This window comes from Pseudobacteriovorax antillogorgiicola (assembly GCF_900177345.1).
Lineage (GTDB): Bacteria > Bdellovibrionota_B > Oligoflexia > Oligoflexales > Oligoflexaceae > Pseudobacteriovorax > Pseudobacteriovorax antillogorgiicola.
This window is the reverse complement of record NZ_FWZT01000004.1, coordinates 230,687-346,029: the sequence shown is the minus strand read 5'-3', so window position 1 is coordinate 346,029 and position 115,343 is coordinate 230,687. Positions and strand designations below refer to the sequence as shown.

Annotated in this window: 95 protein-coding genes (2 of these 95 running past the window's edge); 46 read left to right on the top strand and 49 right to left on the bottom strand. The window is 45.6% G+C overall.

What is annotated here, in order from left to right:
* Both B9N89_RS07585 and B9N89_RS07580 read right to left on the bottom strand, forming a co-directional pair.
* Positions 1 to 1,066 carry the 5' portion of a hypothetical protein gene (locus tag B9N89_RS07585; protein WP_132316490.1) on the bottom strand. 512 nt of this gene lie to the left of the window's left edge, so 1,066 of the gene's 1,578 nt are visible here — the first part of the coding sequence; its start codon is at positions 1,064 to 1,066; the stop codon falls past the left edge of the window.
* Between the two features lie 227 nt (positions 1,067 to 1,293).
* Positions 1,294 to 2,124 carry a LysR family transcriptional regulator gene (locus B9N89_RS07580; RefSeq protein WP_132316492.1) on the bottom strand — a complete coding sequence of 277 codons (831 nt, stop codon included), beginning with the start codon at positions 2,122 to 2,124 and terminating at the stop codon, positions 1,294 to 1,296.
* Between the two features lie 103 nt (positions 2,125 to 2,227).
* Here B9N89_RS07580 and B9N89_RS07575 point away from each other — a divergent pair, with 103 nt between their 5' ends.
* Positions 2,228 to 2,674, top strand: a complete 447-nt coding sequence (locus B9N89_RS07575; protein ID WP_132316494.1) for a hypothetical protein — start codon at positions 2,228 to 2,230, stop codon at positions 2,672 to 2,674.
* Here the strand turns inward: B9N89_RS07575 and B9N89_RS07570 are convergent.
* Positions 2,671 to 3,048 (bottom strand): hypothetical protein, encoded by a 378-nt coding sequence (locus tag B9N89_RS07570; RefSeq protein WP_132316496.1) that lies wholly within the window; start codon positions 3,046 to 3,048, stop codon positions 2,671 to 2,673. The two genes, B9N89_RS07575 and B9N89_RS07570, sit on opposite strands and share 4 nt — an antisense overlap.
* 69 nt (positions 3,049 to 3,117) lie before the next feature.
* A complete protein-coding gene (locus B9N89_RS07565; RefSeq protein ID WP_143478139.1) occupies positions 3,118 to 5,502 on the bottom strand; it encodes a hypothetical protein in 2,385 nt (794 codons plus the stop codon).
* A gap of 443 nt (positions 5,503 to 5,945) precedes the next feature.
* On the opposite strand from B9N89_RS07565, the gene B9N89_RS07560 reads away from it, so the two are divergent.
* The gene (locus B9N89_RS07560) at positions 5,946 to 6,425 is read left to right on the top strand and encodes a CBS domain-containing protein (protein WP_132316500.1); all 480 of its coding nucleotides are present in this window, start codon (positions 5,946 to 5,948) and stop codon (positions 6,423 to 6,425) included.
* 13 nt (positions 6,426 to 6,438) lie between these two features.
* Positions 6,439 to 6,777: a TFIIB-type zinc ribbon-containing protein gene (locus B9N89_RS07555; RefSeq protein WP_132316502.1), complete on the top strand. Its 339-nt coding sequence runs from the start codon at positions 6,439 to 6,441 to the stop codon at positions 6,775 to 6,777.
* A 33-nt stretch (positions 6,778 to 6,810) separates the two neighbouring features.
* Here the strand turns inward: B9N89_RS07555 and B9N89_RS07550 are convergent, their stop codons facing one another.
* Entirely contained in the window at positions 6,811 to 8,619 is a 1,809-nt protein-coding gene (locus B9N89_RS07550; protein WP_132316504.1) for a serine hydrolase domain-containing protein, read from the bottom strand.
* Between the two features lie 359 nt (positions 8,620 to 8,978).
* On the opposite strand from B9N89_RS07550, the gene B9N89_RS07545 reads away from it, so the two are divergent.
* The 3 genes from B9N89_RS07545 (at position 8,979) to B9N89_RS07535 (ending at position 12,567) form a co-directional block, all read left to right on the top strand.
* Positions 8,979 to 9,710: a hypothetical protein gene (locus tag B9N89_RS07545; protein WP_132316506.1), complete on the top strand. Its 732-nt coding sequence runs from the start codon at positions 8,979 to 8,981 to the stop codon at positions 9,708 to 9,710.
* A gap of 333 nt (positions 9,711 to 10,043) precedes the next feature.
* Complete coding sequence (locus B9N89_RS07540) at positions 10,044 to 10,994, top strand: trypsin-like serine peptidase (RefSeq protein ID WP_132316508.1); 951 nt, start codon at positions 10,044 to 10,046, stop codon at positions 10,992 to 10,994.
* Between the two features lie 94 nt (positions 10,995 to 11,088).
* Positions 11,089 to 12,567, top strand: coding sequence for a D-lactate dehydrogenase family protein (locus B9N89_RS07535; RefSeq protein WP_132316510.1), 1,479 nt, complete (start codon positions 11,089 to 11,091; stop codon positions 12,565 to 12,567).
* Here B9N89_RS07535 and B9N89_RS07530 read toward each other — a convergent pair.
* Positions 12,564 to 12,827, bottom strand: coding sequence for a DUF2087 domain-containing protein (locus B9N89_RS07530; RefSeq protein WP_132316512.1), 264 nt, complete (start codon positions 12,825 to 12,827; stop codon positions 12,564 to 12,566). The two genes, B9N89_RS07535 and B9N89_RS07530, sit on opposite strands and share 4 nt — an antisense overlap.
* Positions 12,828 to 12,959: 132 nt before the next feature.
* On the bottom strand, positions 12,960 to 13,349 hold the full coding sequence (locus tag B9N89_RS07525; RefSeq protein WP_132316514.1) for a hypothetical protein: 390 nt from the start codon (positions 13,347 to 13,349) through the stop codon (positions 12,960 to 12,962).
* 412 nt (positions 13,350 to 13,761) lie between these two features.
* On the opposite strand from B9N89_RS07525, the gene B9N89_RS07520 reads away from it, so the two are divergent.
* Positions 13,762 to 16,161 (top strand): adenylate/guanylate cyclase domain-containing protein, encoded by a 2,400-nt coding sequence (locus B9N89_RS07520; RefSeq protein ID WP_132316516.1) that lies wholly within the window; start codon positions 13,762 to 13,764, stop codon positions 16,159 to 16,161.
* 134 nt (positions 16,162 to 16,295) lie between these two features.
* Positions 16,296 to 18,581 carry a penicillin acylase family protein gene (locus B9N89_RS07515; protein ID WP_159455221.1) on the top strand — a complete coding sequence of 762 codons (2,286 nt, stop codon included), beginning with the start codon at positions 16,296 to 16,298 and terminating at the stop codon, positions 18,579 to 18,581.
* Between the two features lie 17 nt (positions 18,582 to 18,598).
* On the opposite strand, the gene B9N89_RS07510 is transcribed toward B9N89_RS07515, so the two are convergent.
* Positions 18,599 to 19,018 carry a BLUF domain-containing protein gene (locus tag B9N89_RS07510; RefSeq protein ID WP_207912198.1) on the bottom strand — a complete coding sequence of 140 codons (420 nt, stop codon included), beginning with the start codon at positions 19,016 to 19,018 and terminating at the stop codon, positions 18,599 to 18,601.
* 641 nt (positions 19,019 to 19,659) lie between these two features.
* Here B9N89_RS07510 and B9N89_RS07505 point away from each other — a divergent pair.
* On the top strand, positions 19,660 to 20,427 hold the full coding sequence (locus B9N89_RS07505) for an SDR family NAD(P)-dependent oxidoreductase (RefSeq protein WP_132316522.1): 768 nt from the start codon (positions 19,660 to 19,662) through the stop codon (positions 20,425 to 20,427).
* A 9-nt stretch (positions 20,428 to 20,436) separates the two neighbouring features.
* On the opposite strand, the gene B9N89_RS07500 is transcribed toward B9N89_RS07505, so the two are convergent.
* The 4 genes from B9N89_RS07500 to B9N89_RS07485 all read right to left on the bottom strand — a co-directional run bounded on the left by B9N89_RS07500 (position 20,437) and on the right by B9N89_RS07485 (position 26,923).
* Positions 20,437 to 20,793 carry a hypothetical protein gene (locus B9N89_RS07500; protein WP_132316524.1) on the bottom strand — a complete coding sequence of 119 codons (357 nt, stop codon included), beginning with the start codon at positions 20,791 to 20,793 and terminating at the stop codon, positions 20,437 to 20,439.
* Between the two features lie 21 nt (positions 20,794 to 20,814).
* Positions 20,815 to 23,703: a hypothetical protein gene (locus tag B9N89_RS07495; protein ID WP_132316526.1), complete on the bottom strand. Its 2,889-nt coding sequence runs from the start codon at positions 23,701 to 23,703 to the stop codon at positions 20,815 to 20,817.
* Between the two features lie 28 nt (positions 23,704 to 23,731).
* Complete coding sequence (locus B9N89_RS07490; RefSeq protein ID WP_132316528.1) at positions 23,732 to 26,449, bottom strand: methyl-accepting chemotaxis protein; 2,718 nt, start codon at positions 26,447 to 26,449, stop codon at positions 23,732 to 23,734.
* Positions 26,450 to 26,725: 276 nt separating this feature from the next.
* A complete protein-coding gene (locus B9N89_RS07485) occupies positions 26,726 to 26,923 on the bottom strand; it encodes a hypothetical protein (RefSeq protein WP_132316530.1) in 198 nt (65 codons plus the stop codon).
* A 314-nt stretch (positions 26,924 to 27,237) separates the two neighbouring features.
* On the opposite strand from B9N89_RS07485, the gene B9N89_RS07480 reads away from it, so the two are divergent.
* Positions 27,238 to 27,534 (top strand): HU family DNA-binding protein, encoded by a 297-nt coding sequence (locus tag B9N89_RS07480; protein ID WP_132316532.1) that lies wholly within the window; start codon positions 27,238 to 27,240, stop codon positions 27,532 to 27,534.
* Between the two features lie 30 nt (positions 27,535 to 27,564).
* Here the strand turns inward: B9N89_RS07480 and B9N89_RS07475 are convergent, their stop codons facing one another.
* Positions 27,565 to 28,149 carry a hypothetical protein gene (locus B9N89_RS07475; RefSeq protein WP_132316534.1) on the bottom strand — a complete coding sequence of 195 codons (585 nt, stop codon included), beginning with the start codon at positions 28,147 to 28,149 and terminating at the stop codon, positions 27,565 to 27,567.
* 210 nt (positions 28,150 to 28,359) lie between these two features.
* Positions 28,360 to 29,283 carry a flagellin N-terminal helical domain-containing protein gene (locus B9N89_RS07470; protein ID WP_132316536.1) on the bottom strand — a complete coding sequence of 308 codons (924 nt, stop codon included), beginning with the start codon at positions 29,281 to 29,283 and terminating at the stop codon, positions 28,360 to 28,362.
* Positions 29,284 to 29,663: 380 nt separating this feature from the next.
* On the opposite strand from B9N89_RS07470, the gene B9N89_RS07465 reads away from it, so the two are divergent.
* The gene (locus tag B9N89_RS07465) at positions 29,664 to 30,389 is read left to right on the top strand and encodes an RsmE family RNA methyltransferase (RefSeq protein ID WP_132316538.1); all 726 of its coding nucleotides are present in this window, start codon (positions 29,664 to 29,666) and stop codon (positions 30,387 to 30,389) included.
* A 23-nt stretch (positions 30,390 to 30,412) separates the two neighbouring features.
* On the opposite strand, the gene B9N89_RS07460 is transcribed toward B9N89_RS07465, so the two are convergent.
* Both B9N89_RS07460 and B9N89_RS07455 read right to left on the bottom strand, forming a co-directional pair.
* Positions 30,413 to 31,645 carry a DM9 repeat-containing protein gene (locus B9N89_RS07460; RefSeq protein WP_132316540.1) on the bottom strand — a complete coding sequence of 411 codons (1,233 nt, stop codon included), beginning with the start codon at positions 31,643 to 31,645 and terminating at the stop codon, positions 30,413 to 30,415.
* A gap of 142 nt (positions 31,646 to 31,787) precedes the next feature.
* Positions 31,788 to 32,579, bottom strand: a complete 792-nt coding sequence (locus B9N89_RS07455) for a hypothetical protein (RefSeq protein WP_132316542.1) — start codon at positions 32,577 to 32,579, stop codon at positions 31,788 to 31,790.
* 294 nt (positions 32,580 to 32,873) lie between these two features.
* On the opposite strand from B9N89_RS07455, the gene B9N89_RS07450 reads away from it, so the two are divergent.
* The 3 genes from B9N89_RS07450 (at position 32,874) to B9N89_RS07440 (ending at position 36,884) form a co-directional block, all read left to right on the top strand.
* Positions 32,874 to 33,779, top strand: coding sequence for a hypothetical protein (locus B9N89_RS07450; protein ID WP_132316544.1), 906 nt, complete (start codon positions 32,874 to 32,876; stop codon positions 33,777 to 33,779).
* Positions 33,780 to 33,787: 8 nt separating this feature from the next.
* Positions 33,788 to 35,719 carry a 7TM-DISM domain-containing protein gene (locus B9N89_RS07445; protein ID WP_234996074.1) on the top strand — a complete coding sequence of 644 codons (1,932 nt, stop codon included), beginning with the start codon at positions 33,788 to 33,790 and terminating at the stop codon, positions 35,717 to 35,719.
* Between the two features lie 139 nt (positions 35,720 to 35,858).
* Positions 35,859 to 36,884: an alkaline phosphatase D family protein gene (locus B9N89_RS07440; RefSeq protein WP_132316548.1), complete on the top strand. Its 1,026-nt coding sequence runs from the start codon at positions 35,859 to 35,861 to the stop codon at positions 36,882 to 36,884.
* A gap of 69 nt (positions 36,885 to 36,953) precedes the next feature.
* Here B9N89_RS07440 and B9N89_RS07435 read toward each other — a convergent pair whose 3' ends face one another.
* Positions 36,954 to 37,568, bottom strand: coding sequence for a substrate-binding periplasmic protein (locus B9N89_RS07435; RefSeq protein ID WP_132316550.1), 615 nt, complete (start codon positions 37,566 to 37,568; stop codon positions 36,954 to 36,956).
* A gap of 196 nt (positions 37,569 to 37,764) precedes the next feature.
* Here B9N89_RS07435 and B9N89_RS31280 point away from each other — a divergent pair, with 196 nt between their 5' ends.
* On the top strand, positions 37,765 to 38,067 hold the full coding sequence (locus B9N89_RS31280; protein WP_132316552.1) for a hypothetical protein: 303 nt from the start codon (positions 37,765 to 37,767) through the stop codon (positions 38,065 to 38,067).
* A gap of 251 nt (positions 38,068 to 38,318) precedes the next feature.
* Here B9N89_RS31280 and B9N89_RS07430 read toward each other — a convergent pair whose 3' ends face one another.
* Positions 38,319 to 41,465 (bottom strand): efflux RND transporter permease subunit, encoded by a 3,147-nt coding sequence (locus B9N89_RS07430; RefSeq protein WP_132316554.1) that lies wholly within the window; start codon positions 41,463 to 41,465, stop codon positions 38,319 to 38,321.
* A 5-nt stretch (positions 41,466 to 41,470) separates the two neighbouring features.
* Entirely contained in the window at positions 41,471 to 43,009 is a 1,539-nt protein-coding gene (locus B9N89_RS07425) for a TolC family protein (RefSeq protein ID WP_159455220.1), read from the bottom strand.
* Positions 43,010 to 43,950: 941 nt separating this feature from the next.
* Between B9N89_RS07425 and B9N89_RS07420 the strand changes: the two genes are divergently transcribed.
* Positions 43,951 to 45,078, top strand: coding sequence for a sigma-54-dependent transcriptional regulator (locus B9N89_RS07420; protein WP_132316558.1), 1,128 nt, complete (start codon positions 43,951 to 43,953; stop codon positions 45,076 to 45,078).
* Positions 45,079 to 45,147: 69 nt separating this feature from the next.
* On the opposite strand, the gene B9N89_RS07415 is transcribed toward B9N89_RS07420, so the two are convergent.
* The 4 genes from B9N89_RS07415 to B9N89_RS07400 all read right to left on the bottom strand — a co-directional run bounded on the left by B9N89_RS07415 (position 45,148) and on the right by B9N89_RS07400 (position 48,626).
* Positions 45,148 to 46,242, bottom strand: a complete 1,095-nt coding sequence (locus B9N89_RS07415; protein ID WP_132316560.1) for a hypothetical protein — start codon at positions 46,240 to 46,242, stop codon at positions 45,148 to 45,150.
* Positions 46,239 to 47,051, bottom strand: coding sequence for a hypothetical protein (locus B9N89_RS07410; protein WP_132316562.1), 813 nt, complete (start codon positions 47,049 to 47,051; stop codon positions 46,239 to 46,241). The genes B9N89_RS07415 and B9N89_RS07410 overlap by 4 nt, the downstream gene beginning before the upstream one ends.
* Before the next feature lie 12 nt (positions 47,052 to 47,063).
* The gene (locus B9N89_RS07405) at positions 47,064 to 48,059 is read right to left on the bottom strand and encodes a hypothetical protein (protein ID WP_132316564.1); all 996 of its coding nucleotides are present in this window, start codon (positions 48,057 to 48,059) and stop codon (positions 47,064 to 47,066) included.
* 81 nt (positions 48,060 to 48,140) lie between these two features.
* Positions 48,141 to 48,626 (bottom strand): hypothetical protein, encoded by a 486-nt coding sequence (locus B9N89_RS07400; protein ID WP_132316566.1) that lies wholly within the window; start codon positions 48,624 to 48,626, stop codon positions 48,141 to 48,143.
* 410 nt (positions 48,627 to 49,036) lie between these two features.
* Here B9N89_RS07400 and B9N89_RS07395 point away from each other — a divergent pair, with 410 nt between their 5' ends.
* The 7 genes from B9N89_RS07395 to B9N89_RS07365 all read left to right on the top strand — a co-directional run bounded on the left by B9N89_RS07395 (position 49,037) and on the right by B9N89_RS07365 (position 56,155).
* On the top strand, positions 49,037 to 50,770 hold the full coding sequence (locus B9N89_RS07395; protein WP_132316568.1) for a hypothetical protein: 1,734 nt from the start codon (positions 49,037 to 49,039) through the stop codon (positions 50,768 to 50,770).
* Between the two features lie 276 nt (positions 50,771 to 51,046).
* Complete coding sequence (locus B9N89_RS07390; protein ID WP_132316570.1) at positions 51,047 to 51,898, top strand: hypothetical protein; 852 nt, start codon at positions 51,047 to 51,049, stop codon at positions 51,896 to 51,898.
* 19 nt (positions 51,899 to 51,917) lie between these two features.
* Entirely contained in the window at positions 51,918 to 52,676 is a 759-nt protein-coding gene (locus B9N89_RS07385) for a hypothetical protein (RefSeq protein ID WP_132316572.1), read from the top strand.
* A gap of 53 nt (positions 52,677 to 52,729) precedes the next feature.
* Positions 52,730 to 53,548: a hypothetical protein gene (locus B9N89_RS07380; protein ID WP_132316574.1), complete on the top strand. Its 819-nt coding sequence runs from the start codon at positions 52,730 to 52,732 to the stop codon at positions 53,546 to 53,548.
* Between the two features lie 144 nt (positions 53,549 to 53,692).
* Positions 53,693 to 54,520: a Hint domain-containing protein gene (locus B9N89_RS07375; RefSeq protein WP_132316576.1), complete on the top strand. Its 828-nt coding sequence runs from the start codon at positions 53,693 to 53,695 to the stop codon at positions 54,518 to 54,520.
* A gap of 53 nt (positions 54,521 to 54,573) precedes the next feature.
* The gene (locus B9N89_RS07370) at positions 54,574 to 55,260 is read left to right on the top strand and encodes a hypothetical protein (protein WP_132316578.1); all 687 of its coding nucleotides are present in this window, start codon (positions 54,574 to 54,576) and stop codon (positions 55,258 to 55,260) included.
* A 1-nt stretch (position 55,261) separates the two neighbouring features.
* A complete protein-coding gene (locus B9N89_RS07365; protein ID WP_132316580.1) occupies positions 55,262 to 56,155 on the top strand; it encodes a Hint domain-containing protein in 894 nt (297 codons plus the stop codon).
* A gap of 80 nt (positions 56,156 to 56,235) precedes the next feature.
* On the opposite strand, the gene B9N89_RS07360 is transcribed toward B9N89_RS07365, so the two are convergent.
* Positions 56,236 to 57,582 (bottom strand): SpoIID/LytB domain-containing protein, encoded by a 1,347-nt coding sequence (locus tag B9N89_RS07360; RefSeq protein ID WP_159455219.1) that lies wholly within the window; start codon positions 57,580 to 57,582, stop codon positions 56,236 to 56,238.
* Between the two features lie 591 nt (positions 57,583 to 58,173).
* Entirely contained in the window at positions 58,174 to 59,043 is an 870-nt protein-coding gene (locus tag B9N89_RS07355) for a hypothetical protein (RefSeq protein WP_132316584.1), read from the bottom strand.
* A gap of 285 nt (positions 59,044 to 59,328) precedes the next feature.
* On the opposite strand from B9N89_RS07355, the gene B9N89_RS07350 reads away from it, so the two are divergent.
* Positions 59,329 to 60,150 carry a hypothetical protein gene (locus B9N89_RS07350; RefSeq protein ID WP_132316586.1) on the top strand — a complete coding sequence of 274 codons (822 nt, stop codon included), beginning with the start codon at positions 59,329 to 59,331 and terminating at the stop codon, positions 60,148 to 60,150.
* 42 nt (positions 60,151 to 60,192) lie between these two features.
* On the opposite strand, the gene B9N89_RS07345 is transcribed toward B9N89_RS07350, so the two are convergent.
* The 3 genes from B9N89_RS07345 to B9N89_RS07335 form a co-directional block, all read right to left on the bottom strand.
* The gene (locus tag B9N89_RS07345; RefSeq protein WP_132316588.1) at positions 60,193 to 60,987 is read right to left on the bottom strand and encodes an Hpt domain-containing protein; all 795 of its coding nucleotides are present in this window, start codon (positions 60,985 to 60,987) and stop codon (positions 60,193 to 60,195) included.
* Between the two features lie 96 nt (positions 60,988 to 61,083).
* Entirely contained in the window at positions 61,084 to 61,668 is a 585-nt protein-coding gene (locus B9N89_RS07340) for a YceI family protein (RefSeq protein ID WP_327354582.1), read from the bottom strand.
* 16 nt (positions 61,669 to 61,684) lie between these two features.
* Positions 61,685 to 63,799, bottom strand: a complete 2,115-nt coding sequence (locus B9N89_RS07335; protein WP_132316592.1) for a response regulator — start codon at positions 63,797 to 63,799, stop codon at positions 61,685 to 61,687.
* Between the two features lie 244 nt (positions 63,800 to 64,043).
* Between B9N89_RS07335 and B9N89_RS07330 the strand changes: the two genes are divergently transcribed.
* Positions 64,044 to 64,790 carry a hypothetical protein gene (locus B9N89_RS07330; RefSeq protein WP_132316594.1) on the top strand — a complete coding sequence of 249 codons (747 nt, stop codon included), beginning with the start codon at positions 64,044 to 64,046 and terminating at the stop codon, positions 64,788 to 64,790.
* Here B9N89_RS07330 and B9N89_RS07325 read toward each other — a convergent pair.
* Genes B9N89_RS07325 through B9N89_RS07315 form a run of 3 tightly spaced genes read right to left on the bottom strand, consistent with a single transcriptional unit; the run spans position 64,784 to position 68,815 of the window.
* A complete protein-coding gene (locus tag B9N89_RS07325; protein ID WP_132316596.1) occupies positions 64,784 to 66,871 on the bottom strand; it encodes a transglutaminase TgpA family protein in 2,088 nt (695 codons plus the stop codon). The genes B9N89_RS07330 and B9N89_RS07325 overlap by 7 nt on opposite strands.
* Positions 66,864 to 67,880: a DUF58 domain-containing protein gene (locus tag B9N89_RS07320; RefSeq protein ID WP_132316598.1), complete on the bottom strand. Its 1,017-nt coding sequence runs from the start codon at positions 67,878 to 67,880 to the stop codon at positions 66,864 to 66,866. The genes B9N89_RS07325 and B9N89_RS07320 overlap by 8 nt, the downstream gene beginning before the upstream one ends.
* A 2-nt stretch (positions 67,881 to 67,882) precedes the next feature.
* Positions 67,883 to 68,815 (bottom strand): AAA family ATPase, encoded by a 933-nt coding sequence (locus B9N89_RS07315; RefSeq protein ID WP_132316600.1) that lies wholly within the window; start codon positions 68,813 to 68,815, stop codon positions 67,883 to 67,885.
* Between the two features lie 175 nt (positions 68,816 to 68,990).
* Here B9N89_RS07315 and B9N89_RS07310 point away from each other — a divergent pair, with 175 nt between their 5' ends.
* A complete protein-coding gene (locus B9N89_RS07310; protein ID WP_159455218.1) occupies positions 68,991 to 69,791 on the top strand; it encodes a pirin family protein in 801 nt (266 codons plus the stop codon).
* Positions 69,792 to 69,828: 37 nt separating this feature from the next.
* On the opposite strand, the gene B9N89_RS07305 is transcribed toward B9N89_RS07310, so the two are convergent.
* A complete protein-coding gene (locus B9N89_RS07305) occupies positions 69,829 to 70,452 on the bottom strand; it encodes a TetR/AcrR family transcriptional regulator (protein WP_159455217.1) in 624 nt (207 codons plus the stop codon).
* Between the two features lie 460 nt (positions 70,453 to 70,912).
* A complete protein-coding gene (locus B9N89_RS07300) occupies positions 70,913 to 71,935 on the bottom strand; it encodes a c-type cytochrome (protein ID WP_159455216.1) in 1,023 nt (340 codons plus the stop codon).
* Between the two features lie 245 nt (positions 71,936 to 72,180).
* Between B9N89_RS07300 and B9N89_RS07295 the strand changes: the two genes are divergently transcribed.
* Both B9N89_RS07295 and B9N89_RS07290 read left to right on the top strand, forming a co-directional pair.
* Entirely contained in the window at positions 72,181 to 73,584 is a 1,404-nt protein-coding gene (locus tag B9N89_RS07295) for a hypothetical protein (protein WP_132316608.1), read from the top strand.
* A 21-nt stretch (positions 73,585 to 73,605) separates the two neighbouring features.
* Entirely contained in the window at positions 73,606 to 74,028 is a 423-nt protein-coding gene (locus B9N89_RS07290; RefSeq protein WP_132316610.1) for a hypothetical protein, read from the top strand.
* A gap of 31 nt (positions 74,029 to 74,059) precedes the next feature.
* Here the strand turns inward: B9N89_RS07290 and B9N89_RS07285 are convergent, their stop codons facing one another.
* Positions 74,060 to 75,160 (bottom strand): hypothetical protein, encoded by a 1,101-nt coding sequence (locus B9N89_RS07285; RefSeq protein WP_132316612.1) that lies wholly within the window; start codon positions 75,158 to 75,160, stop codon positions 74,060 to 74,062.
* A gap of 15 nt (positions 75,161 to 75,175) precedes the next feature.
* On the bottom strand, positions 75,176 to 76,921 hold the full coding sequence (locus tag B9N89_RS07280) for a GAF domain-containing protein (RefSeq protein WP_132316614.1): 1,746 nt from the start codon (positions 76,919 to 76,921) through the stop codon (positions 75,176 to 75,178).
* A 403-nt stretch (positions 76,922 to 77,324) separates the two neighbouring features.
* Between B9N89_RS07280 and B9N89_RS07275 the strand changes: the two genes are divergently transcribed.
* Both B9N89_RS07275 and B9N89_RS07270 read left to right on the top strand, forming a co-directional pair.
* Positions 77,325 to 78,446, top strand: coding sequence for a hypothetical protein (locus B9N89_RS07275; RefSeq protein WP_132316616.1), 1,122 nt, complete (start codon positions 77,325 to 77,327; stop codon positions 78,444 to 78,446).
* A 451-nt stretch (positions 78,447 to 78,897) separates the two neighbouring features.
* Entirely contained in the window at positions 78,898 to 80,013 is a 1,116-nt protein-coding gene (locus tag B9N89_RS07270) for a hypothetical protein (RefSeq protein WP_132316618.1), read from the top strand.
* A gap of 20 nt (positions 80,014 to 80,033) precedes the next feature.
* Here B9N89_RS07270 and dcd read toward each other — a convergent pair whose 3' ends face one another.
* A complete protein-coding gene (gene dcd / locus B9N89_RS07265) occupies positions 80,034 to 80,582 on the bottom strand; it encodes a dCTP deaminase (RefSeq protein ID WP_132316620.1) in 549 nt (182 codons plus the stop codon).
* Positions 80,583 to 81,067: 485 nt separating this feature from the next.
* Here dcd and B9N89_RS07260 point away from each other — a divergent pair, with 485 nt between their 5' ends.
* Positions 81,068 to 81,247: a hypothetical protein gene (locus B9N89_RS07260; RefSeq protein ID WP_132316622.1), complete on the top strand. Its 180-nt coding sequence runs from the start codon at positions 81,068 to 81,070 to the stop codon at positions 81,245 to 81,247.
* Positions 81,244 to 82,116 (top strand): hypothetical protein, encoded by an 873-nt coding sequence (locus B9N89_RS07255; protein ID WP_132316624.1) that lies wholly within the window; start codon positions 81,244 to 81,246, stop codon positions 82,114 to 82,116. The genes B9N89_RS07260 and B9N89_RS07255 overlap by 4 nt, the downstream gene beginning before the upstream one ends.
* 51 nt (positions 82,117 to 82,167) lie before the next feature.
* Here the strand turns inward: B9N89_RS07255 and B9N89_RS07250 are convergent, their stop codons facing one another.
* From B9N89_RS07250 to B9N89_RS07235, 4 genes are all read right to left on the bottom strand, one after another.
* Entirely contained in the window at positions 82,168 to 83,853 is a 1,686-nt protein-coding gene (locus B9N89_RS07250; RefSeq protein WP_132316626.1) for a hypothetical protein, read from the bottom strand.
* 283 nt (positions 83,854 to 84,136) lie between these two features.
* On the bottom strand, positions 84,137 to 85,030 hold the full coding sequence (locus tag B9N89_RS07245) for a hypothetical protein (protein WP_132316628.1): 894 nt from the start codon (positions 85,028 to 85,030) through the stop codon (positions 84,137 to 84,139).
* Between the two features lie 255 nt (positions 85,031 to 85,285).
* Positions 85,286 to 86,857: a glycosyltransferase family 39 protein gene (locus B9N89_RS07240; RefSeq protein ID WP_132316630.1), complete on the bottom strand. Its 1,572-nt coding sequence runs from the start codon at positions 86,855 to 86,857 to the stop codon at positions 85,286 to 85,288.
* 261 nt (positions 86,858 to 87,118) lie between these two features.
* Positions 87,119 to 89,206, bottom strand: a complete 2,088-nt coding sequence (locus B9N89_RS07235) for a hypothetical protein (RefSeq protein WP_132316632.1) — start codon at positions 89,204 to 89,206, stop codon at positions 87,119 to 87,121.
* Between the two features lie 486 nt (positions 89,207 to 89,692).
* Between B9N89_RS07235 and B9N89_RS07230 the strand changes: the two genes are divergently transcribed.
* From B9N89_RS07230 to B9N89_RS07220, 3 genes are all read left to right on the top strand, one after another.
* Positions 89,693 to 90,100, top strand: a complete 408-nt coding sequence (locus tag B9N89_RS07230) for a PilZ domain-containing protein (RefSeq protein ID WP_132316634.1) — start codon at positions 89,693 to 89,695, stop codon at positions 90,098 to 90,100.
* A 399-nt stretch (positions 90,101 to 90,499) separates the two neighbouring features.
* A complete protein-coding gene (locus B9N89_RS07225) occupies positions 90,500 to 91,051 on the top strand; it encodes a hypothetical protein (protein WP_132316636.1) in 552 nt (183 codons plus the stop codon).
* A 306-nt stretch (positions 91,052 to 91,357) separates the two neighbouring features.
* A complete protein-coding gene (locus tag B9N89_RS07220) occupies positions 91,358 to 93,244 on the top strand; it encodes an aminotransferase class III-fold pyridoxal phosphate-dependent enzyme (RefSeq protein ID WP_159455215.1) in 1,887 nt (628 codons plus the stop codon).
* Between the two features lie 14 nt (positions 93,245 to 93,258).
* On the opposite strand, the gene B9N89_RS07215 is transcribed toward B9N89_RS07220, so the two are convergent.
* Positions 93,259 to 93,723 (bottom strand): hypothetical protein, encoded by a 465-nt coding sequence (locus tag B9N89_RS07215; protein ID WP_132316640.1) that lies wholly within the window; start codon positions 93,721 to 93,723, stop codon positions 93,259 to 93,261.
* Between the two features lie 203 nt (positions 93,724 to 93,926).
* Here B9N89_RS07215 and B9N89_RS07210 point away from each other — a divergent pair, with 203 nt between their 5' ends.
* Complete coding sequence (locus tag B9N89_RS07210) at positions 93,927 to 95,258, top strand: IS701 family transposase (protein ID WP_132316642.1); 1,332 nt, start codon at positions 93,927 to 93,929, stop codon at positions 95,256 to 95,258.
* Between the two features lie 954 nt (positions 95,259 to 96,212).
* Here the strand turns inward: B9N89_RS07210 and B9N89_RS07200 are convergent.
* From B9N89_RS07200 to B9N89_RS07190, 3 genes are read right to left on the bottom strand one after another with little or no spacing between them, the layout of a single operon-like run.
* The gene (locus tag B9N89_RS07200; RefSeq protein WP_132316644.1) at positions 96,213 to 96,734 is read right to left on the bottom strand and encodes a hypothetical protein; all 522 of its coding nucleotides are present in this window, start codon (positions 96,732 to 96,734) and stop codon (positions 96,213 to 96,215) included.
* A 15-nt stretch (positions 96,735 to 96,749) separates the two neighbouring features.
* Positions 96,750 to 97,289: a hypothetical protein gene (locus tag B9N89_RS07195; protein WP_132316646.1), complete on the bottom strand. Its 540-nt coding sequence runs from the start codon at positions 97,287 to 97,289 to the stop codon at positions 96,750 to 96,752.
* Positions 97,290 to 97,297: 8 nt separating this feature from the next.
* Positions 97,298 to 97,804, bottom strand: a complete 507-nt coding sequence (locus B9N89_RS07190) for a hypothetical protein (RefSeq protein WP_132316648.1) — start codon at positions 97,802 to 97,804, stop codon at positions 97,298 to 97,300.
* 213 nt (positions 97,805 to 98,017) lie between these two features.
* On the opposite strand from B9N89_RS07190, the gene B9N89_RS07185 reads away from it, so the two are divergent.
* From B9N89_RS07185 to B9N89_RS07175, 3 genes are all read left to right on the top strand, one after another.
* A complete protein-coding gene (locus tag B9N89_RS07185; protein WP_132316650.1) occupies positions 98,018 to 98,740 on the top strand; it encodes a helix-turn-helix domain-containing protein in 723 nt (240 codons plus the stop codon).
* A gap of 1 nt (position 98,741) precedes the next feature.
* Positions 98,742 to 99,005, top strand: a complete 264-nt coding sequence (locus B9N89_RS07180; protein WP_132316652.1) for a hypothetical protein — start codon at positions 98,742 to 98,744, stop codon at positions 99,003 to 99,005.
* Between the two features lie 318 nt (positions 99,006 to 99,323).
* The gene (locus B9N89_RS07175) at positions 99,324 to 99,521 is read left to right on the top strand and encodes a hypothetical protein (protein WP_132316654.1); all 198 of its coding nucleotides are present in this window, start codon (positions 99,324 to 99,326) and stop codon (positions 99,519 to 99,521) included.
* Positions 99,522 to 99,832: 311 nt separating this feature from the next.
* Here the strand turns inward: B9N89_RS07175 and udk are convergent, their stop codons facing one another.
* Positions 99,833 to 100,471 (bottom strand): uridine kinase, encoded by a 639-nt coding sequence (udk, locus tag B9N89_RS07170; RefSeq protein ID WP_132316656.1) that lies wholly within the window; start codon positions 100,469 to 100,471, stop codon positions 99,833 to 99,835.
* 138 nt (positions 100,472 to 100,609) lie between these two features.
* Between udk and B9N89_RS07165 the strand changes: the two genes are divergently transcribed.
* Positions 100,610 to 101,245 carry an NUDIX hydrolase gene (locus tag B9N89_RS07165; RefSeq protein WP_159455214.1) on the top strand — a complete coding sequence of 212 codons (636 nt, stop codon included), beginning with the start codon at positions 100,610 to 100,612 and terminating at the stop codon, positions 101,243 to 101,245.
* Positions 101,246 to 101,341: 96 nt separating this feature from the next.
* Here the strand turns inward: B9N89_RS07165 and B9N89_RS07160 are convergent, their stop codons facing one another.
* The 3 genes from B9N89_RS07160 to B9N89_RS07150 form a co-directional block, all read right to left on the bottom strand.
* Positions 101,342 to 101,851 (bottom strand): carbohydrate-binding protein, encoded by a 510-nt coding sequence (locus B9N89_RS07160; protein WP_159455213.1) that lies wholly within the window; start codon positions 101,849 to 101,851, stop codon positions 101,342 to 101,344.
* A 121-nt stretch (positions 101,852 to 101,972) separates the two neighbouring features.
* Entirely contained in the window at positions 101,973 to 104,996 is a 3,024-nt protein-coding gene (ydiJ, locus tag B9N89_RS07155) for a D-2-hydroxyglutarate dehydrogenase YdiJ (protein WP_132316662.1), read from the bottom strand.
* Positions 104,997 to 105,140: 144 nt separating this feature from the next.
* On the bottom strand, positions 105,141 to 105,689 hold the full coding sequence (locus B9N89_RS07150) for a hypothetical protein (RefSeq protein ID WP_132316664.1): 549 nt from the start codon (positions 105,687 to 105,689) through the stop codon (positions 105,141 to 105,143).
* A gap of 254 nt (positions 105,690 to 105,943) precedes the next feature.
* Between B9N89_RS07150 and B9N89_RS07145 the strand changes: the two genes are divergently transcribed.
* Both B9N89_RS07145 and B9N89_RS07140 read left to right on the top strand, forming a co-directional pair.
* Positions 105,944 to 107,122, top strand: coding sequence for a response regulator (locus tag B9N89_RS07145; RefSeq protein ID WP_132316666.1), 1,179 nt, complete (start codon positions 105,944 to 105,946; stop codon positions 107,120 to 107,122).
* 145 nt (positions 107,123 to 107,267) lie between these two features.
* Positions 107,268 to 108,323 (top strand): hypothetical protein, encoded by a 1,056-nt coding sequence (locus B9N89_RS07140; RefSeq protein ID WP_132316668.1) that lies wholly within the window; start codon positions 107,268 to 107,270, stop codon positions 108,321 to 108,323.
* Here the strand turns inward: B9N89_RS07140 and B9N89_RS07135 are convergent.
* Positions 108,307 to 109,959: an ATP-binding protein gene (locus tag B9N89_RS07135; protein WP_132316670.1), complete on the bottom strand. Its 1,653-nt coding sequence runs from the start codon at positions 109,957 to 109,959 to the stop codon at positions 108,307 to 108,309. The genes B9N89_RS07140 and B9N89_RS07135 overlap by 17 nt on opposite strands.
* Positions 109,960 to 110,266: 307 nt before the next feature.
* On the opposite strand from B9N89_RS07135, the gene B9N89_RS07130 reads away from it, so the two are divergent.
* From B9N89_RS07130 to B9N89_RS07115, 4 genes are all read left to right on the top strand, one after another.
* Positions 110,267 to 111,169, top strand: a complete 903-nt coding sequence (locus B9N89_RS07130; RefSeq protein WP_132316672.1) for an esterase/lipase family protein — start codon at positions 110,267 to 110,269, stop codon at positions 111,167 to 111,169.
* Between the two features lie 175 nt (positions 111,170 to 111,344).
* Positions 111,345 to 112,409 carry a sterol desaturase family protein gene (locus B9N89_RS07125; protein WP_132316674.1) on the top strand — a complete coding sequence of 355 codons (1,065 nt, stop codon included), beginning with the start codon at positions 111,345 to 111,347 and terminating at the stop codon, positions 112,407 to 112,409.
* Positions 112,410 to 112,591: 182 nt separating this feature from the next.
* Positions 112,592 to 114,883, top strand: a complete 2,292-nt coding sequence (locus B9N89_RS07120; protein WP_159455212.1) for a S8 family serine peptidase — start codon at positions 112,592 to 112,594, stop codon at positions 114,881 to 114,883.
* A 10-nt stretch (positions 114,884 to 114,893) separates the two neighbouring features.
* Positions 114,894 to 115,343, top strand: the 5' portion of a protein-coding gene (locus B9N89_RS07115; RefSeq protein WP_132316678.1) for a c-type cytochrome. 279 nt of this gene lie beyond the right edge of the window; only the first 450 of its 729 coding nucleotides appear in the window; its start codon is at positions 114,894 to 114,896; the stop codon falls past the right edge of the window.

Genomic DNA, 115,343 nt, shown 5'->3' with positions numbered 1-115,343 from the left:
CCCCTTGAGTGCTCTGCGTTGCGTCGGCGTTTGAAAAGGTCGTATAGGTGCTAATGGAGTCATCCCCAGCCTTTACTTGCACCGAGGATGGGGGTGTAAATACCAGAGAGCCAAGTTTAGTACTACAAAGCTCGTCATAGACGAAGGGGGTGTCAGTTTGTGAGCCAATATAGAAGCCGACTCCGCTGTAACTTAGCTCCGAAGGAGTGTTGTATTGATCGATGGCATCCGCTTTTTCACCACGCCAAGCCCAAAATGTTTCTATACTCCAATCATCATTCATATAGCGATTCTTGAAGTCTTTAAGAGCCTTTCCTGATTCGGCCAGGGTATCGATGACACTTTCGCTCAAATCGAATCCAGTCTCTGCTTCCAGCTCGGCTGTACTCTCCCCATCATCGCCATCGGAGATGTCGCCCAAGCTTAGATTACCCACCATCGACTGATTAGCTAGGGCAATTAGATTCTTACCACTCGATGTTGGGAGACCAATAAACCTGAATGATTCCGCCTCGGCGGTGACGTCATCTGAGGGATCGTAGGCGATCAATAAGGTTGTGGTACCCAGGGTCTCAAGCTGGCTCGCAAACTGCTCCATGTAGGTGCGAACATCATCTGCCCCATAGCTTTGCAGCTCCTCACCTGTGAGACTCTCACCGAACAAGTCCGACGCTAACACAGCTAAGGTGTCCCAGTCCCACTCGGATTCGTCCTTGGCAAGTTCTGCATTGATTTCATCGACCTGGTCGTTAATCTTCGATGCAGAGTAGCTAAAGGAACCGTCTGCAGCTACCTCGATATCCGCTGGATCGCCGATCGGTGTGCCTCCGGACATATTCACCGCAAGGAGCCCAGAACCATCAGCAGCAAGCCTAAGCCCGGATCCAATAGCCAATTTACCGCTCAATGAAACAGTATCAGAGTCACTCACCACAACGCCCGGCGTACTTGGATCGGTTGCTGCTACTTCATCATCGCTGTCAGACTCCCCACAGCTCCCCAAGAGTAGCCCTCCGCAGCAGATTGCTGAAGATATCAGTAGATTCTCAAGTGTCTTGCTCGTCATAATTCAAAGCTCCTAGGAGATTCTTTATCTAACTAGGAGAAATTCGGACTCCCTTGGTCCCGACTTAAAACAAGCTTTCTAAGAAAGGATAATCACGTACTTATTTGCCCAGAGGATTGAGTTGTGGAACTTGGAACGCCAGGAATTATTGAGCTATATAGGAATTCTTACCTGAAGTAGATTTATCGATATTTCATATGCCGCCAGACCCTCTAGCAAAAGGGTCTTCAGCCCATCAAGGCTGATTTCAGCGCATCTGCTACCAACCGTTCCACCTGATGCCGAGCAAACTCGGGGCGATGGACCAAGCAAACTCGATCCGTATACACTGGCAATTCACTATGCCGATGCAAGCCCGCCCCCCAAGTCTCAACAACTTTTTGTGGAATGACACCATAGCCTAGACCTGCGCTTACGAGCTTAACAATCAATTCGAGGGAGTTTGTCGGAACTATCTGCTCCGGAGCGTCCCGCCATTGTCTAAGAATCGATTGAGTTTGAATGAGCTGAGGATCGCAAATGATACGCTCTGAAGGCTCATCAACAGACCATACGCTGACAACATCTTCACAAAGTGGCACGATCACCAGATCAGGCACCGGCACCGGATTGATCACCACACCACAATCGATCTCTCCCTTTTGAATTTTAGTTTGAATATCACGGGAGGAGCCATGAATCAGATCAATTTTAAGCTTAGGTAGCTCCTGTTCCAAAATCTGAAAAGCTTTAGGCAAAGTAAACTGCCCAACAGATGGATGGCAACCTATGATCAAGCTATGGCCAACCATTGGCTTTTGACCGGCGAAAACTTGGCTCAACTCCCCAAGTTGGTCCATCACTGTGCGAGCCCTAGCTCGAAAGTCTCGCCCTGCTGGGGTCAGCTTGATCCCAGTTCGAGAACGGTAAAAAAGAGCGACCCCAGCAGCTGACTCTATTTTTTTAAGAGACTCGGAGAGGCTAGGTTGTCTAACACCGAGTAGGTTAGCTGCATGACTGATGCTAGGGCTATCCGCAATCGCTAGAAAGTTGCTTAGATCTTGAAAGCTCATTTTCATAGGTTCCACCCTATATCAAATATCAACAACATAGGGTAGATAGCATAAACCAAATGAGTTAGAAATAGAGTAGTGAAAAAAACTCATAAGAAAAGGACTTCATATGCGAAAACTTATTACTTCATCTCTCATTGCCCTAGCTAGTTTAAGCAGCCTTACGAGCCAGGCTAGTGATACCAAGATGGTACACCTCAGTGGACTCGATAGTGCAGCGATCGTCGATGGTGAAGAAACCAGCCTTGATATCTTCATTCACTATCCTGGCGAGCTTTCCCAACAGTGTGGTATTCGCTTTTTAGCTGCCGGTGGCTTTGGAGGGATCTCAAGGGAGCTGAGGGAGAATATTTTAGTCTACACTGAGGGCCAAAGAGTATTGCCCGATCAGTCCAGTGGGACTCTGGTTTTCGACCTTACAGACATCATTGGCGAGTATCATGCCTACGGGATTATCGTTAATGTGAAGAGTAAAGACGGCCGGGCTATCAGTAAGCTACCAGGCTCTAGTCAAACCCTTGTTGTAGCTTCTGAACCGTGTGCAATTGCAGACTAAGAAGCTTGCACGATTGTTAAGGGCCGATTTTCTATAAAGAAGGGTATTGATATCATAGTTTCAAAATGAAATTTCCGATATCCTTCTTCCGTACGATCATCATTTGGATCTAATTTGATTTTAATATAGCCATCGATACTCTCCAAGTATTTTCGCACAGCGTCCATTCCAACACCCCGGCCAGATATTTCAGAAACCGCTTCTGTAGTGGTAAAACCTGATTCGAAGATCAAGTCAGCTATAGAATCTTCGCTAGTGTGAACCTCTGGCTTGAAAATACCCCTGATTTTTGCGATCTCGGCGATAGAGACGATATCTAAACCTCTACCATCATCGTTGAAGTTCATGTACATTGAGTGATCTTTCTTGATCATAGGAACCCAGATTAATATACTACTTAAAACTATGTCTCAACAACGTCTTCTGTTTAGAATAATTAAGCCTTAATTCACCACCGTTTTTTGAATCAAAGTACCTGCCTGGTAGAACTCAGCTGCGCTTGCCTCACCATCGCTATTTCGACACCAGTTGTGGAAGTCAGATGCTCGTTCCATACATCGAGTCTGATCGAAAGACGAATTTTTATAGTTATCGCTGAACAAACCGACACGATCTGGATTACGCTGACATTGATCCTGCCGGATAAAGCAACCCGTGTATGGGATATCTGAGTTGATAGTCGCTAGAACGCTGCCTTTTTCATAGAACGATGCACTCACGATCTGATCAGTCTTGTTACCGCACCAGCGGTGATAGTCATGGGCCCTCATCAAGCATCGATCCTGGTCGTGAGAGGCATTTTGATGGTTATCATAGATCAAACCCTCTCGCTCTGGTCTCTTTTGGCAAACATCAAGCTTAACGAAACAGCCGGTGTACGGCGTTTCAGAATCGTTTCTTTTGATCAGAGTCCCCCTATCAAAAAACGAAGCGATGGTTACCGATTCTTTATCATTCTTGCACCAGCGATGGAAGTCGTGGGCTCGCATCATACAGCGATCTGGATCCGAACTCGCATTCTGATAGTTGTCGACGAATAGTCCAACTCGCTCTGGATGCTTGGTACAAGTATCCTGCTGAATGAAGCAACCGGTATAAGGTACTTGAGAACTACTCTGTGCTAAAATTTTCCCTTTGTCATAGAACGACGATGTCGTGACCCCATCTGCTCCATTCTTACACCAGGCATGATAGAAGTGGGCTCGCGCTAAACACTGATCCTGGTCAGTGTGAGCTGTCTTATGATTATCAATGAATAGACCTTCTTTCTCGGGGTGGGCAAAGCAAGTGTCCTGTTCAATAAAGCAACCCGTGTAAGCAGTCTGAGAATCCAACTCCTGGACAAGATTGCCCTTGTCATAAAAGGATGCCACCGTCCGATCATCGAAATCATTTCGACACCACCGATGAAAATCGTGGGCTCGCATCATACAGCGGTCCACGTCAGTACTGGCGTTTTGATGATTATCGATGAAGTAGCCAACTCTTTCAGGCTTTTTCTGACAGATATCGAGTTGAATAAAGCAACCAGTGTATGGCATCCGAGAATCGATTTGCTTTTGCAGGACTCCTTTGTGATAGAAGGACGCTAAAGTAATACTGTCAGAGCTGTTCTTACACCACTTATGCATATCGTGGGCCCGCATCATACAGCGATCCACATCGCTGGATGCTTGCTTGTGATTATCGATAAACTGCCCTACCCGCTTGGGATCTCTTTGACATTGGTCTTGCTTGATAAAGCAACCAGAAAAGGGCGAGGCGGAGCTCATAGTCACAAGGGTGTCCCCGTTCTGCTTGAATTCTGCGGTGGTGACATCATCGGCACTATTTCCACACCAACGATGATACTCGTGGGCTCGCCGGAGACATCGGTCATAATCCGAGCCAGCGCCCTGATAATTATCGCGGAACTCGCCAACTCTCGTGGGTCTCTTAACGCAAACCTCTTGCTTAATAATACAGCTAGTTGGCTCTTCGTCCTTCAGCTCGAAGCTCAAATCCACAGTTGGAGAAGTCATTGAAAGTTCAGCTAGAGCCTCCTGAATTCTGTCGTTGGCAAAACTCTCATCATAGTCATTCAAACTAAAGAGACTTTTTATTAAAAACTGGCTGTAACTTGACAGCACTTGTTGGTAGTCTTCGCTCCTAAAGTAATCGCCTTTTTGGCTCTTGGCAATTGTCTTGCTAACCTTTCCGTACAAGCCATCGGCAGCTTTCTGTAGAGTGTCATAGGGAATTTCAAGGCTATGAGCCTTCGCCAGCATCGCTGAATCCTTGAGTAACTCTTCAAAAATATCGGTGGTAATTGTAGTTTTGCGATTCAGACGGATATCCATCTCATCGCCCTGTTGAGAGCCTTCAATCATCTCTGGAGCGACCAAAGCCTTCACTGTTCCAAAATCCTGGTACTCGACACGGATTACATAGTACTTAGGTAGATCGAGGGTAATCGATGCCTCACCATCCAAATCAGTCTCTGTCTCTCCTAGCTCAACCCCGTTCAGACTTTCTAGGTCGTAGTAAGTAACCTTGGCATTCTCCGGCTGCTTAGAAAGTTCCTCTGCGTTGGGGTCGAGACCGATGGTCAGTGCTAAGGTCTGATCCTGAATCAGAACTTCTCCATCGAGGTTGTTACGATTTTCTGCAGTCGAAATGATTTCGCCGGCTTCATCCCCTGCTGCCGCTTCATCCATAACTAATTTAGGCTGATCGTCGACTATCGCAACTTCATCGGCACTATCACCACCGCCGGACTTAGTACACGAGCTGAGCGCTAGTACTAATATGAAGCCTACAAACTTATTCATTTCCGTCAAACGCAACATGTTTGATTACCTTTCCAGTTCTTGCCATGCTGGCCCTATCGACTAGCCTCAGGGTACTACGTGAGCGAGACTTGATGATTGGATAAATAAGGTGTGAGTTCGTAGCCTTAGATAGCAGCCTTTAGCCATGATTTTTTAGTCTCCACAATTCGCAGCATGAACTCTTCTGATAAATATTCGGAATAACGAATAAAACCATGTAGAAAAATGAGAGGCCTTAAGTCGCTATTTGCGAACTTTTGAGAAACTGCCGTAAAAGTCAGATTTGGCAAAAGACAAGTGAACTTAAAGCAGCGGCTTATTGCCCAACGGGCTGTCTGGAATGGCACAGCCTTAGGCTCCATATGCCACTAGATTTAATTTTTTTACGTATTTTCAGGGGATTGAGGGATTGGAATAGACCTTGCTGAAAGAACTATGACCAACCCGAAGGAGGAAAGGGAATGCTTACATCTAAAGAGATCATGACGAAAAACATTACCTACATAAATCCTGACCTAGACGTGGAGAAAGCTGGTGAATACCTAATTCAAAAAGGCTTGTCTAGTGTTCCAGTAGTCGTGGATCAAGGACCTCGATTGAAGCTTGTAGGCTTTTTATCTGAGGCTGACCTTCTTAACTTTTGCTCCAATCAAGTGTACTTCGACCAACCTAACATGACCGTAAAAGACCTCATGCGCAATCACCCTTACTGCGTTGGTGAAGATGTAGAGATCTTCGAACTAGCTAGGATTTTCATGGACACCAAATACCGTCTCTTACCCGTTCTGGATGCTCAAGGTTATTTAGTGGGAGTGGTTCGTCGACGGGTAGTCCTCGACAAAATTTTAAAGCTGATCAAAGCAGAGGATAGCCATCTACTCAATCGTGTTCAGAAGAAGGATCTTCATCAACTGGTCAACCATCGATTTATCGTGGGCTAGAAGGGAGTGAGCCATGGAACTTAGAAAGCCTCATACTCAAACGGAAGAAGAGTACTTTTTCCTTCTAAATAGGGACTTAATCCGTAAGCAACGGGAATACCTGGACGAGGTGCGGAAAAACAAGGAACATCTTTCAGAGCAAAAGCTGCACTGGATGAAGTGTCCAAAATGTGGCTGTCAGCTGGAAGAACGCGAACTAGCTGGAGTTATGATTGACCAGTGTGAGAGCTGCCTAGGAGTCTACCTTGACAAAGGTGAACTCGACCTTATACTCACGGCCAAGAAGCCAGAAGGCTTCTTGGCTCGCTTAAGAACATATCTTTCCAAAGACCTTGCCACGGAAGCGATGTAGTTCATGGGCAAGCGTACCCGAGAGAGATCTTCTTTAGCCAAAAATTGGGCATCTATTTAAGCCAAAAAGGCTAAGAAGATCTTGATCCCAAAGCCAAGAGACATTGCGCAACGGGAAGTTACCTAGCATCTTTATTGATTCTCCTGTCCCGTAACTTTCTTCAAAGTTCCCCGAAAATTGAAACGCCATTTCGCGGCCTGTATCTAGCAAACGGCTTGCGCAAGTATAAACAGAGCCGCTGGATTGATCAAATCGAACCTCTCCTACAAAAACAAACACGGGAGTCGAAGACAGATCTAGATCTTTTTCGATGACAACTTTTTTGTTTTCGTCTTCATAAGAGATCAAACGATCGCGTTTTAGATAAATCATCGTCACTGGGAATGAGAGGCTTTCAGGACTCAGGAATCCTCCGACAGCAGTTTGGCTGAAGGCCGTTAGTTGAATATAGTCCTGATCGTCAGCCTTCACGTAGGTGCTAGAGAAGTTATTAAATGATTGCCCCGGTACGAAACGCCTTTTGTCATAGGCGTAGCCTACAGTTGGCCCAAAAAGTGACTTATCTTTATTCTCTGAATCATCATCTTCGCTAGCCATCGGATTGATATTGCCCTTGACCTTCAGATGCAGACCATTCCAGAACCAATCTGGAATTTCATTCCGTCGCGCATCGAAAGGCTTAACTGCCTTGCCTTCGAAGATCTTGGTGATCAGGCTTACAAAAATAGATCCGGTGGCTGCGGGGCCTACATTCTGGGTAACAACGACTCCCAAATCATGTTCCGGAGAATAGTAAGTCATGTTTTGATAGCCAACCCCTACACCACCATGGCCATAGAAATCGCCATAGGGCGTTTGTTCTTTCATGATCCCAAGGCCATACTGAACTGGATTGCCCAAAATATTTCCTTCACGAACGGCAATCATTTGTGCCAAGCTATGATCACTGATCAACTTGCCATTCATAAGCCCTCGAATGAACGTATTCATCTCTCTCGGTGATGAAACCACACCTCCTGCTGCCCAGGCACGGCTAGCTGGAAAGCCATTGGTAATATCAATTGTATCCCAACCACGACGCAGTTCTTTAGGTAGCAACAAATTTAGCCAACTTGGTAATCCTGAGAAGTGACTTTGCAAAAACCCTCGTGTTAGCTGGGGGTCATCTTCCGTGGACATATCCAAATAAGTATTTTTAAGCCCAAGGGGCTCGGCAATTCCTTCAGCTAGAATCGTTTCGAGCTTTTGGCCTCGATATTTTTCCAGGATGAGACCGAGGAGCACGTAGTTTGTGTTGTTGTAGGCACTGGCAGTACCTGGTGTGAAGTCAAGCTCTCGCCCTTTAATATCATTAAGTAGTTGATTTGGATCATAGACAACTTTCTTATGCTTAAATACATCTCCGAGCACACTGAAAAGCGCTTCAGGCCGGAAAAGATAGGCGGGAACCCCGGAACGCATCTGCATCAACTGCCGGATGGTAACCTCTCCCCAGCCGCCAAACTGTGGCAAATGCATACTAAGTGGGTCGTTCAGGGCAATCACTCCATCTTCAAGCAATTGCAAGGTTAGCACAGCGACCATGGTCTTGGTGAGACTACCAATGCGAAACAAGCTATCTATCGCGATAGATTCATCCCCTGCTGGATCTTTCACCCCCGCTGAAAACTCCTGACACTCATCCATTAGACAAATAGATAGGACCGTTCCCGGCGCCTGACTGAAGAAATTATATTCCTCTAACTCCGCTTGAATCCCGTCGCGATTGATTTCAAGCTGAGCCGAAAGAGGCCCACTCACCAAAAAAAGACAAAGCAACCCTAGGAAGCGACAATAGCTCATGCTAGCTCCAAAAAAAGTAAATTATTTGCGATGAAAAAAATGATTACAGATTTAGTTAGGATAAACAAGATCAGATTGGCTGCAGGTTTACTCTGTGACATTCAAACAGTACACAAAGGTTCAATGTTCCAATTCACACTGAGCCCTCCGTAGAAAGCCTTACTATTGCTTCTTCTCACACCATAGCTTCGTCATAGCTAGCGATTCGATACCAAATGCGTGCTGGTATGTTTATATAAGTAAAAAAACTTTCCCGTGAAAGCCTTGAGCCGCAAGCCCTCATTTTTTTATCTAGACTTGGTATAGGCTTTGCTTCATCAAAGGCAGAGTTCTAAAACATCTTTTAGGGAGACCAAACCATGATACGCACATTAACTCTAGGCTCTTTGTTTGTTGCTAGCTCTTTACTCGCTGCAGGCGGCCCGATTCGTGAACAAGCTCCGATCACAAAGTTTTTCATCCCGAACGGGTTCGATAACAACGACAACACCGAAGTTGTTATCCATGGCAAGCTACCCAGTACTTGCTATCACACTGGTGATGCAAAGGCTAAGGTCAATAGCAAAGACAAGTCGATCCAAGTTGATGCCGATGTGTTGTTTTACCCCGACACCTACTGTATCCAGAGTATTACACCATACATCCAAACGGTGAAAACAGGGGTATTAGAGAAAGGAGAATATAAAGTCAGCTTCGGTGATGACCCAACGGTAACGGAAACATTTGCTGTTAAAGAGCGGACCACAGAATCACCGGATGATTTTCTATACGCTCCGGTTGCAAACGCCTTTATCGATGTGGACTACGATACCGGCAAGCAAGCTCTCAAGTTGCAGGGAACCTTCCCCCACTTGTTTATTGGCTGTATGATTATGAAGGAAGTACGGGTGTTCAATGATCCAGCTGATGTGATGGTCGTGCAACCGATCACAGAAATTGTTGATGATGCGCGCTGTGATGAGCAACCAGCTGATCGCTCATACCAAGTGACTAAGGGTCTTGCGCAGCCGTTCTTTGGTGAAGGACTACTTCATGTTCGCGTTTTAGATGGCAACTCACTCAACCGCTTTCTAGACATTCCTGCCATGTAAGCGGTAGGTTCAGGACGATCTTCGCTCATTGCTTCATTTGAAGCAGTGGGCGAATTCACCCTCCTACATTTACACTACGCAATCACACTCAAGAACCCTCAAAGGCGATGACGGATTTTCAGGCAGTTGAACCATCGCCTCTACCAAGTCAGTCACTAACTTTAAAATAAGATACTGAAATAACTTCGCTCTGCAAGAACACGAACCGAAGCTTCGTGGCTCGTTGGAGAATGTTGCGAAATCACCCGAGTTAAATCATTTGGAACTAGTCATTGACTGGTCAGCCAGTTATCCCCTAACTTAAGGGTAAGTTCAGAACATGGGAGGTTTAGATTGAAATTCACGATGCTAGTATCAAGTACCTTATTGTTTGTAATCTCTTGCGGACAAGACAACACAAGCCAACTCAATGCCGAGCTTGGTACTGGCCAGCTCCGTCCCTGGCAAGATCATGATTTACCAATCAGCGGTGCTATAGGAACGCTCGATGGTCAGTGCACTGTATTCCATATTGGTTCCGGTCTAGTCGCCACCGCAGCTCACTGCCTAGCACCTCAAGCCAAAGCTGGTGATCCTTGCCTCCCTCACCAGGTTGCATGGCACGATGGAAGCATAAGTCAGTGTGTGCAGGTCATGGCTCTTGAATTCGAAAATCAGCGAGACATAGCCGTCTTTGAAGTGGACCCTGCCCCACAAGATTACTTTGAGATTGCAGAAACCGACCACTTTCTTGCCGACACGGAGTCCAGTGACGTGGTGATCTATGGGTTTCCGAAAGGTGAGGAACTCCACGTTTCGGAGAATTGCCACCGCACCGTGGAATCCACGAACAGCTTCACTCATACATGCTCAACCCTTCCTGGTCACAGCGGTAGCCCGGTTCTTAGGGCATCCGATCACAAAGTCGTTGGAGTTCACAATGGTAATCGCAGCCAAAGATATAATTACGGCAGCCTTCTGCCTCTAGCTTTTGCAGACCAGAGTCAATGGCTAGCGTTTAAAAATCAACGCCGTGAAAGCAAGACGTGGGGCCCGTTTGGCAACAATATGAGCCGACTTCTCTACCATATCCCTAGCAATGAGCTAGATACTGCCAGGTTCAGTATAAATTTCAGGGTTGAGGATGGCTACGACTTCGTTAAAGTCCAGGATGGAAACTTAATCCAGTACACCCTAACAGGCCAAGGTAGCAAAACCTATGAACTCGTTACACCAATCCTCATCACCTTCGAGTCAGACTACGCGGGAAAGTCAGATTCCGTCACCCTTCAACTTAGCCCTTAACTGGTGATCACCTGAGTTCATCGGGGTTCTTCCGGTTGCGACAATCGCCCAGTCTTGCTATGGAGGAGGCGATGTCGTTAATACGGGAGCAAACATGAGCGAAGTCGATAGGCTAAAAACTGCGGTAGCAAGGTTTCCCGAGATGAGTGCCTTGCCAGACTCAGTGATCCAATTCATTGTCGATCAAAGCGAGGAACTGCGCTTTGAAACCAATCAAACGATATTTGAAGAGGGTCAGGACGACCCGAGACTGATGATTCTACTCTCCGGCCAGGTAGAGACCATGCGCCGCAACACAGATGGTACCAATACATCAATTCGCTATCTTAAAACGGGTCAGTTCCTAGGTTTAACCAGTTTTGTAACAGGAGCGAGCCGCTCTGCAAGTGCCGTTGCAAGAAGTTCGGTGGCGGTGAGGAGCATTCCCTTTGTAGAGCTGAGGTCCTACCTCTACAACCCTAGAAGAGATAGTGACTCCCTTTTGCAAGCCCTGCTTTCCCATATGGGCCAAAAAATTCGGAGCAAAAACCAAATCATCGTCGATCAAAGGCCTCCTCAAGTTAGCCAAAAAACACGAGTGGCGTTCTTCGATAGTCAGCCCTACATGAAGAAGCCGTTCATCACCGCAGGTGGAGAACAGTTCGAATTCACGTTTGTCGAGGCTCGCCTTTCTGCCAAGACGGCTCCCGTAGCATCTGGTCATGAAGTGGTGTGCTCCTTCGTAAATGACACCATCGACGACGATGCCGCCAAAATCTTACAAGACTGTGGCGTTGGTCTGATCGCACTGCGATGTGCGGGTTTCAATCACGTGGATCTCAAAGCATGCCAACGCTATGGGCTTGATGTCGTGCGAGTTCCGGCTTATTCGCCTTATGCCGTCGCTGAGCATGGTACCGCTATGCTTCTCTGCCTTAACCGTCGTCTTCACAGGGCCTACAACCGAGTCCGAGAAGGTAACTTCAAGTTGGACGAGCTAGTGGGTTTCGATCTCCATGGCAAAACAGTTGGTGTAATTGGTACCGGTAAAATAGGTCGTATTTTCGTGCAGCAGATGCTTGGCTTTGGAGCCAGGGTGCTAGCCTTTGACAAGTACCCCGACCCAGAGCTGGAGGCTTTGGACAACGTTCAATACCTTAGCCTTGCAGAGCTTCTAAGATCTTCCGACATTATTAGCTTACACGCTCCGTTGACCCCTGAAACGAAGCATCTGATTGATGGAGATGCCATCCGTACCATGAAAGAGGGCGTCTACATTGTAAACACAAGCCGTGGTGGCTTGATCGATACCGTGGCGTTGATTCAAGGTTTAAAAAGTAAGAAAATCGGCGGCGCTGCTCTGGACGTTTATGAAGAAGAAGCTGAGTACTTCTTCCAGGATAAATCCACCGAAGGTATTTCCGACGATGTGCTTGCCAGACTCTTAACGTTCAACAATGTTTTGATCACCAGTCATCAAGCCTTTATGACCGAAGAGGCCCTAGACAAGATTACCGAGGTCACCCTAGCTAATATCAAGGAATACGAGTCCGGCAAGCGGGGCCCCGAGTTAAGCAACACTGTCTACTCTTAGAGACGCCAATAGGATGAGCCGTCTTTGGTTCGTCCTAGGAACCCAAAGTCTACAAGCTGTCGCCTGACGCGCACATAGTCCTCAAAGGTGATCCAGGCCTTGATCAATCGGTTGATTTCTTTCTCCGTGTACTGCTTTGCTTTAGGAACTTTATCGATCACGTATTCCAGGCAAACGAACTGCTGCTTTTGCTTTCTCGGCCAGCGCTGGAGTCGCTTTTCATCGTCCCACAGCCTATTTAATAAAACGTCAATTTTCATATTGGAACCTCCTTAAATTGATCCTTTTGCAAGGTAGGAACCAAAAAAATCGCCAATATTATCGGCGATCACGGTAAATCAACTATACTAGGCGACCCAATTTGGGCCACTGATGGCCATTGGCGGACAACCCTACTTGCGTTCCATTTCTAAAAAGTTTGGACCAAAACGATCGCGAAACTCAAGAACCGGTTCTGTAAGACCGTCTGCCTGATGCAAAAACATATTCATCACAAAAAGATCACGTTCTGCATATAAGCGAAGGTACCCATCTTCAAAGGCCCATTCTCCCTTACCTTCACCCAAAACATCGAGTTCATAGCGAAAGGTTTGGTTGTCGTACAGCTGGATGGTAATAGGATACGCGGGGTTGACTAGGGATGCTGTTTCCTTGTCCTTGGCATTAACGTAAGGCTCAAAATATGTAGGCTCGGCCTTTTTATATGTATAGGGATTTTTAAGCTCAAAATCACCCTGACAGGCTGAGAGCAGAACGCCAAGTGCCAGTGCTACAAGTTTCATCGAATCCTCCTAGGGCTTACTGGTTCAAAGGGATACCTCTATCTTAACTGATCCCCGAGGCAAGGTCTTGCCTCTCATCTAAGACTACGGACCTTAGCGATGCTATGTTACAAGTAAGATGCCTCCGATCACAAGATATTAAGGGGAGCAAAACCAATGAGACGAGGCTTGGTTAAAAAAGCGAGGAGATCGAACAAATCGTAGCGTGACGGGTATTTTTTAGGCGTAGCGGAGTATCATTGGTTTTGCTCCCCTTAATACTTCGTTTTTGGCGCTGATCTTAACTTCCTAAAATTGCCCAGGGATGATTGTATGATAGCCATATATAGGCAAAAATGTCCCAGTTCCGGCATCAGATTTTGTCCGAAAGGCAAGGGTCGATCAAGAAGTTCAGTCCGTTACCTAGGCAGCTATGAAGTACCCATTCTACAGACTACTGACATTAGCATGCATCCTACCAGCCATCGTCTTTCAAGGCTCATATCCCATCATCCCTACAGCCTGGTATGAAGATGCCATCGAGCAGATCTACAGCCTAACTCTATCATATCGCCACGAGAAGTTAAGACCATCACCAGTTGTGATTGTTGAGATCAATGAGCAAACAGAGCAAGAGTTTGGCTGGCCCCTACCTAGAAGAGTCTTGGCACAGGCACTCAGTCGCTTGGCACTGAACGGTCGTCCTTGGATCCTTTCCCTTCTCCAGCTACAGGACACATCTGACCCCCACGACGAAATTCTCGAACAAATGATTCGTAACTACGATCGCTATATAGGCAGTGGCTTGGATATTGGCAGCGATGGCGATATTCCCGAATCCCTCTACCCCCTCTTGAGACAAAGCCTCGTCTTGTCTAACAACGATGCACCTATCGAAGCCTTGCCCCTGAAATTTACTGAAAGTCCCCAGTATGTGAAAGCGCAGAAAGCTTTTGGGCTCCCACCTCGCTATGGAACGGAATCAAGTATCTACTGCGCGCCCTTCTACACTCACACTGTAGGATTAGAAGGCGGTATCGTACTTCCTGGTTCGATACTATGGCTTCTCTCTCATCTGAGTCAATCCGACTTTAAAACTAGCTTTGGCCTGAGCAGCAAGCGATGGCAAAGTGAAAATGCCTTTCATGTGGCACGCAAGAATTGCCTATCAGAACCAGCAGTCACAACCAAGGAATACTTCGCCAAGGCTCAGATTCCGATTGTTGGCCTAAATTCCGTGCTCCAAGGCCAGATTTCGTCCTTGGAAGGCAAAGTCGTTCTCCTTGCCAGTCATAAAATGAGGCGATTCCAAGGCCCCGGCTCTTGGTCTGCGGCTACAGAGGATCGGATCATTCCCGAGCACCATTTGACAGCCCGTTTCCTAGACAATTTCCTATCTGGCCGAATTCTCTTCCGCGAGCCTATTGAGCTACAATCGAGAACTGGCATTCTTCCTCTAGGCTTGTCCTTGCTGCTATTTATCACTGCACTTCTTGGCAATCTTCCCATAGCCCTCTTCACGTCGCTTTGTGGCCTTGGCGGCTTATTAGCCTGGAGTGCCTTGCAAATGATCTATAATCAGACGGTCATCGTTCCAATCCATAGCATTTTCTATCTTCTTGTCAGTGCAGCGTTCCTAGCTTCCCTAGTCTTATACCTTCGATTTGTTCGCTTTAAACTCATCAATCAGAGCCGTCATAAACTTCATGAAACCTGGAACGATGTACGATCCTGGCAAGACCTCAGGGGGTCATGGCTTGCGTATCTAAATAACTTAGGCCAAGTCGATGGGTTCGAGATTCAAAGCAAGAACAAAGACCTCCATGAAGCCCTAGCCTCTGAAAAGATAACGAAACTAGCCCCCATGACGAGCAAAGAATTGCTACCAAACCGAGATTTTGTTGAACTTCATCGCCAACGATTCTCGTTTATCCTCACGATTCGTATCGATCGATCCTTTCCCGAGCTTGGAGAGATAAGGTTTCAGCTACAGATACCAGCTTGGCAGCAATATGCTGCAACCGAACTCATCACAAGTAGCTTGCAAGAGCTAGAAAAACAGTGGCGGCGGGTCGAGATTGAAGCTCAAAAGCAAGCCCATCAAATGAGTCTCGTATTCCACTCCCTGAAAGAAGATATTCTTAGCAAATTTCTAACCCAAAGCATCACCAGTCGATTTAAGGAGGGAGCAGACCTAGACTCAAAGCTTCAAGACTTGCTCACTCCCCATCCCATTCAAGCCAGCATTCTACAAGCTGATATACGGGGCTACTCAGGGCTATTTCAAAAAATGGATTCCCTGGAGATCGCCAAGCTAGTCAAAGGTTACTATGAAACCACGGTCAATGAAGCTCAGAAGGTCGGTCAGGTAAAAGTTATTGGAGATTGCCTCTTTATTTTCATTGAGGACCAAGAGCAGAATTCTGTCGCACAGATGGTTGAATTGGCGAGCATACTCGTTCGCGAAACCAGTCGCCGTAACGCCGATCGCAATGGGCAACCGCTAAACTTCGGAATCGCTATTCACTATGGCCAAGCCATTGTCGGCAACCTCTCATCGGACAACTGCATCGACTATACTGTGGTTGGGCCAAACGTAAACCAAACCGCTCGTATGGAAGAGCTAACTAAAGATCCACAAGTTCGGCAGCTGATTGGTGCCAATGGAGTCTTGATTTCAGTCGAAGCCCAGGAGCAGCTACAAGATCCCAGGGCTAGGCAGATCGATCTACATGAGCTGGGTTTGCAAGTCCGATCGTTTCCAGATGTCCAGGCAGTCTATTATATAACGGCACCTACCTTGATCAACAGCAACCTTGATGAAGCTATATAGTAGGCTAGCGCCGCAAATTACCACTTGTCATCGACGTTAGCATGCTTTTTGATTAGTATGTAGAGACGGTCGAATCGTTCTGCGTGTTGATGTACCCACTGCATGAGTATTTTTCTGGATCCAGGAGGCCTCCCTTGGTACAAAAGTTCCCTTCTACTTTTAAATTCTTTTACATTTCTTTTCTTAATCTTTATTTGGTTTCCTGTAGTATTCTTACCAGCAACCCCGAGCCTCTCACCACAAGCCAACGAATGATGGCAGTCAAAGGAGGAGTAGCTCCCGTAGATGCTAGCATTAAGATCTACTGGGATCAGCACGCCATCCCCTTTATCGAAGCAAAATCAGAGAGCGATGGCGCCTTTGCTTTGGGTGTGGTTCATGGTCACCTCCGGCTGGGCCAAATCATGCTACTCAAACATATCAGCCAAGGCCGCATCTCCGAACTCTCTGGACCAATTCCTCAAGTAGCAACCATCGATCATGGAATCCGAATTCTAGGACTCAAAGCAAGCGCTGAAAGATCTTTGGAGATTATGGAGCCTCAAACGAAACGTTGGCTAGAGAGGTTTACTGATGGAATCAACTGGTATAAAGCTCAGCTTGATGACTTACCTGTTGAGTTCAGCTTATTTGACCTTGAAAACGATCCGCTGACCACCCTCGATATGATGACAATTGCTCGCCTTGCATCGGCGGATCTTACTTGGGGGGTCTACCTTCGATTTCTAAAGCTTGCCGAAAAACAAGGCTGGGAGAAGGCCTATCAAGTTTTTTTGAATAAAAAACAGTTCGATATTGCCAGCTTTCAAAATAAGACTGCAACCGAACTATCCGAACTCATTATGAAACTTTCGCGATCAGGTAGTAACTCCATTGTTGTACACAAGGACCACGCAGCCAGCACAGGAGCACTCATCGCCAACGATCCTCATGTCGGCCTTTTTCTGCCCAATTTTTGGCTTATTGCAGGAATTAAAACACCCCAATTCCACAGCGTTGGACTCATGATTCCTGGCTTGCCGTTCTTTGGCCTAGGTAGAAATCAAAATATTTCCTGGGGTGGCACCAATATGCGTGGCATCAGCTCCCACCTCTACGATGTCAGCCAAATGCCTGCCGAGCAAATTAAAGTCCGCAAGGAGACTTTGAAACGACGCTGGTGGTGGAGCCGTGAGGTCGAGATCCGAGAAACACCGGTTGGCCCCATTCTATCGGATCTTGATTATTTTGATCAGGATAAGATTCCGGTGGTAGCCATCAACTGGCTAGGACGACAAGGTTCCGATGAACTCACAGCGTTTCTCAAAGCCAACAAAGCTAAAAACTGGGAGGAGTTTTCAAAGGCATTCCATGATTATCGAGTTTCTGCCCAAAATATGGTCTACGCAGACAAAAATGGTAATATTGGGATGGTACTCGCATACGGGCAACCAGTTTTAAAGGACCCAAGCGAAACGCTCAAGCTCATCAAGGAACCAAATAATAAAATCCAAGGAGTGCTCACACCGAGAGATCTACCAAAGGCCTATAACCCCAAAAGTGGTCTTCTTGCCTCAGCAAACAACCAACCTTTTACATCACCCCCTATACCTATTGCTCATGGTTACGCACCAAACGATCGCCACGAGCGAATGATCGAGCTTTTGAAGGATAAATCCAAAGTAACCCTTGAAGATCTCAAGGAGCTGCAAGGGGATGTCTATTCACAGTCGGCATTTCAATTGAAACAGACCTGGGCGAGACGCCTGGATGAGATTCCACAACTTAAGGACTATTCTCTCATCAAAGCACTCATTTCTTGGGACGGTAAGTACAATGCTTCTAGTGCAGGAGCGGTGGCCTTCGAAATTCTATCCTATCAAGCATGGCAAAGCTATGTTGAGGATTTCGCGAGCCGACCGACCCTACAGGCTTATCTAACAGGATATGGGGGGTGGAAACCCATTTTGAGCAAATGGTTAGACGAGTTAGATGGTGATCGGTTCAAATCTCTTGCAGAAATTTGGCTTCCGTCAAGCCAGGAACATTGGCACGAAGGTCAGACTTGGGGTGACATTCACATACAAACTATGCAGTCTCCCCTCGGGATGCTGCCACTTGTCGGGGAACGGTTTCGCTTTCGACAGTATGGAGCAGATGGTGGTAACGACACCCTATTCAAGACAGGACGGGTATTCAGCCCAAAACAAGAAAGCGTTACCTATGGTGCTAGCTCAAGACATATCAGTGATATGGGCGACCCCGATGCAAACTATTTTATTCTGAAGGGTGGGCAAGATGGTTGGCTTTCAACCCCGAACCTCACGGATCAGCTTGATCTATGGCGAAACGGGGAGTATATCCAGGTGCCGCTATCAATGAGCAAGGTGCGCTCAACGTTTAACACACATGTCACCGTGATCAAGCCTATGAGCCATTAGGCGATTTTTAAGGCTAGTCAGGCAACATTTTTGATCGATCTGGCTAGTTCGATCAACTCATCTCGGCTATCGACTGTTTCCCCACCTGACTTGGAGTAGATCATGTCTTCGATCAGACTCCGAATATCTTCGGAGTACTCCTCGAAACCCTTGTAAGCCATGTACCAGCCAAGTTTGAAGATGCGATCTTCGTCGTATTGGCGATGGATCATGCTAACGGCCTCATGTCTTGGATCATGCGAAATCACTTCGTAGAGTTCTTCCACATTCTGTTCAGGCCCCTCTAATATCTGCAAAAAGTGGCCTTTCCTATGAATTAAGACACCCGTGATATCAAGGCCCTTATTCTTATCTCGTGCTTTTACCAACAGGTCTTGTATTTCTTCTTCGCTAAAAGCATGAGATGCGGTACTAACGTAGGCGACTCTGTAAATCATTTCGAACGTTCTCCCCATGATTGAAATTTCGCAGGATAATGAATGCGAAATTGGCTAAGCCATGCCAAATAGATTTTACCACTATTTCTGAAAGTCACCAACGATACTCAAGAAAATGAAGCTTGTATGGTCTGCCACCCTTCAAGCCTTGACCCTATGTGGCATCCTGTAGAGTATGAAATGAGTTAGCTTAAAGGAGACTGCACCTTGTCACTGGTTCTTTTCTTACACGTTTTTAGCTGCATATTTTTAACTGGGTTAATATGGACAATCCAACTGGTTCACTATCCGAGTTTCCACTGGATTGCAGACAACCGCTTTGAAGCTTTCGCGCGTTTTCATGCTCAGAGGATCACTTATATAGTAGGCCCTATGATGCTATTGGAGCTAGGAACTGCCCTGGGGTTGATCTACCTACTCCCTCATCAGCGTTTATTCACGATTGGCAATGGGCTACTAGTGATAGGAATCTGGATGTCTACCCTAGGGTTTAGCATCCCTTGCCATAGCAAGTTACAGAAATCTAGAGACCCAAAGACAATCGATAGGTTGATAATAACTAACTGGCCACGAACCATTCTCTGGACCGTACGTACCGCACTTCTGAGCCTATTCTTTATGGATCAACTAGGGGGACAAATATGAACAAGTTTAACCTGCCCAAGATTCACAGCACGCTTATCATTGGTGCCGGCCATGGCATTGGCCTAAGTTTAGTTGAAAGCCTTCTAGATCGAGCACCAGAAGCCAGAATTTTCGCCAGCTATCGGGATGCCACGAGATCGAACAAGCTGATGGCCCTGGCAAAACAGTTTTCAAGCCGACTTAAGACATATCAGTGGGACCCAAACTCCGAGAACAACTACAAATCTTTCGCGGAAAAAATTGAAGCAGAGACTCAGCACATTGATCTTTTGATCAACAGCATCGGCTTTCTTCATAACTCAGAATTTAAGCCAGAGAAAAGCCTGCGGGATGTAAACATGGATCAGCTCATGGAGAGCTTTCGAGTCAATAGTGTCGTCACACCTCTTCTTGCCCGCTACTTTTTTCATCTTCTACGCCATGATCAGCAGTCCTGTTTTGCAAGTATCTCGGCAAAGGTAGGTAGCATCGAAGATAATCAGCTCGGTGGATGGTATGGCTATCGTGCTTCCAAAGCAGCACTTAACATGTTTTTAAAAAACATTTCCCTAGAATTTAAAAGACGCAATTGCAATACATCTGTGTTATCGATCCATCCAGGTACCACCATTACAGAATTATCTGAGCCTTTCATTGCGCGAACCAAGCTTAAACTTCACAAGCCAGAAGAGACAGCTACTAACATTCTTAATGTCATTGATCGAGAAGCGGCTACAGGGAGTGGAAAGTTCTTTAGTTGGGATGGGAAGGAGCTACCATGGTAAGGCAAACCTTCAACTGCGTTTACAGTAGAGCTCCAAGTTCATTTTTTCCGACTTCTGACGGACTTCTAAGCGAGAGAAGTCCCAACTCTGGGATTCGACACTCTCTCCGACTATGGCATAGGTACAGAAGACCAGTGGCGATGTCCGTTCTTGGCAGCAGAGTGATTGAGTCCAATTTACACCATCACCAACAGCCTTTTCTGTTTCACATTTGAGATTGCTATTCTCAATATCGAAACTATTTTTTTTCTCCTGAGGAACATCCACCTTCACCTGAGGCTCGAATTCTTTGTTGATTGAGACGCTACACTTGATCCGACCAAAAAGGTTTTGGCTCAATAGGAAACCCAAGATTAATACTATCATTTGAAACATTCCATCTATCCTCTAGCCTTGCAAGGGATCCACCAACTGTGGGATTAGTACTTTGTAATCATCCTCGGTGACATTTGGCTTCCAGTCCGGTAGCCCAAGGTACATCTTACCCCCAGCTTTCTTATGAAGAATAATGTAATCAGCGAACACCTCGGCATGAGTCACCCTCTCCCCAGTGTCAGCACGCTGCCCCGTAATTGTTGGCATACCCCAAAGGGAAAAGTTACATCCGTCTTGGCAGTCCCCAACTTGGCTATGAAGGGCGACTGCGAGGTTTTTTGTGTAGTGAACCTTAACAGGATGTTCAATCGCCTTATCCAGAGCCATGGAACTGTAGTAGATAGATTCACCAAAAAAATCAACAGTACTACCATAGGATGTGAAAAAGCCTTGGGAATAAATGCCAAAGTCTTTTTCGTAATGAAGCTGGAATGGACGATCGAATGACCCGTTTGCAAAAGGATGACACGACTTTTCTGGCCGGCTTACCGCTGCATCACAATTTTCATCAGCCCCCGCACGCGCAGAACCCCAACTTGCTGCTTGGCCATTCGTTCGAATACCCAAAAATGCCGAAGCCGACGCATAAACATGCTCAAAGTCCTCAAATTGATGGATCTCAGCCATAGGGTTTTCCGTATCTTCTAAGTCCGGTATATAACCCCAGCTTGTCACGGAGCAACCATCATGACAGTGACCTTTGGAACTCATAAGAGCCGTGAACGAAGTACGACTTACCACTAGACTCACGACGTTCTCTAAATCTCGATGAGGCAAGATGCAGCCAATCCGAGAACAGCTGGGCTCCCCCTGGCTTGCAAAAGGTCCACCGCTAATGACTGTTCCCCCACGGGTGAGTGCTGCAATAGACTCACCGGCAGCAACAAAGCTCTGGAGTTTGGTAACTTCGTTATCAGGTCGATAGGAATAAAACTCATTGTTCTGATAGTCATCACGAAACATCTGGAGCCCACCGTCTCTATCAAACAGATAAACATAATTACCAGAAAGGTGCATCGCTATAATGCCGGTAAGGCGTATATCGTTGCTTGGGTCCCTATCCGCTGCAAAGAGCTTCACTTTATCAGCGATTGCAGCATAAGGAATGACGTTACAACCGTGTTCACAAGAGTTCTGGCTACCTTGGGCCTGAAGCAAGGCATATCCATTTTTCGAGGTTTGCACATCAACGATCTGAGAAAGATGCTGCCTTGTTCCCTGGAATGTATCAAGGTGATAGGCTTCCCCTTTATCAAGATGTAAGATGACGTTGGCACGAAACTTTGCAAGTCCCATCAAGCCAGTACCATCGATGTCCTGGATAAAGCGGTTGTCAGCGGTATCACCACGTATTCTTATGAACTTACCGTGTACGGTCGCGAAGCCCTCTTCACCATCCCCTATCACCCGATCAAAGTGTTCAGGAATCATGGTAAGATCTGCTCCGTATAATGCTGGCCCAACCCCATGGAGAAGGAGATCTTCTGTCTGTACAATGCTTGCATAACCATCAGGATTGGTAAAAACCGAGCGTACGCCCCAGTCCGAAGCTCCGACGGCCCCCGAGCCCAAACGAAAACGTGGTGCTGAAAGCACTCCAAACTCACCGTTTTCAGTCACATAAGAGATGGCAACTCGATTGCAGATGATTTCTCTAACTTGCACGACGGACTTTATCTCTGTCAGAGATTCGTCGACCCTGCTAGTTAGTAATTCTCCCTTGGAGCTTAGGACCGCAAAATCGCTGTGGGTGGCACATATGTCACGGACCGACTGATCGCCAAGCCTTGTTAATAAATCATCAACGGGCTCCCGAAGCCCCCAAGCTCTTACACGTCCATCTTCTTGCAAGACCATACTTGCCGATTCTGTATGAACCAGCTTTTTAACTGAACGCACCCCATCCAGTTGCTTAGTCAATGATCGATATGTTTCGTCGTCCTGCTTAAAAAAGCGCTCATCGCCCCAAGGAATAAGCAGACCTTCACGAGTCACACCATAGTTGACCCAGCGATTCGAAGATACGCTTGCAATCCTTTGGGAGGCGATGGCAAGGCCCTCAAGATTCGCCCCTTTGTCTTGCTGTCCCCAGGCTATCATATGACCAGAAAGACTCAATCCGACGATGACTCCCGTCTTTAGGATATGGGCCGAGGCCATATTCTCATTATCCTTTAAGCTTGTTAGGTCGAGCCAATTATGAGCACTCACGTAGTGATCCCGGTCGGGAAATTGGGTGAGCTGGCCATTTTTCCTTAGAACAATAAAAACATTGCTCAACCTTGGATTCGAGAATAACCTCACCCCGTCGGCAAGCTCTGGTGCTGGAATTCCCAAAGTACGTATGATGCAGCCATCATCACAGCCGTCGCCATCAGGATCGTGTAGCAAAGCCAAGCCTTCATTGGAGGCAGCAACTTGTTTGATCCCACGGTAGACTTTACCTTCAGCATGCTTCCCTTTGAGTGTCTTCCCCCAATAGAACAGATCACCATTTTCTAGCAGCACAGCAGTCGCTAGTTGCGGGACGAATACCACATCCTTGATGGGTGTTTTATTAAGTTGAAGATTGTCACGTACTTGCTCGTATCCTTCTATTTCTCCCCCTCGTCCCCAAGCGACAATACCACCATCGGATCTCTGAGCCACAAACGAGTGAAGGCCTGAATACACCCGTGCAATACCATGGAGACAGGCACCATTGGTATACATCGCACCTTGATCTTTGCAGCTCGCTATCTCTTGTGGGCCAAGTTTTTGCTGACCAGCTTTTAATTGATAGGGAAGGAGTCTAGCTGGAGCCTCCAGGCGATCTAAAGCTTGAGGTCGATTTTCTGATTTAGGTTTACAAGCTAGGAAAAAGACCATTAGAAAATAAAATATAGACAGATTGCGATACATTGCCACCCCTTCACATGTTCCAAACCTACTAGGCAGCGGACTTCTCATGGGATTGGTGCTCTTTGTCGCGAACCGCACGAATCAATTCTTTAAGGCTAACAGCCATCTTTGCCAGATTCTCCGCAGCTTTTAACGTGTCACTAGCACCAATATATGTTTCCCGCGACGATGTCGCTACCCGATGAATATTTTGCACGATGTCATCGACTCCTTGCTTCGATCCTTCTAAAAGCCCTGTAACTTCTGCAGCTGTTGACGCTTGTTCCTCTGTAGCAGCAGCGGTTGTTGCAGCATTGGCATAAACTCGTTCGATAATACCAGAAATCTCTTTGATTGCCCCAATAGAGCCACCGGACACCTCTCGTATTTTATTAACCTTGTTTGTAATCTGCTCAGTGGCATCGGCAGTTTGGTTAGCTAGTTCCTTAACTTCGTTTGCTACAACCGCAAAACCTCTGCCGGAATCCCCAGCTCTAGCTGCTTCGATAGTTGCATTGAGGGCCAGAAGGTTTGTTTGCTGAGCTATAGTACTGATGAGCTTGATAACGCTACCAATTTCATCTGATGCTCGATTTAATTCAGATATCATCGTTCCAGCACGCTCGGCTGAGTTTTTAGCTTCGTCTGATATCTTAGATGTTTCCAATGCTTTCTGTGAAATCTCTCGAACCGTTTCGCTCAGCTCTTCGGTGCTAGATGTAACTGCTTGGACATTGTTTGCAACCTCTTCAGAAGCCTGAGCCACGCGATCCGCTTCAGTTGATGTGAGTTCGGATCCGGCAGTCATTTGCTTGGCAGTAGCCGATAATTCCTCGGCTGCTGAACCGAGTTCAACGCTGGCCTGGGCAAATTTATCAACCAGTTCAAAATAAGCTTTCTTTTCACGAGTTAGATCGGTAGCGTATTTCACAACTTTTTTAGGCTTGCCATTCAGATCCAGGATGGGGTTATAGGACGCCCTAATCCAAGCCTCCTGACCACCGGCACCAAGTCGCTTGTATTCACCCTGATCGTACTGACCATTGTTCAACTTCTGCCAGAATTGGCGGTACTCCATGCTTCCAGCATAGGATGGTTCGCAAAACATGCTGTGATGTTTACCCTTAATATCTTTCAAAGAGTAGCCAACGACCTTCAAAAAATTTTCGTTGGCTGTAATGATCGTGCCATCGAGATTGAACTCAATGACCGCCTGTGACTTATCCATGGCGTCGATTTTCGCCATGTAGTCAGAGTCACGATGCTTTTGCTCGGTAATATCTGTTGCGAATTTAACAACCTTAAAAGGCTTGCCTTGTTCATCTAAAATGGGATTATAGCTTGCCTGGATCCAGACCTCTTTCCCACCTTTTGCCAAGCGTTTAAACTGCCCAGATGCAAACTGGCCTCGATTCAGCGTATCCCAAAGTTCGCGATAGTCTGCCGATCGACCATAAGCGGGCTCTACAAAAAGTCGGTGATGTTGATTGACCACTTCTTCGAGGCTATAGCCCATGACGCTGAGAAAATTCTCATTTGCAGTAATAATTTTTCCGCTCATGTCAAACTCGATAACGGCTTGAGAACGAGATATTGCGTTCATCTTGCCCTGGGATTCTAACTCACGATTCTTCTCATCTGTAATATCACTTGCGAGCTTTACCACACCGACTGGTCGGCCATCAAAATCAAGAATCGGGTTATACACGGCTTGAATCCAAACAGCTTCTCCAGCACGATTCATGCGTTTAAACTGGCCAGATATAAATTTACCCTGCCGAAGCTTATCCCAGTGATCACGATAATCCTTGCTGGCCGCAAAACTAGGCTCGCAAAACATCTTGTGGCTTTGACCGACCACATCGGGGAGCTTGTAACCCATAAGATTGAGGAAGTTCTGATTCGCATCGCGGATGTTACCGGACAGATCAAACTCGATGACTCCAAATGAAAGGTCGATGGCAGCCAGCCTTCCCTCCACCTCTCGCTGACTTTTCATTTCGTCGCTAACATCAGATGCGAACTTGACGACCTTATAGGGTCGTCCCTCTGAATCCATAATGGGGTTGTACGTCGCTTGAATGAAAACCTCACGCCCATTATTAGTATGCCTTTTAAACTTACCTGAGTGAAATTTCCCTTGCCTCAGTTCATCCCAGAATTCGCGATATTTTGGACTCTTCGCTTCCGCGTCGCCAACAAACCGAGAGTGGTGGCTTCCCACGATATCCTTAAGACTGTATCCCATGAGCTGCAAAAAATTATCGTTAGCATTTAAAATCTGACCATCCATGTCAAACTCGATCACTGCTTGGGCTTTCGAAAGAGCTTGGGCCTTGCCTTCATCAGCCAAAGCCTTGGCTTTTGCAACGGTAACATCATATGCTATCTGGAAGACACCTGTAGGCTTGCCGTCGTCATCGAAGACGGGAACGTAGGCTCCTCGCAGCCACACCGTTTGACCATTCTTATTGAGCCTCTGATATTCCCCCATATCAGACTCACCTCGGTTCAGCTTCTCCCAAAAATGCCTATGCTGGATACTAGATGCGAAGGCTTTAGGGCAGAGACGACCATGATCCTCTCCTTGCAGTTCTTCAAGGGCGTAGCCAAAGGTTGACAAGAACTGCTGATTCGCGGTTCGAATTGTGCCATCAAGATTGTATTCCACGACTGCCTGGCAACGATCGAGAGCATCACACAGCTGGTGACTGCGTTCACTCCCCTCGTCGGAATCAGCCATCTTGGGTCCTAATAAACTCGCCATCACTTTCACCTTCGACTCGAAATAGGTTCCTAGCCTCACTGCGATCGGCTTCTCATAGCATTGCTTTAGAACCGAAAATTCCTAGCTCTCACCTGGCTCTCTAAAGGGAGCAGCTTCGCTATTTAGTAAATGTAAATAATAGTTAAAATCGATCGTAGGATCAGTCAGCTGCCTCTGCTGGGAAAGTTGGGGCGAAGTATGAAGATTAATTAACATGACAAGATTTAAATGGCACCGATGCCCCTAAGAATGGCGGCATCGGCCAAAAACCTAATCTTAATGGCTCGACTCTCCCTCAATCCGACTTAGCATCCAGTCTTTCAATCGGAAGTTATAGTAGTCTTTACGATCTTCAAAGATCAGCTTTCTTGTAAATAGGTCCTTGATTTGGTAAGAGCGATAAAACTCTGCATCTTGGAAACTTTTAAAGGTCTTGTTGAAGGCTGTATCATCAGCAAGGATAATTCGAAACATAACTATTCCACCCATAGTGATACACATGCAGTGGTATAAGATGCAAAAACAGGCCCGAATTTAGATCTATAAGTAGCTGTATTTAAAAGATATTTCACAATATTCATGGCCACAGGATGATCGCTTGTCTAAAGCTTGGTCAAGGATATCAAATTCCATCCTAGGGGTCTGGGGATTGGAAATAGCAAAAGCAAATCACTGATGGCAAAAGGCCTATGTGAAATCATAGGCTTGCAAATCCTAAAAGTCTGATGTACAAAAATCTCGCTAAACGATTTTTGAAGTATTTTTAATGCACCATGTGGAGGTAGCAAATGACTCAAGCAGAATTGTTCGACGCGATCGCAGCAGAAACCGAACTTAGCAAAGCAGATGTTAAACGAGTTTTCGACGCCTATAAGGACCTAGGCTACAAGCACTTTAAGAAGAATAAGCTTGAAAGCGACTTCGTTCTTCCTGGTTTCGGCAAGTTCAAAGTTTCTGAGCGCGCTGCTAGAACGGGTATCAACCCACAAACTGGCGACAAGGTAAAGATTCCTAAGCGTAAGGTTCCTGTTTTCCGCGCTGGTACTGAGCTTAAGACTCACATCCAGCCTAAGAAAAAGAAGTAATCGAATAGAGGCGGATTGTTCCGCCTCTTCTTATCCCGCCTTGCTATCATCAACATTTTCTACCAGTACCGGCGCTTCATCTTCGAATCCTAGGAAACGTTTAGTCTCAATATCGCGTTTCATGAGAACGTAGGCTTCCATAGGTGACAAGCCTTCAAAAGCGATGGCACGAAATAGATAAAGTGTAAGACTATGGGTTACACCGGGAGATAAATTAGCGAGAGTCTCATTCATCTGACGATGAACGACTCCAAATAATCGGCGCCTCTCTAAGCCTAGTTTGCTGGTATCCCGTCGCTCTTCGGTAACTACTACTAACGTGCTATTGCATGGGGGTGGGCAATTACGATAGCGGAAAATTCTAGTGCGGCCTGCGATTTGATAACAGATATCTCTTTCTTCGGTATCCAAAACATTCGTTTCACTCATGAATTCAGTTGGAGAATGGTAAATATGTCCACACTTGGTGCATTTTTTCGGAAACCTGGCCTCAACATGCTCCCCTGAGTGACCATCCTGCTGAGGAGTAAGCTCCCACAGTTGCTTTAAGGAAGGCGCAAGGTCTTCGTAAAAGTCCTTTTTCAGAATGTCTTTAATATCCTGCTTCGTGATCAACCCGTACGCCCACCCATCGTTTTTCTCTGAAGAGACCATCGGAGAGCACAACAGTCCTCATAAGGAAATGTCTGCCTACCCACAAAAGGGTATTGATTCTGGCTAGTAGAGGGTTTATCGGACTACAACAAGATAGGGTAAAAGCGAAGAAACAGGGGGAAAGGCCTATGCCTTGCCCCTTGAATCGGTCTGGATGAAGTCGTGAATAAGCTAGAGAGCCTGGACAAGTCCAAGTGCAATCTGAGGCTGCTGATTGGCCTGCGCCAACACAGAAGAACCAGCCTGCTGAAGGATCTTCTCTGAGGTGTAGCGAGCTGTCTCGTTGGCAAAGTCTGTATCTTCGATACGACTCCGTGCTGCAGACAAGTTCTCAATTTGCACACCCAAGTTGTTAATTGTCGATCCGAGACGGTTTTGAATCGAACCGAGATAGGCACGATAGTCACTCACTTTAACGAGCGCGTCATCGAGCTTCATGATACTATTCTGGGCATCTTGCTTGTTATCGACCTGTGTACCTTCTTCGGCACGGCCAATATCGAGAGATCCTTCACCATCCGTGAAGGCATTGATGTTGCCTAAGTCGATCTTAATAATGTTGACTTGGTTTCTTTGCTCAACATCGTCAACTTCTTCGTAGTAGTCTTTACTGATCTGGATTTCCAGTGGAAACGTTCCCTCTTGGTTGGCGATTTCGTCTCCAACGTCAGCTTGGCCAATTAACAAACGAGTGCCGTTATACTCTGTAGCATTAGCAATACGGTCGATCTCGTCTTTAAGAGCAACGAATTCCTTATTAAGAAAGGCTCGCTCTGTCTGCCCTACGGTATCACTGGCAGCCTGGACGGCTAGCTCACGAAGGCGCGTAAGCATGGATGTAGTCTCGACCAAGCTACCTTCCGCGGTCTGCACCAGCGAGATACCATCAGCCGCATTTCGCTTGGCCTGTGACAAGGAGCGAACATCAGCATTCAAGTTTGATGATATCGCTAGACCAGCAGCGTCATCAGCAGCTTTGTTAATTCTCTTACCTGACGATAACTTTCCTGAAGAGTCTGTCAACGCTTGTGTCGAACGAGCCAATCGTCTTTGAGCATTGATCGACGCCACGTTGGTTCTAATACGCAATCCCATTATGAACATCCTCCTGACTTCTGGGTGTTTTGAACTCATCCTGAATTCCTAAACCCTATCGATGCGAAGCGCTAGCAGCTAAAATTTTCCTAGTTCACATAAATCACTATCCCACTGAAATCACTGTATGAAATAAGGTCGCTTAAGTATTTACGCAAGGTAAAAATTGCCCGTCTGCAAGGCTAAGTCGCTAAACTCTTTATTTTTTTTATGACTATAGGATTGCCACAAAGAGCTATAGTTTTGCTCTATTAGCTCCTGGCTGAGAGAGCCCAAAGTTCTTACCATATAAGAAACCGAGATGAAGACAAATTTAAGCCTTGCCCCCAAGCTCACCTGTGCTAATTTGCCCTGCAACGGACATTGGGAAAAGGACAGCCATGAATCTCGTTCTGTTTGAAGATCAGGAAGCACAAGCCGCTCTCGCCTTTAACGATCCTCGGGCGAAGCATATTCGTAAGATTCTGAAGCTAGGCGTCGGAGAGCAATTCCGCTCTGGCTTGGTTGATGGGCCTTTGGGATACAGTACGATCTTAAGAATGGAAGATCAGAAGATCTACTTCCGACACGAATGGCACCAAGCTGCACCGGCCCCTTTCCCCATTCACCTTATTTGCGGAACACCCCGGCCCAACAGCGCGAAGAGAATGCTCCGTGATGCCACCTGTATGGGTGTCGCATCCCTCACCTTTATCGATAGCGACCTCGGTGAAAAATCCTACCGGGACTCTCACGTTTGGGAAGCGAGCCAAGTGAGAGAGCTTCTCAAGCAGGGTGCCAGCCAAACTTATACCACCCGCCTGCCGAAAGTGCAGCGAGGACTATCGTTACGTGACGCTCATAGCTTGGTGCTCGATAGCCAGCATATCGCCTTTGACAACAACGTCCACGCTAGAAGCTTCAAACAATTCATGGCCCCGACGCCCAGTCTCGCGTCAAGCATATACATTGGTTCAGAACGAGGCTGGAGTGATCGTGAGCGCCAATTGATGGCGGAGCTAGAGATAAGCTCATATTTACTGGGGTCTAGAGTGATGCGTAGCGATACCGCATTTATTGCAGCTCTAACCTTGGTGGCGCAAGCACGAGGCTTGCTCGAAGAATAAAAAAGCGCGGATCGTTCTTCGCGCTACTTGCTTAGCAAAATCTGAAAGCTTGCACTTTGCCGAAGGCTATTCGGAGCGCCAATGGCATCGATATGACAAGGGTCTCCCTGGAAGGTTTTCCCTGGAGTGAATAGGTTGTTAACTCCATTCTGAAAGCGGCAAACAAACAAATCGCGGTCAGCTCCTTCATTACCAGCGACAAACACCTTAGGGTCTAAAGGATCACCCACTGTAAAATCCTGCCACTGGAAGGCTTCTTCAAACGTTCCACGGGTCAGAACTAGGATTTCAAACTCATCAGCCCGCACCGTCCCTTCACCGAAGGCATAGTAACACCTGCCAGCACTGGGATCACCCTTCAAGTCTGGTATAAACTTGCCGGGATGTCGCGCAGTAATCACCGTTCCACTTTGATCTTTCAATATCGCGCGACAGATATACAGCTCACGGGAACCATCAAAACGAGTTCCGCCTTGCACGGCACCACTCGTCAAGGCACCGGACGAAAGAGAAATCCAAGTATATGGTGTTGCACTCGGGATACCAGCTTCTAAACTAGGTGGAGCGTATCGATTTTCAATATCGTAGGCATATACCGCATAATAATAGCTTTGATTATCGGTTAAGCCATCGTCTTCGTAGCTCAGGATGTCACCACTCGCTAGAATCTCCACATCCTCAATCGTCTCGCCGGGAGCGTAAACTTGCCCGTCTTCAGGGCTCCAAGCTATCGGCTGTTGACTACGGACCACTAACGTTCCTTCGGAGCTAGAACTAGCTTCCCAAAAAAGGCTAATTTTCTGGGTTGTAATCACCGATGTCAGGCCTTGAATTGATTCCAAAGCACCTGTTGCCTTAGTCCAGGTAAGTTTTGTTGCTTCTCCATAATCCTGCCATTGATCACCCTTTTGCACCACGATGCATAGAGTGATCGGACCGTCAGGTAACGAAGAGATATCGTCTGTAATACCTTCAGAGATCGCTCGCGTGTTATAGCCTGACGCCAGTAAACAATTTGTTTGGTCACTGGGGCCGATCTTATAGATAAAGTGAGTTAACCCTGGGCCGGTCACGGCAATCTGTAGCTGAGTGATTCTCGACTCACCGTTGGGAGCGTTGTCAACAATAGGCTGCGCCTCAAGATTTGCCCCACTCGATAGCTCTTGATTCTCACCGATATCGTCCGTTAGGATTCGCGACCGCTTACAGGCCAGCACCGATACCAGCAGACATAAAAATGTCAGAGAGTATTTCATGAAATGCACCTCTAATGATCCCTTGCCTTTTTCTTATCGGTAGTCTCTTTGCAAGAGTTCAAAGATTTTTCCAAACTACTGTAATCAATATAATTTTAAAAACTAATTTTTATGGACTAGAATGGTGAGCTTACGGGTGGAACTACGGCCAGTTAAGGACCAACTTCATACCATAGCCTAGGGCTGCTCCCCCGACACTACGCTTAAACTCGCCTTCAAAATCATCCATCCCAGCAACGGAATCTGGGTATAAGGGCGTCCCGTCACGGCCCGCACCATCCTTAGACGAGTAAATAGAAAATGCTCCGTCGCCAAAGCGTAGAAATACAATTTCAAGCTCTACGTAGCCAGTCACTCCCGATGACACAGCAACAGCTACGTCCTTCGATTCTTCGTTAATCGAAACTGCACCTGCTCCTGCTTGAATCACGGGACCAAATCGCAGCAAGATATCTGGAAAACCCATGAGTGGAGTGTAGCCCAGTTCGATATAGGGTTTGGCAATGGCAACTCCCAAAGTGAAAGATGCCTCGGTGAGTGGTAGGCCTTGAGCTTCTATTGCAAGCAGCTCATCTTCCGGAATCTGACCAGTGAGGTAGCGCACCCCGAGGCTTAGATCAAAATCAACATGATAATCGCCCTGCCGGCGAAACGCTTGCTGAAGAAATAACCCAAAGCCACTACTTTGCCCCCCAACAATATCATGAGTACAGATCTGCCTCAGATCGCTCTTTATACTTTCCACACAGGACGATGGGATGCCTCCCGAGCGATCCATCTCATAAGACATCACAATTACATCAGTTGATGCAGAATAATCGATACCGATTTGATATTGACTGATGTACTCCCATACCACCCCTAGAAATCCAAAGGCAGGGCTTGCCATCAAGAAAGACGCAACAAGGCACATTCCTCTTACCATACGTATCATCCTGACCTCCTGCAGTCGTCTTCTCTCCTTCGACCAGCTGATCTGAGAATTGAGGCCCGTCACTAAAATCTTTGGCAAGTCTCAGCTGCATTTTTAAAAAACCCAAAATAGATTCTGTAATAAGCTACTTTAATTTCTAAATTCGAACTATGCCTGATTTGCCACCAGTCGATCCTTGGCCCGCCGTTTTTCCCCTAAGCACCTAATTTATTGACTCTTTTAGTTTCTTCCCTTAGCTTCTCTTTAAGACCACCGATGACAACCAATAGCCACGACTGAGACAACGGATTTCACATGCACATCGTTTCAAACTTTTGTCGAGTTCTAGTCGCTGTATTCATTTTGCCCATTTCAGCCCAAGCGTTGGACAGCTATGAGGTGAACACCAAACCACTATTTAAGTACCCTTCGTTAGCGAAGGAGTTTCAGAGATTGCATGACAAATTTCAAAAAGTTCCTCTTACTATCAAGGAGCATGAGCAAAGAATCGACATTCTAGAAACCGTCTTGGAAAAGGAAGGCAAATGGCTCGATGGCTACTGGCTCCATGGTAGCGAAAGCTTTATCCTTGCATCGAGTTACTCGTCAGAAGATGATTTTCCCATCGCCCGTAATATATTGGCAAACGGTTTACAAAAAGTTGAGACCTGCTTGGAGATAAAAGGAGATCACCTTCTCTGCCGGTTCTTCCAAGGCTCCCTGTTGGCTAAGATATCAAGCATTGACGGCATTTTCGCTTCGTTGCGCCACGGAAAAACAATCCATGATGCCTTCTTTGCAGTCACGCGAAGCTCCTACAACATGCAGTTTCGCCCTAATGTTAGTCTCATTGGAGCAGCCTATTACGGCTTGGGTCTGTTTTATAGGCTCGTTCCGGATGTCTTTCTAGTAGACTGGTTCTGGGGAATTCGTGGCAATTTAAGCAAGTCCATAGCCCTACACAAGAAAGCGATTAGTTATGACGATAACAACCCTTGTTCCTTGTTGATGCTTTCGGTCGCGCTATTCTGCAAATACCATTCGGACAATGATCACCCTGAATATAAGGCCGCAGTAAAACACCTCAAAACCGCACAGGGTATTACCCCCATTGATAAGCCTCAGGAAGTATGTGTAAAGGAGACCTACAAAATTGAGAAGCAAACGGACCGCACCTGTGGATACACGCAGGCCAAGTATCAGGAAGAAGTAAAAGAGTGATCAAAGCCTTGCCAACATGGATAATTGTTTGTGGCTTGCTTACAGCTTTGCCCCTTAGCGGCAAACCAAAGGCTAAAGATTCAAACTTCGTCGATATCACAAAACTGGAAGACGAGTTGCTCTTACCCCTAGACCAAGACTGGGACGTGTATTTCGATCGCCATTTGGCTAGTAAAGAACTAAAAAAAATAAAACCGGATCGAAAGATGGCATTGCAGAAGTTCTTTGACTTCGAATTCCTAGCTGTAGAGCAGATTGAGAGCAAATTCGCCACGTTTCGGTATCGGCTTCATGTGAAGAAACCTCAGATTCTAATGTTACAAATACCAGAGATCCCTGCTTACAAGCTCTATGTTAACAATGTTCTCGTTGGTAGCAAGGGTACCATGTCGATTGAAGCTCGGGAGGTGATAGCTGAAAGGCTGTCGTCAAGGGTCATCTTGCCTGGTCGCCTTAGTTACGACATTGTTCTACAGACGACTAACATGCGGCACGGTTGGTTTATGGGTATCCCACCCATAAGTATCGGCAAACCGGAGGCTATGCAAGCGAATTTTAAACGACTGGACTACCTCAATATCTTCGTTGTCGGTGCCATGCTTATTACGGCCGTCTACCAAGTCGTATTTTTTCTCCGAAACCGATACGACCGATCGCCTTTGTACTTTGCATTGTTTTGCCTATTCATAGGGGCGAGGCAGGCTGTAGATTCTGAAACTGGATTTCTTCTGGCCATTCTTCCTCTAGGTTGGGAATGGAGCTGGAAAATTTCTTTCATCGCCTACTATCTCGCACCGCCGACCCTCTTAGCATTCCAGCAGGAGATATTCCCGCACACAATCCCAGAGAACTATACTAAGACACTATGGTTTCTATCTTCTTGTTTTTGCTTCTTGGTATTATTCACGTCTTTAGAGACCTATGGCCCTCGGAATTGGGTTTTTCACTTTATAACTTTATCAGCAGTCTATTTTTCGATCCTGTCACTTGCCAAGGCACTGAAACAAAATATGGATGGTGCCATGATACTAAGCGCAGGCTTCTTGATTCTGTTTGGTGGAACGATTCATGATATTCTCCAAACACAACAAGTCTTCGATGGCTCTGCATTGGTAGCTTACACCACTCTCGCATTGATAGTTTGTCAATCGTTGATCCTTACCAATCGCTTCTCCAAGAGCTTCGCTACGGTTCGTCATATCAAAGCTGAACTATCAAAAATGGTTCACCCCCATGTGCTAGAGCAGATTAGCCAGGGAGCTCCTCTTGAACGAACCATGCCTACCGGCACCCATGAGGCTGTTGTGCTATGCTTCGATGTTATCAGTAGCAAGGATATTAAGGACCCTCAATACACCCAGCACTTGGATTCCATGCTGGCTCGCATCGAAAAAACTCTTCAGCAGTATTACGATCCAGCATCTACCAGCTCGAATGCCTACCGGCTTCAGCAGTGGAATGACGGAATGATGATTACAGTTGGCTTTCCCTTTCATATTCCCACTGAACTAAGCAAGGTGGATCATGCCTACCTCTTAGCGGAGGAGCTTTGTTATATCTTCCGCAAGGAAATGGAGAGCATGGCTTACAGCAAAGATCTCTACTGCGGTGTTGGTATCACCATTGGCGATCTTGAAGGTCGGTATCCAAAATCTGGATCGATGCAGTATGATATCAAGGGTCGTGCTGTGGGCCTTGCCCGTCACTACCAAGCGATGAGTAAACCTGTTCTATCAAAACATGGCTACCAAGGCAGCGTCGTGTTTATCCAAGATCGCGTCTATCGAAGCTTGAGCAAAACCTACCAAGAAGGATTCCTACGCTGGGATTGTCAAGCAGATGGAGGAACTATTCGGGACGATCACCATGCAGAGCAAGCCTGGTTTAAGTTTCAAGCACCTGCTAAAGCCTACTCCGACGAGAATCTCATTTCCGCATAGTAAAGCCCATTTTCCTTGCTTTTAGGAAATTGAAATGACTTTTCAGAATCTTTAATTACACTTCATCCGCGGCCTAAGTTCGAGTGCTCAAATAACGACACATTTTTGAAGAAAACTACATATATCAGGAGGCTACCCTATGGATCGTCGTCGTTTCCTAGTAGGCGCCAGTTCAATTCTCGCAGGCAGTGGGCTTGTTAGCATGGCAAAACCAGCTTTAGCCAACGCAAGTTCGAATATCGATTCCCTCAAAGATAAGGCTCTAAAAAAAATCGCATTCGGGTCTTGCAACCGACAAAGTCGGGCTCAAACCCATTGGAGTGTGATTGAACAAGATCGGCCGGACCTATGGATATGGCTCGGGGATAACATCTATGGAGATGGACTTAGTCTTCAGCAACGTGCCGAAGCCTGGACCAATTTAAAGTTCGACCCTAACTACTATAGTCTCATGCAGAAAACAGCGACTATGGGAACATGGGACGACCACGATTACGCTAGCAATAATCAGGGCAAAAACTTCCCTGATAAGGAACAAAGCCAAGAACAATTCGCTGACTTTCTTGGGGTACCCGGCGATCACCCTATGCGCCTTCGCGAGGGTGTCTACTACAGCGAAACATTCGGTCCCTACGGCAAGCAAACACAAGTTATCATGCTCGATCTTCGCTATTTCCGTGGCAACCCCAGATATGAATCTATGCTAGGTGAGGAGCAATGGGACTGGTTTGAGAACGAGTTAAGGAGTTCCACAGCAGATTTGATTATCATAGGCTCCAGCGTTCACTTAACCTCAGGGATTACCGGCTTTGGGCTTGAGGGTTGGAATCAATATCCGAAGGAGCGCCAACGGCTCTACGAAGAGCTAGAGGCCATCGATGTACCCATTCTTGTGCTAAGTGGAGATCGTCATATGGCAGAGTTCACGAAACGGACTCTAAGGAACGGTAAGCCAATCTATGAATTTATGTCAAGTGGTCTTACCCACTCCACCTATGCCCCTCTTCCCGATTCTGGGCGCATTGGTCGAGTCATAGGATCAAAGAACTATGGGCTTATCAATATCGACTGGACAAGCCAGGGACCCCAGTTAGGTCTGCAGATTAAGGATGCCACAAGACAAGGAGTGGCACAACAGATCACTCCTTCATACGCTTACAGCTAAGATCAAAAATTAGAATTCCCCATGTGCCAAGCGCATCGGGGTCTCCTATATTTTTTTGAAATCGTATAGTTAAGCACCGTTACCGAAAATCTTTGCAAAGTACCCTGATATTTTGAGGTCTTTAATAGCTTTCGTTACAAGCTTCTGCTTGTCTTCAAGGCTTTGTTGAAAGGCATAGTAGACATTCTGCTCAGAAATAGGGCTAGCATTGTCGTACTGGTAGTTTTTTGAACGAAAGCGTTCGAAAGCATTTAAACCAGTATTTTCTTCAACGATAAAGGCATCGATCTTGCCTACATTCAGATCTTTGACATTCACAAAGTCTGACTTTTGATACCTTAGGTTGATCTGCTTATTGCTTGTAACTGCGGGGTCGTAAGGATATCCCTGGGTCAAGCCAACTGTCTTGCCGATCAGATCCTGAACCGTTCGTAGAAGTGGTTTACCTTTTTGGGTAAACACAAAATCTTTCTTCATGTAGATCGTTTCCGATACTGAAACCTTTTTCAAATCTGGAAAGTTTACGTCCAAAGCTGGAAATAATACATCGTACTTCTTCTCGTTGAAGCTGGCTATAGCCTGAGGTGGCGGAAGAATATTTATCTCTACATCAATACCAGCCTCAGAAAATGCCTTTTTAGTAAGATCGATAAATTTACCCTTGTCAGTCCCCTCCACCATCATTGGAATCTTGAATGTGACTTACTGTAAAGGTTTGGCATATGCTGACGCCGAAACAAAAAACCAAAAAAACAGTACACTAAAGAAGCTTTTCATCCTCACCTCCTTTGATGAGATTAGCACCAGAGATTAATGGACTCGGCCTATGCCATCAAATCATGAGGTGAATTTTCTAGAAAACCTTAACAACTAGGATTTTATGAATGATTTATCAGCTATCCTAGAAAGGTCAGCCTTGGGGAAAGACTTTTTCTGCCAGTCTACTGAAAAGATAGCCAAAGGATCTATAGAAAGCCTTTGGCGAAACTGTGTCATGAAATGCGGATTAACCAGTAACTCTGTGTTTTCTTGTCTCCACGTGATTGGCGAAACTTGCTCACTATTAGAAACATTCGTGCCTGTCACAACTAAGAAAGCTTATCAAAGGAAAGATGCCTGTGGAGGAGGTGCTATCCTCCTGCTCCGTCACTTGATCAGACGCCTACTAGGCATCCTTAGCTGAGTTGCTTCAATCGGGCGTATCAGCTTTCGGCAGTTGCACCAGTGCCCGGACAAATCCCAACACCAACCGATGATGAGGAAAGCTTTTTGAAAGTCGTGAAGTTGATATATCAAGATTGTATATCGCTGCCCACTATAGCAGTGAGGGGAACTTCCCCCAAACTGCTATTAGGGCCTTACATGCAACTCTAGGTAAACGACCATTCTTCAAGAAGATGTCTCGAAAACGAACTCCAAGTAACTCATAAAAGATCAGACTGAAGACTCCGATTTCAACCCGCCCGAGAATATTTTTCGCACCCCTTCGCGAATATCATCCGTAACAACTAGAAGGGCTGGGAGCAACAAGGTTGTTAAAAATGCGCCAAACGTCATTCCCCATCCTAAAGCTAGAGCAATCGGCACCACGAAGGGATCAAGGCCACCCAAGCCGTAGGCTGTCGGCAAGATCCCTGCGGTTGTCGTCACTGTCGTTAAAAAGATGGGTCTAAGTCTGATCCGTGCCGCTTGTCGGACAGCTGAAAACCGGTCTACTCCTTCCGCAACCAATTGATTCACGAAGTCGACCAAGACGATTGCATTGTTAACAATCACCCCCGCGAGAGCAATCACACCAATCATGCCCAAAAAGCTCAAAGGCTTGCCATGGAAGAAGAAGGTCCAGATCACGGCTACAACTCCAAGAGGAATCGTTGCAGCGATGACCATGGGTTGATAGAGATTTTTAAAAAGTAAGATTAAGATAAGCAGGATACCAAAGAAAGCAAAGCCGAATGCTCGGGCTAGGGATGCCATGGATTCGTTGGTGTCCTCATTTTCACCACCGAAATTAGCTCGAATGCCAGGATGATCCTTTAAGATATCTGCGACAATGGGCTGCATCTTGGCATTTACTTCTCTTGAGTTGCTGACTGCTGTATCTAGCTCAGCAAGCACCGAGACCTGCCTTTGGTTTGCTTCGTGTCGGAAAACGGAAACGCCCTGAGTTTCTTCGATCGTTGCGACACGGCCAAGAGGAATCAGTTGACTCCTAACATTGGGCACCAATATCTGGTCAATAGTTTCAACCCGCGATCGATCTTCTGCCGTTAGGGTCACCCTAATATCAAGCTCTTCATCAAGCCTTCGAATGGTAGTTGGTACCAAGCCCTCAAAAGATGCACGAACTGCACGACCAATATCGAATACTGTTAGTCCTGCCGCTACCGCCTCAGCATCCTTGACCCGAACATGAAACTCTTTCTTGCCTAGGTAATAAGAGCTTTCGATATCAGAAACCCCTTCTACCTCCTTCAATCTCTCTTGAATTTTGCTCACTACTGGTAAAATCGCCTCATAAGTTTTTCCTCTAACCCCAATATTAACTGGCTTACCAACTGGAGGACCACCGCTAATCTGCTCAAAGCTTAGCTTGGTCACCCCAGCCGGCTTGCCGACAGCTTCTCGTAGCATATCGATGGCTTGTTGTGCTGTAATATCTCGTTCGGTAGCCGGCGTGAGATAGACGAAAGCCTGGCCATACTGAGTTCCAACTTTACTGGATGGATCGTTGGCGTCCTTCTGCTGGATACCGATACGCACAATAAAATCATCCAGAACCGAGTCAGGCAAGGTCTCAGCAATCGCCTTTTCGATGGGCTCTGCAACCTCTGTAGTTTTCGCTAGAGATGTACCATTAGGAGTTTCAAAGTTGACGATGAATGTTTCTACGCCACCTTTAGGGAAAAGAACAAAGTCCATCTTAGTTGCTGCGACAAACAGAGATCCTCCTAAAAACAAGACAGTAGCTAGGATGACAAGGTAGCGAAGCTTGATGACGTAATAGATAACATAGCTATAGAATGGCTGTACATAGGCTTCCCAGGTCTGGACAAACACACCACCCTTAGCATGACCAGACTTATCACTGCTTTTCTCTTTTCGAATCCACTTTCCCAAATGATGAGGCAAGACAAAGAAACATTCCCAGAGGGAAATAAGAAGGGCTATGATCACTCCCATAGGGATATAGCGAATAAACTTACCGAAGATCCCAGACATATAAAGCATGGGAGCAAAGGCCATGACGGTTGTTAAAACTGAAACTGTAACCGGCGCCCAAACCTGTTGTGTGCCTTTCACCGCTGCTTCCATAGGATCGAAGCCCTTTTCCCGGAAACGCTGTGCATTTTCTGTAACCACAACCGCATCATCAACCAGCATACCTACGACGATGATGAGCCCCATCATACTGATCAGATTGATACTGATATCATAACCGAAGAAAATCGCGATAGCTCCTAAGAACGAAAACGGAATTCCGAAAGCTGTAATCGCCGCTACACGCCAGGGTAAAATAAGTGACAAAACTACCAACACGAGACCTAAGCCAACGAGTAGATTATTAGACAGTACACTGATACGACGTTGCACATAGAAACTGGTATCATTAACATAGCTAATCTGAACGCTGGGATCTATTTGAGGCATCAATTCCTCTACTCGTTGCTTGACCTCCGCAACTAAGTCAAGTACGTCTCCACTTTCCTTTTTCAAAACGGTCAGCGAGATAGAGCCTGTGCCATTGGTTCTATAGGTTCGCGTCACGCGCTCGAAAACTGTCGTAACTTTAGCAACATCTTTAATACGTATGGGATCTGCGAAAACATTGGTTCGAATCACCGTTTCGTCAACCTCAGAGGCATCCTCAAATTCGCCAATGGTGCGAACAATCATCTCCTTAAACTCAGTCTCTTCAGACCCATCAATGGTGCCTCCCGGAGTTGAAATATTGCGCCTTGCCAATGCATTGGTGATATCGGTCAGGGATACTTGATACTGCCGAAGCTTCGATGGCACCGCTTCAACTCTAACCTCGTAATCTCTCAGGCCATTGAATTGGATCTTCGCAACGTCGGACAGTAGCTCTAGCTCTTCTTCTAAGAATTTCGCAGTTGAGCGCAAAACGTCTTCCGATACATTGCCGCTCAGAGCGATCTCAATGGCCGGGGTGGTTTTATTCTCTAGAACCGTAACGATAGGGTCTTCTGCATCCTCTGGCAGTTCGGTGAAAGCATCGACTACCTCCTGAATATCCTCCTTGGCATCGTCTGCGGTTGTTTGATCTGGGTCTAGCTGAAGGATGATGGTACTGCCACCTTCCCGAGAGATAGAGGTCATCTTTTTAATGCCGTCCACCTCTTTGAGGTCCTGCTCTAGCGGATTGGTTAACAGCCGCTCAGAAGATTCGGCAGAAGCTCCCGGGTAAGGCGTCACCACAGTTATAATATCGAAGCTGATATTAGGAAAGACCTCTCGCTTGATGGAAAGAATCGAAACCACTCCTGCAACAAAGACAAAGACAGTGATCAGATCAACAAAAATACCTTGTTTGGCGAAGTAATCGATAAGCTTGTTCATTTATCCTACCTTATCTTGCTATTCTTAACGGCGGCTGCGATATATTTGGGCACATCTCCGTGCATCTTCTTCAACTTCCAAATTGCCCCGATCAGGCTTGCTTCGGTGCGCGCTAGGCTCTCTTGTGAGATGATAACGTCATTGGCTGATAGGATAACAGTTTGAACATCTACTTTTCCAAGAGTGAATCGCTCTTCTTCTAATTTTTTGCGCTCTCGATTCATTTTGAGCATGCGGCGGTATGAACTACGATCAGCTTGTAAGCGCTTAACCTCTTGGCAAGTGTTGGTCCAATCGATTTTGATTTCGCTACGCTTTGACGCGAGCTGCATCCGCGATACTTTCAGGTTCTTCTTAGACTCAAGCATTTCTGCCTTGGCAGCAGACTGGCCGAGGGTTACATCAATGCCAACTACGACAGAATAATTAGGATCTTTGAAAGACAAGCTATCTACATAGGTAGTACCAAGGTCGTTATCTACGGAATTTCCGCCGATAGCTGCTTGGACGTATAAATCGGGATCGAATTGGTCAGCAGATGTTTTCACTTTCAGTTCTTGGCTTTTAATCCGCTCAAGAAGAGTCGCCACGTCCGGGTGATAATCCGAACGAGCTTTTTCAAGACCAGTATTACTACAAAGGGCTTTGATTTGACTCTCGAACGACGATTCTTCCAGGGGAATCTTTTCCGGATCAACATTCAAAAACTCATCCGGCAGTTTGAGTAAGATGACTAGCTTACGCCATATATCACTAAGAGATTTTTGAGCTTGGCGATAAGCCTGCTCCACTTGAAGCAGATTCTGCTCGATATTCAAGACGTCTGCCTTTTCCGCGGTCCCTCGATTAAATAACAACTTTGTAATCTTCAGCAGTCGCTTCTGGGTTTGAATCCGTTCCTTAGCAAAACGCACTGAGTTTTGTGCCATCCAAGCTTGATGATAGATCTCCTGCAAACCTTGAAACCATTCCCCAAGACTCGCGCTATATTGAAACTCCACCGCCTTTTCGTGAAACTTTGCCGCTGCGAGTTGATCTTTAAACGTCTGGCCAAGACTGTTGCGCCAAAGGCTCTGTTTCACACTGAGGGTGACTTGGCTTTCATAATCATCAAGTGGAAATGGTTGTGAAAATATCAGATCTTGTCGAGTGGATAGCAGGCTGGTACTTAGTTGAGTGCCGGATTCAAACGACCGAGACCAAGAAAAGTCGAGCTGTTGACGAGATTCAATTTGAAACCCTTGGGGATTAGCCAATTCATTTTTATCACTGAGGTGGGTAAGAGAGGCTGACAACTGCCCATCCGTCGCTTGGCTTGCCTTGATGTACGGAACCTCTTTTGTCTCTAGCTCGGCCTTAAGAATTTGTACTTGATCCGAGTACCGGTAGCCCAAATCAACGATGGCGTCTAGGGTAACAACTCCACCTGGCACCATCGCTAAAAACTTTTGCTCCTTACTCGGCGCTCCCCATAGCACGCAAGGCCAGAGGAGCAAAATCAGACATAGCCTCATCCAACGATCGACTTGCAGATCTGCCAGCATTCCATTCTCCATCCATGTCGATTTTAGAAAAATTGAAATAAAATTAACCAAGGTAGGATACAAGATTCAAGCTGAAGAAAGAATAAGAATTTTTTGGAAGGCCAGAGTCCCAAGGCTTTCGGAGTTTATCGGTTCCCGTGTTGTGAACACTCATTCCTTGTCGCTGAAGTCTTAGAGCAGAGGCTACCTTTTGATGACCTTGTTAGGTGGAGTACCACTCTACTCGAAGATAATGAAGGCCCACCTGGTCACTTGACATTGTGACATATATCTCGCCAAGCAAGAAGCTCTAGATACGCAATAATTACTTACTGAAATATCATGAATGGTTGCCTTGAAAACTAAGAGGTCCTACTGGTCATGCGCAAATCTGAAATACTGCAAACGGCATCAGAGCTAGTGATTCAAGTTCCTAAGTCTATTTAATTAAGAGGATTTTTTGTGTTTTAGAAAAATAAATCATTGAGACCATAAACTTGGTTTTCTTTTTGCGTACACATTCGGTTGAAGCTATTTGCTTCATTCTTTTTAACGCAAAAGTTGAAATCAGGTGAGCAGGGTTTCTTTCAAAAAAACTCTCGCTTCGAAGATTATAGAAGATCGTGTTTAGGAGTTGTTTGTAGTCGATGCTCATACACTAACAGATAATCTGACGGAAGGTTAAGTGAATATAAAGCCTATTAGTTTGCTACAAGACAAAGAATATATGCAATAAAAACAAACTTCAGTGTCAGGCTTAGTAGAAGAGAGTTATCAGAAAGTTATCACTATAGTTTCGTAAAAATGCGTATTTCTTAGCGGTCTCAGCTAAGGTTGAGACCGAAAATGCCGCTCGCTTACTATAGAAGTAGAGACTGCTAAGGGATCAGCAAGCTGATCAAAATGGATGCGGTGATGCTCATCACGCGGCATCTTCGGTATTGTATTATGGAGGTAGGATTTTGGAACTAAGCTATAGCCAACCAACTAATCTGGAGTTTGGTCAACCCCACTCGTTCACTGTTGACCAACTTGATCAATACTTCAGTGCAACTCAAAAATCCATCGAGAAGCCTAGCATCGTGTTAGAGGGAATTTTACTTAGACATAAGGATCTTGCGGCTATTCGCTTCAGCTCCCAAAGTAGTCTGCCCGTAGTCATCATGGGAGAAACCGGGACCGGCAAAGAAGAGGTCGCCAAGCTCATTCACAAAGCCTGTCTATTGCGAGATCCAAAAACGCCATTTGTGTCTGCAAACTGCGCGAACTTAGATGGTAACTTGGTAACATCCACACTTTTTGGCCACCGGAAAGGCTCCTTTACAGGCGCTGATCAAAGCACCAAAGGCCTTATTGGCGAAGCTGACGGTGGAATTTTCTTCCTCGATGAAATCCATTACCTACCACTCGAAAGTCAACAACGACTTTTGCGGGTTTTAAACGATGGTTCTTACACCCGTATTGGTGAAGTAAAAGAGCAGCGATCTAACTTTAAGATCATCGTTGCTAGTACGAAAGATCTCGATCGTGAAGTTGAGCAAGGCAGATTTCTCCTAGATCTTAGATCTAGACTCACTGGAATCGACATCAGCCTTCCCCCCTTAAGAAAACGACAAGATGACTTCGCCACACTCATTCGCCTGTACTTCAGCAAGGTGCCACACATCGCAGAATCCATTCCGGACAAGGAGTTTCACGATCTAGTTAAGTTATGTCAAAGTTTCTATTGGCAAGGGAATATCCGCCAGCTGTATAAAGTACTCGACAACCTTGTCATTAAATCTCAGATTGATAGTATTCCCATAAAAGCAAAGAACCTTCCCATTTTCAAGACAATGCTTTGCCCAGGCACGAAAAAACCCGATGAAAAAGACAGCCAACTTGATGAAGCCATCGATTATTTGCACCTAGCGTCTCAACAAGATATCCCTCTCACTAAGTTTATGAGTTTCTTTGAGAAATTTATGATTGAAACGACATTAAAACGTCATCGAAAAATTTCTAGCGCCTATGAAGCTCTACGAATATCAAGAACCCAGTTTCATATCAAGCGAGCCAAGTATCGTGATAACCAAGCACTACTAGACTAAACAAGTTGAGCTATGGAGCCGCTGCTTCCAATGATCGAAGGAAGCAGCGGCTTTTTATTCAGATTTACTTCAAATCTGAACCTGCCCTCTTAGATAGTCCCATGCGAACTCATACTGCCTTAGCACCTCTTGAGGAAGAGACCTGAGAGCCTCGCTATTGATCCCTATCAAAACGTCATAAAGTTCGCAATCAACTTTTTGACTAGGGGTTCGGCATTCTCTTGCAACGAGCCTTTGAGATCGTCGCTTCGCCTTTAAAACTAGATCAATTTTGTTTGGTCCCAATGATCGCAAACTATCTAATTTTGAATGAGCCTGAGAAATTAATTGCTCTATTGTTCGCGCAGCCTCCTGCTTCATAGCAGATGGGAGCACCATACTAGCTAGGACATCATCAAAATGAGCTTGAAGCCGAAGCATCTCTGTAAGAGTTTGCTCACTCCTGAAAATAAGAAATGACAAAATTTGCCGGTCAAGCAAGCTATCGAATAGTCTCATCTCTCGAATCAATGGACTAAGATGTGCTTGGTATGATAAATGAGCTTCCACTTGGTAGAGTGATCTTTTAAGGTTTTCCTGGCTTGTTCCGGCAGCCAACTCAATTAGGTAGCGACTAACTTTATGGGCAGCAAGGCGAAAGCTTTGCTTTACGCTAGAAAGAACCTGCTCATTTTTGATAGTTTGATCTGAAATACGCCTCATAAAATCTTTTGCAAGGTAGGCTATGGACTGTTCCAAGACCAAAGAATCTTCAATACTTTTATCAACTATCGCCTTGAAAGAGATCATTGCTGAATCCGAAAGCTTCTGAGAAGCCTGTGTAACTTGAATAAGGTCTTCAATATTGACCTCTATTTTCTCTAACTCTGACTCAATATAGCCCTTAATCTGAGACGGATTATTGTTCAGGGACTCTTCAAGCGAAGCAATAGATTCAAGACTCAATGAAGCCCGTTTTGTAATTTCTTTTGAGAGGATTACAAACCGTGATTCACTAGAGAGGTAAGTTTCTTCCAATCTCCACAGCTTATCAAGCTGTGTTCGAGAACCTATTGTAGCGTTAAGAGTATCTTTTGCATCCTGCCGACTGTCGGCTTGAGCTTGGATGCCTGTAATAAGGCTAGCCCCAAGACTCAAAGTTAGAATCAAAATCCTACGTTTCATAATTCATTCCCTCCTCTTCGGGATAGAAAAACTCCTTTAGCTTCAACATTAAGAATTCTATTTTCTCGATTCTGCAACGTGATTTCTAAAGTCGCTCTCATTCGAATATCGTTTACTTCGACGCAGCCATAAAGTGGATTAGCCCAACGAGTGACCCGGATCGCGCCATTTTCTAGGGTAGGACCTTCATGCCATTCATCTATCTCCTGAATCGGTTCAATGTCTCCCTCCTGCCATTCCCAGCTGGGCAAGCTGATTCGAGTCGGCTCTAGCCGGGCAGAGACTATTTGCCATTGATCTGGATCTAATCCTAAGTCCTCTACCTGGGGCAAATCCCATGATACTTCCATAAGACGATCAATTGTTTGGTAACTCGCTGGAAAGACAACATTCAGCTGATCCCTAATTTCTAGTTGTCTAAGTAGAAGTAGATCAAGTTCATCGAGTAATTTAAAAAGCTCTTCTATATCTGATGTTTCATCAATTACTTTGAGAAGATCTTGCATCTCTTGCAAAACGTTTGTAAGTTCTGCCACTAGATCTTTCATAGCTTTGTGATTGCTTTGAACTTCGCTACAGTTTGGAATGGGCGTGCTAGTTAGAGGCTCATGATGATGAGCTTTACCAGTCAACCAATCGTGTGAGTTGCCAACGGAGCTAATGAGTCTAGGAACTTCCCAGCGATTTTGAGCAGCTGCTGCTAAAAACACTTCTAATGGGTTTTGAGCTGCTGCTCCATGTGAGAAGAATAGTGGCGCTAGTAAAGTGAAGAATAATTTAAGGATATTGCGATATAATGATCTTTTCATTGCTCGCTCCGACTATTGATGATTGAGTTGATTATTAGCAATATGCTCGACTTCAGAAGGGGGATCTTGAATGAGAACTCCATTTAAAAAGTCTTCCAGACTAAGGTCTTTAAGCGAACCGATCTCATCAAAGTAGAAGTTCGACAGTGTTATTATCTCAAAAAGAGAGAAGGTTGTATCGTCGGGTAGAATGTTCGCTAAGGCCACGCCGTTGACCAAAGACCTTTGGCTAGGAGCCAGATCATCCAGAACGTCCTTATTGCTCTGCTCCCATAAAGTTAAGTTCTGATAGCTATCCTGAGCCAATGTTTGATCGAAAAGCGTTCGAAACTCATAGGAATACTTTGGATAGCTTCCGGAAATATCGACACTGATATGCGCTTTTCCTGAACGCAGGTCGCAAGCTAAGTCCATTGCTTGAATACGTCCTGAAACTTGCCCACCAACGGGGCTAGGAATACTGAAGATATCTTCAAGGCTCTTTTTCAGATCTTCAGTGGCTCCTACTTTTTGAATCAGCGCACTAGACTCCCAGTTTAAGCTCACATTTACGGTACCGACCACATAGGGGTTGCGATGAACGAATGCACCAGCCTGAATACCCGCGTTTTCGGCAACTTGTTTCACCTGCTGGCGAATAAGAGTTTGGTCTAAGTAGGATGCAATAGAAGAATCGATGCGAACCGCACTTTCCTCGCGAAGCTTTCTCATGATTTCGGCACGGCGATGGGGAAGCAGGTCCAACATCCGAACCTGAGTTCCAACAGCACTGCAAGTACCGTCATCCAAGTTGTTACCAAATGTACTACCAATAAGATTCAGGCTGAATGTACCATCAAGTATATTAGGATAGTCAACTATAGAAAAGAGTCCAGAGTCTTCGACCATCGCATTCAACTTAACACTAGGAGATAATTTTACTTCAATTAATTTAGGTGTGGCCAGCCCTGAACCTGCCGCGAGAGTTCCTAATATAGCTAGAAATCCTCGTATTTTGCTATTCTTCATCGATCAATTTCCTTACGTTGATAATATTTTATTGCACATCAAGTATTCGATGTGTTTTTCATTTTTTTGTCGTTACCGACTCTAATCTTCATTCTGATTTTGAAGTTTAAGTTTATGTGCGGCAAGATCTGCTTTGATTCCTTCAAGATCTCTATTCGTTATCGCAACCCTGAGATCTGACATTCTCTTGAACTTACGCCCATAGTACTCGCGTTCTTTAGATGCTACTTCACCGTCTAGATTCAGTCTTTTGATAACATCATCTCGCTCAATCTCTTCCTCATGAGACTGCAGCTCCTCTTTCAGCTCTTCGGTATCCATTGTGGGGATCGAAGCCCAAGTTTCCTGGATTCTGGCGCTCTCGTTTTCGAGATCTTCAGTAGGCTCTATACTCCTCACTTCTTCTACTTCAACACTCACTGGCGCGGTTGACACAGCTTCTTCATTTTCCCGATGGAGCTGTTGTTCTGCTGGTGATTTCTGCTGAACGATTTTTTGGCTCAAATAAAAGGCTATGGCGATCAAGCCAAATCCTAATAAAGCAATCACTCCGGCTTTATGTTTCATCGACGAATTTCCTTTGTTCCGTTAAAATTCAATTGAGCGAGCACCACAGAGTCAGCAAATCTCGTACCAAAAATCATAGGCCCTCTAGCCCCTCTTTTTCCGCTACGAAACCTTGTCTGGTCAAAATGAAGTTCTAAATTCGGTTATAAATATCCCGAATTCTGAACAATGGTCATGACTAGACCTTAATCAGAGATATAAATCGAACCCTTTAGATTTAGATAGTCACGAAAATCAAGGCCACGACTTTACATCGAAGCTGGTTTTATTCATGGCATGTGACTTGCTAAAGACTCAATACAATTCAAGCCTACTCCCAATGTTTTCTGGGTTTGGCATGACTCGCAACACATCACTGTTGCAATGTGCAATTCAAGATCATCTCATTGAAAGGGAAAATTATGGTCTCAATGAAACATCGACTTTTGGGAATTGCTGGTGGAGTGCTGCTTGCAAGCAGTGCTTCAGCGATTCCTTATCAATCAAACAATTGTGCGAACAAGGCTGATGGCATTGTCCATCCTGACAATGCTCAAGGCGTTCTCTTTGATGAGGACTGTCGTACAGCCTATGTTCTACCACCAGAAACAGGCACTGTATCACTATCAAACTTTGCAAGGACTGCAAATCTAGGATTTTGCCCCGCTGTCTTAGAGCTTGCTGAAACCTCTTCATCTATCTCTGGATCGATCAAAAGAACAGCAGATACTATTGAAGGGATGATAGCCGATTTCGAGCCTCAAGAAGAACGGCTCAATGAATTGCGTAAGGTTCGTGATCTTGCTGACGCCAACTATCAAGACAAGAAGAGACGTTTTGACGACGCTGAGATGCAACTATCTCAGAAGAAAAATGAGCTTGTTACAGCAAAGCAAAACTACAACACTTGTACCTTGATAAACAGTCCAGAAGACTGCAACGCTGAAGCGCAAGCTGTTGAAGCTGTCAAGAATGATTTGGTTCAATTTATCACAGGTACCTACAATCCGATCTTAGCAGAACTTCGCGATGCTGAAACAGCATTTGACATTGCTGATCGCGATGTAAAGCGCTTAACGGATTCCCTAGCTGAATCCTTGGACCCTCTCTTTGCTCTTCTCGATCGCCTCTATGATCTTGAGACACGACGAGCTGAGTTTTATAAAGAATATGCTCCCATGCGCGCCCTTGATGGACAACTGTCCTACCGGGTTCGTTGGGCCCAGATTCAAAACGAATACCGGGATCTCAACAGAGATTCTGGCCTATTCTTCACCAAAGTTCCTTTGATTTCGGCGCGAGTAGCATCGTCGTCATTTATCGATGGCACTGACAATCCATTGCCTGTTCTGCTTCACGCGAGCATCCCAGGTTCCACACAAGATCATGCAGCCTTTCCTTCGGGTGAAACTCCCATAGAGCCTCTTAGTGAAGAGACTCTCCCCCAGCCCAAGCCATTCCTAGGCCCTGGAGATGCAGGCTTCAGTGGTCAAATCACTCTTAGTAACATCGGCGCCTGCCCATATTTCCCAGAAGGCCCTAATACTCCTCGTTCAGATACCATCAACCATGATGAACTTAGCTCTTACCTTGTCGTAAACGCGCTCTACACTTACCCTATCAAAACGAGACGTAAGTATACTGCTCGTTATAATCTTTCACAGTTTGTGAAACGTGTTGAGAAGAAAAAGAAGAAAGGAGGCTTCTTCAGCGCCAAGAATATTCATAGTATCATCGAAGATGGCAATTCTAGCGATTGGTTCACCATAAAATTCGATGCGAATGATCCTGAGTTCAACTATACACCTGCTGAGCAAGAGCAGATTTCTCGTGACGTAAAACTTGGTCTGATCGAGCGAGCAATGACTCAATTAGCCATGGTTCAGGTGAACAAGACCATGACTCCTCCCCCATTGATGGAGATGCCAAAAGAAACTGGTGCTGGCGCGATCTCAAGCTCTATGAGAAACAACTCATGGTGTCGTTGGTACAGCTACTGCCGTGTCGGCAGCTGGATCATAGGCGGGCTCGATAGTATCTTTGGTCGCAAGGAAACAGTGTCTAACTTCAAAAGAACGAACAACGTCTGGGTAACAGATACCGTTGATCAAGTTCAAGTGATGGAGCGAACCACTGGTATTGAATTCACACCCCTAGAAAACTAGCCCATAGAGCTTCACTTCCAACACAGGCGAGTCTAAAGAAGACTCGCCTTTTTATTATTCACCGTGCAAGATCGAGAACCTTTTGTTCGGTATTTTGAACAAGGTCGATTTCAAAAATTTGAACAGCCTCTCTTGACTTTAATCAGCTCAAGGCTTTCTAAGCAATAAACCCCCATATAAAGCCAATTCTATTATTCTCGATCAAAAATCATCTTTTGGAATGGACTTTGCTTTTATCTCCATAAATAGTGACAACGACAAACAACTGGAGTTCTCATGTTTCAGAAAAAATACCAAAAAATTTTCTTAACTACCGCTGCTCTGGTCAGCCTAGGACCATCAGCGCAGGCATCTGCCAATTTAATCCAGTGTGACTTCGACTCAGGTAGAACCCTTACCGGCTGCTCTCTTCAGCCCTTCTCTATCCCTGCTACAGAAGATTTTGAAGTATCCCTAGATATCCGATACAAATACCAATGCCGGGGCCACAGCGCTCCTATCTCACTAAAAACCAACATGGGAACATACGAGTTGCGGAGGGGACAGGACTGGCAATCTCTAACGAACGTCGTCAGTCGTCAAGGTGTGGCACTGTCATACAACCAAGACGACTTTTATCGAAAAACGTTTTTGACCGGCTGTCAACTTATTGTAGATGAGAACGTAAACAAATCTCCCTCCGATAATACCCTTCACCTTTGGAGCCAAGAAGCTATCTCCCAAGCTAAGATCATCGATCTCACATTGGACCTCTACCTTCAAGCCATATCATTTGAGGAATACGAGTCATGGGATGTTACCAAATCAAACATCATGTTGAGTAGCATAGTTGAGGCAAAGCAATACTACGATGAAATATGCATGGAAGACTCCTCGAACTTCGATGCCTGTGATGCTGCCGACGATTTCTCAGTTCTAGAAATTGTGCTGAGAGCTAAATTGAGAGGCCGGCCGAGCCCGTTTACTCCTCAAACCATCGATCTCGCATCTCAAAGCGCTTCCTCTCATTACTTCAATCAACTTCAGGATGAGAAGCAGGAAGGCCAACGAATTCAAGATCGATTTACAACTTGGAACATTGCCCCCAATCGCAAGCTTGAAGACAGTCTTAGCGGGCTCCCAATCTAACTGAAAGAAAGGATCGATCATGAGCACTAGTAAAATAGCTACAGTCGGACTCGGATCTGCATTGCTAATCCTAGCTTTGATCTACAAAAATGAGCGAGTTGAGGTTGGCCATCAGGATACAAGTCTATTGCCGAGCACCATGACAGAACCACTTGCTGAGAACACAGCCCGTGTGGAACCTCAACCTTCAAGTGAAAAGAAGGCTAGTAACCGCAATGAAGATCCCACCAAAACCGATTATTTTGTCTTCGAACCCCTCCCCGCTAAAGAGGAAGAAGCGTTCGTCGGTGAAGTAGAGGCCATGTTCATGGGCAGCGTTCGCAGTCTCAATGATGAACAAATACGGGTAACTCTGGCGAATCTGAATCAAAGGGGCCACCGTGGGGTCGCCTCTATTCTTCAGAGACTGTCTCATAATCCGTATGATACCCATGAGCTTAGTCAGAGGCTGGCATTAGTCGACTACTTGGGCTATCGCATGAAATTTGATCCGATGACCAGGTTTCGCGTTTTTGAGTACTTACAGCAGCCCATCGATCATATCAAGCCAGCCAAAGTGAAAGCGATGAAGTTAAACGAAAATATTGAAGTTCTGAAAGCCCTGGCTCGCTATGATCCTGACGCAGCTATCGCCAAACTTAGTGCAATTAAAGACCCTATCTATAGAAGCTATGCTGCAGTACATATTGAAACAGGCTTTTTACTTGCCCAGATGCCAAAAGACCAGGCTCGGCAACGTATTCGGGATGTTTACCCAAGCTATGATATGCCAAATTAACATAGGAAGTTCACTAGGTGTAAGTGACATATTTTTAACAAGGAGTGTGATCTATGAAAATGAAAGTTCTTGGAGCAGCCTATGCTCTGATGTTTTCAAGTCTTGCGGCCTGTGCCGATAGCCCTGGAGACAGTCAAGACCCAGCTAGTTCTACCGGTAATCAAAACAGCGACAATAGTTCCGGCGACCCAAGCCAAGAGCTGCCACCTCAGGTTGACTTGAACAATCCATGTGCCTTTGTTCTAGGAGACGAATCAGGCAAGTGCTTGCTGGTCTCAAAGTGGGCTTTATCGAACACCGATGAGTCGGTGATGATTCCTGATACAAAGCTCATTGCTCGGCTTTTCATTAATCAGGACTGGGAAAATAACGGTCCGATCTTCCTGGATGAAGAAAAAACTAAATTCAACTTAGGGATGGTTATCAAAGGGCAAGACAGCCTCGATGTGGACTATGGTGCATCCTTGCGTTTAGACCCAAGCTCCGAGGCCACGATCTATGCGACAATTCAAGATCCCAGCAATTACCAGAGTTTCGCAACCAAGGGCGATGGCGTATTCATCCGTTACGGAGACACTGATGTTCAAATCGGTGAATTCTTAGACAATCCTTTCCCAGGCGAGATCACGAAAGAGGTTTCAACTGAAGTCTATGAACACCCCGCAATTTGTGAAGGTGTCTATGCTGATGTTTGTCGCCTAGACATCGTAGTCGCCAGTGATAAAAATGAAATGCTACAAGTACGCAATCTCTTCAATCCAAATCAGCCGTATCTACTTCCCCAGATCGGCTTTGGCTATAGGTTAAGCTTGAGCACGGGAGCATCATTCTTATTTAGCAATAGCTTAAAAGGAACCCCAATTGAAGAGTGAGTGAGGAGGTGAATCGCATCTAATTTTTTAGTCCGAACCTGCCCCATTTTTCGTCTCTTACAATGAACCGAGTCGCGAAGCAGATGCAGCGCGACCAAGTGCTAGCCTGTCATTTATGTACAGGCCTAGCTAGGAGTTTGTCCAATGAAGATTTTTGTAAAGCTAGGATTGTTACTAACATTGCTCTGGGGATCTCCCCTATTCGCTTTTACTCTTTGTACCACCGCCGACTGGGACGAGGATATCTGTAGTCTAGAAAAGGCTGGTACCCGTTGTTCTGTGGATCGCGCTGCGCGGGTCATGGTTCAAAATATGTGTACCGCCGCCGCCTGCCCTCCTACTATCGGTGGAGGTTGCAAGGGATTTCTGGGTAGTGGTAAATGGTTTCCCGTCAGCATCGATGCTGTTTCCCTTCGCTGCCAGTGCGGATGTAGCGCTGAAGAAACAGAATTTGTCAGCGAGTTTGGTCTGATTACAGGAACCGAGCTTCTGGCATTTCGTGATCAAGATAGTGCCGAAGATTTGAAGCTTTTGTCCCAAGAAGACTTTGGGGGTGGTGCCACAGGATTTTATGGAATCGAAGACGTCATCGCTGGTCCCGAAGAAAAAGATGTATTTACCTTTATATCTGCAACAGGAAAGAGCTTAACTGTGACCGAAGGTCACCCCGTTGCCTTTGCCAAGGGTGATCGAGAAACTAAGGAGGAGTTTATGGGCCCTGCGAGCCAGGTTCCTACAGGTGATCACATTTATCTGATCAACCAAGATGGAAGCTATGATCGCATCGTCTCAATCGACACTCATCCCTACCATGGTATGACGGTCAATTTCACCGCAATGAGCCCAAGCCGCATGGTATACACCAATGGCTTCAAAACTGGTGATAATTCCTGGCAACAGTATCTATTAATGAATGACGCTCGCGTTCTAACAGTAGGTGATATCCAAGAAGCACTCGCGAATCAACAATAGAAGATTTACAAATGCACGCCTCCTAGGCGTGCTTAATAAAAAAGGGGAAAAAAATGAAACTTATGATTGGCATGCTAGCAATTCTACTTTCGAACATCTCCCATGCGGACATCGTGCAGGACGGTGATCAAATTGGATTTCCTGAGAACTCAGTGGTCTATGACATCTCTGAGTTCGAAGTACCCTCTGGTAAAGGTGTTTACTACAATGACCAGGTCGGCGCTCGACCGATGCTGTGGTTAAATATGTTTGCGCGATGCTGGAACCCACAAAATACAGCGCAGTGCATGAGATCCTATAAACGTTGGCCCAGGTGTTTTGCTATTCAAAAGAATGCTATCAACTTATCTGGCCCTTCCCGAGTTGATATCGAACTCGATGCTTTACAAACTGCCTACTTCGCCAATGTGTCCCATGCGGATCAAGTGCGCTTTGAGCCTACTTTTGAAGTCCGTCTCGACTTCGAAATGGACTACACTGGCAATGGCAATTGGGTAGCTGACCAACGAATCCATCAAGTGCCGGCGGTTCAGTGGCGACGCGGCTATATGTTTGCTGAAGATCCAACCATAGCTATCTGGTCATCTGATGGCCGCGATTTTGAAGTTAGTTTGGGAGATCTAAGAAGCCATCGCTTTGATCACAAGATTAGAAATATGAGGGTATCCCTTTGTAACTTAGTTGAAGGTGACTTTGACCTTTACAAGTTGCGAATCGTCACTCAGAGCTTAGGAGAGTAGCATGAAGTACATCCTCAGTCTTTGGTTCCTTAGTTTCTTTGTCATGAGTCAGCAAAGCTTTAGTCTCTCACCCGTAAAACGCCTGGTTGATATCGGCGATTATCGCAAGCTCATTGGCAAGAAGTTAGCTGCTACCGCAGGGGGAAGCCGTTGTTCTACACCGGCAGAGATGAGATCTGATATTTGCCAACTAGAGCCCGCTGGTACTCGCTGCAAACAGTCAGCCAGCCAAATTATGGCCCGGAACATGTGTAAAAAGGAGGCCTGTCCTCCAACTGCTGGCGGTACTTGTTCTGGATTTCTTGGATCGGGCTATTGGTTTACAGTATCAATCGATGGCACCGCTATGCGTTGCCAGTGTGGATGTGTGGCTCAAGAAACCGTCTTTGAAACAAACCTTGGTGAAATGACAGCTTGGCAGCTGGTAGAATGGCGAGACCAATCCCGCTTAGCGGAATTGCTCTTAAAGTCTGGTGATTCTTTCGGATTAAGCGAGATCGACTTCTTTCCTATCGATAATGTAATGATGGGACCCGAGTTTGAGGATGTATATACCTTCACCACAGAGTCTGGCAAAAGCATAACATTGACGTCAGCACATCCTGTTGTATATGCAGACCAAGATGGTGGTGAGCAATTCATGACTAAAGCGGAAGATGTTCCAGAAGGAGCTTTCTTAATCCGTTCGAATGGAAATTATGAGCTTATCACATCAATCAGTAGTCACGCCTACGAGGGACAAACGGTAAACTTTGATATGATAAGTCGAAGCCGCATTGTCTATCCAAACGACTTCAAGATGGGTGATAACGCCTGGCAACAGTTTCTATCTCTCACTGACAAACGCATCCTTAGTATGGTTGCCATACTAGATGCTATCGATCATCAGCAATAGCTGTCAGCGAATATGATTTCGGATCTGGGTTGATCATCAGCCTAGATCGCTTTTCTATCCTATCCACATGAGAATCGATGCTAGCTAGCGTTTGCGTTGACTTCTGGCTTATTCTTACGGCTAATTCGCATAGCTTCACTATAGCAATTGGGAAGATCTTTATCACCCTTACCCAAGCGACAAAGGGTCGTATCAGTATAGTAATAATCTAAGATCTGATCGTAGCTCCAACCCTTATCGCTCGCGAGGATCGCAGCCCCTTGCTGACTCATCCCCACACCATGACCACTGCCCAATCCTTTAATATGAAGAACTTTTGGATTCGCAGGATCTTTCTCAAAGGCAAATAGAGTCGATGGCAGATTGCCTGAGGCCCGCTTGAACATTCCAATTTCGATGTTACGGGTCTTTTCACCATCTAACTTGAGTGTTACAACCCTAACTCGACCGCTATCGGTACGACCAGCTACAGGAACTGTTAAATCGACCAACTTCTCACGGCGCCCCAAAAATCCAATGCGTCGCAACTTGCTCTGCACCGTACGAATATTGAGCGTCTTACGCCAGGCACTATCAGAAACTTCAAAATCGAAGCTCTCCTTCCGTCCCTGTACATAAGGAATTTCTAAATCCCAGACATCAGCCGCATCTTCAGTTTGGCCACCGCTATCAGCATGATAATAAGCTTGAATCACATCGCCATCGTGGGTCAAGATCTGACCTTTGGTCTCCTCAACTGCCAGATTCGTTCGCTTCGTATTTAGAGAAATACCCGTGTAGGCTTGAAATGCAATAGTATCGTCAACATCCCAGAGGCGACGCTTGATATAACGGCGAGCGAAGGCAAGATGAAAAACAGCGTAGGTCCGCGCTGCAACCGCTTGGGTCTTTAGTGTTTCCATCGGCCATCGGGAGTAAACTTCCGATGGAACAACACCTTTAAGATATTCATTCAGCGAAACAATATTAATCAGTTCTAGAGTCTTTGCGTCTGAGCGATTCACAACACGAGCGTAGACATCGCCGCGATAGGCGAATGGTGTGAGGTTCTTAGCTCGTTCAACGATCACAGGCTTGGCACAACGGATAAATAATGGGTGAGTCATGGTATTCGCATCGAGTGCCAAGGACTTAGTTTCTTTTAGGAACTGCTTACTCTTACCAGCATAACTACTGGTTCCCTTGTACACGCGACAGTTTGCTTCGCTTATCAGCTTCACCTGAGACATGTTGGTATCTCGACCGTGAGGCTTGTAGTTCTTGGTATGAGGAAAGATTCGAACACGAATCCGTGAGCTTGGCTTGATGCTAACCGATTTAGAGAGCTTCAGCCTAAACTTGTACTCCTCGGCTGAAACCACAGCCAAGCTTCCCGTCGTTATCCATAATGCAAGAGCCCAAAGCAAGCTCAGAACCAGCTTATTCAATACGCGAATCTCCTTCAAAGTGACACCCTTCATAGCACACTTTAAGACTGAGGTTCAAGCCGCGTATTGCAGATCTGCCCTACTACAGGGCCAAATCACGCTTTGAAAGCTTTTATATCAATTACTTATCAGTATCAAACAATTGTTTAAAAAATGTCAAAATCTGAGGCGGGCTGTCCTGTAAATCATACAGGATAACTATTACAAGTCGTGATAATAAGCTGTAAGCCACTGAAAATATGAGCCCTATGTGTAGGTGTGGATTCCCTCTCAATATTACCCATGATGAAAGCCGAAGGAGAAGATGTTGTCGGGTTGCAATTGATCTAATTTTTTTAGGCAGTTACAGCCCTATTTACAAACGATTTGGAGGCCCACCCCCTTACCAACAAGAGAGTCGAGTCATGATAGCAAGACTTAGAGGATTAAAAAAAAGCTATGGTGAGCGAAGTTCGATTGTTGGTGTCTCGAACATCTACAATTATCTTCAGACTACGCTAGCAACTTGTTAGCGTATCACATTCGTGTCGAGCTTCAGCTCGACACCCGTCCTATCTCTTTAATTTATTGTAGTGTAGAATTTGGTTTGCCTTAAAGGAAGCAACCCGGCTTATGATAACCAAGCCCCATGGTAACCGTCCCATCTTCGATTTCAATATCTGTGGGAGAAGTCTTCTTTTGAATCTTTTCTGATAGATTAATGGCCCCTTGCTGACGAATTCGCTCCTGTTCTGGCAAGCTTCGACTCAGCATCGCGAATAGCTTTGGTCCGGCCTTTTGATTCGTAACTCTAATTTTCTTATCTTGAACCAATAAATGCTGAAAGGCAAAGATTCGATCGAGACCCGAGTATTTGCGGCCCTTCTGTTTTACGAGACGATGCTCGTGGAAGGTATCAATCATCCCGCCTTTCGCATGATCACTACAGGTTTGCCCCTTACCCAGGCTACATATAAAGATTCCATACTGGCTAAGCTTCTGCCGCCGTGGCAAGCGAAATTCAAAGGCTTTGCCCTTCATCAATTCGCTAAGGCTGGTTTTATGAACGATTTTGAATTGAGCTTCATTTGATAAATCCTCTAGTGTCAAAAGAAACTCGTCGCTACCAACATATTTACTATGGAGAGACATTAGGTCTAGACTCCCGATAATACAGCTTTCTCGTTTTGGCTTGATTGTGAGATCAAAACTAATCGTGTTACGAAGCTTAGGATCGTTTTTACGAGTACTGAGGCTTAACCCCTCTCGTTCCGCAGCATTGGCGATCCCCCGAGCTAAGCGCTTCTGCACCTTGCCCAAAAACTCCACTGCCTTGTCGATCCTAGGTTTGTCGTCAAGCCGAACCTTCAAGGTTCTATCAGGCTCTCGGATTGTTACAGTATTATCTATATTTTTTACGGAACTGTAGGCAAGGATGCCCGCGCACGATAAACATGCGATGCTCATGGAAAGTGAGTTCATTCCTCTAGTCCCCCCTTCGACTCCCTAATCGGCTTTTTTCGCCTAAAAATTTAATGTTACTTGGGGTAATAAAAAGGGAGGCTTTTCCTAAGACACCAACCTTACTTTAAAAAGCAAAAACAAGCCTTTTTGGTCATCATGGAGCGTTCTTTTCCGATAGCGGGGTGACGGGCTACATTGGCTAAATCTTAGCCACCAAGAAGCCACTTATATCAAGTTTTTTCTAGAAAATAAGCTTGGCCTTTTCCTTGCATCTCCTGAGATAAGAAGAAAAGGAGATTGATCATGTTTAGTCGGAGATGGGCTTGGTCCTGCTGTATCTTACCGTTGATAATGTTTAGTTTTTCTGCCTATAGCAAAGAAGCGAGTGGCTCAGGATTCCTAGTTGATACTTGGGATGTTCATCCTGCAAAAAGAGAACGATTAGCGCTAGATAAGGCAATTCAGGGTGAAATACCGGACTTTATATTCCGTATGAAACCTATAACAGTCGAAGAATTTGGTCATCGGATAACGTTTTACGTCAGCCCAAACTACCTTGCCTTGGGATCGAAAGATGATTTTTTCCTTATGCCCTTCAATTTCATCAGTGCCTGCAAGATAGCAAAGCATTACAATGCGGTCCTTCCCACACCAAAGATGGTGGATCTGATCTATAAATCTGCGGATATAAAACTAAAACCAGCCACCATGAAACCCGGGCCGAGTATGATCCGAAATTCTTATATCAAGAAACATGATCAGGGGATCAAAGCTAGCCTTGTGTTTCAGGACTATCATAATAAGCTCGTGGCAGGTCATAAGAAAGATACAGTCTTGTCAAACGTACTCAGTAGAGCCAAGGATCGCATCGCAATCTACGGCTGGCATCAAAGTGAGAGCCAAACGATTCAACCCCTAAGTATCTGGCATTGGGCAAACTATGCTGACTATAGTCATGGGGTTCGGCTTGTGGATCGTAACGTCGTGGTCGACGGCGAGTTCTGGGACATTGCTGATGTTCTCTCAATGCCTGAGTTTGCGCCTCTCCTATCCTATGAGGGTGTCCTTGCTATCGATGAACTCATGAACCCCCATATGACTCCTAAATCTTTAGCACAGCAATAGTATCATGCTTTGGACATCGTTAAGAAAATCGGGAAGTGTTTGTCAGGCGCTCGCTTGGCGAGCCATTTGATCCTTGGCTAGGGTTTCATGAAACCATTTCGCCAAATAAGAAAGGTCTTTTTCTGTCCGATGAGCGACCTGATCCGGTTCAACAAAAAGCTTCGGCCGCACTTTTGAAGTAATAAGTGCCGTTTTTACGATACTTGTCGATGGATTCAACTTAATAGCGGCAATCAGCGCTGGCCCATCAATCCCATTAATCATACCTCCACAAACAACTCCATCGATAGCATCGTGAAGAACTTTTCCTAAACCCTGGTAGCCATCACTACAAATCATAACATCAAGGTCATACTTATCGAGATGTTCTTTCATAAGTAGGAGAGTTGCTTGAAACGAGTCGATTATAAGAATTCGGGGCTTATTGCTGGCAGCCCTTCGAAGCCCGGCACGGAGCTTCTCATATTCTTCCAAATAAGCTGCTCGGCTAAGGCTAGCATCTTGGCTCAAGTCCATCGTACGGCGCACCAGATCCACCCGGTCAAGCATAAAATCTAGGTTGAATAGGCCTTCTTCCTTCTGCCAGGCGATAACCATGTCTTCCATTTGATGGAAAGCTTTAGAAATGACAATGTAACTGAGAGCGCCGGCTGTACCCTTGCTTGAATGCATAAATTGCAGCGTGCGTCTAATCACATCCGGATCTCGCTGCCCCCTACCCAAATCGATTAGATCTGCCTCAAGGGTACTCAGATCTTCTCCTAGCTGATCGAAGAAAGATTGGCATAAGTCAGTGGATTCTAGAATGACCTCGTCTTCGCTGGGGTTGTGAATCATTCAAACTACCTTCCAAGCGTGGGCTGTTCATAAAACATTCGGTTGTCCACCCGACAGACTCAACCTTTTTCTTAAATCCCCAATTACCTTGCTGAATCATTTGCTAAGAAAGTCAGATCCACCTATCTTATCACTCCGTAGGCGATAGTGCAGCTTGAGGGCGTCGTCAACACTCACCAGAGCTCCTGCGAGGACTGTAGGCGGATCAATCTTGAAACTTGTGAAATGAGTTTCCAATTTGCCACTGAGTATCAGGATGTCGCCACTTCGTGAAAGTTCTACGGGACAGTCTACTTTGAACTCCTGGTCGCCAATCTTCAACTTGCCAGGAACGATTCCTCGCCCAAGCTTAACAATCTGGTGCCAAAGTTCATCGGGTGCGGCTGTTGACTTAAATATCATGGGATCTTGCACCTCGCCCTGAAGTATCTCAAAGACGTCAGCATCACGGGTCTCTTCGCCACTATCAAATGACTGGAGGGGTACCTCGACCACAAGCGAAAGTCCTTCCTCACTGGGCTCAAACTTTGCGCTAATATCACAGTTCATTCCAACCGGGTCGAAAGTTTTAAATAGAAACATTGTCTTATGAGCCTGCCAAGCTACACAATGCTGGTCGGCTCGAAAGATTTGATCGCCAGCGAGAGCATCCGACGAGCAGATACAAGCGACTAGGAACACCAAGGGCAGTATTTCTCTAAGACGCTTTTTTAGCGGCTTTACTTGCCTTGCGTCTGAAGGCGATTTTCTCAGCAAGCATCTTTTCAATATCTTCATCGACAGCACGCTCCACATAAATCTTGTGACAACCGATATCTCCAGGTTTTACCTTCAAATTCTTAAACAACTCTTCACTTTGCCGACTCAGCTCGTCGAGCTTGTCTTGCTCCTCATTAAGATCAGGCTCTTGAACGGGTTTCAGCTTGAATTCTTCTCCAGTCTTGATTGACTTTTTCAGCCGAGCGCGAATGTTTCCTACTTTTCGAATAATGATGGAGTTCTTATCTGATAAAGAAACTCCTTCGACTGCCTTCAGTGCTTCTTCGAGCTTTCCTGCTCGTATATGTGCTAACGCTAGGTTGTAAGCGATAATACCTCGGATTTTCTCCCGATCTTCTGGAACAGACCGAATCGCATCGCGATATAAACGGATTCCCTCGTCGAAAGATGAGGTTCGGATCAATGAAACGGCACGATTATTTGTGTAGGAAACAATATCCTCTAGAGAGTTCAAGCTGGACATCAAACTTTTCGATGTCACGTGATCACCCTTCTTCAAGGCGGCCTTTGCTTGAGCAGATTTGATCGCTGTATGCTCCTCATCAAGGTCCTGTGCCCTGTCTAGATTGGCTTCGAATTCATCTTCGCGCCCCGCCTCAAGGTGAGCTTCCGCTATTTGACAGATTCGCTCTATGTTTTTTGGCGAGATCATTTGAGCATTTTCAAGGCAACGCAACGCCGCCTCGAACTCCCTCAACTTCATCATGGATTTCCCCAGAAGATTCAGAACATCGAGAGAGTGCCCTCCCGCCTTAAGGCTTTTGAGGGCTGACTCCTTTGCCGCCAAGTAAAGACCGGAGTGAAATGCGATCATGCCATCGATAAAGAACTTTTCTTCATCCTTCACGGAAGGATGCGAATAGTACTTTTGTTTCAACGATGCAACATTCTCCTCGTCTCTATCTTTGATGGCATGCATCAGCTTCTGGTAAATCATAGCGGGTTCAGTTGGTTGCCGATCCTGGTTGATAATCCAAATCACATCCTTACAGAAACTTGATTGGTCAAGTGGCTTGCCAATTCTATCAGTAACTCCCATCTCTCTAAGGATAGGCATGTCACGCTCATGAAGATCCTTATTGATTACCGTGAGCGGAATGGAAAAGCCAAGGATGTCTCTAAGCCTCTGCACTAATATTGGACCAGCTACTTCTGGAAAACTCCACTCAAAGATGATTAGATCAAACCTTTTCCCTTGCTTCAGTAGATCGATAGCTTTTTGGGGCGAGCTATCCTGGACAATGTCTGGCACTCCCATGTGCTTTAGAAAATCCACGATCTGACGCCGATCTTCATCCTGTGGATCAAGCACAAGACAAGATTCGACCCCCAGGATATTCCAAACCTGATCATCATCAGCTGGCTTTTCCAAGTCAAAACCATAATCGTTCGCGTACTGCTGAACTCGCCCTTCAAGTTCTGGGTTGATCAATAAGGCTTGGCGGCACAGGTTTTCTCCCCTTTCGTTCTCGCCTCGAAGAAAGTGTGCCTCACCTACAGACATGAGAAGCTCCGCCTGACCGGGATTCAGCTTGAGCAACTTTTTTTCAAATGTGAACAAGTCTTCTAGCCTTTGTTCCAATTTTAGGTATTGCCGAAGATAATGGGCTGCAAGGAGATCCTGTCGGCCATTGTAGCTTTCCAAAAGATTCATGAACTCATCGAATGCAGCTTCCACATCAGTTTTCGCTTCTAGACCAACGTGGTAGGACAGCAGTCCCAAATCAAAAGCCTTACCAACATACTTTAACTCGTCGTCTCCGATGAGCAGTGTCATTCGCATATCCATCGCTCGTGGATGTTCTGTGATATATTGAAGGATCTGCAAGGCATTGATAGGTTCACCTAAGGCTAGGGGGCAAATTAGCCAATGGATGGATTCATTTTCAAGAAGCTCGACCACAGTTTTTAGATCCGGTGCACCACTTACTTCCTCGTAACCTTTGCTACGTAAATGGGTGTTGACTAGCTGCCGTTTACTAGGGCTGCTGCTCACCGTTACTATCTTTATTTTCGTATCCTTGAACTTCATCTTAGGCGATCCTTATGTCCTTCTGTTTTCGGATAGAAAAACTTTAGATTGAGACCTATCTCTGAGATTCTGCTCACAAAAGAAAAAGACGGTACACAGTGTACTGATGTTATTCTAATCAAGCTAGTAATACACCAACATAGCGTGAGTTTCTCCATTTTTTTTGGAGTTGCCAATAACTGTTACTTTTTATCAAGTTTACAGATGATACTCCGATAAAGTAGCAAATTTAGAGGAGAATCGTATGAGATCGCTGCTTCCCGTTGTTAGCCTAATTACCTTCGATCTGGCTTGTGACTACCAAGCGCCTCAAATGCCCCAGACGAAGCTTGATGAAAGACATGGCTTCGATGTACAGGATGAGCAAGAGACAGACTCTGTCGAAGAGGTTGCCTATGTACCCGAGGAACCTATGACAGCTGATCAAAATGATCCATCATCGGTAATAGAGGGATTTCACTTATACCGTATCAAGATATTGGAAATGAAGCAATCCTGCGCCGGAGACGCTGTAAATATCTCAAAGCTTATTTTCTCCATAGATGGGGAGCTCTTGGTAGATACCTTTCAGGATGCCCTTGACGACCCCGACCCCAATCAAAACCGAGGAAAAATTGGGCCCTTCGATGCGACTTTGTCAACGAGTGGAAACTATACTGATTTTTATCCATACGAGGCTTTTGGAGGAGGTTTTGGCGCTGGATGGTGGTCAGAGCAAGGGACATTTAGCGCTTCGTCACCCCACCTAGCTCTGAGCGACGTTTGGTTCCAAGTTTCTTTTGGCGATCAAGCTGTACTGCTCGATTCTGTATTCATCGATGGTGGAACATCAGCTATCGGAGATGCTTTTGTTGCTTGTGCTCCTAGTCATATTCAGATTCTCGGTTCCCATGACCAAGGCAACCGATGGCAGGTCCTAGCCGAGGAAACGATTGATACCCAAGCAGGAGTTACCATCAATCTAGATCAGAGCAAGTTAGCCATCTACTGATCTCCCTTTATAAGCTTCGAAAAATCATCGATTTGCCGCCCGAGATTATCTTTTAGATGCTCGGGGCCGTAAAGATCTCTCTCTAGAATATCTAACAAACGAAGTACCATTGTTTTAGAGACTGCGCCTTCTCTAATAATTCGATAGCAGTAGTTTTTATAGGTTTCATAGTTTTCTTTCTCGATAGCAGAACCCTTACGTTTAAGGTACCGCTGAAAGATTCTTAAGTAAGGCGGATAACGTCGTGCCGCCCTCCTCTCTTTTAGCAATTTCCTGCTGTACCAAAAGGCCAGAACCAAAGCAGGTAACAAAAGGATATATAGGAATTGACGGTTTTTTTTTCCTGGCGTTTGGAATGAGCCAGGTAATGCTTGCCGCATTTTGCCTAGAATTTGCCGTTGTGTTAGTAAATTGTAATCGACAAGATAGCGACTTAGCCAAAAATTCATGGCGTGTACATAGCGTGTTACGAAATGTAACTGGCTACGATTAAAGTGTTCCGAAATGGGAGGTGTGGGATCAAAGATGTACCAGCCAGAACCCGGAATGTAGTACTCAACCCAGGCATGAGCATGAAGTTGGCGAACCATGACCGCTTCTGCAACCTCATTATAGTCGCCACCACGATAGCCCGTAGCTATTCGACTCGGTATCCCCAGATGGCGGAATAACATGACAGTTGCAGTGGAAAAAAATTCGCAATGACCAAACCGATCCGTCTCAATAAAGCTCCGAAAGCTCGCTTTGCTAGAAAATTGGTTGATTAAAGTCGCACGGTAGTTTCGTCTAAAGTGATTTCGAATCGATCGAAAAACATCTGACAGTCGCGCCTCACTGTCCACTGAGAACCTCTTTAACCAACGCTGAAAGTACTCCTCTTGCAAAAGATTTGGAGTTACGGTAAGCAACAAAGGTAAGGTCCCCTGGTCCACTTCGTAGGTTTTTTCTTGCTTGCTCGGCTTGGAGTTTTCCACCCTCTGAGTCACTTGACTGAGACTTAGATCAAGAGGCTCCTTTTTAGGATATACTTGAACACGATAATGGTAGCGTAGGGGTGTATCTGATTCCCGGTAGAGACCACCATCTATCGGGTTGAAGAACAGTCGACCGACTGATCGGGAGATATTTCGCAGCGAGAACCGGCCATCAGGAAGGAATATTACATTGGTTTGTAGAGGGTTGGTAACCACATCCATAATAACGCTTGTTTGACGATCGTCGGCTTTATTGTCGAATATGGGTTGAAACAGATTATAGGGCCTTAATTCACTCGTCTGTTTTTGCCAGCGCACGCCATCAAAAATCTCCAGGCTGGAGCCTCTAAGATACAGATCCATGGCGCGATCTTTCAGCCATTGTCGTCTTGGTGATGTGACATTCAAGACCACGCTATCATCTTGATTGATCTCGCCCTGACCTCCTAAATTAATCTCACCATTATAGCCAGTCTTAAAGCGTTGTTTCACATTGAACGGCAAATCCACCGCCATCGAGTTGATTCTAGGAAAAAGAGCAAAGACTCCAATCGCAATAATAATCCCGACGGGCATAGACCTCGCTAGAAAAACAAAATACTCTCTCTTCAAGCGCATCTTGCGATCTTGGAATGTTTGAGAATTCAAAAACATATTTGCACTATTCAATGATACAGACGATAGCAGCAGGTATAGGATAAAAAGAAGATACCCAGGAACTCCCGGTTCTAAAACTAAGCCACTGAAGCAGAGTAGCAGGCCTCCCCCCATAACTATAGTATATCGCCCCCTCTGATCAAGATGGAGAAGGTTGAGAACCATGAGAAAAGCTAGAGCATCGCCAAGTAATACAACATCCCTGGTTAATACCACTTGAACCGAAGACCAAACAATACCAAACCATCCTGCTAGAAAAAGGAATGGCAACCAGGCTCTGCTCCCCATCTTTCGTAGGCTGAACAAGCTAGCTATGATTAGTAGTGGAAGGAGAGTCTTGGATTCAGCAGCAAATACATCGGATACAAAGGCCATAGCAAGAGCTACCAATGCTGCGGCCCAAGTGCTGGTTCTATAGTAACGCTCGACTGTCAAGTACCCACTAATCATGCAACACCTGTATATGATCCAGTGTGACTTTAATTCGCAGGCCAGATGGGGAATTTTGTTTTTCTGCTGGCCTATTGGGATTAGCCATAGCAAGTACAATCATGGCATTTTGATAGCCACTGGCCCGACCCAATTCATGAAGATCCAGAGAAAGATCGAAGCCACGGCTATGGAGAACCTCTAATCCTGTCCGAAGCTTCCTAAGGAGAAGCTCAAAGTTTTCTCCATGTAGAGCTGACCCATACTCCTTAGGGGTGGTCAAGCATAACTTATGTTGACGGGCCTCATGACTAAATTTTTTTGCATACCACTGGCCCATGTCGCGACCGGCATTCTTTTTCCAATCAATTAGTTTAAAGGGAATCGTCCGGTCATAGGGTTGGTGGCCGATAAATTCATCCATTCCAACCTGCGCATGCACTAGGTTCCGCGCAATACGCTCCCATTGTTTCAGTTTCGATTCATCAACCCTGGGTAGTATGAATATCTTGGCACAAACTTTTTGAAATCTATATTTTAAAAAAATCCCGAACGGAAAGGTTGTACTTTGATGGATATAAAGGTGATCAAAATAGCCCCTCGCTTGCGGATCAAAGTAAGTTTCAAATGATTCCTTGACTCCAGGACTGATCTGGATAACAAACTTTTTCGCAGCAGCCAGAGTCTTCTTGCCCCAAAATGAGAACTTTGGCTTTGTCAGGAAGAAGCTGGCATCAATTGCAAATAGGCTGTGCTGCCTGGAGGTATTTTCTACATCAAATTGCAGAGGTCCCTGCTTACCCTCATCAAAAAATTGAGGTGCCGATTTCATGTGGAACACCACGTGTTTGATATTTTTTTCTGAAATTAGGCCAGATACCGTAAAGATACCAAGACTAAGACCCAGAAATAAAAACATCCCATTGACCCCAGTAAACACAGCAATGGCACCGACGCCAAGTGTCATGGCTACTAAGTAACGACCCAGTACGGTGAAATTAAGGCCACGATTGACACCTTTGAAGTACATGCTTAGATGTCCATACTTTGCAGTAGATCTTGGAGAACGAGCTCTGTTTGGCCATTGTGGAAGATCATCCGATGCATGAGACAGTGTTCTGCCACAGCAATAAGATCATCAGGAGTCACATACTCTCGACCTTCAAGAAGTGCAATTCCCTTTGCCAATCGAACCCATTGAACTCCTCCTCGGGTGGAAATTCCTAGCTGAATCTGCGAATGATCACGACTACGATCAACAACAGCCTGAACGCATTTGCCTACTTCGTTGCTCACATGGATCTGATCCACTGCAATTTGAATACGCACGAGCTGATCCTTCATCAGAATACCTTCCTCTATCTGACTCAAAGGGTTGAGCAAGGCCTGAGAAAAAATCTGAAGCTCCTTCTCTGCGCTTGGATAGTCGAGCTTAATTTTGATTGCAAACCGATCCAATTGCGACTCTGGAATGGGGAAGGTTCCCATATGGTCGCTCGGGTTTTGAGCTGCAACAACAAAGAACGGCGCAGGGAGTTTGCGAGTCTTTCGATCGACTGTCACCGCTCTCTCGCCCATGGCTTCTAGAAGGGCCGACTGAGTTTTGGGCGAAGCTCGATTCAATTCATCAGCGAGTAGGATGTTGGTGAATATCGGACCTTCGTGAAACGTGAATACCTTTTCTTCTTGATCGTAGATCTGTGCACCTATGATATCTGATGGCAGCAAATCAGACGTAAACTGGACTCTTTTCATCGCCAATCCCAAGTATTGAGCGAGAGCTTTGATGAAAGTTGTTTTACCCACACCGGGCACATCTTCCAATAGCACATGACCACCTGATATTAGACTAGCCACAACGGTATCTGCCATAGCTTCCTTACCCGTGAGAAACCTTTGCAACTCACGACGAAAGGCTGCTAGGGACGCTTTGAGGTCATGTTCCAGCGGAAGTACTTTTTCCATAGTTCGAACCCTATTGTGTTAGTTCGTCATCGGGGATTTTCACTCAACCATGAGTGCGCTGCCGTTCGCAAGCTGTTCCGTAATATTTTATTAATAAGTATTAGATACTTAAACATTCCCATCGGGTTTATCGGAGCTCAAACCGATAGGCAAATTAGGCTCAATGGAGAACGCTATGGCTCGCAAGTTAAAGCCACTCAGTCAATTCCAGTATATACCAAGCTCAGAGCTAAGCACTGGATCTTTCGATGCAGGTAAAATCACTGAAGTTAAGCTTATAGGCTTTGCTGGTGAACCGAGCCCTCTACTCCGTCTCGGCCCGCTATTTTACTGGGCGTGGGCGACCGCACGATCCGCCGCTTCAATTCCAAGTCATCCTCATCGAGGCTTCGAAATCATCTCCTATGTAATCGATGGAGTATTAGAGCACCGCGACTCCCTAGGGCACATTGATCGCCTCGGCCCCGGAGATCTTCAAGTAATGCAAACTGGATCAGGACTAGAGCATGAAGAGCACTTTGTAACCACTCCTTGCTCTATGTTTCAGATCTGGTTTGACCCCAATTTCAGACAAAAAATCAAGGAAAGACCACGTTACAAAGTGATTCGTGACAAGGAAATAAGTTCCAAACACATCGGCACGAAATCAACCATAAAGACATTGATTAGCCCTGCAGGAGGATACCGGCTAGATGCTCCTGTGTCTGTCATGGATATTGAAGTTGGGGCTGAAGGACGTTGGCAATGGCATCTAGCAGCCAATACCGCTTGCCTTGCTTTCATCATCAAAGGCTTGGTTCATGGACGAAGTGAACACGATGAGTCTGTGGCAAGGCCTTCTGATGGATTACTTTGGGCAACCGAGGACGGATTGACGATCACCTTGCAAGCTGAACAAGACAGCCGCTTGCTGCTCGTTACAGTGGATCAAGTGCCCACCTATCCCCTGTTCCCCAAGCCGAAGCCGAGATCTTAGGCCAGCCGGCAAATGGTTCCGACTGTTATACGAAGGTCTAATCAGCCTTTAAGCCAGTGAGGACAAGGCGGAGTAATGTATCTACGATATCTTTTTGAGCCTCTGGGGTTTCAATATCAATATCTATAAAGCTCTTCAAGGCTTCGCGCATGAGTCCCAAGTTACGAATAAAGGCAACTACAAGCAAGGCTGCTAGCCTTGCATCAGTTTCCTTGTTAGCGAACCCTTTATCCTGAGCAGAACGGATAAATAAGACGAAGTCTTCTAGGATCTTTAGGTGCTTTTCACGAAAAACCTCTTCACCAATGTCCCCTTTATTGCGAATCACCTGATCGATGATTCGCTGGACATCGAAATTATCAAAGTTGGCACGAACCAACTCTTCAACCAGCATTTTAAAGCGAAAGCCGAACTCGTCACGACTGTCGATTTCAGAAAGAATACGGTTAAATCTTAGGGCTGACTCATTGCCGCTTTCTTCAAGGATACTGCGATAGAGATCTTCTTTACCGCCAAAGTGATAGTTGATCAAACTAGGGTTGACCCCAGCTTGGCGTGCTATGTCGCGAACAGAGGTCTCATGGAACCCTTTTTCTGCGAACAGTGAAATTGCAGCTGCTTTTAACTTATCCGTTGCCTTTTCTTTTTTCACGTAACTCACCCCACTGAACTCCTCGATCCGTTCGTTTATCGGTCGAATTAATACAACAATTAAGCCAGTTTGTTAAACGAACGTTTAAAAAAGTAAACATTTATCGTTATAGCAGCTAAAAAGCAATCTTTTTATACAAAACCTTTAGGGCTGTTTCCGCTTATACAGCTCAAAATGTGATTCCTGCATAGCCCGCTGCACCTTACTTCCTGGTTCTTTAGAATTCGGTGAGATTGACTACATATTTCAAGCCATTACATCTTTTAGGAGTGATCGACAGAAATGAACTGTTGCCATAGCTCGCGCTCCTTAAAACTAAAAAATGATACTGCCAGTTATACGTGGCAGTATCATTAACCTAAGGGCGAAATGTAATGCGATCTCTCAGCCAGACTAGCGCCTGACGTCTCCCGAGAACGTTCGTTACATCGAAAAAATCTGATCAATCGTGTGCCAGTAGCAACACAACTTAGATATCTATCGCGGGCTCTTGATAAGTTATAACACGCTCCACACGCAAGTTTCCATCCAAAGGAATCTTTAAGGTTTCTTGCCAAGCGTCTAAAGTACTTTCTTCGTCCGTCATAGCTGAAAAAGCGAACTGAAAGGACTGGCCAACCCCTAAAACTAAGTCTGGTGTGATCACCCAGGATCCATCACCTGATCGGCTAAGCCTAAAATTCCCAATGTCTTGATCGTCTTGGCTTATGGTCAGCCTATAGAAATCAATCGAAACTTCAGGAGTCGACGCTGCTTTCACTTGCATGAGCCAAGTCTCCATCGTTTCAATCTGCGTGGCATCCAATCGAGAACCAAATGGTGGCATGGGACGATTATCATCTTTAACCCGAGCTACAATCTCTTCAACTAAAGCTAAGTAGTTTGAAGCAAGGGGCTCCCGTCCGGACTTGATGGGATCGCTGTTCAGATCCAATCCACCTGCCACCGTCGAAGCATGGCAATTCTGGCACTTAAAGCCTTCTTTCATGATACTTAAGGCCTGCGGCTCCACATCGGGGCCTCCGATTGGAAGGTTCGTGAGAGCTACATCCATTTCGAAACGAATAGCCACGGAGGGGTCACCGACTGATGATAGGGTCACAGAATCAACTGACTGTGCCCCTAGGGTGACATTTAAGAAGGTTTCTCCTCTGGCTATTACTTTGGCCCCTTCACCGAGCAGCTCAACCAAAAAAAACTTTGGGCCAGTGCTCAGGCCTTGAAGTTTATATCGGCCTGTCTCTGAAATGGAAAAGTCATGAGGTTCACCAATGAGATCACCTCGCTGCCCATCATTGCTCTGATAGACACTGATACGAACTGCTTCCATAGTTTCAGCAAAGGCTCCAAGAGCGTTTGCTGAAAGGGAAAGATTGACTTCTGTAGATTCTTCAATCTCATCAACCACTGCCTTATCGGGATCAGGTGACGGCTCTAGTAGGCACGACGAAATCACCGCAGTCAGGGCAAAGAACAGCAAAAAAAGCTTCATCACGGACTCTCCCATAAAAAAGGTCTAATATATTTTTTAAGGTGGCTGTCTCTTATTTATATTATTTGAAGGTAACGTTCTAGCCTCTATTCCGTATGGAAGTTAAGTTTGGATAAATTTAGCATTGCCAATTTGAAAACTAAGAACAAAAATTCCAGGGGGAACAAGCTTTTTCCCACAATATCTGCTATGCACATGCAGTGTTTAACACCTCCAATTTAACCGCCTGCTGAGGAAATACATCTATGACCTTTGCCAAAGCCATGATCGTTTCATTTATTTGGTTTATGACGAGCTATACACTTGCGGAGCCCTGGCTAGCGAGCCGCTTCTCTCAAAACTGTGCTGGTTGTCATGCGCCAGGACGAAAGAATAAGCCTCCAGCAGATCGCCGTTGCAGCCTATCCTGCCAAGGTTGCCATGTTAACCCTAATGGGGGTGGTCTTCGCAACTCTTACGGCAAATGGAACGCTGATCACTGGTTGAAGAGCTTTGATAGTAAACTGTTTAAGCAGAAGAAGACCGTATCTCCTTATCGCCAGCAACCTTATGCCAAAGGCAAGAGTAAGGGTATGATGAGAGAAACAGGGTACGTCGCGGACGAACGACAGTATGATAGGGTCGACGGCGACAATTACTTAACAACAGTCACTTCTCAAGAGGAGTTTGAAGCGACGATTCCAAACGAAGACCCCTATTACCAAGAGCGACAAAACAAAGTGCTAGCGGGGGCTGCCTTCAGGCTATTGAATCTGCAAGACTTGAGCAATAATTCAGCTCAAACATTCATCATGAATGCCGACATGGGAGTACGCTATAAGCCCACTGGTGAGTATGTAAGCTTAGTTCATGAAGCAAGGTTCTTCGGCCAGTTTACAGGCGCTCCGTTGGATCAACAGCTGAATCAGTGGCAATCACGATCTTTGTATCTCATGGTCGATGACCTGCCCTATAATACCTTCGTTATGGGCGGCTTCTATCGCCCGCTGTTTGGTAACGACCACCCCGACCATACTCGTCTTTCCCGACGGATCATTTCCTCGACTCTCACCGGCAACCCTTCCCAAAGTTACCTGATTAATTACAAGGCCATTGGGATCGGTACAGCACCGAACGTTCCCTATGCAAACCTCCATGTGATCCAAAATCAAGTGGACGAAACCAACCCACTGAACGATACATCTGGCTTTGTCGCCAATCTTGGCTTGCGATTTGTCACCCTTGGAGCCTCTTTAAACTATACCTACTGGCAGCAGGAAACACCTCAAGAGGATACCCGTGATACGAGGGTGCTGATGCACAACTTATATTTAACATCAACGTTTGGCTTCAATGGCTTCCATCTAGGCCTGGAAGGTATTTCAGCTCAAGTCGAACGAGCTGACGATTTCTACCGAACTGCTGTGGTTACATTAGAGTCGTATTATCGCTTCTGGCGTGAAACCTACCTATCGTTGGAATATAGCGAAGCAAATGCTGCGGAAACTCTTGAGGAAGGTCGCACAACGCAGTACAAGGCTGGAATCAAATGGTTTATCATGCCAGGGGTTGAGCTGCAAAGCCAATATGTAGTAGATATGGCTGAGCGACAGGGTCTGCCTGATGCAGAGCGTCGCTTCGTGAGCACTCAGTTCCATCTTTTTTACTAATGATCATGAGGAGTTTCTGCCATGAAGTACTTAGGCTCGTGTCTGATCCTAGCATTCGTTGCGTCATGTGGAATCACAGAATACAAGCATGTGGATTATAGCTCACCAGAAAACTCTCAGGATGGCACCTCGTTTTCTCAGCCCTGTCGCATCCTCAGTGTTGCTTATGACAGCGAGATCAAAGGTTTTGTTGATAGTTCATGCAGTTCGTGCCATGTCCAAGGCGGCTCGGCGGGCTCCGTGTTTGCATTTGTCGATGGCGATGACGACGCCAATACTCAAATTTTCTTAAATCTCTTGAGCGGCGATAGCAATGCTATCTTTCAGAAGCTATCAGGAGGCACCAGCCATGGTGGTGGAGCGATCCTATCGAGCCAAGATCAAGAAAAGATCGATACGTTCTTCCAAGCCAAAGACCTTTGTCTGCCGGACTCTCTTGAATAGATGGTAGACAAGCAGGAGACGTAAGACCGATCTAAAGGCAAGTCGTGTTTTTTAGATGAAAGCCACGATACTCTGAATCTTTTGACTGCGAATGATCCTCGATGCGGATATAGCTAACGGATTGGATGGGGTTCAAATCAAACTCAGAGGCTTGGCGCACATACCCAACAAAATTCCACGGCCCATCGGGCCATTGACTTACCAGAACAGATGCCGGCCAGTCCTGAGGCCGGGGCGCTTCTACCAAAAACTCATAGCCAGGCTGATTGAAGACTGGCTGATCCATCTTTAGAACAATCGTACCCCCTGAACCAAGCTCTATTCCCTGACCATTTCTTAACAGACGATTTGCTAGCACCTTTGGTCTTTTGAGAGGATACCCTGGATCGAAGTCCACGACGGTTTTAATCTTCCGACAATGCCTTCGGCGTTTTTGGCAACCAGCATACCGACGAATCGTTACGTTATCAATAGCCAGCTGCCCCAGTGGCTCTTTTACAGATATCTCGAATTCACTTTTGGTTGAATTCGCTCGCACTAAACGAGAAAACTTCTGCCAACCATTTTTTTCCAACACGCTTGAAATGGTATGAGAACCAAATTTCACCGTCATGCGGGGCAGAAACCTTTGGTCAGTCGCGCCATCGTATTTATAGTCAAATTCAATAAAGTACTGTGATCCCCGTTCTGTTGTAACTGACTGGGCAAGCTTAACCTGATAGCGATAGGTTTTAGGGATTGGCTCTTTGAGATAAAAGCGAGGTTCTTGACAATTAGCCCACAAGTGGATCACTTGGTTCACCTGCGATCCCTGATCTTGATAAGAAAGCTCTACAGCTGGTTTCTGACGCCCACACTGTTTAGGAATACTAGTGTCTGCACTTACAAGCCAATGAAAATTGACCCTTCCCTGGCTTTCCACGAGAGCCCAATCATCGTCGATCGCAGGTGTTTCAAAGCCAGAATTTTGCACAAGATTTTCGCCATAGGTATAGCAAACCTCTCCTAAAGCTTCCTCATAAAGGGCCATGGAGCCAAGCATTGGTAGCACCTGGTCATCTAGATTTCGCGCCTTAAAGTTCATACTTTTGCACGATACTAGCATCATCAGTATTGATATGGATCTCAGCATACTGCTCCTTAGGCGTTACGCTGACTTGGATTCTTCGGCACGATACTTCGGCAACGTGATCACAAAGCGAGCTCCTTTTTTATAGCTACGATCAAGGACAATACTACCTTTGTGAGCTTCCACAATTTCTTTTGAAATATGTAATCCCAAACCTGTTCCTGTTGCCTTTCCTTGGGTAACAAAGGCATCAAACAAACTTTCCTGCAAATCTTTGGGAACTCCTGGCCCTGTATCGCTGACGCTGATCTCGATATCATCACCCTTGAGAGTCATGCCAATTATCAGTTTCTCCCCTTTTTCTAATATATCGAGGGCGTTATTTGTTAGGTTGAAAATAACCCTCATCATCTTGTCTTTGTCTATATAAACATCACCATGGTAGTCGACGATCTTCTCAAGGCCAATGCCCGTCTTCTCTGTTTCGACAGTCAAAATTTCGATGATTTCATCAATGAACGTTTCAGAATCGTAAACTTGGAGGCTATACTTTTTATCACCCCGTGCGAATGAGAGCAATTCTTCTATCATATTTGTACAACGATCGACCTGATTCATAATAATAGTGCAAAGCTTATCCCGCTGCTTGGCATCCATACTATCGCCAGATATCTTAATCAGCTCTGCAAAACCACGAATCGAGGTCATGGGATTCCTAAAGTCGTGAACTATGGTCGATGACAACTGACCAATCGTTGCCAAACGCTGAGATTTTTCTCGACTTTCCAGCAGCTTAAAGCGTGAGATAGCCGAAGAAACCTTTTCTGCCACAATATTCAAAAAGGAAAGGTCATGATCATCGAATCCCTTAGGGTGATTGAGAACTTCAACCCGACCCCAGATATCTGATTTAATTTCATCACTGTGCATATCAACAGCATGAAAGGGAACACCAAGATGATTTGAGATAACTAAGTCCAATTCTTTCTGTAGCATATCTACGGTAAACCCTGATTTAATTCTAAGCCCAATACCTTTTGTTTCCGCCACGCAGTCGAATTGCGAAAGTTTGTTCTCGTTAAATAAATATTTAACAGGGGCCTCGTCATTTTCTTGAAAGATCACCATCACGGCAGATGTGCGAAGGAAGCGGCAAAGAATCGTCCCCACACTATGGAGGAATGCCTGAAAATCCATGGTTTCAGCTAAAACCTTTTCAAGATCATAGACCACCTCTAGCTGCTTCATCTTCACTTCGAGGGAAATTTTCGTGACTTTTAGATCACGAATCACGTTCTCTTTCTGCTCGTAGAGCAAAGCTGATTCTACAGCAACCGCTGCGTGATTCGCCAGAAGCTGGAGGAAAGAGGTATCTGATTCCGAAAATGCCCCTTCCTTTTTATTGATCATTTCAAAGCAACCGATAATTTTCCCCTGAGCATTGCTCATAGGAACGCTCAGAATGTTCTTCGTTGTATACCCTGTCTGCACATCGATTTGGCTATTAAACCCCTTATACTGATAGGCATCATCGATAATAATAGGCTTGCCCTTGGCCAGGGTTTCACCTGCAATGCCCTGGGAGGCAGGAAAGCGTATCCTCCGGCTTTCGCCAATAGCTACCTTAGACCACAGCTCTTGGGAATCAGTATCCAATAAAAAGATACTACAGCGATCAGCACCTAGAGCTCGAATTGATTCACGCGCAAGAAGATCGATCAATTCATCGATGTGATGAATCTCGCCCATGGCACGAGCAATATTGAGCAGAATCGATAGCTGCTCAGGATTTGGGTCATGTCGTGTTCTACTGACTTTACTCATTTACTAAACTTGCTATGACAGGTGTAGTTTATCTAACTCTATTTTAGCGGAAACTCACTAGGCAGTATCTGACCGGAGTTAAGGAAAAAAAGAAAAGCGAAGAGATCCTCTTCGCTTCCATCTACAGGACGTTAGGGCTGGAGAATGGCATCTAACGCTCTAAAGACGCCAAGGCCCTAGTCATTCACCATTCAATTATCAAGTAACGCTTAGTCATATCTATCGACAGGCTATTGACCTCACCTTATAGGTAATATTTTTCCGCAATAGTATAAATAATCTCTTCAGCCTAGGATAAATGGTAAGAAATGAATTGATTCGTTAGACTAAGCTGCTGAAATCTTTAGTTTCAGATAGAAAGATGCTACGATAAAGACAAATAATAGATCGAAAAAACGACCTCATGCTTCAACACCTTATAGCATTTACCCTGTTCATGATAGCCCAGCTTGGTCTGAGCGCCCCGATGCAGGATCTTGCACGGGGTGGACAACTGTCATCATTCTACGAGCTACTTCAAAATGAAGGTACATTGCCACTCCAAGGTGAGTGGCTCATGTTTAGAGGTGTGCTACTTCAACCCGATCAGATTCAAAGCTATCGTAGCCAAGTGAATATAGAAAACCTGATTCATCTGCCTCACCGCCTGCCCTTCGATCAACGATCAGACGAGCTATCCCTGCTCCTCGAAATTCCATTTATCCCTGCTGATCAGCCTCTATTTATCCAAACTCGGTGCCATTGGATTCCCCACCAGGTATGGGTTGTTGGACCAGATTTAATACAGCCTTCCCAACCAAAAATAAACTGCGGCACCTCTAAACTGGACCAATCGAAGCCTGGTTGGCAAGAAGCATCGTGGTCTATCAATCAGGATGGACGACATTTCATTCTCATTCATCTGCGAAACCCCGATAAAATTCCCAGTGTCTACTTCGAACCCCCAACCATCAGACACGAAAAAGATTTCATTCCAACGTCATTTAAAATCATAGGGTTTGGTCTTGCCCTGCTAGCCTTCCAATTTGCTCTTTGGCACTCCCACATGGATCGGTTCGCAGCCGTCTATATAGGTTTTGTGACCATTAAGTGGCTGCTCGCTGAAAATATCTTACTGGTGGTTTTCAACCTCGCAAACTTAGCTCAATGGCAAAAGTTAAACCTGGCTTTCACGAGCGTCTTATTTATCCTACTGTCTCGCCCTTACTTTGGTTTACAAGTCCTTTCACTTTTCTTAGCAGCACTATTTGGAAGCTTCTTAATATTTCTAGAAAGCCAAAGCTTTTTCAAACATTTTCATACTTGGCAAGCACTTAGTCTTGGACTATTTATACCAGCTATTGCTAGCCTACCAGTTAGTGAATTGATGAACTTAAGGCAGGGGGTAAGGATAGGTCTCGCTATCGCCCTTATTTTAGGGGAGGACCTTTTGATTCCTGGACAGCATTTACTAACCCTATGGCCATTCGCACTGGGGCTTGTTGCATACGACCTTGAACAGTCAGTTCGCACAAAAGCGACATAACAGCTACTGTAAAATAGATATTCTACAAAAGGGCACATACCTCTGAAAACCTTAGAGGGGATCTCAGCTGTCCGTGCCCAGCATACTACTCTAGAAACCAAAGGGACTAAGCATTCACTTTTAAACCGAAACTAAAACGGAAGGGTGCCTTCGTCAAGAACTGGTAAACTCAATGTGAACCACAAAAATAGAACAGATGCCACAACTGCTTTGTTAACTAGAAACTTAATCTTACGTTTGACTCTATCCATTTGAATCCCTCCTTTCTATATCCAGGATTACTTTCGGATCTCCGTTGATGGGATGTAGAAAAACAGGGAAGACTCCCGTCATGATTCGATTTTTTAGTTTCACTCAAGCTTTCAGAGCGGGATAAGCCCACAGGCACGCATGGAATTGTTATAATTATCTCTAGTAAATCAACCCGTTCACGAAATTACGGATTCAACTTATGTATAGCATAATCGGCCTAAGTTTAAGCGCACTACTCTTAGTGAATGTCACTTGCGCCTTCGCCTCAAGCTCAAGCAAAAATTCTAGTCTGTACGAAGTAATTGGAGATTTGGCCACCTTACTGCTGTTTGAAACCCAAAATGAGGCAAAAGTTGATCAGAATCTCGCGACTAAGCTACACAAAATAAGCCACCCTATCGATCCCCTTAGGCCTTCACTTGGTAAGGATCCATCCCTAACCTTAGTCGCCCGCAACATTCCTGGTGAGCTGGAACTCTTAGATCAGGATCTTTTTAACAAGCACCCTGAACTTGGCAGAAGGACGCTACTCCGCTATCTGTCTTACTGCGCACGCTGCCATGCCCGTGATTCAGAGAAAAAGGAAAATTTCTTCAGAAATCTCAATGTAGACCAAACTCCATGGACCTCGTCCGAACGAGCACGGTTCAATATATTCTTTGGCGATTACGGTGACGCAATCCGCAACCTTCAAACAGCCCTGAATGACAATTCCTACTTTAAAAATCAGACTGAAAAATGGTATTTGGATTTCAAGCGATTGTTACTGATGGTCATAACCACCACTCAAAGAGCCCCCATAACTAGCGACTTTATCAAGACTTTTGGCCGATTAAAAAGCAAACCTAAAAATCTTGAGACTATCAAAGCTTGGCAGAGGAGTAGCCTTAGCTGGGCGGCAGAGAAGATCGAGCCGATGACCCGAGTGCAACGCCTGCGCCGCATATCAAGCCTTGTTGCTACAGCCAATAAAAAAGATCAGGAAATGCTCGATGGTGGATTTATAGAAAGATCGAGAGCCTTTGCCTTGCAGCAGAAGCTATTGAGTGAAGCTATTTTTGATCGCACCTATCAAGAAACACTTCGAGTTGCGGGATTAAATGCAGTCCATTTGGACCCAACTTTGGGCACTCCCTACAGCGAGCCTTACTTCGAAGCCTGCGTCCGTATCGCTGTGAAGAAGGATCTCTCTTTGTCCTGCCTGAATCATTGGCTCAGCGCGAAGAAGAGAGAAATGTCCGCCACCGCTGAGCTTCCAGACATAGTCAAACTAAGGCGGGAGAACCTGGAAGAGGTCATTGCCGCCATTCGATAAAATGATTTGACTACGAGCTGCTACCAAAGGCCCATATCAGCATTTTTAAACATCATGGATTCCATCGGGGCGTCGGACCGACTATTGTATTTTGCAGAAGACTTCTTGGAATAAGGCGTGTTCAGTGAACCCTCCACAGTGAAGTAGATAAGTTGACCAATCGGCATTCCAGCATAGACGCGCACAGGCTGCTTTACAGAGATCTCTAGGGTCCAATGATTGCAAAAACCTATATCGCCCTTCCCAGCAGTCGCATGAATATCAATACCCAAGCGCCCGATACTCGATTTGCCCTCAAGAAAGGGAACATGGGAATGAGCTTCTGTGTATTCCGATGTCACGCCTAGGTAAAACTGATCTGGCTGAAGGATATAACCATCGTGGGGGATCTCAATATTTTGGATAGGGTTATGCTTCTTCGCATCCAAAACCCGATCGCGATAAACCGCTAGTTTTGAACCCAAATGAACATCATAGGAGTTGGATCCCAAACACTCCCGACGGAACGGTTCGATAACAATATTGCCGGCACTGATTTCTTCAAGAATTTTAAGATCGGTAAGTATCACAGCATCCACCTTATATCTGGAGTCGAGTGCGCAACGATAACAAACCCTAAACTATTTGTCATTATCCAAGAAGGGACTCAGTTCAACAGCCTTCTGAGACACCCCAATCATTTTTGTGGGCCTGGGGCACTTCATAGCCCGTAGTTTAAGGCTCTTTCCGACTAATATTAGCCTTGGGCCTCCAAGGCACCTGGGAAAAAAGACCGCACCAAGAACTCACGGATCTGAGGACTACTGTTCACAGCTCTGTGATTTAGGCTGCTACCCAATATTACAATGAAATATCAGTCCCTTAGATCCGACAAACGTTCAGATTGACTGAAATCCGAAAGCCATTAGCAAAGCTATGTCACTGTAATTACTAAGCCCAACCCTGGCCAAAGTCTTGCAACACTGGCCCATGAAAGTATAGATCGTAAAGACAGGGATCAGGTGCAGAGCTTGTCCGAAGCACTGTAAGCGTCTTTGTGGCTATGAGAGGTTTCATGACAGACCCGAACAATGCTGAAGCAGTGACTTCCTTTAACATTGTGAACATAATTATGAACTCCCGTGAAAACCCTAATGGTAAAGTCGCCGAGGGAACCGCGGAAACCTTCCTTGAACTCTTCCAGCAATCTATCGCGGAAGCTTATCAAGTGCATATGAACGAGGTGAACCTATGAGAATTTTGAGAATAACTTTGATCGTAGTTACAGTTGGCTGTAGCCAAAATTCATTTGATGGCCGCGTCGGCGGTGGCGAACAAAACAAAAAGCAGAGTGATTTAGAGCCTGTCACCACTGGCAACGCAGAAGTTGCTACTGGCGAGCCTGAAGAAAACCTGACTTTGACCCAATCCCTTTGTCAGAAGGGGCTGAGCCGTGTGCAGAAGAATTATGACGATCAATTCGATCAGGCGTTTAGCTACCTTTGCACCGATGGCGACGTCAATGACATCTTCAAAAACCTTGTCAATGGCGCCTATGCTGGCGGCGAAGAACAGCCTAAGGTGATCTACTTGAAAGATGAGAGCAATGAGCTATATGAAACTAGCTTGGTTTACGCCTACGCCTTAAAGCTACCCATCGAAAAGCCTACGAGCTTCTCGGACTTTAAGCCACACGATGTACTAATGCTCGAACCGCTTGCGGAATCGACTTCGCGCATGGTTGTGAATGTGGAATCCCGAACCGCTTTCCCTGGCAAAGGCAGTCTTGAAGAAGTCGCCTTGTTCTACGATATCGAAAAAGCTGAAGGTGCCGCGATATTCGATCAACGTCGAACTAAGTTCAATATTTATCAGGTTATCGAAAAGAATCCAGATATTGTCCTGGCGACCGAAGCCCTATCCGAAGCTCACCCCAATTATGACGTGAGTCGTAGCCTCGTCTTGGGCATCAAAGATGAAACAGCGGGCTACTCGAATTTTGTCTTTCTAACAGAGCAAGAGATAAGAAATCGTATCGATGTTAACAGAATCAAGGCAACCCTGAGCGTTCTCAATCAGAAGGTCGGTCACACTCTTTTCAATCATATTGCAAATTCGAAATAGTCTTACGCCCACCAAGGGACTATCCTTGGTGGGCGTAAGCATCGTAGCTTTCTATTCAGCTTCACGAATCTCAAACAGATGAGACGTAAAACTCGGCTTTTCTGGATGCGAGTCCCAACTGAAGAGATACCCCTTCCAAGAACCTTCCATCCAAGTCCGAATATAATAACCACTCATTTTCAAAAAGACCTTACTACCATTCTTGATGCAAGTCTCATCGCTTTGAGAATCCGCATCCAGTACTAATACAGGCTCAGCTTTTGGATAGTAAGTTAAACCCCAAGAGTAGGCGCCTCTCGCCCGTCCATACCGGGATAGTCCGCGGTTAACAGTCTCGTAGAAAGTAACTTGTCTATTATTTGTAAGGGTGGTTTCATTCCCATTGACAGTAAAAACAGCTGGGGAACGACCTTCGGCAGTATAGGACTCGTAGCGTTCGTTATAGGCTATATAGTTGTCGTTAGCTAAAGACTTGATAGTGACTCTTGCTGGCAATTGAATGCAGGATTTAGAAACACCATCTGCATCGATTTCTGCTGGCTTGGTGCTCTCCAAGATGGATTCTGTTCTCTCCTTTAAGCTCTGATCGTAATTGCAATTGTCCCTTAAGCACTGTACTAAGTCCTCTTTAATTGAAAGCAGCTGCTCAATATTTCTATTGGCATGGCTAGCCAGTGCCTGATTTCTTAATGATTCAGCCAGTTCTTTCACTTGAAAGTTTCTCTTCACCTGCACCCAAACATCTTCGATGGCGCGATTTAAAGGTAAATTCTCTTGAATATTCGATACTGGAGCATCTCTCAGTGCATAGTAGTCCGTATATGCTTTAGTCTCAAAAGAATGAACCGGCAAGGTTTCAGCTTCCGCTAGGCTAGATTTATAGATCTCTAGATATTCTGGAAACTGGACAAGTTCATTCAAACATTCTTCGATCGATGACAGATTACACTGAAGGCTTTTCACAGCACCTAAGCTGGCTTCAGGAGCACCTCCAAGCTGATGGATCTCGATGAGAACCTTTACTCTTTTGCTCAGAGTTTCATTTAATTTACTCACTTCATTTTTGATTTGAGCCAGTGGTTTACCACCATCCTCACCATCTGTGCTTGCAGCCGATGCAGCCTTAGAGACAACGTTTTCAATGGAAACTTCCAGTGCTGAGGTCACTTGATCTTTGTCCTCTCTACTTTGGAACTGAAGCTTTAAAGTCGCAATCAACCAGGCCTTATGATTGACCCGATAAATAAACTCCTGGCCACAAAAACGTTTGAATGTCTCCGGGTTATTCTCGGCGAGAAGCTGTTGACCTAGTTCAGACCAAGCAACCGTTTCAGCAACATCGTCTTGATAGTTACCTTTCCAGAGTAGAGTGAAGCTCTGTTCCAAATCTGTCGCCGAATGTGACTTGGCAATGTTAAGGGTAGCCTTAACATCAACAAACTTAATCTTGGCTGCAACCGTATTATTGATGTCCAGCTGATCGAGAACCTGATCAAATTGCAGACCTTTTTCAATCTTCAGACTAGAGCTTTGATTTCCTAATTGTTGTGCTGTAGTTGTCACGCAGCGATCTGAAAGGACAGATTTCAGATCGGAGCGATAGGCTTGACCCATAACGTAAGCATCATCGATAACACTTGATATTTCGTCCTTGGGAGCAGAATTTTCAGGTTCCTGACAGGCAAAAGCCGTGAACCCCAATAGGATAAATCTCAACAAAGGTCGGTGGTTAGTCATCAGGACTCCTTTCTAAAATCACTGAAACTTGCTCGCTACAATGCTTTACAGGCGTCGCCGTAGCGATGAAGTGGAATTTTAGGCTGGCCAGCCGATGTTCATAGTTTTGGTTCTAGACAATTCACTAAACGTTTTCAAAGGTTTTTTGTGTAAAACTTGAGAGGAGGAAGATACCGGAAGAAGCTCATAACGAGGCTGGCAGCAAAACTACCGCAATATCACCTAGGTATATACAATCACGAACTTATGGCTAAAAAGGGGAGACACAAGGTCTCCCACATATTTATAGCTTGCTATAGGTTACAGCACCAACTGCATCGTCCCAAACAATAGACATCCGATCGCCACTGAATGATACCCTTACAGATTCTGGTAAGCCGCTAACAGAAAGAGCTAAGTACTTATATTCGTTTTCTGTACCTGCATTAGCTGTTTTAATGTTGAATGTTCCCTTGTAGCTGTAAGAACCTTGAACAGGGTGATCTCCTTTAACAAAGATTTGATTGTCGCCGCCGAAACTAACAATTTCAGTGTATCCAGCGCCATCGTCAAACTTGTAACGACCTGTAAGATCTACCTTCTTAACTTCGTATGATCTTACAGAGTTTGCACTAGCTGTAAAGCCAGTTGCTTCATAGTTTGAAACTGTAAATCGATATTCAGCAATATATACACCGTTGTCATGAAAAAGCCTTAGAGCAGGAACACCTTCAATTGCATTGAGCTGATGAGTAATCGAGATCGTACTATCATACGTATCAGCCAGATTACAATCAGCGCCTCGATAAGTGGATATGCTTCCAGTGCCGTCAGCCATCAAACTCCAGTTCTCTATTATATAGTCAGCACCAAACTTATAACAGAATGAGTAGTAACCATCGATATTGATGCCAGCAAGAATTTCTTCTTCAGTAGGTTCAGTTGGTTCTGACCCACTCTCTACGGGCGTAGTTTCTTCTGTTGTCTCTTCAGTGGTTTCTGGCGTCTTTACTTCTGGTTTTTTGACAGTATCTTCTTTCTTCACAACTGCTTCTTCAAATGAAGGTGGAAGAGGTTTTGTGGCATCTTCTTTTTTCTCTTCCTGCGGTGTTTGCACCTGAGGATCGTTATTCGGTTTTTTATTACAAGCAGTGAACACAACAGCAGCAACAGTAAGGGAAATCAATTTGGTCTTCATCAAAATAAACTCTCCGTTTAGATTAAAAATCCCAGACGTTTATCGCCTCGGGACACTGCATACTGCAAAGATGGGGCCACAGATGGTTTAAGGCATGCCTACCAAAGATCTCAGATGCATACTACGATAGACGCCTCAATCGGCTGCATAAATAATTGTCCATTGTAAAGGAGTTGCCCTATAGGGTCTTGGAGGTGAGAAAGCCAATCACTAACTCAAGTCGGCGGGTTATTTAGTAATTCCAGTATCTTGCAGTTACCTTAGTTGTCCATTGATAATTGAGTAGCTAGGCTGCTTTGTGATAATGGTGCGTTCAATAATATTTTTTTTCTCTATACTCTCAATGGCCTTCAGAGTCGGATATGTTTCTGTAAAGAAGATATCGTGGCTCAAGATGGTTAACCGAGTAATGGGTATTCCTTCGAAATTAATCTTCAGCTGCCCCATGAGTTCACGATAACTTTCAGTATCAAAGGTTAAATCAGCCCTTATAACGAGAAATATCTTACCGACTTTGGGTAGTTCAGCGATAAATTTCTGTATTTCATTTTTCGAATAGGACCACAGTGGAAACATCTTAGGCTTAATATTTTCATTCGCATGAAATCGTACAGGCCCAACGATGTAACCTGGAAAAAAGATAACAACACTTTCTGATGACTCATGATTTTCTATATAGCTGCTTATGGTTTTTGACTCCTCCACAGGCTCTGAACCCAGTGGGTGTACCGCCCGACCTATCCAAAGGGCTGCAAGCAATATGTAGCAGACAAGCAAGTACCTTTGTAATCGGTAAGACTTGAGTTCAATTGTTGATTGAATGACTCCGGCGATGACAAGAGGTAAGATGGGAAGAAAGCTACGGTACCAAAATATCTGCTGAAAAAGTGCTGAATATACAGCGATCCCCAGAACATAGATAACGCAGGCTACAAGCAACGAGACACCCACACGACCTTGACGAGGACAAAAAAGAGTCAGGCAAAATAAGACCGTAGCAATGCTAGGGACCCAAGTGGGAAAGCCATAGTCTGGGAACGGGGCTGCTCCAAAGTAATAGGCTATGGTGCCAGCAATTAGCTCATAGCTCATCGGAGGCATCCACCAGTCGTTGATTTCACGGAAAGGCAGCTCCAGAAAGAAAACGTACCAATAGAAAAAGACACTCAGACATACGAAGAAAGGAATCATGAGGCCCTTGCAAGCATCACGAAATTGCATAGGTTTTACCAAAACTATAAACACTGCTAAGCAAGGAAGCAAAAAAATGCCCACGAGCTTCGCTGAAACAGCAGCAGCTAAGGCGAAGCCTAACAGAATTTGTAGCCTTCGATTTGCAAGATCTTCGAGAAGATAAAGGGTGATGGCAAGGCTCATGGTACTCGCAAGAATTAGCATTCCATAGCCACGCAATTCTTGTGAAAATCTCAAAAACAATGGGTTCGATAAAAGTAGAATTGCAGCTATAAAAGACGCAATTGGCGATTTTCTCCAACACCAAAATCGATAGGCCACCCATACAGTGAGGAAAGCAATAAAAACCGAGAATAGTCGCATGCTTTCTAAACTCACCCCAAAGTGGCACCAGGCTCTTAGACAAAGGGTGTAAAGCGCTGGATGAAAATCCGTGGCTAGCCTTCCCAGCATCTCCTTGTAACTGGGATAGAGCAGCATTTCATAGGTCCAATGTTCATCGATCCAAATGTCGCGAGGAAAGCTAGTGTAGACCAGAAAAAAACCCAGGAGGGTGATTCCGAAAAAGCCATAGCGGCGGATCCGCTCGTCCCACACTTGATTTTGAAACGGTGTTCCATCGGAATGCTTCAAGAAAACCTCAGATATCGCCAACGATTAAAAGTACATCAGTGACCGCGAAACCAATCGTATATTCATAATGCTAGCTCAAAACGAGCCTCACATTCCATAGTTTATTGACATTGGTGGCTTATATTTGCCTTAGGATCTCCTACTAGAGCCCCAAGGTTGTTCCCTGGTGAACGCCTAACATATTACATGGCAGGGATCGCCACCTGGAATAAAAAAAGAGGCTACTCTTTTCAGAGTAGCCTCAACAACCCACACATATGATTAACTGTCATGGCCTCTAATGAGTTTGACAGTAATCTCTGCATTAATTGGCAGTTCTTCTGAGAAGCTGATAGTTCGATCCTCTACTACGAACTTATCTGTGGCTTCGCCGTTAATCGTCACTGCATAAGCTATATCTACTGACGATAGCAGGGCATCGAGATCATACTCACCGGTGTCGAGAGAGAACTCCTGGAGATGCTCTTTTACGTAGTCGAAGCTGAAGAGAATATTTTCTGTTCCGTTGAAACCGCAAGCACTGATGTCTACAATCGTACCATTCGGCTTGAGATCTCCACAGTCTCCTGTTGAATCACCAGTGACCTTAACCATCGCGCTGAAAATGGGATAACCCAAATCAATCTGCGATTGATTCTTAAAGATGTTGTCGTATTCGATCACGTAAGACTTACCCTTTTGATATTCTCCAGCATCAAAAGTAATCTCTTGCTGCCCAACAGTTGCTGACAAGGGACTGCTAAACTGATCGTAAACAACTACACTAGCCATTGCCTCCAGTGGCGCGAAGACAGGGTAAGAAAGCAGTGGACCAATAACCCTTTCATACTGAAATTCAATCTTTGACGAGTCTTTCGGAGCGGAATTAAAAGTCACATTACCACTTGCTGAATCATAACTGAAAGCACTGGCTTCAACTGGTCGACCGTCTACTGAAGCCTTCACTGAGCTAGCAACAAGTCCTGGCTCAATCTTGAAGCTTTTGAGAAGCGAACCTGGCTCACGATACACCACCTTAATTTCTCTAGCTTGGGGTGGTTTGGTGAATTGCACTTGCTTCTTGCTGGAGTCGTAACTGAAATCGGTGCTCGGCCGACCATCAAGATAGACAGTAATTGCAGAAGGATCGGCATTGCCATTCAGAGTAAAGCTAGCCTGCGGTGCAGAGGTTGTAAATCGATAGTTGATTGAGATTTTTGCTCCCGCTGGAGGCGCTTCATCGAAAGTCACAACATTACCGATGATGTTGTAACCTGTTCTAACTTTTGTATTGTTGACCACCACTTCGATTGATTCCGTAAACGGCGTATATTGCAAGGCAAATTGAGTTTTCAAAATTAAACTCAGGTCTAGACTCATCGCTTGAAGTGTGGCGCTATAGTCACTGTCGCAGATAGAGCCCCAGCTACCACCGGTTTGTTCAATCAAATCGGAATAGACCACCCCTTGGCGAAGTGCTGTTTGACACTGTGACTGCTCCTGGCTTGTGTGCCAGATCAATCCGAAAACCTTAGCGTTGACACCCACCTGGCGAATGGTTGCCAAGTAGTCTAGAAGGTAGTCTGCACTATTCTGCTCGTCTACCGCACACTTGGTACCATCGGAGCAGTTGTCCTCATCCGAAACGTAAAGGATCGCGAGTGTCGAGTTTGGTCGAATCCAAGAGCTCCCACCAAGGCAAGCCGGGCTGAGTGCGCTGACCGCCTGAGGAACACCAGCCTCGATACCAGATCCCGAAGTACCAGCTCGTATGGCATTCGAGAAGGCTTGCTGAGGATTGCTCTGATTTTTTTGTATCATTTCTCTCAAACAACCATCGGCAACATCGGTGGTCACAACTCCAATGCGCCAATCACTCTGGGCCACGTAGCTTAAGAGTGGCATAAGCTTAGTTGAAAGGTTTGCCTGTTCCTCTGCCATCGAACCTGAGTTATCGATGACAACCAAGACATCAAGAAGACCCTGAGCATCATCGTTCTCATTCTGCTTGAAAAATTCACTGATAGTCTGCTGATCTGAGCCCTGTTTGAATACCTCTACCTTCTGGGCTCTCGTCACCTGCTCATGAGTTAGATGAGCCTTAACTGTTTGCTCCTGCATCGTTCCGAATTGCTTAATTGTTTCTGACTCAAGGTCCACCTCAACTTCGACATCATCTATAGTAGATGCCTGAAATTTCCATTCTGCCGACTGCAAACTATTATATTGAGTCAGGTCATCAGATGGATTCTGATTGACCAGCTCTCCGTCATATTCCGCTGGCAATTCTTTAAATGGTGGGGGGCTTTCGTCACAGCCTGTAACGCTGAGGGTTACCAAGGTAACCATAGTTTGAAGCTTGAGCTTCATAAGACCTCCTCTAGGTTAATCGTTGGAGCTTGGATTAGACTCCAGCATCGGGACATGGCAACCCCGGCTCCAGTCCAAAGCAACGGCCCTTTATCAAGTGAGATTCTGCCTCTCGGGTAGCTACTTAGTTTAACGACGATTTTGGCTATTCTTTATTTATTTCCAAAACGAACGATTTTTAAACTAGCTCGATTTCCCTAAGGCAGAATTGATAAACTTTCGGCCTGCAGCCTTTTTATTGCTCGTTTAAATATTACGATTTCCAAACGGACTTGGGCACCTACGAGGATGGGAAAGAAGTACCTAATTTAAGCTTCGAATTTTAGGGAAATCCAGAATTGCCAAGATGCGAACAGACTATCATCAGGCACCTAAAAATACTTAAGATACGAGAATGTTTAGCTTGATTAAAAATGATTTAATAAACGAGATTTTTTCCCCGAATGTCAGATAGATATTGGACTTTGAAGGACAAGGGGACCAAATATGTCTAAATCCAGCAATCCTGGCGAGAAACTCGTCATGTCGATGCTCCAGTGCATGGACCGCTACTCTGTGGAACAGGCCATCAGCAGCACACCACTGAGGCCGAAAAACCCGCTAAATATTACTTTCAGTGAGATTAGTAGCCTCAACCAAAGGCAACACGATAGGCTCAGCATGGGCGCTCAGGTCAATCTCAACAAGGGTGAAATCTACATCATTGGTGATTGTAAGGACATCTCCGCATCAGGTATGTTTCTAGCCTGCTATCCTGATGAGAATATTTTTGTGAACGACACTGTGCACCTGATTATTAAGTTAGAAACCGGTGAACAGGTTTTTCGAGCCAAGGCTCGTGTCGCTCGCCAGGAGCGCAACGGCTATGCCTTGAAGTTTATCACTGCGAGCTAGAGGGGCAAGCCCCTTCACTTTCCCGATTCTCTGGACAAAGATTTGCAACGCTTTTGGTGGCGAAAGGTTTGATCCTGACCCATGCTTCAAGAGCCAGCCATCCTTCTTCAAATAACTTATTCTTGTCTCCAACTTATAGGAAACCACAGCGTTCAGAGCCAGCTCTGACATCCTGTACGGAAAACCAATCACCTTAACTTACGAATATTACGCAATTTATTCAGATCCCACCTCAATTCTACTCCCCACCTGGCGATCCTGGCGACAAAGCAAGAATCTGAGCTAAGAATGTAAATATAAGAATTAACTTATAAAATTCAGATTCCGCGACTCCTGGCTATGGTATCAGGCTTGCACCACCCCAGACATAGGTGAAAAAACTTCAAAAGGGATGGAACAATGAAAATCATCGGAAAAATTTGCCCACTTGCACTCACTGCACTTCTAGGCGCCTGTGGTCAGCAGCCATCAAGCCCGGTGGGACAAGCAAGTAGCAGTCAGGGAGCCGCTCAGGCAGAATCAAACAGCCCTGCCAGCAGCGACGATCTAGTAAGTGCTGAGGTTGATCAAGAAAACGACGCTCAATTAGAAGCACTTCAAGCTGAAAAGTCTGCTATCGAATCACGAATGTCAGAAATTAATGTGGAAATGAGCGAAGCTCAGGATGCTCAGGTACAGGTGAACGCCGCTGCTGCTCAAGAAGCCGGAATCGGTGCTGTCGCCGACCTTGGTAATCTAGGGGCAGCCTTTGACATTGGCGCTCTTGATCTGGACGCGCTAGCTATCGATGCCGATGCGATTCAAGACTTGATCGATGCCGCAATGGATGGTGATGTAGATGGTGTCATCGACGCGTTAATGGATCTCGTCGCTGCTCTAGGTGCAGAGCTTGACGCTCTTCAGGTAGATCTAGATGCTGTAAACGCACAAATCGATGCTATAGAGAAGTAATAGCCATTTAAAAAATCGGGGATTTTAGGGTATTCAATGAATCAGAATGGTCTATTCTGAGTCGAGTCGTGTTCAGCCGCCCAATACGGAAGTTGGGCACCCATACACTCCTGTGGCGAAGCTTTGTTAGCTTCGCCATTTTTTGTTCCTTGCACACGTGCCAATGTCCTGGACAGTCTATTGAATTGGCTTTTCTGGAATATCAAGAAAGCATTAGCATTCCTTCTGGCAATCTGAGGAATGGGAATTGCAAATTGCAAGGCGTGCTTGCTGAGTTGGATGTTGCTGATGTTGTGTGGAGATGAAATGGCAAGAAATCAAGAGCTTATAGATCAATTACGGACCATTTTTCAGGATGCTGCCGGTGCCGATACCCAGCAGTGGCATCAAGATGATAGTTTCCTCGCCTTAGGGCTCGATTCCTTGCTAATGACACAGGTTGCAGCAACTTTGAAAAAAACCTTCAAAGTAAAGGTTGGTCTCAGAGTTCTTATGGAAAGTCACGATAGCCTAGAAAAACTGGGTGACTTCATCGCCCAACGAATGCCCCACGATGTAAGGCCAACGATTAAGACTCAAGATAGTGCAAAAACTCCTCAATTGCTTGAACCTAATATAGGCTCCACAAATCGGAACTCTAGCAACTTAATCATGGCCCAGATCGCCTTGATGAAACAGCAGCTTGAACTCCTGTCTACAACACCATCTAACAGTCCTGCACCAGGCCCCATCATGGGCGAAACAAAGATGTCCACGTTTCGCTCAGCTCCTACAATGAAGTCTCCATCGAAAAAATCGGAGAACTTTGGAGCTATGGCCAAGATCAAGCGGGAACGATTTAGTTTAGAGAACCAGCAAAAGCATGCCATTCAAACTTTTACAGAAAAATACAACAAAAAAACATTTAAATCGAAAGCCTTTTGCCAAACCCATCGTCAAGCCTACGCAGACCCACGGGTTGTCACTGGCTTTTCACCAGTATTAAAAGAGCTCATTTACCCCATCGTTACCAAGCAAGCTCAGGGTGCGAGAATCTGGGACCTTGATGATAATAGCTACATCGATTACACCTGCGGCTTTGGAAGTATGTTTCTTGGTTATCAGGCCGATTTCATCCAGACTGCCCTTCAACAAGAATTGAGCCATGGTTTTGCAATTGGCCCCCAGTCCCATCTAGCAGGTGAGGTTGCCAATCTATTCTTGGAGCTCACAGGCCACGAGCGCGTGAGTTTTGCGAACACTGGTTCGGAAGCCGTTCTTGGTGCCATTCGAATAGCAAGGACAGTTACAGCAAAAGACAAGATCGTTGTCTTTGAAGGTGCCTACCATGGGATTAATGATGATGTAATCGTCCGTGGTCGATACGATAAGCCTATTCCTGGAGCCCCTGGAATCTCCGAAGCAGCGGTGAGCCAAACCATTGTCTTACCATATGGAGAAGCCGAAAGTTTAGAATATATCCGTCAGCACGGGCAAGATATTGCCGCTGTTTTAGTAGAACCAGTTCAAAGTCGACGACCAGACTTTTTTCCCTTGGCATTTTTGAAACAGCTTCGCAGTCTCACTAGGGACGTCGATAGTCTTATGATCCTTGATGAGGTCATCACAGGATTTCGATACACTGCTGACGGTATCAATGGCCATCACAAGATTGACGCTGATCTCGTCACTTATGGGAAGATTCCTGGCGGAGGATTGCCGATCGGCGCTATAGCTGGCAAAAGCTCTGCGATGGATACCCTTGATGGCGGTTCCTGGATGTTTGGAGATTCTTCAGTACCCGAGGTGGGAGTCACTTACTTCGCGGGAACATTTGTCCGTCACCCTTTAACATTAGCGGCAGCCAAAGCTACCTTGCAGCACCTCAAGGATGCCGGTCCATCACTACAGGAAACCACTGCTGCTCGTGCCAAGGTTCTATGCGATGGCATGAACGAGATTTTCAAGAAGCACCGAGTGGACTTTAAGGTATTGCGCTTTAGCTCACAGCTATACCTTAAAATACCGAGTCACTATCCTTTCGGTGAACTTTTCGGAGCTTGGCTCCGCTATCGTGGAATACACTTACTATTCGGCTTTCCATTTTTTGTATCTACTGCTCACAGCGACAGTGACATCGCAACGACTCTTCAGATCATGGATGAGCTTGTTGCTGAGATGACCAATCTGAACTTCCTTCCCACAGGAGGCTGAGAAGACATCGGCTCCTAGCAGCGAAAGCTAAGTAGCTCCAACTGCAATAGCCTTGGGGGGCTTGTCAGATTCATGACTACAGTTTCCGGCACGACACAGCTCTGACGGCGCCTAAGTCCATCCAACTGATAGGTACCGCTACTATGGGGAAGCTGCTTTCCAAGAGGCACCTCACCTGATTCATCCATGTTTTGAAATGCAGCCAGGATTAGAGCAAGCTGCTCAGAAGGCTCGCGCAGATAGTGCTTGATGGTATACTCTTGGCCCTGCTCCCACACCCCTTGGCTTGCGACCTCACCAAAGGTATTGACAAGGATCACCCGAGCACGCCCCACGGTTTGGTGAATCTGCACCAGGTGCTGCTCCTGTTTCGACAAGAGAACGTACTCAGCCACAAACTCGCGGCTGAACGTACGATTTTGATCAGGAGTGGTTTGACAGGCAGTCCAGAACACTAGTATAGGCAGAATCCAAAGCATAAATCGCAGGCTCCAACAATGACGTTCAAAAATCGTCCCACGATCATCTAACCTGCGCTAGGAAAATTCAACAGCCAATTAGCTCGACTTTGGCCGAAATTCAGGAAAGAGATTACGAATAGTATGTATAAAAAGTAAGCCGCTTGTGAGATGGTTTTTTGCTACCAAACGAAAAATCATCTTTAATCACAGAACGGCTTACCATGTCTGTACCATCTTTCATTAGCGATTTCATGTCGATTTTTTCAGAGTGTGCCTCTAAGCCCTCTATGACAAGGCTTTGCGAGCTTCTTACTGCCAGAATTCTCGCTATTGGAAAAAGTACTATAAGTAATTTAGCAAGAGTCTATGGACTGGATCCCTATGCTTGCCCTTGGCATCACGTATTTTCTAGATATTCTATCTCCCTGTGGCCATTTTCACTCACCTTGATTCGCCTGATTATAAGTACTTTTTCAATTAGCAGAAACGTCATTTTAGCTATTGACGATACCACTTGCCTTCATAAAGGTCCCAAAGTTTTTGGTCGTGCTAAACATAGGGATGGAGTCAGGTCCTCTCATGGTACTTTAGTTCCTCTTATGGGGCATAAGTGGGTGGTACTTTCCATAGTTGTGAGAATACCTGGAACCTTTCGTCAATGGGCGTTGCCTATTGCTGTCGGTTTGTGTCGTTCTTCGGAGTTTGCGAAGTCACAGAAAAAGAGACATAAAACACCTGCACACATTGGAAGACTTTTGGTAGCTAAAATCAAAAGAAGTTTTCCAAAGATCAATTTCATCATAGTTGGCGATCAAGGCTTCGGACAGCACCAATCCGCTAAAGATTTCTCGAAGCCAGGACTCACGTTAGTAAGTAAGTTCTATCCAGACGCTGTCCTTAGGGGCTTGCCGCAACCCAAAAAGAAAGGGCAGCCAGGGCGACAGCAAACCATGGGAGCAAGACTCCCGAAACCTAGCGAAGTAGTAAATTTAACGGAAAACTTTAGTAAAGCAACAGTATCTTGGTATGGAGGAGGTGAGCGAGACGTCGAGTTTATAGCTAACGAAGGGTTTTGGTATAGACAAGGAAAGGGAGTGGTAAAAGTCAAATGGGTGTTTGTCAGAGACATAACTGGAACCCATCGAGATGAGTACCTTTACACCACTGATACTAACTTAAGTCCTGAGGAAGTCATTTCTCTATTCACTAGCAGGTGGGCCATAGAAACTACATTCCAAGAATGCAAAGGACAGCTTAAGATCGAGTCAACACGGGTATGGTCTGAAAGGTCCACGTTATCACTTATTCCTCTTATTTTCGGTATGTATTCAATGGTGGTACTGATAACAAAGGACAAGGTGACAAACTCCACTAGGTTCCCAATAAGTTGGCCAGGGAAAAAAGGGCCTACTTTTTCAGATATGATCCTTATATTGAGGAGAAACACCTGGGAGGCGTATTTAAATATCAACACCCAGATGGATCAAGGGACGTACGCAATTAGATCTTCTGAAATTAGAAAAATCATAGGAGCCTTGTGTCAGAGCGGGTAGTTCAGAAACTGATACTCTTGAAAATTTCATATATCAGCCAAAGTCGAGATTAGGAACTGTTGATGTTTTAAGAAACGAAGCTGGTCTGGCTTGATGAAGCCAAGGCTAGGAGTTGTATTTGAGTCTAATGTTGTTATCGATTCACGCCGGCTACCATTATAGCTATCCAGAATATCTTTACAATGAAAGGCATTGATATTTACAATATGAATTGTAGCACAAAATTCTATTCGATAATAACCAGATATAGAAGTTGAATTCACTATCTGATGCGACCCATTCCTTCAAAATGGGAAAAGATCACTTTGAGATAATCTTAGAATTTCTTAGGTCAGTCAAGACTAAGATCTGACAGGAATGGTAGAATTAGCAGAGGCAGGGGAAAAGCGACAACTGACAAAACGCCCCAAAACCAGATCGATCGATTCTTTTTCTTAGCGAGGTACATCGAATAAACTACTACAAGACATAGTAGTATGATTGTTAGTGTCATGAAGATAATTTCACTCATCCCTGGAAGCATTGTAACCTATTTTTAAGCTTTTCTTGGTCCCTAGGTATTCCAGTGACTCACCACTAGAAATTCCACTTTTGATCGAGGAGCTTGAGAAAAAGATCTGTTTTCAATCGATCAAGGGTAGGAGGTCTCGATACACTGCTAGTTTTTGATCCGAAGTTAGCACTCAACTAGAAATCTGAGCGTACATCATCATTCCCGATGACACCTCCGTGTGCCCATTCCAATCGGTTTCAGAAATAATGTTTCCATCAGGATCGTAGGTATAAGAACGAGTCGCAATCTCCTCACTTCCGTCTTTTGTCCTCTTTAGCTCTTTGCTTTAACTCGACAATAAAGTCGCATAGAAAAACTATTGCAAGACCTTCTAGCAAGCTGTCTCTATATATCAAGCTGGCTACAATTGTAATTATAACCAGCCCTTCAAATAAAACAACCTATCCATTATTCACGAGCTTGATTCTACCAAACTCAAAGCAGCCCTTTCCTCCATGATCGTCAATGTTAACTTTTATAGGATCGAATGTTCGAGTGTAGTTTTCACCGTCCACAGCTAAAGTATAGGTACATTCAAACTCAACAACGCACTTCATCTGATCGCTTTCTAGAATAGCTTCACGACCAGGCCATGTTCGAAACTGCTTAGCTGCGACACCACTCCCATCGGGAAAGCTCCAAACATCAACATAAGAATACTTGCAAGATAGCTCTTTAATGAAAATCTGCGGATTCATCACTGGCAAGCCATTATACGCCCTAAACTGCATTTTTTTCTTCGTTTCGTAAAAATCAGGAACATCGATCACACCAATATTACCACTAGAAATACTTTCTAATTGAATGTAGTTTCCGATATTTTCACTACTAAGCGAATCGAGAATATCTTTTGACGACTCAACACTTGAGAAAGCTGCACTCGAAGAAAGAATAGTAATAACGGTAATTCCGTTTTTTAACATATCTCTAAATCCTACTTATGTTGATAGTGGTTTTCTGGCAATAGCACGACACTTGATACCTTGTTTTTGAAGCTCGTCACATGCCGATAGTAGTAATTCAATCCTAGTATCATCTTTGCAATCTAAGACGCTGGCACCAAAAGTCAGCCATGCAAATACGTTGGCGCTCCCGTCCATAACAACAGCACTAACCTGTGCGTATGGGTGAGGGAACAACTTGCAGACGTAAGAACCTGACTTTAGCCCTAGCCCAACTCCCCCGAGGATACTAACTAGCTGCTCCTTAGTTTTACATTGCACGGCCTCTAAATTATAGTTGCGCCTATTCAACTCAAGAGCAGCAGAGGGTATGGAAGAACCCTTGCCGCCATCGGTAAAACACACATTCCCAAGACCGTTGTTAGGATTTGGGAAAACTCCTTGCGGCGGCGGCCTCTCATGCTCCGGCGTGACACTTAGACTATCTATGATCTCTTTACTAGTAAGATTATAACCAGTTGAAAAAGCCGAAACGCTCGGTGCGAAGCTAACAAATAGTACTAACGCTTTGATCATAGGAACCCCTACTGGTTTAGGATTGTCTGCGCGTTATAAAATTCATCCGCAGGAAACGTGGGGATAATCTCACCTGTATGAGCGTTACGCAACACAACATCCTCCCAATCTGAAAGACGCTCAGATTCACCACCGCTTGGCTCTAGAATCACCTTAACATCAGTTAGGCATTTAGCCTCATCAGCATATGCGTTATCAGTGCCCACTTGGCAAGCATTTGGTCGCCTACAGTATTGAACTACTGTTGTAATCTGCTTTGCACAATTTTTCTCGTTCGAGACTAGCGTGCTTTCCTCGCTAGTGAATAGACGTAAATTGAGAGCTTGTTTCTGTTCCCCAGTTTTGTTAGTCCATGTGAAAAGCGCTCCGTGGCTGCCTATGTAGATATTGGCAGAAGAAGGCGTTTTATTGACAGCTATTGACTTCGACCTAAACTTAAATTCGTCAGCGGCTTCTAGTGTTCCAGTCATAGATGAAATTAATACCAAAGAACCCATTAACTTTTTAATAGCCATAACATAATCCTATGAAATTTCTCAAAAAAGAAGTTATGCACCTAACGTATATCTAGATTTTTCTAAGCTCAATCATACAAGCGTGACACTCTAAAAATTAAGCGTCCCTACGCTCTCTATTTTTCCAATAAAGAGCGTGGTGCCCTATGACTTATTCTGATATTAAATCAATCAATAGCGATTATTTAGCAAACCAACTGTTCTGGAGATATCATGGACGATCTCATCGACCATTGGCGTACTTGGTTGGAAGGTCACGCTTCTCGGTCTGTACCTGGATTAGCGCAGAAGACAGGGCTGGCCACCTCCACCATTAGAAGGATTATGAACGGAGAGCAAACCCCAAACGAAGAAACAGCGAGAAGTATATTACGAGTCACAGCCTCGGACCCTAGCGAGTATGTAACTCTTTTAAACAAAGCCTTTCCTAGTAGTAACGAGCATCTAAGTTACGTCGCACAAGCGCTTCAAGGAGCTACAGCAACCGACATTGCTGTAGAGTTCTACAAAGAGGACGCCCTAGGCTTTGAAATATTTGTGGCTACAACTTCTTCTATTGGCTATTGCGAAAAAGCTTTGATTAAAAAACTAGGAGAAAACGGGGCAGCTAGAATTGAGCAACTACTAGATGATGGAAGCTTAACATTAAAAAATGGTCGCCTATACTCCAAACAAGTTCTATTTACTTCAAAACAATCTATATTGGATGCATGCGACAAAACGCCCAGACTAGTAAAAATGAACGCCGACAAGTTGAGCGGGCAATATTTCTACGCTAGCAGGTACACTGAATCTGATCTAAGAAAAATTGCCAATGCGACAATCGACTTCATTCAGAAAATGGATGAGATTAACGCCAACAGGGAACCATTGGATAAGACTTGTAAGCCAAGTTGTGTTAGCATCGTTTTCGGATCTATCGAAGGAGAGAGCTAACATGAAATATATATTTCTAGCATTAACCCTAGTAAGTACCATTGCGGTTTGTGAGGGGTCCGGCGGTGGCGTAGTTGGTAGACAGTTCACCCTATCCTCCACTGACTTTTCGACTGCTTTAGAAGCTCTCGAAAAGAGGGACACGGTTTTTTCTCATCATATCAATGAAGACATAGAGCCAAGAAGGTTATTAACACTCGAAGCCCTAGAAGTCATTGAAGCCAGCACTGAAAGCGGCGAACTCATCCACTTGATACAAGAGTAAGCCGCTAGGCTCTCGATGTATCAGTCTGATACACCTTCTTGGGGGTAACTGGTCGCTTGAAACGCCGTAAACCGCCTGTTATCCCTTGCCAATACAAATATTCTAAGACAGACGAAAATTTGTGGCACCCATATTTGCTCTAGAGCAAGCAGACCAGAAGAATCTATACACGACGTTTTTGCTATTAAAACGGGTTTTGGAAGTTCTGCTGAGTTTGCTGATATTGCGCAAGCATCTATAGCATATGTAACTGCCGCGACTCGCGTGGAGGAAAGAGATCCTTCCATTAAAGTGAAAAGTTTGGACGAGGTTGAAATCATGCTTTCTAAAAAGATCGATAATTGGATTGCTGAAGGTGAAGCAAGAGGCGAAGCCAGGGGTGAAGCAAGAGGCCAGACGAGAGCTCAACGAGCCATTGCTCTTGCACTACTTCAAAAAGGCCTCGATAAGATGCTTATTGCGGAAGCTACAAAGCTCTCTGTCGAAGAAATCGAGGCGCTAGCCAAAGACGTTTGATCCCATGCGATGTCTTTGGCTCATGAGTGCTTGTTCTGCTAGATTGAAACCATGGGACGAGCTAGACGATACTTATGTTCAAAACATCAACAGCCCCAAGACTATAGAACCATCAAAGGTTGTTACTTGCCATTTAATCCTGAAAGGCAAAGGAGGCTCAAGCTAGACTTACCAAGAAGTCATGTCTTTAGCCTCCAGTCTTCCTTTCGAGATAGCGCCTAGCGTTATCAGGGATAGCTCGAAAACTGTTCGTCGAGCGAATGACTAGATATAGTTAGGTTTTTAGGAACGCCCATGTAAAATACTGGGCCTTAACTCTCGGCTTGGGCATCCTTTGCCAACTCGAACTTGATTAGCTCGGACAGGTACATGACAGCGCGATGATTGAACTCACGCCAAGGCACCACAAAATCAGCATGGCACTTTGTTGGCTCGATATACGTCTCATGCATCGCCTTCACGGAGCCTAAGTACTGCTGGGCGCAGCTTTCGAAGTTCCGTCCTCGTTCGGCCATATCGCGCCCAATACGTCTCACCACACGAACATCATTATCGACATCCAGAAAAATCTTAAGGTCTAGCAAGCGATACAACTCGGGGTAGCATAAAGCGAATATTCCATCGAGGATGATCACCTTGCCTGGTGTTAAGGTATCAGTTTGTCCGGTGCGGGTATGGCTAGCGAAATCATAGCGAGGCTTCTCGACTGCAACTCCGGCACGTAGCAAGCTAATTTGCTCATGGACCAGCTCTCGCTCAATAGCTTTGGGATGATCAAAGTTCACTGATGTTCGCTCTTCTGGGCTAAGGTGCGACAGATCGCGATAGTAGTCATCCATCGAAATAATCAATGGTGTTTCAGCAGCCAAACGCTCCGTGAGATTCTTCACAAAGGTGGTTTTGCCGGCTCCAGACCCACCAGATACCGCTACCATAAACGGGGCGTCCATAAAATCTCCTATTGCAGATGAATCGAAGGTGAAGATATGGCAGAATCACTTGCTTTTGGCAACGATAAAGCCATATATTTAACCTGTGGCGCAAGATTCTCCAGAGCCCCGTTTCATCGCCAAATAAGGACCCCCGAAATGATACGATCACTTACCCGAAACCTATTGTTCCAGTACCAATCATCTTGGGCTGATGGCCATATTCCATATCAAGGTTACAACCCCCAAGAAGAACTAGACGCTACAGAGCGCTTCCTCGAATTTATAGATAGCAGCGATCAATGTTTTGAAAGAAGCCATGTGCCAGGTCACGTTACCGGCTCAGCTCTCATCTGCAATAAGTCTATGAACCAAGTTCTCTTGCTCCACCATAAAAAGCTAAATAAGTGGCTGCAGCTTGGTGGTCATGCCGATGGCAATCCTGATCCCGCAGCCGTAGCTATGAAAGAGGCCCAAGAAGAAAGCGGACTTCAAACTCTGGATTTTTTGAACTATCGGGCTGACCTTAAAATTCTCGGGGCCCAGGAAGGGCAGCAACCATTTCCATTCGATCTCGATATCCATGTGATACCAGCACGAAAATCCGAGCCGGAGCACAAGCACTACGATATTCGCTATTTGCTTGTAGCTGGCCCGAACCAAGCGATCGCGCAGAACCATGAAGCTAATGATCTTCGTTGGTTCACGCTCGACGAGGCACGACGGCTAACCGATGAGCGTAGCATGGCACGACAATTCGATAAGTTAGAGTATTTACAGAGGAACCTACTCTAATTCTTGACCACACCCGGCAATTGCTTTAGATTCACTCGGCGTGTCCAGTCGGGGCTACTGAAACAGTGTAGCTCATCGTGAACCCACGATTTCGAGTCAACCTGGGCACGCAACCTCATCCTCACTGTCATCTGCTTCCGGTGGCGGAATTTCGATTTCATGATAAATCGATTCAATGGGCAGCTGATAGTTCAAACCTTCATTATTTTCCCAGATTTCAGCACTGCCATTGCGGCTAAAAAGAGCGTATTCAAGGACAACATTTTGTGGTTTACACCAGAAGCAAGATTCCATTTTTGCAGCCGTGAAATCAATGCTCCATAGCTCTCTACCTTCGGCTCCGGGTCCATCATACTTGCCTAGAGTCTCATGGCTCGTTTGCCAATCGTCAATGGTCCAACGCACCCCCACATCTTTGCCAAATCCACCTTCGCTAACCTGGAGATCGATCCACACCTTAGCATCCCAAAACCATCCATAGCGAACTCCAGACGGCGCGCAGTAATTATCGGCCCACTGCCCTATTCCTGCGACTTCAATTTGCTGGCCCATAGCTTGGCAAGGCAACAAAGCACCTACTAAAAGCCATTTTGAAAGACCTTTCATGACTAACCTCCTCATCTTGAATCTTAGTTCGCTTTAAACGTAATGAATCCGATGAAGAATTACACCCGGTTTTCCAGCGCGTGCTTGGAGCAAGGCACGTTTCGGTAGGCAATTTCCTTCGTTAATGAAGCTTTGCCCTATGACTTAACTGACGATCAAGATAAGCAAGAGGGTGATCGATCCCCTGCTGTGAAAAGCGTTTAACCTGGGACCGACATGATGCACCCGTCGCCAAGAATATTGCGGCTCCGTTATCCCTTAATTTACGACGCCAAGACATATTGAAAACCCCCTCCGATTCTTCCAAGTGCTCTGCCTCATGACCAAATGCTCCGGCCATTCCACAGCAGCCAACTTTGGCTACTTGAAGATCCAAACCAAGGGACTTAAAAATGCTCTGCCATTGGCGCCCAGATTCTGGCACTGCAGTAGTTTCACCGCAGTGCCCAAGCAAGATGAGCGGTTTGCTTTCATTAAGGCTGAGACCATGCTCGGACACTACCTTGCTTAGAAACTCCTGAAGAAGTTGAACCTTCAGCTCGCCCGCTGGGCCATAGTTACGATACTCCTCGCGGTAAGTAAGTGTGATAGCGGGATCAAAACCCACAATCGGACAGTTTAAACTCATGAGCTTGTGAATCTTTTCATGGGCTATCTTTGCAGTTTGCCGGAACTCATCAAGAAATCCTTTCACATGAAGACCCTTACCATTCTCGATAAATTCGCTAACTACAGGTTGGTAGCCAAGCCTCTTCAGAACCCTAAGGGAACTGACAAATGTTTCTGCTTCGTAAAAGCCCGTTATAGCATCTGGAAGAATGATCACGACGCGACTCAAGTCGCGACTCTGCCAAGAATCAAATTCAGAGAACTTAAGCTGAGGAATTTCGCTATGATTCAGCTGTGCTCGATAACTAGGGCTACTCAACTGTGGAGTATCCACGAGCCCTACCCAATGCTTCATCAAGAAGTGAAAGCCAGGAATCCTTAAGCCAAGATTGTAAATCCACGGCAAGTTCACAAACTTGCTATGAACCCGCTCACCCATGGCCACAAGCTTATCCTTGAGTGGCCTACGATAGCGGGTATAAAATCGATATAAGAACTTTGATTTCAATTCGGGAATATCAACCTTGATTGGGCAAGTTGCTGAGCAAGCCTTACAAGACAAGCAGCCGTTCATGGCATGAAAAACCTCTACTGAAAAATCATCCACCTTAGGGGCAAGACGTTGACCACCTCGATCCCCATCGAAGGCATTGGCATCGTAGCCCTCGCGGCTTAGTTGCCTTAACCACTCTCTCATAAGACCAGCTCGCCCTTTCGGAGAATGAATGCGATTCCGCGTGAATTTATAAGACGGACACATCACGTCATCAGCTTCAAAATTAAAGCAGGCACCATTGCCATTACAATTGATGGAGACATCGTAAGAATCTCTTACAGGCGCTGGTATTTGGCGATCACGCTGCCCTCTCAATGGAGCCTCATCGAGGCGGACCACCTTATCTTCTGAGTTGAGAGGCGTCACCAGCTTCCCTGGATTTAGTTTATTGTGGGGATCGAAGATGCCTTTGATACGGCGTAAATCCTGGTACAATTCTGGACCAAAAAACTCCGGCATATACTCACTGCGAAGACCCTTGCCATGCTCCCCCCAGATGACACCACCATACTTTAATACTAAATCCTTCACTTCATCAGTGATTTTTCGGATCAAGCGCTCGTCGTCTTCAGTCTTTAGGTCTAAAGCGGGCCGCACATGGAGACAACCAGCATCCACATGGCCGAACATGCCGTAATCCAAGCCATGCTCATCTAGGATCCCCCGAAACTCAGTGATAAAATCGGCTAGATGCTCCGGTGGAACCACAGTGTCTTCAACAAAAGGCACAGGGCGGCGGTGGCCTGGCCGATTGCCTAGTAAGCCAACTCCCTTTTTACGTAAGCTCCATAGTGCAGCAATGTCTGCATCACCCTCAGCTATGGCGTAGCCGATCGCTTGATTGGCTTGTCCCATGCGGTCTTTCAGTACTTTCACTAAGTCCTGAACCTGAGACTCCACCCCCTGTTCATCATCGCCAACAAACTCAATAAGATTGACTGACTTCACTTTGTGATCATCAGGCCCAGAGAAAAATTTACCGACTTTGTCCCAAATCACATCACCTCTTGCCAACTGGACAATGGTATCATCCACAGTTTCGATGGCAGCCGGATTAGCTTCTACCAAAACTTGTGCTGCTCGCAAACTATCATCAAATTCCGCATATTTTGCTAGAATGAGACGTTTGACTTTCGGAATTGGCGTGAGCTTAAGCTTCAACTCAGTAACAAAAGCCAGGGTTCCTTCTGAGCCTGAGATCAGATAGTTTAGGTTAAACCCACCTTGATCATCACACACATGGGCCAGATTATATCCCGTAAGAAAGCGGGTGAGTTTGGGAAACCGTTGCTTAATCAATTCCCGGTGCCCGTTGATAATATCATCAACTTCGCGATGGATTTGCCCCACTAGCCCTTCGTCTTCTTTGGCCTGAGCAAGTGCTTCAGCCGTGAGGGGCAACGACGACCATGTCGTACCTTCCGAGAAGACAAGATCCAGGGCCAGTAGGTGGTTCGATGTTTTTCCATAAATTCGCGAGCCCTTTCCACAAGCATCCGTGTTGCACATCCCACCTAGAGTTGCACGATTGCTGGGAGAAAGATCTGGAGCAAAGAAGTATCCGTGAGGCTTTAAGTCTTTATTTAATTGATCGAGAACCACTCCCGGCTCCACACGAACCCAGCGCTCTTCCAAATTAATCTCTAAGACCTGATTCATATGGCGTGATAGATCGACCACTACACCATGGGTAAGCGACTGACCATTGGTACCAGTGCCTCCACCCCTTGCCGTAAATGTAATGGCCCGATAGTCGGAACCTGACGCCAGGCTCATCACCAATTGAACATCGCTCACGTCCCTAGGATAGATAATGCCCTGAGGAATCACCTGATAGATGGAGTTATCTGTCGATGCTACCATTCGCCCAGCCCAATCCGTTTCCAGATCTCCCTTAAAATCAGAGCTGCGTTGGAGGGTGGCGAAAAAGTTTCGAACAGTGGTCGGCAAAGCATCGCGTTCGGTGAGCTGGGGGATCATGGGTCCGTCATCTCCGCTGGTGTACGTAGTGCAAGTGCCGATAATAGACGGACGTACTAATAAATATCAACCAGAATTGCGGGCCTCTTCGAAAGAGGCCACTATCCCGTACGAGGAGGCTATGTTAGAAAATAGCGTTTAAGGCTAGTGAGCGAGAAACAGGGAGCGGATCTTGAACCCACAAACTTGGTTGGCCTTGTCGAAGTAGATCACAGTAAACTGCCGCTCTGTGTAACCATTTGGATCACTGCGATCAGAAAGGTAGCGAATATTCCTAGACCGACTATCGCAATCATTGACTTCGGTAATATCTGAATTATGGCTCACAAACGGCGCTTGTTCCCGAAGAGTTTCAGCTTTCTTAACCGGTTGTTTGCCCTTTTGTGGCTTCTTCTCCCAATCTGCAAATTCCATATTATTATAGTCAGATTCAGACTCGGTCGAAAGGTGTGTAAATAATACCCCATCGACTTCTCTTACCACCAACTTGTCCTTGTGAGCTTGATTGGCATTATGAAAGACTCGATCTGAAAAGGCCTTTTGAGGCAGTCCGTAATCCTCTACCACAATCTGCCTCTCAGTACGAAATTTGACTAACTCTTGCAACTCACCCAGCTTGAAGTACGGCCCGTGGGACACACAGGACACGGAAAACAAACTTACTCCAAGTAATCTTAATAAGGTCTGAATCATTGGCTCCTCCTTTGATCTCACCTAAAAATTGATCGGAATTCACCCTTCCCCCATTAAGAAAATCTGCTAAATCACTGGATTGCATTGTTTTTTTCGGCTTAGTAAAAATCTATTGAGCCCTCCACGGCATATTTTAAGTTCCTGAAATTACGCCATTATTACATGGGTTCAAAATTTGCCGAAAAATTGACTCAACCTTTGCCTTTGGGGGCCGAAGCTAGACGTACGATTGAACCGCCTCATAGAAGGGCTCGATGGCAAACCTACCTCCTAAAATACTGGTTGTGGATGCAGATCCGACCGTCACAGGCCCTATTTCCGACCCGTTAGATAAGATGGGGATCGAAGTTTTTGCAGCCTCTGACCTTCAAACCGCCATGTATCGCTTCAATAAGCAGTTCTTTCGAGTCATTTTCGTTGAATTAAAGTTCCCCGAGTTGGATGGGCTTTCCGTTATCCAGAAATGGCGGAATCACGAAATTGCAGAAAAGCAGACGGCCGGTTTTATCGTCATGACCAGCGCCCCTCTCAGTAAGGAACAGCTTGCGCTAGTCAACGAGATGGGGAAGATTCAAGTGGTACAAAAGCCTCTCCAGGTAGGCCCCATGATCACTCAGATTCAACGAGCATATAAGCTTCACGTACGCTATGAATTGGCTCTGAAAATCAAGAAGGATATCACGGAGAAACTTGAAAAAGACGGGGATCTGAAGGCAGCAATTAAGTCTGTACAAGAATTCAAGGAACCTCTTAGCGATGAATACTATCCATTGCTCTTAGAGCTATATCAACTTCATGACAACTACGAAGAAGGTATCGAAGTTCTCAGACAGATACCTAATGAAAAGATGGACCCACTTCAGCGTTTAAACCTGATGGGCAAGTTCAATTTGAAGATGGGGAATCTAGAGGACGCCCGCAAGTTTTACGAAGAGGCGGATCAGGTTGCTCCCAAGAATATGGAACGAATCACTGATATGGTGGACATGTACCTTCAACTCAAGTCCCCCGATAAAGCAGTTGATAAACAACGGCAAATTCTCGACCTTAATCCCGAAAATCGCGACATCAAGTTTGATCTGTTCAAGCAACTGGAAGACAATGGCTTTGCAGATCATGCAGCATCCTTTTGCCAGGAGACGAGTGCTCCGAAGGAAGTGGTACGTTACTTCAACAACAAAGGTGTTGTGATGGCCCAAACTGATTCTATCGATGTTGCCATCGAAGAATACAAACGAGCTATCACCTACTATCCCAACAATAAGGATAACTATCTCATCCACTTCAATATTGCACTGGCGTTTCTAAGAAAACGCGATCCTAAGTTCCTTCCCCAAGCCAAAGAGCATCTCAGCGCGTGCCTGAAACTCCAACCTAACTTCGAAAAGGCGAAGGCTCTCTTAAACAAAATACTCGATCGACAGGCTGGATAGGACGTTGCCAGCTCGTAGGATCGGTAAATAGGATCGGTCCCAGGCGATTTTTTCTAGTTGACTTCGACAGTTAAGAAGCTCGAATAAATTTCTAAAGGGAAGGATTCAATCTTACGATAGGTAAGCGAATAAGGCGAGAATCACTATGTTTATGCGAATCTTCACAATACTATGGATGCTAGGCTTCAGTGCATCCTGCACCGACCAAGACTTTTCTTCAAATCCTAAAGAAAATCAGGAGCCTCTACAAAGCGAAGACTTGCTAGAAAGTGACGACAGCGAGGCTGCAAACATCCCGCAGCCGATTTCTGGCGCATATCTGGCTTGCGCGGAGCTGCAAAGCCCCAGCGATACTAATGAGCTAGCACATGTTGGCTGTTGGATTAGCGATGGCAATGGCCAACGGATCAATGTGAGTAGTAGCTATTCCATCCAGTGGCAACTAGCCCTCGATGAGAACCTAAGTGTGGATCAATCCACAGTTGTTTATGAAGAAGGCAGTAGCCCTTGGCATGTTAGCTATTATCTTAGTTCGATAGTGGCAGGAACCGTGAGCCAAGCTTTGGCAAGCATGCGCGTGATAGCCCTTGTCAGCGACTCAGCAGGGAAGGCACTAGGCTCCATGGTGAGCACCTACGAATCTGCGAAAGATCGAAGCCCCCAAGCCCAGGCTACAGCCTACCGATTCTATCGCATTGAAATCTTTGAAATGAAACAGGCCTGCGAAACAAATACTGTGGGCATTGAAGGGCTTGCACTATCCTGGAATGGTACCTTTCAAGAGGATACCTTCGCGGGCCTTCCCGATACACCAGACCCTCAAGCGAACATCGGCTTTGTGGGCAACGAGCAAGTTAGCCTGAGCAGCAGCCCAACATTCACTGACTTCTATCCTTACGAAGCATTTGGTGGTGGTTTCGGTGGCGGGTGGTGGTCTGCTCAGGATAGCTTCGAAGCAAGCACTCCAGCTCCTGCAACGACTCAGGTTTATTTTCAGATTGAGTTCATCGGCGACCAAGGAGTCCTCCTCGATGCCCTCACTATCAACGGTGGATCGATAAGTGATTTTGGTCAGGGAGTGGACTACAGTCAATGTTCACCTAGCCATTTCCAAATTCAAAGCTCTCAGGATGGTCAGAGCTGGACAGTGCTTAAAGACATTAAAGCAGATACTACCGAACCCTTCACGCTGAAGTTTTAGTACGTGGAGGCCCAGGAAGAGTCATGCGGAAAGTAGTTTCCTCTGTGTTGGGGACCAAGGTCAATCGGCCGCCGTGATTGCTCATAATCCGCTGTGAAATGCTAAGCCCCATTCCGGTGCCGTGGCCGACTTCTTTGGTAGTAAAGAATGGGTCAAACACTCGCTCGACGATATCAACTGGAATTTTCGGACCAGAATTGATCACATCAATACTAATGCCGCCATCACTTGCCATCATTTTCAGAAGAATCCTTCCGGACTCCACTTCATGGTCAACCATCGCATCCACGGCGTTATTGAGAAGGTTGAGAACTACCTGACTTATTTGAATACGATTTCCATAAATCTGCAGGTCATGTCGCGCATCAACCACGAACTCTATATGAAGCGTTTTCAATCTCTCGGCACTGATACTTTTTATATCCTCAACCAGCTGGTCCGCCCTGAAAACGCTAGCCTCTTCACCTACTGAGCTATGTGTCAGTGACTTCATGCCATGGATTATTTTATCAATGCGGCGAACCATGTCTTGGATCTTCGTGAGACGTTCTAAAACTTTTCCTTGGCTATCTGCGTCCTTGATCAATAGACGTTTGGCAATCCTCGCGTGCCCTTCAATAATAGCTAAGGGGTTCTTGACCTCATGGGCCACACCGCCAGCCATCTCTCCTAGCGCTGCTAGCTTAGAGTTTTGCATCGATAGTAGAGCAACTTCATCCAACTCTTTGCGAAGTGACTCTCTCTCATTGATGAATGCCAAGATGATGTTATTGATCAAAAATAACACAAACATGAACGACTCCATTGCCATCAAGCGCTCATTGAAGAACTTTGGATCTTCGATTGACCCAATTAGAGCGCCAATTGACGCAAAGACAATGCCGATGTTCAATGTTGAAACATAAAGCCCCCGATAGCTGACTGTAAAAAAGACAACGAAAGGAAAGAGGAAAATCAGAAAAAACAAATTACGATCAGCTGTTACCAGGTAGTAACTGATAGCAGGGATGACGATTAACCCCAGAACACCGGACTTACTCCAGCCAACGAGGCTTTTCTTTCCAATAAGATCCATCACAAATACTGACACATATAGCGCTCCAAGCAGATCACCTGTGTACCATGTGATCCAGGTATAAAGAAAGTTTTCAGGGGATATCAGACCTCCAAAATACAGAGCACTCACTCCAAAACTGGGCGATAGCGTGTGACTTATGCTACAAATCACAAGAAACCACCCCAGCGACCCTGTTTTGAAGAAGCCCTTGAATGGCCGTTCAATATAGCGATGAATGCCATAACAAGCAGTGACAGTCTGTAATACGTCACCAACGCCGATGCCTAGCCCCACGAGAGACGTCGTTCCGATAGACGCACTGGAGCTTGGATCAAAGAATGCGGGTAGATTGGCTGCAATGTTTCCACAGAGCAAGCCTGGCCATAGTCGATAGCCAAAGCAAAGCATAAGAGCTAGAGCTAGGCCAGAAGCGGGCCAGAAGGCTGTCACATTCCCTGGAGGAATGCTCATAATCCTAGCAAGATGGCCTAATAGGGTATAGACAACTGCCATGACCAAATTCAAGATCACGGTGTTTCGAAGCAAATTTTTTCGATCAAGTTCTACTTGGAGAGACATGGTCACTGTTCATTGTACATGGGTTCGTATTTCTAATATCACAGGTTTTACATTTGTTCACAAGGGACAGCCTTGATTTTTTTGAGTAATTGGGCGAATGTTCTCGGTGATTAATTAAAAGCGCTTACAACATTCGCCCAGGCGCTTTTCGTTAGTTAGGGTCTGTCCGGAAATTCCTCAGACAAGGCGGAGTAAAAAATAGACCGGAGCTTATAGCATTACCCAAGGATTTATTTTTTACGAAGCAACGCAAAATCAGGTGTTCCCGCACAGACCCAAGACAGGGGATCATAATTCGGAGGTCAAAATGCTTCTTTATAGAAGTGGTTGGTTTGTTGCGTCTTTTCTTCTTACTATTCTATTGGGAACCTCAGCCCACGGTGCTACTAAATATCCCATCCTACTGGTCCACGGAGTTGCTCTCAAAAATGAAACCCTTGGGGTCCACTACTTCGGTCGCATTCCAGAAACCCTTAGGCAGCGAGGCAACGAAGTCTTTGATGCAAACCCACTAGCTTGGGGCAGCTACGAAGATAATGCAGACTTGATCTATCAAGACCTGCTCACCATCACTGACGACTTTGGCCATGATAAAGTCAATATCATCGCTCATTCCAAAGGTGGGCTCGACGTTCGCTACATGATGTGGAAATATCAGGACGAAGGTATCAGCGAGCGGGTCGCCTCGATTACAACTCTGAATTCTCCTCATGAAGGAGCTGCCACCGCTGACTCGCTCTTCCGCGTTCTACCACTGCCCGTAAAGAAGCTTGTTGAAAGTGTATCTAACCTGGTCGGCTGGTTTCAGGGAGAGATGGATGCCGACGCCTGGAGCGTATACGAACAAATGAAGTCAGACCGAATCCAAGCTATGAACCGAACTATCGGCAACCCACGCATCGGTCTCAGCCAAGTATACACCCAGAGCTGGAATACGGTGATATCAGGCCCCATTCCCGATAAATTTCTCTACGTGATGTCCAAAGTCAATAACTTTCTCGGTCATAGCGATAATGATGGGATGGTACAGAAAGGTTCCAGCGTCTTTGGTCTCAATCGAGGTACGATCACTACCGCCCGTAATCAGAGCATTTCACACTTTGGAATCGTTGATCGCGGCTATATCTTTGCCACAGGTGGTACTCCTGGGTTTGACGCTCGCAATTTCTTTATCGACATCACCCATGAGCTAGAGGTGTACGGCTACTAATTAAGGGGCAGAAAAACCTCCATGGCATAGGGGGCATAGGCCTCCAGTTCCGAAGGACTCGTACTGCATACTTAAATCTACCTATGAAATAACCGATGTACATAAGGAAGCCTTGACAGTGAGCGGGCTTAGTATGAAATTAGAATAATGATTCTAATTCAAGGGGAGAGCGCTCATGGAAATCCTTAATGTCATCACACTCTCGATTCCGATCTTTTTCCTGATGATCGGAACCGAGATCGCTGTAGATATCTACAAGAAAACCAAGACTTATCGGGTCAACGACTCTATTTCAAACCTTACAGCAGGTGTACTTCAACAAAGCTATGGCTTCGTTGCGGCGGCCATTCGCGCTGCGGTTTTTGCAGCTTGCTACACCTATTTTGGCATTTTCAAGGATATTTTTACCGCCGACAAGTGGTGGGTTTGGATAGGCATGTTCTTTCTAGTCGACTTTGTCTATTATTGGTTCCATCGAGCCTCACACCGCATTGCTCTGCTCTGGACAGGCCATGTGGTTCACCATCAAAGTGAGGAGTATAATTTAACAGTCGCACTCAGGCAGTCCATTCTTCAAGGTATCTATAGCGCTCCGTGGATCGCAATCTATGGCGTTTTGGGGATCGACTATAAAGTGGTGGTTGTCAGCATGGGTCTGAATACTGTCTTGCAGTTTTGGGTCCACACTCAACACATTGACAAGCTCCCTCGTTGGCTCGAATACTTCTTGAACACACCCTCACATCATCGGGTTCACCATGGTCGTAATCCCCAGTACATTGATAAGAATTATGCGGGTGCTTTGATCATCTGGGATCGGATGTTCGGTACGTTTGAGCCTGAGAAAGAAAAAGTTGTTTTCGGTATCACCGTTGCGCCTAAGACTTGGAACCCATTTTATGGTCAATTTTCTACTCTCCGTGACTTGACTCAAACAGCGCGGCAACGGGGCTTTAAAAATGGTATTCGAACTTTACTCCACCCTCCAGGTTGGTGCCCAGAAAACGATACAATCGACCTTTCTTTTGAAAATCGCGAGAAATATGACCCCATCATCCCCAAAGCCAAAACAGTGCTCGCTCTCGGCATTTTTACCAGTGCCACCGTTATGGTTTCTTACTACCTCTTTCAAATCACTCATCTTAGCATGGGTGTTAAAATCGCTCTGATCGCTATCAGCTCGATCGCTCTTTACCTTGTGGGTAAGCTATTGGATCAAGCAAATCGCGAATCTATCTAAACTCCAATCCCACCAAAGACTCTTGAACAAATGTCGTTTGGTGGGATCGAAAATGCCACCGTTCCCAAAGTCACCACTTTAATCAAAACTCATTCCTCCTGGAAGCATACCCAAGATTGAGTACTTGCAGCTCAAAATCGATAATGATATCAAAAATCATAATCAATAATAGGAGCTTCTCCATGAGAATAAGTTTGCGCGGCAGCATACTTTGCCTGCTATCAATTGTGAGTGCATCATTATTTGCTAATCCGAGCCCGAGTTCAGGCGTCCTAGTGAAGTTTAAGAATACCCCTTTGTCGATCGCTGGCAAGGAACCTAGCAAGATATTGTCGAATGGAACATTGGCCTACTACCCCATACCAATGCAAGAAATTGCTCTATGGCGAATTGCGACAGAGAATCAGGAGATCGAATGGCTGGAGCCAAATTATATTTTAAAGCTCGATCAGCTACCTGATGATGAGCACCTAGGCGAACAGTGGGCAATGATGGATGAGGCTCAAGGCCACATCCATGCTGCTGATGCTTGGCTTGTCACACAGGGTAAGCGAGAGGTGGTTCTAGGGGTGATCGATTCTGGGGTCGACTATAGCCATGAAGATTTGGTCGACAACATTTGGACAAATCCCCAGGAGATCCCTGGAAACGGCGTTGATGACGATGACAATGGTTACGTCGATGACCTTCACGGCATTAGCACCGTCAAAAGCAGTGGAGATCCTATGGACACTCATGGACACGGCAGCCATGTAGCTGGGATAATGGGAGCTCGCGGTAATAATGGTAAGGGTATCGCAGGCATCAATTGGAACGTTCAAATTGTTGGTTGCAGCTTCATTGGTGCAGGTGGCACGGGCACCACAGCGGATGCCATTGAGTGCATTGATTATATGATCGACCTTAAAAATAAGGGAGTCAATATTAAGGCGATAAATAACAGTTGGGGTGGTGGTGAACACAGCAAAGCTCTGGAAGAGGCATGGCTTCGTGCTCACGACGCAGGTATCGTAATGGTAAGCTCTGCGGGCAATGATCGTAGTAATATGGATGCTACACCACACTATCCCTCATCCTATGTCACTCCCAGCCATATTGCAGTTGGTAGCACTGACAACTCCGATGAGTTATCATCGTTTTCCAATTATGGCGTCACCACTGTTCCCATTGCTGCCCCAGGTGGTGGAATCTATTCTACCGTCCGTAACAATCGATACTCCACGATGAGTGGCACTTCTATGGCATCGCCCCACATTGCAGGTGCAATCGGCCTTATGGCAGCTCGTAACGATAAACTTAGCGCTACCGAGTTACGTGATATTCTCCTTGAAGCAGCGGATCGCATAGAAGGGCTTGAAAGCCAAATAGAAAAAGGGCGAAGGCTGAACCTTGCCAAGGCTATCGAATTCGCCGACCCAACGCCAGGGTTCCGCCTGAATAGTAAGGTCAGTCGACTCAAGGTGAGTGCTGGTGAATCTATCGACTTCGAAATTAACGTTCGCAGAATCTATGATTGGCAGGGAGCCGTAAGCTTCACTCTCGATCAAGTACCAAAAGGGCTACAAGTGGATTTTGATCGGGAACCACGAACACCTGACGAACCCTTAAAGGTTACCATCCTACCCGATGTCTCCATGACATCGATGAAGCTTGAACTGCGATTTACAGCGACTTCGGGCGACATCAACGACTCTCTCACGATTCCCCTTCGCATCTACCCTGAAGGAACCCGCGTTCTTGATTATGAAACCCCCATCAAGGGACAACGTATTCCTTCAAACATGGCGGAGGGTCTAGCCATTCCATTTTTTGTATCAGAACCAGGAGAAGTGACTGATATTAAGCTTGAGCTTGATGTGAAGCATACTTGGTTTAGCGACCTTCGTGGAGAACTCATCACCCCAGAAGGAGATATCATCCCTTTGTTCCAAGATCTTGACCACACCTTGAACCACTTGCAACGAACATTTTCTTTTGAAGGCCTATCCTATACGATGGAAGGGGCTTGGATACTGCGCCTGGTGGATTCTTCCTATATGAGCTACGGCACTTTAAACGAGGCCAAGCTTCAACTGGTCGGAGTTCGTTCCAAACTGCGTCCCAAGCCAACGATTCTACTTGAAAGTGATCGCTCAAAGATTGAGATCCCTAAGGATGGTATCATTGAGCGCGAAATTATCGTTGAAGGCGAAGGTGAGGTACTGGCGGCGGCCGTATCCTATCATATTGAACATCGAGACCACGAAGACCTTGTGATTCTCCTTGAAAGCCCCGATAGAAGCATATTTAAGGTTCCCGTAAAAGACAGCGCTGAATTCAATGATCAACTGATTATTTCAGATTTTCCTCTCCGTGGTATTCGCGGTGCTAGTAGCCCCGGAATATGGAAGCTCATTATCATCGCCCAAGATGGACGACTGACAGGAAGTATAGAATCTTGGTCTCTTAGATTGATGCGAGCAAAGCAGATATAAAGGAGAACACATGAAGACTATCATCGCCGTTATCACAACTCTAAGTTCAGCTGCTTTTGCTGGGGAGGTAACCATACCTGGTTTTCCTAGCCCACCTGTGGTGATCAATCCCTCTGAACCACCAACACCTCCAACACCTCCAACACCACCAGGCCCCACACCACCGCCATCTCCTGGAGATCCCCAGCCCCCTACCCCACCGGGAGGTGGGGACGACTCCAACTTTGGCCTTTCTGGTAAAGAAGTTTATCTGAAAGAGTGTGCAGTATGTCATGGAGAGATTGGAGAGGGTACCGAGCGTGGCTATCGCATTCAGTTTCCCGTTCGAGGCTTTGCTACCTATATCACACGTCATGGTCGCAAGAATCATCCAGACTTTGATATCGATATGCCAGCCTATAGTCGTGAATTGATTTCCGATCAACAGATGAGGGAAATGTGGGACTACCTGCATAACCTC

Coding starts and splice junctions, on each gene's coding strand:
- B9N89_RS07580 (WP_132316492.1), bottom strand. CDS start 2,124: ATGAAAATGAGCTTTCAAGATCTAAGCAACTTTCTAGCGATTGCGGAT.
- B9N89_RS07575 (WP_132316494.1), top strand. CDS start 2,228: ATGCGAAAACTTATTACTTCATCTCTCATTGCCCTAGCTAGTTTAAGC.
- B9N89_RS07570 (WP_132316496.1), bottom strand. CDS start 3,048: ATGATCAAGAAAGATCACTCAATGTACATGAACTTCAACGATGATGGT.
- B9N89_RS07565 (WP_143478139.1), bottom strand. CDS start 5,502: ATGTTGCGTTTGACGGAAATGAATAAGTTTGTAGGCTTCATATTAGTA.
- B9N89_RS07560 (WP_132316500.1), top strand. CDS start 5,946: ATGCTTACATCTAAAGAGATCATGACGAAAAACATTACCTACATAAAT.
- B9N89_RS07555 (WP_132316502.1), top strand. CDS start 6,439: ATGGAACTTAGAAAGCCTCATACTCAAACGGAAGAAGAGTACTTTTTC.
- B9N89_RS07550 (WP_132316504.1), bottom strand. CDS start 8,619: ATGAGCTATTGTCGCTTCCTAGGGTTGCTTTGTCTTTTTTTGGTGAGT.
- B9N89_RS07545 (WP_132316506.1), top strand. CDS start 8,979: ATGATACGCACATTAACTCTAGGCTCTTTGTTTGTTGCTAGCTCTTTA.
- B9N89_RS07535 (WP_132316510.1), top strand. CDS start 11,089: ATGAGCGAAGTCGATAGGCTAAAAACTGCGGTAGCAAGGTTTCCCGAG.
- B9N89_RS07530 (WP_132316512.1), bottom strand. CDS start 12,827: ATGAAAATTGACGTTTTATTAAATAGGCTGTGGGACGATGAAAAGCGA.
- B9N89_RS07525 (WP_132316514.1), bottom strand. CDS start 13,349: ATGAAACTTGTAGCACTGGCACTTGGCGTTCTGCTCTCAGCCTGTCAG.
- B9N89_RS07520 (WP_132316516.1), top strand. CDS start 13,762: ATGAAGTACCCATTCTACAGACTACTGACATTAGCATGCATCCTACCA.
- B9N89_RS07510 (WP_207912198.1), bottom strand. CDS start 19,018: ATGATTTACAGAGTCGCCTACGTTAGTACCGCATCTCATGCTTTTAGC.
- B9N89_RS07505 (WP_132316522.1), top strand. CDS start 19,660: ATGAACAAGTTTAACCTGCCCAAGATTCACAGCACGCTTATCATTGGT.
- B9N89_RS07500 (WP_132316524.1), bottom strand. CDS start 20,793: ATGATAGTATTAATCTTGGGTTTCCTATTGAGCCAAAACCTTTTTGGT.
- B9N89_RS07495 (WP_132316526.1), bottom strand. CDS start 23,703: ATGTATCGCAATCTGTCTATATTTTATTTTCTAATGGTCTTTTTCCTA.
- B9N89_RS07490 (WP_132316528.1), bottom strand. CDS start 26,449: ATGGCGAGTTTATTAGGACCCAAGATGGCTGATTCCGACGAGGGGAGT.
- B9N89_RS07485 (WP_132316530.1), bottom strand. CDS start 26,923: ATGTTTCGAATTATCCTTGCTGATGATACAGCCTTCAACAAGACCTTT.
- B9N89_RS07480 (WP_132316532.1), top strand. CDS start 27,238: ATGACTCAAGCAGAATTGTTCGACGCGATCGCAGCAGAAACCGAACTT.
- B9N89_RS07470 (WP_132316536.1), bottom strand. CDS start 29,283: ATGGGATTGCGTATTAGAACCAACGTGGCGTCGATCAATGCTCAAAGA.
- B9N89_RS07465 (WP_132316538.1), top strand. CDS start 29,664: ATGAATCTCGTTCTGTTTGAAGATCAGGAAGCACAAGCCGCTCTCGCC.
- B9N89_RS07460 (WP_132316540.1), bottom strand. CDS start 31,645: ATGAAATACTCTCTGACATTTTTATGTCTGCTGGTATCGGTGCTGGCC.
- B9N89_RS07455 (WP_132316542.1), bottom strand. CDS start 32,579: ATGATACGTATGGTAAGAGGAATGTGCCTTGTTGCGTCTTTCTTGATG.
- B9N89_RS07450 (WP_132316544.1), top strand. CDS start 32,874: ATGCACATCGTTTCAAACTTTTGTCGAGTTCTAGTCGCTGTATTCATT.
- B9N89_RS07440 (WP_132316548.1), top strand. CDS start 35,859: ATGGATCGTCGTCGTTTCCTAGTAGGCGCCAGTTCAATTCTCGCAGGC.
- B9N89_RS07435 (WP_132316550.1), bottom strand. CDS start 37,568: ATGATGGTGGAGGGGACTGACAAGGGTAAATTTATCGATCTTACTAAA.
- B9N89_RS31280 (WP_132316552.1), top strand. CDS start 37,765: ATGAATGATTTATCAGCTATCCTAGAAAGGTCAGCCTTGGGGAAAGAC.
- B9N89_RS07430 (WP_132316554.1), bottom strand. CDS start 41,465: ATGAACAAGCTTATCGATTACTTCGCCAAACAAGGTATTTTTGTTGAT.
- B9N89_RS07425 (WP_159455220.1), bottom strand. CDS start 43,009: ATGCTGGCAGATCTGCAAGTCGATCGTTGGATGAGGCTATGTCTGATT.
- B9N89_RS07415 (WP_132316560.1), bottom strand. CDS start 46,242: ATGAAACGTAGGATTTTGATTCTAACTTTGAGTCTTGGGGCTAGCCTT.
- B9N89_RS07410 (WP_132316562.1), bottom strand. CDS start 47,051: ATGAAAAGATCATTATATCGCAATATCCTTAAATTATTCTTCACTTTA.
- B9N89_RS07405 (WP_132316564.1), bottom strand. CDS start 48,059: ATGAAGAATAGCAAAATACGAGGATTTCTAGCTATATTAGGAACTCTC.
- B9N89_RS07400 (WP_132316566.1), bottom strand. CDS start 48,626: ATGAAACATAAAGCCGGAGTGATTGCTTTATTAGGATTTGGCTTGATC.
- B9N89_RS07395 (WP_132316568.1), top strand. CDS start 49,037: ATGAAACATCGACTTTTGGGAATTGCTGGTGGAGTGCTGCTTGCAAGC.
- B9N89_RS07390 (WP_132316570.1), top strand. CDS start 51,047: ATGTTTCAGAAAAAATACCAAAAAATTTTCTTAACTACCGCTGCTCTG.
- B9N89_RS07385 (WP_132316572.1), top strand. CDS start 51,918: ATGAGCACTAGTAAAATAGCTACAGTCGGACTCGGATCTGCATTGCTA.
- B9N89_RS07380 (WP_132316574.1), top strand. CDS start 52,730: ATGAAAATGAAAGTTCTTGGAGCAGCCTATGCTCTGATGTTTTCAAGT.
- B9N89_RS07375 (WP_132316576.1), top strand. CDS start 53,693: ATGAAGATTTTTGTAAAGCTAGGATTGTTACTAACATTGCTCTGGGGA.
- B9N89_RS07370 (WP_132316578.1), top strand. CDS start 54,574: ATGAAACTTATGATTGGCATGCTAGCAATTCTACTTTCGAACATCTCC.
- B9N89_RS07365 (WP_132316580.1), top strand. CDS start 55,262: ATGAAGTACATCCTCAGTCTTTGGTTCCTTAGTTTCTTTGTCATGAGT.
- B9N89_RS07355 (WP_132316584.1), bottom strand. CDS start 59,043: ATGAACTCACTTTCCATGAGCATCGCATGTTTATCGTGCGCGGGCATC.
- B9N89_RS07350 (WP_132316586.1), top strand. CDS start 59,329: ATGTTTAGTCGGAGATGGGCTTGGTCCTGCTGTATCTTACCGTTGATA.
- B9N89_RS07345 (WP_132316588.1), bottom strand. CDS start 60,987: ATGATTCACAACCCCAGCGAAGACGAGGTCATTCTAGAATCCACTGAC.
- B9N89_RS07335 (WP_132316592.1), bottom strand. CDS start 63,799: ATGAAGTTCAAGGATACGAAAATAAAGATAGTAACGGTGAGCAGCAGC.
- B9N89_RS07330 (WP_132316594.1), top strand. CDS start 64,044: ATGAGATCGCTGCTTCCCGTTGTTAGCCTAATTACCTTCGATCTGGCT.
- B9N89_RS07325 (WP_132316596.1), bottom strand. CDS start 66,871: ATGATTAGTGGGTACTTGACAGTCGAGCGTTACTATAGAACCAGCACT.
- B9N89_RS07320 (WP_132316598.1), bottom strand. CDS start 67,880: ATGTACTTCAAAGGTGTCAATCGTGGCCTTAATTTCACCGTACTGGGT.
- B9N89_RS07315 (WP_132316600.1), bottom strand. CDS start 68,815: ATGGAAAAAGTACTTCCGCTGGAACATGACCTCAAAGCGTCCCTAGCA.
- B9N89_RS07310 (WP_159455218.1), top strand. CDS start 68,991: ATGGCTCGCAAGTTAAAGCCACTCAGTCAATTCCAGTATATACCAAGC.
- B9N89_RS07300 (WP_159455216.1), bottom strand. CDS start 71,935: ATGAAGCTTTTTTTGCTGTTCTTTGCCCTGACTGCGGTGATTTCGTCG.
- B9N89_RS07295 (WP_132316608.1), top strand. CDS start 72,181: ATGACCTTTGCCAAAGCCATGATCGTTTCATTTATTTGGTTTATGACG.
- B9N89_RS07290 (WP_132316610.1), top strand. CDS start 73,606: ATGAAGTACTTAGGCTCGTGTCTGATCCTAGCATTCGTTGCGTCATGT.
- B9N89_RS07285 (WP_132316612.1), bottom strand. CDS start 75,160: ATGCTGAGATCCATATCAATACTGATGATGCTAGTATCGTGCAAAAGT.
- B9N89_RS07280 (WP_132316614.1), bottom strand. CDS start 76,921: ATGAGTAAAGTCAGTAGAACACGACATGACCCAAATCCTGAGCAGCTA.
- B9N89_RS07275 (WP_132316616.1), top strand. CDS start 77,325: ATGCTTCAACACCTTATAGCATTTACCCTGTTCATGATAGCCCAGCTT.
- B9N89_RS07270 (WP_132316618.1), top strand. CDS start 78,898: ATGTATAGCATAATCGGCCTAAGTTTAAGCGCACTACTCTTAGTGAAT.
- B9N89_RS07260 (WP_132316622.1), top strand. CDS start 81,068: ATGACAGACCCGAACAATGCTGAAGCAGTGACTTCCTTTAACATTGTG.
- B9N89_RS07255 (WP_132316624.1), top strand. CDS start 81,244: ATGAGAATTTTGAGAATAACTTTGATCGTAGTTACAGTTGGCTGTAGC.
- B9N89_RS07250 (WP_132316626.1), bottom strand. CDS start 83,853: ATGACTAACCACCGACCTTTGTTGAGATTTATCCTATTGGGGTTCACG.
- B9N89_RS07245 (WP_132316628.1), bottom strand. CDS start 85,030: ATGAAGACCAAATTGATTTCCCTTACTGTTGCTGCTGTTGTGTTCACT.
- B9N89_RS07235 (WP_132316632.1), bottom strand. CDS start 89,206: ATGAAGCTCAAGCTTCAAACTATGGTTACCTTGGTAACCCTCAGCGTT.
- B9N89_RS07230 (WP_132316634.1), top strand. CDS start 89,693: ATGTCTAAATCCAGCAATCCTGGCGAGAAACTCGTCATGTCGATGCTC.
- B9N89_RS07225 (WP_132316636.1), top strand. CDS start 90,500: ATGAAAATCATCGGAAAAATTTGCCCACTTGCACTCACTGCACTTCTA.
- B9N89_RS07220 (WP_159455215.1), top strand. CDS start 91,358: ATGGCAAGAAATCAAGAGCTTATAGATCAATTACGGACCATTTTTCAG.
- B9N89_RS07215 (WP_132316640.1), bottom strand. CDS start 93,723: ATGCTTTGGATTCTGCCTATACTAGTGTTCTGGACTGCCTGTCAAACC.
- B9N89_RS07210 (WP_132316642.1), top strand. CDS start 93,927: ATGTCTGTACCATCTTTCATTAGCGATTTCATGTCGATTTTTTCAGAG.
- B9N89_RS07200 (WP_132316644.1), bottom strand. CDS start 96,734: ATGTTAAAAAACGGAATTACCGTTATTACTATTCTTTCTTCGAGTGCA.
- B9N89_RS07195 (WP_132316646.1), bottom strand. CDS start 97,289: ATGATCAAAGCGTTAGTACTATTTGTTAGCTTCGCACCGAGCGTTTCG.
- B9N89_RS07190 (WP_132316648.1), bottom strand. CDS start 97,804: ATGGCTATTAAAAAGTTAATGGGTTCTTTGGTATTAATTTCATCTATG.
- B9N89_RS07185 (WP_132316650.1), top strand. CDS start 98,018: ATGGACGATCTCATCGACCATTGGCGTACTTGGTTGGAAGGTCACGCT.
- B9N89_RS07180 (WP_132316652.1), top strand. CDS start 98,742: ATGAAATATATATTTCTAGCATTAACCCTAGTAAGTACCATTGCGGTT.
- B9N89_RS07175 (WP_132316654.1), top strand. CDS start 99,324: ATGCTTTCTAAAAAGATCGATAATTGGATTGCTGAAGGTGAAGCAAGA.
- udk (WP_132316656.1), bottom strand. CDS start 100,471: ATGGACGCCCCGTTTATGGTAGCGGTATCTGGTGGGTCTGGAGCCGGC.
- B9N89_RS07165 (WP_159455214.1), top strand. CDS start 100,610: ATGATACGATCACTTACCCGAAACCTATTGTTCCAGTACCAATCATCT.
- B9N89_RS07160 (WP_159455213.1), bottom strand. CDS start 101,851: ATGAAAGGTCTTTCAAAATGGCTTTTAGTAGGTGCTTTGTTGCCTTGC.
- ydiJ (WP_132316662.1), bottom strand. CDS start 104,996: ATGATCCCCCAGCTCACCGAACGCGATGCTTTGCCGACCACTGTTCGA.
- B9N89_RS07150 (WP_132316664.1), bottom strand. CDS start 105,689: ATGATTCAGACCTTATTAAGATTACTTGGAGTAAGTTTGTTTTCCGTG.
- B9N89_RS07145 (WP_132316666.1), top strand. CDS start 105,944: ATGGCAAACCTACCTCCTAAAATACTGGTTGTGGATGCAGATCCGACC.
- B9N89_RS07140 (WP_132316668.1), top strand. CDS start 107,268: ATGTTTATGCGAATCTTCACAATACTATGGATGCTAGGCTTCAGTGCA.
- B9N89_RS07135 (WP_132316670.1), bottom strand. CDS start 109,959: ATGTCTCTCCAAGTAGAACTTGATCGAAAAAATTTGCTTCGAAACACC.
- B9N89_RS07130 (WP_132316672.1), top strand. CDS start 110,267: ATGCTTCTTTATAGAAGTGGTTGGTTTGTTGCGTCTTTTCTTCTTACT.
- B9N89_RS07125 (WP_132316674.1), top strand. CDS start 111,345: ATGGAAATCCTTAATGTCATCACACTCTCGATTCCGATCTTTTTCCTG.
- B9N89_RS07120 (WP_159455212.1), top strand. CDS start 112,592: ATGAGAATAAGTTTGCGCGGCAGCATACTTTGCCTGCTATCAATTGTG.